Source organism: Ancylobacter defluvii, from assembly GCF_018390605.1.
Classification (GTDB): domain Bacteria; phylum Pseudomonadota; class Alphaproteobacteria; order Rhizobiales; family Xanthobacteraceae; genus Ancylobacter; species Ancylobacter defluvii.
Window position 1 is genome coordinate 792,523 of sequence record NZ_JAHBGD010000024.1, and the last position, 113,086, is coordinate 905,608.

101 protein-coding genes, 1 other RNA gene, 1 pseudogene and 1 riboswitch (2 of these 104 running past the window's edge) are annotated in these 113,086 nt (G+C 68.7%); of the genes and pseudogenes, 48 read left to right on the top strand and 55 right to left on the bottom strand.

The window, feature by feature from the left end; translation table 11 throughout:
• The 6 genes from KHC24_RS19880 to KHC24_RS19905 form a co-directional block, all read left to right on the top strand.
• A protein-coding gene (locus KHC24_RS19880; protein WP_271180620.1) for a sensor histidine kinase crosses the window boundary here: on the top strand, positions 1–719 show its 3' portion. It extends 589 nt beyond the left edge of the window; only the last 719 of its 1,308 coding nucleotides appear in the window; its start codon lies off the left edge, out of view; the stop codon is at positions 717–719.
• Between the two features lie 172 nt (positions 720–891).
• Entirely contained in the window at positions 892–1,350 is a 459-nt protein-coding gene (locus KHC24_RS19885) for a hypothetical protein (RefSeq protein WP_213365029.1), read from the top strand.
• Positions 1,351–1,483: 133 nt separating this feature from the next.
• Positions 1,484–2,032, top strand: a complete 549-nt coding sequence (locus KHC24_RS19890) for a PRC-barrel domain-containing protein (protein ID WP_213365030.1) — start codon at positions 1,484–1,486, stop codon at positions 2,030–2,032.
• A gap of 211 nt (positions 2,033–2,243) precedes the next feature.
• Positions 2,244–5,090 carry a [protein-PII] uridylyltransferase gene (locus KHC24_RS19895; RefSeq protein ID WP_213365031.1) on the top strand — a complete coding sequence of 949 codons (2,847 nt, stop codon included), beginning with the start codon at positions 2,244–2,246 and terminating at the stop codon, positions 5,088–5,090.
• 34 nt (positions 5,091–5,124) lie between these two features.
• Positions 5,125–5,457, top strand: coding sequence for an SMR family transporter (locus tag KHC24_RS19900; protein ID WP_213365213.1), 333 nt, complete (start codon positions 5,125–5,127; stop codon positions 5,455–5,457).
• A 104-nt stretch (positions 5,458–5,561) separates the two neighbouring features.
• The gene (locus KHC24_RS19905) at positions 5,562–7,700 is read left to right on the top strand and encodes a transglycosylase domain-containing protein (RefSeq protein WP_213365032.1); all 2,139 of its coding nucleotides are present in this window, start codon (positions 5,562–5,564) and stop codon (positions 7,698–7,700) included.
• A gap of 511 nt (positions 7,701–8,211) precedes the next feature.
• On the opposite strand, the gene KHC24_RS19910 is transcribed toward KHC24_RS19905, so the two are convergent.
• Both KHC24_RS19910 and KHC24_RS19915 read right to left on the bottom strand, forming a co-directional pair.
• Entirely contained in the window at positions 8,212–8,994 is a 783-nt protein-coding gene (locus tag KHC24_RS19910; RefSeq protein ID WP_213365033.1) for a M48 family metallopeptidase, read from the bottom strand.
• 147 nt (positions 8,995–9,141) lie between these two features.
• Positions 9,142–9,651 carry a GcrA family cell cycle regulator gene (locus KHC24_RS19915; RefSeq protein WP_213365034.1) on the bottom strand — a complete coding sequence of 170 codons (510 nt, stop codon included), beginning with the start codon at positions 9,649–9,651 and terminating at the stop codon, positions 9,142–9,144.
• A gap of 452 nt (positions 9,652–10,103) precedes the next feature.
• On the opposite strand from KHC24_RS19915, the gene KHC24_RS19920 reads away from it, so the two are divergent.
• The 5 genes from KHC24_RS19920 to KHC24_RS19940 all read left to right on the top strand — a co-directional run bounded on the left by KHC24_RS19920 (position 10,104) and on the right by KHC24_RS19940 (position 14,503).
• Positions 10,104–10,439 (top strand): GCG_CRPN prefix-to-repeats domain-containing protein, encoded by a 336-nt coding sequence (locus tag KHC24_RS19920; protein WP_246547176.1) that lies wholly within the window; start codon positions 10,104–10,106, stop codon positions 10,437–10,439.
• A gap of 24 nt (positions 10,440–10,463) precedes the next feature.
• The gene (locus KHC24_RS19925; protein WP_213365035.1) at positions 10,464–10,988 is read left to right on the top strand and encodes a Spy/CpxP family protein refolding chaperone; all 525 of its coding nucleotides are present in this window, start codon (positions 10,464–10,466) and stop codon (positions 10,986–10,988) included.
• Between the two features lie 211 nt (positions 10,989–11,199).
• On the top strand, positions 11,200–12,402 hold the full coding sequence (locus KHC24_RS19930; protein ID WP_213365036.1) for an aspartate aminotransferase family protein: 1,203 nt from the start codon (positions 11,200–11,202) through the stop codon (positions 12,400–12,402).
• On the top strand, positions 12,399–13,340 hold the full coding sequence (argF, locus tag KHC24_RS19935) for an ornithine carbamoyltransferase (protein ID WP_213365037.1): 942 nt from the start codon (positions 12,399–12,401) through the stop codon (positions 13,338–13,340). Before KHC24_RS19930 ends, argF begins: the two co-directional genes overlap by 4 nt.
• Before the next feature lie 110 nt (positions 13,341–13,450).
• Entirely contained in the window at positions 13,451–14,503 is a 1,053-nt protein-coding gene (locus tag KHC24_RS19940; protein ID WP_213365038.1) for an Hsp33 family molecular chaperone, read from the top strand.
• 330 nt (positions 14,504–14,833) lie between these two features.
• Here KHC24_RS19940 and argE read toward each other — a convergent pair whose 3' ends face one another.
• The 4 genes from argE to KHC24_RS19960 form a co-directional block, all read right to left on the bottom strand.
• On the bottom strand, positions 14,834–15,997 hold the full coding sequence (gene argE, locus KHC24_RS19945) for an acetylornithine deacetylase (RefSeq protein ID WP_213365039.1): 1,164 nt from the start codon (positions 15,995–15,997) through the stop codon (positions 14,834–14,836).
• Positions 15,998–16,101: 104 nt separating this feature from the next.
• Positions 16,102–17,553 (bottom strand): TrkH family potassium uptake protein, encoded by a 1,452-nt coding sequence (locus KHC24_RS19950; protein ID WP_213365040.1) that lies wholly within the window; start codon positions 17,551–17,553, stop codon positions 16,102–16,104.
• Between the two features lie 103 nt (positions 17,554–17,656).
• Positions 17,657–18,049 carry a Co2+/Mg2+ efflux protein ApaG gene (gene apaG / locus KHC24_RS19955; protein ID WP_213365041.1) on the bottom strand — a complete coding sequence of 131 codons (393 nt, stop codon included), beginning with the start codon at positions 18,047–18,049 and terminating at the stop codon, positions 17,657–17,659.
• Between the two features lie 217 nt (positions 18,050–18,266).
• Positions 18,267–19,484 carry an O-succinylhomoserine sulfhydrylase gene (locus KHC24_RS19960; RefSeq protein WP_213365042.1) on the bottom strand — a complete coding sequence of 406 codons (1,218 nt, stop codon included), beginning with the start codon at positions 19,482–19,484 and terminating at the stop codon, positions 18,267–18,269.
• Positions 19,485–19,532: 48 nt separating this feature from the next.
• Positions 19,533–19,614, bottom strand: a riboswitch (SAM riboswitch).
• A 102-nt stretch (positions 19,615–19,716) separates the two neighbouring features.
• Between KHC24_RS19960 and KHC24_RS19965 the strand changes: the two genes are divergently transcribed.
• Entirely contained in the window at positions 19,717–20,859 is a 1,143-nt protein-coding gene (locus KHC24_RS19965; protein ID WP_271180621.1) for a 2'-deoxycytidine 5'-triphosphate deaminase, read from the top strand.
• Positions 20,860–21,017: 158 nt separating this feature from the next.
• On the opposite strand, the gene KHC24_RS19970 is transcribed toward KHC24_RS19965, so the two are convergent.
• The 4 genes from KHC24_RS19970 to KHC24_RS19985 form a co-directional block, all read right to left on the bottom strand.
• The gene (locus tag KHC24_RS19970) at positions 21,018–21,413 is read right to left on the bottom strand and encodes a carboxymuconolactone decarboxylase family protein (protein WP_246547182.1); all 396 of its coding nucleotides are present in this window, start codon (positions 21,411–21,413) and stop codon (positions 21,018–21,020) included.
• Complete coding sequence (locus KHC24_RS19975; protein WP_213365044.1) at positions 21,391–21,777, bottom strand: MerR family transcriptional regulator; 387 nt, start codon at positions 21,775–21,777, stop codon at positions 21,391–21,393. The genes KHC24_RS19970 and KHC24_RS19975 overlap by 23 nt, the downstream gene beginning before the upstream one ends.
• Before the next feature lie 85 nt (positions 21,778–21,862).
• The gene (gene nudC, locus KHC24_RS19980) at positions 21,863–22,819 is read right to left on the bottom strand and encodes an NAD(+) diphosphatase (protein ID WP_213365045.1); all 957 of its coding nucleotides are present in this window, start codon (positions 22,817–22,819) and stop codon (positions 21,863–21,865) included.
• A gap of 2 nt (positions 22,820–22,821) precedes the next feature.
• On the bottom strand, positions 22,822–23,277 hold the full coding sequence (locus KHC24_RS19985; protein ID WP_271180622.1) for an HIT domain-containing protein: 456 nt from the start codon (positions 23,275–23,277) through the stop codon (positions 22,822–22,824).
• 336 nt (positions 23,278–23,613) lie between these two features.
• Between KHC24_RS19985 and pip the strand changes: the two genes are divergently transcribed.
• The 6 genes from pip (at position 23,614) to KHC24_RS20015 (ending at position 28,726) form a co-directional block, all read left to right on the top strand.
• Positions 23,614–24,606 carry a prolyl aminopeptidase gene (pip, locus tag KHC24_RS19990; RefSeq protein WP_213365216.1) on the top strand — a complete coding sequence of 331 codons (993 nt, stop codon included), beginning with the start codon at positions 23,614–23,616 and terminating at the stop codon, positions 24,604–24,606.
• A gap of 484 nt (positions 24,607–25,090) precedes the next feature.
• A complete protein-coding gene (locus KHC24_RS19995; protein WP_213365047.1) occupies positions 25,091–25,762 on the top strand; it encodes a hypothetical protein in 672 nt (223 codons plus the stop codon).
• 220 nt (positions 25,763–25,982) lie between these two features.
• Positions 25,983–26,078, top strand: an RNA gene (ffs, locus tag KHC24_RS20000) — signal recognition particle sRNA small type.
• A 29-nt stretch (positions 26,079–26,107) separates the two neighbouring features.
• Positions 26,108–26,311: a hypothetical protein gene (locus tag KHC24_RS20005; RefSeq protein WP_213365048.1), complete on the top strand. Its 204-nt coding sequence runs from the start codon at positions 26,108–26,110 to the stop codon at positions 26,309–26,311.
• Between the two features lie 132 nt (positions 26,312–26,443).
• A complete protein-coding gene (locus KHC24_RS20010) occupies positions 26,444–28,390 on the top strand; it encodes a DNA polymerase III subunit gamma/tau (protein WP_373878587.1) in 1,947 nt (648 codons plus the stop codon).
• A 15-nt stretch (positions 28,391–28,405) separates the two neighbouring features.
• Entirely contained in the window at positions 28,406–28,726 is a 321-nt protein-coding gene (locus tag KHC24_RS20015; protein ID WP_213365049.1) for a YbaB/EbfC family nucleoid-associated protein, read from the top strand.
• Between the two features lie 35 nt (positions 28,727–28,761).
• Here the strand turns inward: KHC24_RS20015 and KHC24_RS20020 are convergent, their stop codons facing one another.
• From KHC24_RS20020 to ccoN, 11 genes are all read right to left on the bottom strand, one after another.
• Positions 28,762–29,373 carry a TetR/AcrR family transcriptional regulator gene (locus KHC24_RS20020; protein ID WP_213365050.1) on the bottom strand — a complete coding sequence of 204 codons (612 nt, stop codon included), beginning with the start codon at positions 29,371–29,373 and terminating at the stop codon, positions 28,762–28,764.
• A 2-nt stretch (positions 29,374–29,375) separates the two neighbouring features.
• Positions 29,376–32,789 (bottom strand): acyl-[ACP]--phospholipid O-acyltransferase, encoded by a 3,414-nt coding sequence (locus KHC24_RS20025; protein ID WP_213365051.1) that lies wholly within the window; start codon positions 32,787–32,789, stop codon positions 29,376–29,378.
• Positions 32,790–32,871: 82 nt separating this feature from the next.
• Positions 32,872–34,014 (bottom strand): hypothetical protein, encoded by a 1,143-nt coding sequence (locus tag KHC24_RS20030; protein WP_213365052.1) that lies wholly within the window; start codon positions 34,012–34,014, stop codon positions 32,872–32,874.
• Between the two features lie 10 nt (positions 34,015–34,024).
• Positions 34,025–34,177, bottom strand: a complete 153-nt coding sequence (ccoS, locus tag KHC24_RS20035) for a cbb3-type cytochrome oxidase assembly protein CcoS (protein WP_213365053.1) — start codon at positions 34,175–34,177, stop codon at positions 34,025–34,027.
• Positions 34,174–36,441, bottom strand: coding sequence for a heavy metal translocating P-type ATPase (locus tag KHC24_RS20040; RefSeq protein WP_213365054.1), 2,268 nt, complete (start codon positions 36,439–36,441; stop codon positions 34,174–34,176). The genes ccoS and KHC24_RS20040 overlap by 4 nt, the downstream gene beginning before the upstream one ends.
• A gap of 4 nt (positions 36,442–36,445) precedes the next feature.
• Entirely contained in the window at positions 36,446–36,949 is a 504-nt protein-coding gene (locus KHC24_RS20045; RefSeq protein ID WP_213365055.1) for a FixH family protein, read from the bottom strand.
• 3 nt (positions 36,950–36,952) lie between these two features.
• The gene (ccoG, locus tag KHC24_RS20050) at positions 36,953–38,404 is read right to left on the bottom strand and encodes a cytochrome c oxidase accessory protein CcoG (protein ID WP_213365056.1); all 1,452 of its coding nucleotides are present in this window, start codon (positions 38,402–38,404) and stop codon (positions 36,953–36,955) included.
• Positions 38,405–38,686: 282 nt separating this feature from the next.
• Positions 38,687–39,565, bottom strand: coding sequence for a cytochrome-c oxidase, cbb3-type subunit III (ccoP, locus tag KHC24_RS20055; RefSeq protein WP_213365057.1), 879 nt, complete (start codon positions 39,563–39,565; stop codon positions 38,687–38,689).
• A 2-nt stretch (positions 39,566–39,567) separates the two neighbouring features.
• Positions 39,568–39,723: a cbb3-type cytochrome c oxidase subunit 3 gene (locus KHC24_RS20060; protein WP_213365058.1), complete on the bottom strand. Its 156-nt coding sequence runs from the start codon at positions 39,721–39,723 to the stop codon at positions 39,568–39,570.
• Between the two features lie 10 nt (positions 39,724–39,733).
• Positions 39,734–40,498, bottom strand: coding sequence for a cytochrome-c oxidase, cbb3-type subunit II (ccoO, locus tag KHC24_RS20065; protein WP_213365059.1), 765 nt, complete (start codon positions 40,496–40,498; stop codon positions 39,734–39,736).
• A gap of 12 nt (positions 40,499–40,510) precedes the next feature.
• Positions 40,511–42,211, bottom strand: a complete 1,701-nt coding sequence (gene ccoN / locus KHC24_RS20070) for a cytochrome-c oxidase, cbb3-type subunit I (RefSeq protein WP_213365060.1) — start codon at positions 42,209–42,211, stop codon at positions 40,511–40,513.
• Positions 42,212–42,494: 283 nt separating this feature from the next.
• Between ccoN and KHC24_RS20075 the strand changes: the two genes are divergently transcribed.
• From KHC24_RS20075 to cysG, 4 genes are all read left to right on the top strand, one after another.
• Positions 42,495–42,785 carry a hypothetical protein gene (locus tag KHC24_RS20075; protein WP_213365061.1) on the top strand — a complete coding sequence of 97 codons (291 nt, stop codon included), beginning with the start codon at positions 42,495–42,497 and terminating at the stop codon, positions 42,783–42,785.
• 63 nt (positions 42,786–42,848) lie between these two features.
• Positions 42,849–43,502, top strand: a complete 654-nt coding sequence (gene msrA / locus KHC24_RS20080; RefSeq protein ID WP_213365062.1) for a peptide-methionine (S)-S-oxide reductase MsrA — start codon at positions 42,849–42,851, stop codon at positions 43,500–43,502.
• Positions 43,503–43,769: 267 nt separating this feature from the next.
• Positions 43,770–44,267, top strand: coding sequence for a TIGR00645 family protein (locus KHC24_RS20085; RefSeq protein WP_213365063.1), 498 nt, complete (start codon positions 43,770–43,772; stop codon positions 44,265–44,267).
• Positions 44,268–44,403: 136 nt separating this feature from the next.
• Positions 44,404–45,921 carry a siroheme synthase CysG gene (gene cysG / locus KHC24_RS20090; protein WP_373878588.1) on the top strand — a complete coding sequence of 506 codons (1,518 nt, stop codon included), beginning with the start codon at positions 44,404–44,406 and terminating at the stop codon, positions 45,919–45,921.
• Between the two features lie 3 nt (positions 45,922–45,924).
• Here cysG and hisG read toward each other — a convergent pair whose 3' ends face one another.
• The 7 genes from hisG to KHC24_RS20125 form a co-directional block, all read right to left on the bottom strand.
• Positions 45,925–46,911: an ATP phosphoribosyltransferase gene (gene hisG, locus KHC24_RS20095; RefSeq protein ID WP_213365064.1), complete on the bottom strand. Its 987-nt coding sequence runs from the start codon at positions 46,909–46,911 to the stop codon at positions 45,925–45,927.
• Positions 46,908–48,026, bottom strand: a complete 1,119-nt coding sequence (locus KHC24_RS20100) for an ATP phosphoribosyltransferase regulatory subunit (RefSeq protein WP_213365065.1) — start codon at positions 48,024–48,026, stop codon at positions 46,908–46,910. Before KHC24_RS20100 ends, hisG begins: the two co-directional genes overlap by 4 nt.
• Positions 48,027–48,695: 669 nt before the next feature.
• Complete coding sequence (locus KHC24_RS20105) at positions 48,696–49,601, bottom strand: NADP-dependent oxidoreductase (RefSeq protein WP_213365219.1); 906 nt, start codon at positions 49,599–49,601, stop codon at positions 48,696–48,698.
• Positions 49,602–49,618: 17 nt separating this feature from the next.
• Complete coding sequence (gene hisS / locus KHC24_RS20110; RefSeq protein ID WP_213365066.1) at positions 49,619–51,157, bottom strand: histidine--tRNA ligase; 1,539 nt, start codon at positions 51,155–51,157, stop codon at positions 49,619–49,621.
• Between the two features lie 272 nt (positions 51,158–51,429).
• Positions 51,430–52,230, bottom strand: coding sequence for a phosphonoacetaldehyde hydrolase (phnX, locus tag KHC24_RS20115; RefSeq protein ID WP_213365067.1), 801 nt, complete (start codon positions 52,228–52,230; stop codon positions 51,430–51,432).
• A gap of 38 nt (positions 52,231–52,268) precedes the next feature.
• Positions 52,269–53,390, bottom strand: coding sequence for a TIGR03364 family FAD-dependent oxidoreductase (locus KHC24_RS20120; RefSeq protein WP_213365068.1), 1,122 nt, complete (start codon positions 53,388–53,390; stop codon positions 52,269–52,271).
• A 93-nt stretch (positions 53,391–53,483) separates the two neighbouring features.
• Positions 53,484–55,481, bottom strand: a complete 1,998-nt coding sequence (locus tag KHC24_RS20125) for a tetratricopeptide repeat protein (protein WP_271180624.1) — start codon at positions 55,479–55,481, stop codon at positions 53,484–53,486.
• A 249-nt stretch (positions 55,482–55,730) separates the two neighbouring features.
• Here KHC24_RS20125 and aptA point away from each other — a divergent pair, with 249 nt between their 5' ends.
• From aptA to KHC24_RS20140, 3 genes are all read left to right on the top strand, one after another.
• Entirely contained in the window at positions 55,731–57,080 is a 1,350-nt protein-coding gene (gene aptA / locus KHC24_RS20130) for an omega-aminotransferase AptA (protein WP_213365069.1), read from the top strand.
• Between the two features lie 133 nt (positions 57,081–57,213).
• Positions 57,214–59,688, top strand: coding sequence for an ATP-dependent helicase HrpB (gene hrpB / locus KHC24_RS20135; RefSeq protein ID WP_213365070.1), 2,475 nt, complete (start codon positions 57,214–57,216; stop codon positions 59,686–59,688).
• Positions 59,689–59,931: 243 nt separating this feature from the next.
• Positions 59,932–60,111, top strand: coding sequence for a hypothetical protein (locus tag KHC24_RS20140; RefSeq protein WP_246547187.1), 180 nt, complete (start codon positions 59,932–59,934; stop codon positions 60,109–60,111).
• A gap of 307 nt (positions 60,112–60,418) precedes the next feature.
• Here the strand turns inward: KHC24_RS20140 and KHC24_RS20145 are convergent, their stop codons facing one another.
• Positions 60,419–61,738, bottom strand: a complete 1,320-nt coding sequence (locus KHC24_RS20145) for a hemolysin family protein (protein ID WP_213365072.1) — start codon at positions 61,736–61,738, stop codon at positions 60,419–60,421.
• A gap of 156 nt (positions 61,739–61,894) precedes the next feature.
• Between KHC24_RS20145 and aroC the strand changes: the two genes are divergently transcribed.
• From aroC to KHC24_RS20160, 3 genes are all read left to right on the top strand, one after another.
• A complete protein-coding gene (aroC, locus tag KHC24_RS20150) occupies positions 61,895–63,019 on the top strand; it encodes a chorismate synthase (RefSeq protein WP_213365073.1) in 1,125 nt (374 codons plus the stop codon).
• A gap of 97 nt (positions 63,020–63,116) precedes the next feature.
• Positions 63,117–64,424 carry a 3,4-dihydroxy-2-butanone-4-phosphate synthase gene (gene ribB, locus KHC24_RS20155; RefSeq protein WP_213365074.1) on the top strand — a complete coding sequence of 436 codons (1,308 nt, stop codon included), beginning with the start codon at positions 63,117–63,119 and terminating at the stop codon, positions 64,422–64,424.
• A gap of 201 nt (positions 64,425–64,625) precedes the next feature.
• The gene (locus KHC24_RS20160; RefSeq protein WP_213365075.1) at positions 64,626–65,459 is read left to right on the top strand and encodes a DUF1194 domain-containing protein; all 834 of its coding nucleotides are present in this window, start codon (positions 64,626–64,628) and stop codon (positions 65,457–65,459) included.
• A 492-nt stretch (positions 65,460–65,951) separates the two neighbouring features.
• On the opposite strand, the gene KHC24_RS20165 is transcribed toward KHC24_RS20160, so the two are convergent.
• Genes KHC24_RS20165 through dxs form a run of 3 tightly spaced genes read right to left on the bottom strand, consistent with a single transcriptional unit; the run spans position 65,952 to position 69,981 of the window.
• Positions 65,952–67,235 (bottom strand): class I SAM-dependent RNA methyltransferase, encoded by a 1,284-nt coding sequence (locus KHC24_RS20165; protein WP_213365076.1) that lies wholly within the window; start codon positions 67,233–67,235, stop codon positions 65,952–65,954.
• A gap of 2 nt (positions 67,236–67,237) precedes the next feature.
• Complete coding sequence (locus tag KHC24_RS20170) at positions 67,238–68,023, bottom strand: TlyA family RNA methyltransferase (protein ID WP_213365077.1); 786 nt, start codon at positions 68,021–68,023, stop codon at positions 67,238–67,240.
• A 17-nt stretch (positions 68,024–68,040) separates the two neighbouring features.
• A complete protein-coding gene (gene dxs, locus KHC24_RS20175) occupies positions 68,041–69,981 on the bottom strand; it encodes a 1-deoxy-D-xylulose-5-phosphate synthase (RefSeq protein WP_213365078.1) in 1,941 nt (646 codons plus the stop codon).
• A gap of 352 nt (positions 69,982–70,333) precedes the next feature.
• On the opposite strand from dxs, the gene KHC24_RS20180 reads away from it, so the two are divergent.
• The 3 genes from KHC24_RS20180 to KHC24_RS20190 are packed head-to-tail and all read left to right on the top strand — an operon-like array spanning position 70,334 to position 72,560.
• Positions 70,334–71,710 carry an alpha/beta fold hydrolase gene (locus tag KHC24_RS20180; protein WP_213365079.1) on the top strand — a complete coding sequence of 459 codons (1,377 nt, stop codon included), beginning with the start codon at positions 70,334–70,336 and terminating at the stop codon, positions 71,708–71,710.
• Complete coding sequence (locus KHC24_RS20185; RefSeq protein WP_213365080.1) at positions 71,707–72,294, top strand: protein-S-isoprenylcysteine O-methyltransferase; 588 nt, start codon at positions 71,707–71,709, stop codon at positions 72,292–72,294. The genes KHC24_RS20180 and KHC24_RS20185 overlap by 4 nt, the downstream gene beginning before the upstream one ends.
• Before the next feature lie 14 nt (positions 72,295–72,308).
• Positions 72,309–72,560, top strand: a complete 252-nt coding sequence (locus KHC24_RS20190) for a DUF1272 domain-containing protein (protein WP_213365081.1) — start codon at positions 72,309–72,311, stop codon at positions 72,558–72,560.
• On the opposite strand, the gene KHC24_RS20195 is transcribed toward KHC24_RS20190, so the two are convergent.
• The 3 genes from KHC24_RS20195 to KHC24_RS20205 are packed head-to-tail and all read right to left on the bottom strand — an operon-like array spanning position 72,526 to position 74,278.
• A complete protein-coding gene (locus KHC24_RS20195) occupies positions 72,526–73,008 on the bottom strand; it encodes a DUF1284 domain-containing protein (RefSeq protein ID WP_213365082.1) in 483 nt (160 codons plus the stop codon). The two genes, KHC24_RS20190 and KHC24_RS20195, sit on opposite strands and share 35 nt — an antisense overlap.
• A 36-nt stretch (positions 73,009–73,044) precedes the next feature.
• Positions 73,045–73,290 (bottom strand): exodeoxyribonuclease VII small subunit, encoded by a 246-nt coding sequence (locus tag KHC24_RS20200; RefSeq protein WP_213365083.1) that lies wholly within the window; start codon positions 73,288–73,290, stop codon positions 73,045–73,047.
• A gap of 58 nt (positions 73,291–73,348) precedes the next feature.
• Positions 73,349–74,278, bottom strand: a complete 930-nt coding sequence (locus tag KHC24_RS20205; RefSeq protein WP_213365084.1) for a histone deacetylase family protein — start codon at positions 74,276–74,278, stop codon at positions 73,349–73,351.
• A 270-nt stretch (positions 74,279–74,548) separates the two neighbouring features.
• On the opposite strand from KHC24_RS20205, the gene KHC24_RS20210 reads away from it, so the two are divergent.
• Positions 74,549–75,538, top strand: coding sequence for an L-threonylcarbamoyladenylate synthase (locus tag KHC24_RS20210; RefSeq protein ID WP_271180626.1), 990 nt, complete (start codon positions 74,549–74,551; stop codon positions 75,536–75,538).
• Positions 75,539–75,663: 125 nt separating this feature from the next.
• On the top strand, positions 75,664–77,016 hold the full coding sequence (locus tag KHC24_RS20215; RefSeq protein ID WP_213365085.1) for a cell wall hydrolase: 1,353 nt from the start codon (positions 75,664–75,666) through the stop codon (positions 77,014–77,016).
• Between the two features lie 678 nt (positions 77,017–77,694).
• Here the strand turns inward: KHC24_RS20215 and KHC24_RS20220 are convergent.
• The 6 genes from KHC24_RS20220 to smc form a co-directional block, all read right to left on the bottom strand.
• Complete coding sequence (locus tag KHC24_RS20220) at positions 77,695–78,177, bottom strand: F0F1 ATP synthase subunit B family protein (RefSeq protein WP_213365086.1); 483 nt, start codon at positions 78,175–78,177, stop codon at positions 77,695–77,697.
• A gap of 6 nt (positions 78,178–78,183) precedes the next feature.
• Positions 78,184–78,771, bottom strand: a complete 588-nt coding sequence (locus tag KHC24_RS20225) for a F0F1 ATP synthase subunit B (RefSeq protein WP_373878594.1) — start codon at positions 78,769–78,771, stop codon at positions 78,184–78,186.
• Positions 78,772–78,881: 110 nt separating this feature from the next.
• Entirely contained in the window at positions 78,882–79,109 is a 228-nt protein-coding gene (locus tag KHC24_RS20230) for a F0F1 ATP synthase subunit C (protein WP_213365088.1), read from the bottom strand.
• A gap of 66 nt (positions 79,110–79,175) precedes the next feature.
• Positions 79,176–79,934 carry a F0F1 ATP synthase subunit A gene (locus KHC24_RS20235; RefSeq protein WP_213365089.1) on the bottom strand — a complete coding sequence of 253 codons (759 nt, stop codon included), beginning with the start codon at positions 79,932–79,934 and terminating at the stop codon, positions 79,176–79,178.
• Positions 79,935–80,224: 290 nt separating this feature from the next.
• Positions 80,225–80,605 (bottom strand): AtpZ/AtpI family protein, encoded by a 381-nt coding sequence (locus tag KHC24_RS20240; RefSeq protein WP_213365090.1) that lies wholly within the window; start codon positions 80,603–80,605, stop codon positions 80,225–80,227.
• A gap of 271 nt (positions 80,606–80,876) precedes the next feature.
• A complete protein-coding gene (smc, locus tag KHC24_RS20245; RefSeq protein ID WP_213365091.1) occupies positions 80,877–84,377 on the bottom strand; it encodes a chromosome segregation protein SMC in 3,501 nt (1,166 codons plus the stop codon).
• A 300-nt stretch (positions 84,378–84,677) separates the two neighbouring features.
• On the opposite strand from smc, the gene KHC24_RS20250 reads away from it, so the two are divergent.
• From KHC24_RS20250 to KHC24_RS20260, 3 genes are all read left to right on the top strand, one after another.
• A complete protein-coding gene (locus tag KHC24_RS20250) occupies positions 84,678–85,229 on the top strand; it encodes an Lrp/AsnC family transcriptional regulator (RefSeq protein WP_213365092.1) in 552 nt (183 codons plus the stop codon).
• Between the two features lie 157 nt (positions 85,230–85,386).
• Positions 85,387–86,340, top strand: a complete 954-nt coding sequence (locus KHC24_RS20255; protein WP_213365093.1) for a DMT family transporter — start codon at positions 85,387–85,389, stop codon at positions 86,338–86,340.
• Positions 86,341–86,396: 56 nt separating this feature from the next.
• Positions 86,397–87,062 (top strand): methyltransferase family protein, encoded by a 666-nt coding sequence (locus KHC24_RS20260; protein WP_213365094.1) that lies wholly within the window; start codon positions 86,397–86,399, stop codon positions 87,060–87,062.
• 3 nt (positions 87,063–87,065) lie between these two features.
• Here KHC24_RS20260 and KHC24_RS25570 read toward each other — a convergent pair whose 3' ends face one another.
• Positions 87,066–88,115, bottom strand: coding sequence for an FUSC family protein (locus KHC24_RS25570; protein ID WP_213365095.1), 1,050 nt, complete (start codon positions 88,113–88,115; stop codon positions 87,066–87,068).
• Between the two features lie 121 nt (positions 88,116–88,236).
• Between KHC24_RS25570 and KHC24_RS20270 the strand changes: the two genes are divergently transcribed.
• Together KHC24_RS20270 and KHC24_RS20275 are read left to right on the top strand one after the other, a co-directional pair.
• A complete protein-coding gene (locus tag KHC24_RS20270; protein ID WP_213365096.1) occupies positions 88,237–89,430 on the top strand; it encodes a site-specific DNA-methyltransferase in 1,194 nt (397 codons plus the stop codon).
• 427 nt (positions 89,431–89,857) lie between these two features.
• Complete coding sequence (locus KHC24_RS20275; RefSeq protein ID WP_213365097.1) at positions 89,858–90,463, top strand: glutathione S-transferase family protein; 606 nt, start codon at positions 89,858–89,860, stop codon at positions 90,461–90,463.
• Between the two features lie 152 nt (positions 90,464–90,615).
• Here the strand turns inward: KHC24_RS20275 and KHC24_RS20280 are convergent, their stop codons facing one another.
• Positions 90,616–90,804, bottom strand: coding sequence for a CsbD family protein (locus KHC24_RS20280; RefSeq protein ID WP_213365098.1), 189 nt, complete (start codon positions 90,802–90,804; stop codon positions 90,616–90,618).
• 87 nt (positions 90,805–90,891) lie between these two features.
• On the bottom strand, positions 90,892–92,010 hold the full coding sequence (gene mutY / locus KHC24_RS20285) for an A/G-specific adenine glycosylase (protein WP_213365099.1): 1,119 nt from the start codon (positions 92,008–92,010) through the stop codon (positions 90,892–90,894).
• A 153-nt stretch (positions 92,011–92,163) separates the two neighbouring features.
• On the opposite strand from mutY, the gene KHC24_RS20290 reads away from it, so the two are divergent.
• The 3 genes and pseudogenes from KHC24_RS20290 to KHC24_RS20300 all read left to right on the top strand — a co-directional run bounded on the left by KHC24_RS20290 (position 92,164) and on the right by KHC24_RS20300 (position 94,917).
• The gene (locus KHC24_RS20290; RefSeq protein WP_213365100.1) at positions 92,164–92,655 is read left to right on the top strand and encodes a DUF721 domain-containing protein; all 492 of its coding nucleotides are present in this window, start codon (positions 92,164–92,166) and stop codon (positions 92,653–92,655) included.
• Positions 92,656–92,796: 141 nt separating this feature from the next.
• Positions 92,797–93,483 (top strand): DsbA family protein, encoded by a 687-nt coding sequence (locus tag KHC24_RS20295; protein ID WP_213365101.1) that lies wholly within the window; start codon positions 92,797–92,799, stop codon positions 93,481–93,483.
• A gap of 481 nt (positions 93,484–93,964) precedes the next feature.
• Positions 93,965–94,917 (top strand): annotated as a pseudogene (locus KHC24_RS20300) (IS481 family transposase).
• A 453-nt stretch (positions 94,918–95,370) separates the two neighbouring features.
• Here KHC24_RS20300 and KHC24_RS20305 read toward each other — a convergent pair.
• Both KHC24_RS20305 and KHC24_RS20310 read right to left on the bottom strand, forming a co-directional pair.
• The gene (locus tag KHC24_RS20305) at positions 95,371–95,868 is read right to left on the bottom strand and encodes a VOC family protein (protein ID WP_271180627.1); all 498 of its coding nucleotides are present in this window, start codon (positions 95,866–95,868) and stop codon (positions 95,371–95,373) included.
• Positions 95,869–96,302: 434 nt separating this feature from the next.
• Entirely contained in the window at positions 96,303–97,580 is a 1,278-nt protein-coding gene (locus KHC24_RS20310; RefSeq protein WP_246547190.1) for a PA0069 family radical SAM protein, read from the bottom strand.
• A 274-nt stretch (positions 97,581–97,854) separates the two neighbouring features.
• Between KHC24_RS20310 and KHC24_RS20315 the strand changes: the two genes are divergently transcribed.
• On the top strand, positions 97,855–98,457 hold the full coding sequence (locus KHC24_RS20315; RefSeq protein ID WP_246547192.1) for a glycosyltransferase family protein: 603 nt from the start codon (positions 97,855–97,857) through the stop codon (positions 98,455–98,457).
• A 27-nt stretch (positions 98,458–98,484) separates the two neighbouring features.
• Here KHC24_RS20315 and moaB read toward each other — a convergent pair whose 3' ends face one another.
• The 4 genes from moaB to KHC24_RS20335 form a co-directional block, all read right to left on the bottom strand.
• The gene (gene moaB, locus KHC24_RS20320) at positions 98,485–99,048 is read right to left on the bottom strand and encodes a molybdenum cofactor biosynthesis protein B (RefSeq protein WP_213365102.1); all 564 of its coding nucleotides are present in this window, start codon (positions 99,046–99,048) and stop codon (positions 98,485–98,487) included.
• 102 nt (positions 99,049–99,150) lie between these two features.
• Positions 99,151–100,047, bottom strand: coding sequence for a KPN_02809 family neutral zinc metallopeptidase (gene ypfJ / locus KHC24_RS20325; RefSeq protein WP_213365103.1), 897 nt, complete (start codon positions 100,045–100,047; stop codon positions 99,151–99,153).
• Positions 100,048–100,237: 190 nt separating this feature from the next.
• Entirely contained in the window at positions 100,238–100,885 is a 648-nt protein-coding gene (locus KHC24_RS20330) for an alpha/beta hydrolase (RefSeq protein ID WP_213365104.1), read from the bottom strand.
• Positions 100,886–100,979: 94 nt separating this feature from the next.
• Positions 100,980–101,924: a ring-cleaving dioxygenase gene (locus KHC24_RS20335; RefSeq protein ID WP_213365105.1), complete on the bottom strand. Its 945-nt coding sequence runs from the start codon at positions 101,922–101,924 to the stop codon at positions 100,980–100,982.
• A gap of 158 nt (positions 101,925–102,082) precedes the next feature.
• Between KHC24_RS20335 and KHC24_RS20340 the strand changes: the two genes are divergently transcribed.
• Entirely contained in the window at positions 102,083–103,045 is a 963-nt protein-coding gene (locus KHC24_RS20340; protein ID WP_213365106.1) for a LysR family transcriptional regulator, read from the top strand.
• Positions 103,046–103,182: 137 nt separating this feature from the next.
• Here KHC24_RS20340 and KHC24_RS20345 read toward each other — a convergent pair whose 3' ends face one another.
• Entirely contained in the window at positions 103,183–103,632 is a 450-nt protein-coding gene (locus tag KHC24_RS20345; RefSeq protein WP_213365107.1) for a MarR family winged helix-turn-helix transcriptional regulator, read from the bottom strand.
• A gap of 198 nt (positions 103,633–103,830) precedes the next feature.
• Between KHC24_RS20345 and KHC24_RS20350 the strand changes: the two genes are divergently transcribed.
• The 3 genes from KHC24_RS20350 (at position 103,831) to KHC24_RS20360 (ending at position 107,300) form a co-directional block, all read left to right on the top strand.
• Positions 103,831–104,850, top strand: coding sequence for a sugar-binding transcriptional regulator (locus KHC24_RS20350; protein ID WP_213365108.1), 1,020 nt, complete (start codon positions 103,831–103,833; stop codon positions 104,848–104,850).
• A gap of 96 nt (positions 104,851–104,946) precedes the next feature.
• The gene (locus tag KHC24_RS20355; protein ID WP_213365109.1) at positions 104,947–106,281 is read left to right on the top strand and encodes an NAD(P)H-dependent oxidoreductase; all 1,335 of its coding nucleotides are present in this window, start codon (positions 104,947–104,949) and stop codon (positions 106,279–106,281) included.
• 314 nt (positions 106,282–106,595) lie between these two features.
• Positions 106,596–107,300: a toll/interleukin-1 receptor domain-containing protein gene (locus KHC24_RS20360; RefSeq protein WP_213365110.1), complete on the top strand. Its 705-nt coding sequence runs from the start codon at positions 106,596–106,598 to the stop codon at positions 107,298–107,300.
• A gap of 274 nt (positions 107,301–107,574) precedes the next feature.
• Here KHC24_RS20360 and gndA read toward each other — a convergent pair whose 3' ends face one another.
• Both gndA and KHC24_RS20370 read right to left on the bottom strand, forming a co-directional pair.
• On the bottom strand, positions 107,575–109,008 hold the full coding sequence (gndA, locus tag KHC24_RS20365; protein WP_213365111.1) for an NADP-dependent phosphogluconate dehydrogenase: 1,434 nt from the start codon (positions 109,006–109,008) through the stop codon (positions 107,575–107,577).
• A gap of 34 nt (positions 109,009–109,042) precedes the next feature.
• Positions 109,043–109,330 carry a hypothetical protein gene (locus KHC24_RS20370; protein WP_213365112.1) on the bottom strand — a complete coding sequence of 96 codons (288 nt, stop codon included), beginning with the start codon at positions 109,328–109,330 and terminating at the stop codon, positions 109,043–109,045.
• A gap of 611 nt (positions 109,331–109,941) precedes the next feature.
• Between KHC24_RS20370 and KHC24_RS20375 the strand changes: the two genes are divergently transcribed.
• Entirely contained in the window at positions 109,942–110,151 is a 210-nt protein-coding gene (locus KHC24_RS20375; protein WP_213365113.1) for a hypothetical protein, read from the top strand.
• A gap of 68 nt (positions 110,152–110,219) precedes the next feature.
• Here KHC24_RS20375 and KHC24_RS20380 read toward each other — a convergent pair whose 3' ends face one another.
• Positions 110,220–110,882, bottom strand: a complete 663-nt coding sequence (locus KHC24_RS20380; protein ID WP_213365114.1) for an exopolysaccharide biosynthesis protein — start codon at positions 110,880–110,882, stop codon at positions 110,220–110,222.
• A 444-nt stretch (positions 110,883–111,326) separates the two neighbouring features.
• Between KHC24_RS20380 and KHC24_RS20385 the strand changes: the two genes are divergently transcribed.
• Positions 111,327–112,787, top strand: coding sequence for a sensor domain-containing diguanylate cyclase (locus KHC24_RS20385; RefSeq protein WP_213365115.1), 1,461 nt, complete (start codon positions 111,327–111,329; stop codon positions 112,785–112,787).
• A 23-nt stretch (positions 112,788–112,810) separates the two neighbouring features.
• Here the strand turns inward: KHC24_RS20385 and KHC24_RS20390 are convergent, their stop codons facing one another.
• Positions 112,811–113,086, bottom strand: partial view of a VOC family protein gene (locus KHC24_RS20390; protein ID WP_213365116.1) — the 3' portion only. It continues 141 nt past the right edge of the window; the window shows 276 of its 417 coding nt (coding positions 142–417); the start codon falls outside the window, past its right edge; it ends in the stop codon at positions 112,811–112,813.

Consider the following 113,086-nt stretch of genomic DNA (forward strand, 5'->3'; position numbering starts at 1 on the left):
AAATGTGGTACGATGTCCATATCGAGCCGCTGCGCGACCTTGCCGGCACCACCGTCGGGCTCACCGGCGCGGCGGTCGACATCACCGAGCGCAAGGAAAACGAGCGGCATCTGCGCCTGCTGATGCGCGAGTTGACGCACCGTTCCAAGAATCTGCTCGCGGTCATCCAGGCGATGGCGCGGCAGACCGCCCGCCATTCCACCACCATCGACCATTTCGTCGAGCAGTTCAGCGCCCGCCTGCAGGCGCTGTCGCGCTCGCATGACCTGCTGGTGCAGGAAAGCTGGCACGGCGCCTCGCTGCACGACATGGTGCGCTCGCAACTGGGGCATCATCTCGACCACGACAACAACCGCATCTCGATCGCCGGGCCGGACCTGTTCCTCAAGCCGGAAGCGGCGCAGAACATCGGCCTCGCCCTGCACGAGCTGTCCACCAATGCCGCCAAATACGGCGCACTGTCGGTGCCGACCGGCAAGGTGTCGATCCACTGGGCGCGCCGCCAGCCGGAAGCCGGCGGCGGCTTCGAGCTGAGTTGGACCGAGAAGGGCGGACCGCGTGTCACCCCGCCATCGGCGCGCGGTTTCGGCTCGCTGGTGATCGAGCGCAATCTGGCGCGCGGCCTCGATGGCGAGGTCGAGCTGGCCTTCAACCCCGACGGGCTAGTCTGCCACGTCTCGGTTCCCGAGCACCATCTCTCGCTCCAGCGCGCAGAATGATTCCAACCACGGAACTTCACCGTTAGCCCTGCGTTAACTATGGCGTCGCCCATGGCACAGCAGGCCGGGCGCCAGTGAATTTTGCTTAGCAGCTCGCGGGACTTCCCGGCGAGGTCGCGGTTGGCGCGCCCTCGCACGATGCCGTCACGCGCCTTCGCCGGAGGGTCGAGACATGTTCAGCCGTCACATCGCCAAGGCCGGCTTCGCCGGAACCGCCTATCTCTTCGGGGCCGCGACCGGACTGGCGGTCGCTCTTCCTCTCGCCGCCGTCGCCTTCACACCCGAGCGCGTCGCAGCCCCGGAGCCTCGGGCCATCGAAGCGCCGGCAGTGAGCCAGTCGACGATGGTGAACCGCGCGACCAAGGGTCCGCGCCTCGATATCACCGTTCCGGCAGCGGCCCTGCCCACCGCCCCCGTGCAGGCACCGGCTCCGGATCTCGCCCGCGACATGCCGACGGTCGCACCGCAGCCCGCTCTCGACATGAAAGCGCCGGGCGCGCCGCGCGCGCCGGCTGGCGCCGCCCCGGCGCCGATGCCACGCGGCTGCCTGTCGGCGCTCGGCGGAATCCGGCCGAATATCCCCACGGAGAACCTCACCGTCTGCATCGCCGATATCTCGACGCTCAACTGACAAATCGAAAAAGTATTATTACACCGACACTTAAATAAAAAACTTCGGAACCGATCAGTATAGATCCCGTTATATCAGCAGACGGTCGCGAGACCGCGCAATATCCGATTGATATATTGACGGGAGTACGATGATGACGAACAGGATCATTACTTATACCGCGCTTGCGGCCCTGTCGCTCGCCCCCGCCGTGGCGTTTGCCCAGAGCCCCTCGCCCAGTTCGCAGCAGCCCGACACGGCCAACGAGCAGACCCTGCCCAATGCGGCGTCGCCCTCGCCGGCCTCGCCCAATGCGCCGGCCTCCACCATGCCGAATGCCAGCGCGCAGACAACGGCGGTGCCGAACACTCCGACCTTCATCAGTGCCCAGACCGGCACCCAGTGGCTCGGTTCGGATCTTATCGGCACCGATGTGGTGACCTCGACCGACGAGAAGCTGGGATCGATCAGCGATGTGCTGGTGGAGCGTGACGGCTCGATCACCGCGGCGGTGATCGACGTGGGCGGCTTCCTCGGCATCGGCGCCAAGCCGGTCGCCGTCTCCTTCAAGTCGCTTACCGCGACCCCGACCCAGGACGGCGAGAAGATCGTCGTGGCCCTGACCAAGGAGGAGCTGAACTCGGCGCCGGAATTCAAGACGCTGGAGCAGAGCGCCAGCGCCACCGCACCGAAGACCCAGTAAGAGATCGCCGGTTCTTTGAGAACCGCGTGACAGTGACCGACATGCCCGGCCCCCGCGCCGGGCATGTTCGCGTTTGCAGTCCGTGCCTGAGGAGTCTCCTCTGCAGTTTCTCGTTTGAAAGCACGATGTTCCGGCGATCGTGGCCTCGCCGACGATGACGTCGGCGGCGGGATCGGATAAAGCGGAAGACCCCTTCACGCCGGACCGCGCCATGATCGAACCTCGCCGTCGCCGAACCGAGCCGCCCTTCCGGGAGCTGTTCGATATCGACGTCCTGCGCGCCGAGCTCTGCGCGCTTGCCGACGGCATGTTCAGCGGCGACAAGCCGGCAAGCGAGATCGAGCTGCGCAGCGCGGTCGCCAAGCGATTGAAGCTGGCCTATGCCGAGGGCCACAAGGTCGCCGAGAGCTGGCTGATGGCCGATGGCTCCGGCCGCCGCTGCGCCGAACGGCTGTCGCGGCTGCAGGACGAGATCCTCCAGCTCGTCCACGAACTGGTTGTGAAATATCTCTACCCGTCCGACAATCCCTCCACCGCCGAGCGCATGGCGATCGTCGCCGTGGGCGGCTATGGCCGCGGGCTGATGGCGCCGGGCTCGGACACCGACATCCTGTTCCTGTTGCCCTACAAGCAGACCGCATGGGGCGAGAGCGTCGCGGAATCCATCCTCTACGTGCTGTGGGACATGGGGCTGAAGGTCGGCCACGCCACCCGCTCGGTCGACGAGTGCATCCGCCAGGCCCGCGGCGACATGACCATCCGCACCTCGGTGCTGGAGGCCCGCCTGCTGCTCGGCGAGGTCGCGCTGTTCGACGAGCTGATGCGTCGCTTCGACGCCGAGGTGGTCGAGGGGACCGCGGCGGAATTCGTCGCCGCCAAGCTCGCCGAGCGCGAGGAGCGCAACAAGCGCGCCGGCCAGTCGCGCTATCTCGTCGAGCCCAACGTCAAGGACGGCAAGGGCGGCCTGCGCGACCTGCACACGCTGTTCTGGATCGCGAAATATGTCTACCGGGTGCGCGAGACCCGCGACCTCGTCGCCAAGGGCGTGTTCACGCCGGAGGAGGCGACGCTGTTCCGCCGCTGCGAGAGCTTCCTCTGGTCGGTGCGCTGCCATCTGCATTTCCTCGCCGGCAAGGCGGAGGAGCGGCTGTCCTTCGATTTGCAGCGCGAGATGGCCGAGCGGCTCGGCTATGTCAGCCATCCCGGCCTGAAGGACGTCGAGCGCTTCATGAAGCACTACTTCCTGATGGCGAAGGACGTCGGCGACCTCACCGCCATCGTCTCCTCGGCGCTGGAGGAGCGGCATGACAAGCCGGTGCCGCGGCTCAACCGGATGATCGCCCGGCTGCGCCGCTCGCCCAATCGCAAGCTGAAGGAAAGCCCGGACTTCATCGTCGACCATGATCGCATCAATGTCGCCGATGCCGGCGCCTTCGAGCGCGACCCGGTCAACCTGATCCGCATCTTCTACTATGCCGGCCGCAAGGGCCTCGCCTTCCATCCCGACGCGATGCGTCTCGCCACCCGCTCGCTGCGGCTCATCGATGCCGGCGTGCGCGACAATCCGGAAGCCAACCGGCTGTTCCTCGACATCCTCACCGCGCGCGACACCGCCGAGATCGTGCTGCGGCGGATGAACGAGACCGGCGTGCTCGGGCGCTTCGTGCCGGATTTCGGCAAGATCGTCGCGATGATGCAGTTCAACATGTACCACTCCTACACGGTGGACGAGCATCTGATCCGTGCCATCGGCGTGCTGGCCGAGATCGAGCGCGGCGACCGTCCCGAATACGGCATCGCCAACGAGATCATCCACCAGATCAAGAACCGCCAGTTGATCTATGTGGCGGTGTTCCTGCACGATATCGCCAAGGGCCGGCCGGAGGACCATTCGGTGGCCGGCGCCCGCGTCGCCCGCAAGCTGTGCCCGCGCTTCGGCCTGTCGGCGGCCGATACCGAGACCGTTGCCTGGCTGATCGAGCAGCATCTGGTCATGTCGACCATCGCCCAGTCGCGCGACCTGTCGGACCGCAAGACCATCGAGAATTTTGGCGCCGTGGTGCAGAGCCTGGAGCGGATGCGGCTGCTGCTCATCCTCACCACCGCCGATATCCGCGCCGTCGGGCCGGGGGTGTGGAACAACTGGAAGTCGCAGCTCCTGCGCACCCTTTATTACGAGACCGAGCCGGTGGTCACCGGCGGCTTCTCGGAATCGAACCGCAACCAGCGTGTGGCACGGGCGCAGGCGGAATTCCGCGCCGCCATGCTGGGCGGCACATCCGGCGCCTCCTCGGGCTGGGAGCCGGAGGCGCTGGAGCGCTATATCGACCGGCTCTATCCCAGCTACTGGCTGCGCGCCGATCTCGCCCACAAGGTCGAGCACGCCAACTTCATCCTGGCGGCGGAGGCGGAAGGCCGGGCGCTGGCCACCGCCAGCCGCTCCGACCCGAAGCGCGGCATCACCGAGCTCACCGTCTTCGCGCCCGACCATCCCAAGCTGCTGGCGGTGATCGCCGGCGCCTGCGCCGCGGCCGGCGCCAACATCGTCGATGCGCAGATCAGCACCACTACCGACGGGCGGGCGCTCGACACCATCTCGCTCACCCGCGCCTTCGAGCAGGACAGCGACGAGATCCGCCGTGCCGACCGCATCGCCTCGTCGATCGAGAAGTCGCTGTCGGGAGAGATCCGGCTGCCGGAAGTGGTGGCGAGGAAGATTCCCAAGCGGCCGCGCGCCTTCACCGTCGAGCCGGAGGTGACGCTCAACAATTCGTGGTCGAACCGCCACACCGTGGTGGAGGTCGCCGGCCTCGACCGGCCCGGCCTGCTCTACGGCGTCACCCAGACGCTGTCGCGGCTCAATCTCAACATCGCCTCCGCCCATGTCGCCACCTTCGGCGAGCGGGTGGTGGACGTGTTCTACGTCACCGACCTGATGGGGGCGAAGATCATCGGCGCCGCCCGGCACTCGGCGATCCGCCGGGCGCTGCTGCAGGTGCTCGACGCCGACGACGAAACCAATGCCGGCGCGGCGTCCGACGCCTCGCCGGCCGCATGAGATTGTGAAACCCCAGATTGCGAAGCCTCCCGTGCTGCTGACCTATGTCTATCTGCTGATCGCCATCACCGCCGAAGTGATCGCCACCACCTCGCTGAAGGCGACCGAGGGGTTCACCCGGCTGGTGCCGACCCTCGTGACCCTTGCCGGCTACGGCATCTCCTTCTTCTTTCTGTCGCTGGTGCTCCGGGTGCTGCCGACCGGCATCGCCTATGCCATCTGGACCGGCGTCGGCATCGTGCTGGTCTCGGTGGTAAGCTGGCTGTGGCTGAAGCAGTCGCTCGACCTGCCGGCGATCATCGGCCTCGGCCTCATCCTCGCCGGCGTCGTCACGGTCACGCTGTTCTCGAGCTCGGTCCAGCACTAGCCGGGGAAAGCTCTCAGCGCCGCGAAATCGCCCTTAACCCCACGTTTATCCGCCACGGTTTAGGTTTCGTTTACCGGCGGTTTTCGGGGGATATTCCGCACGTCATGTTCGGGCGCAACGGCGATAACGAGCGGCGCGAGCCGGTGCTGAGCGCATCGTCGGCTTATGGAGAACTGCGCCTGTCGCCGGAAGACCGGCCGACCGCCATGGTCCGCAAGAGTAGCGGTGGCGGCTCCTCGCGCAAATCCGGCTCCTCCTCGGCCTCGCGCGAATCCGGGCGCTCCGCTTCCGGACGCGGGCGCGGCCCCAAGCGACGCGGCCTGCTGTCGCGGTTGTTCTACTGGACCTTCGTGCTCGGCATCTGGGCGGTAGTCGGCGTCGCCGGCCTCATCTTCTATGAGGCGGGCCAGCTGCCGCCGATCCAGAACCTCGCCATTCCCGACCGGCCGCCGACCATCATCATCCAGGCCGCCGACGGCAGGACCATCGCCACCCGTGGCGAGATGCGCGGCTCCGCCGTGCCGCTGCGCTCGCTGCCGCCCTATGTGCCGCAGGCCTTCGTCGCCATCGAGGACCGGCGCTTCTACTCGCATTTCGGCCTCGACCCGCTCGGCCTCGGCCGCGCGGTGTTCGTCAACCTGACCTCGGGACGGCTGCGCGAGGGCGGCTCGACACTGACCCAGCAACTGGCCAAGAACCTGTTCCTCACCCAGGAACGCACGCTCTCGCGCAAGATCCAGGAACTTATCCTGTCGATCTGGCTGGAGACCAAATATTCCAAGAACGAGATTCTCGAGCTCTATGTGAACCGCGTCTATTTCGGCGCCGGCGCCTGGGGCATCGAGGCGGCGGCGCAGCGCTACTTCAACAAGTCGGCGCGCCAGCTCACCCTGGCGGAGGCGGCGATGATCGCCGGCCTCGTCAAGTCGCCCTCCTCGCTGGCCCCGACCCGCAACCTCGACGCGGCGCAGCAGCGCGCCGCGGTGGTGCTCGACGCCATGGCCGATGCCCGCTTCATCTCGACGGAGATGGAGCAGGCGGCGCTCGCCAAGCCGGCAACGGTGGCGAAGAACAACTCCTCCGACGTCGCCGGCTATGTCGCCGACTGGGTCGCCGACCAGCTCAAGACCATCCTGCCCAGCATCGAGCATGACGTGATCGTGCAGACCACGCTCGACATGTCGCTGCAGGCGGTCGCCGACAAGGCGCTGAAGGAGGCGCTGGCCAAGAACGGCAAGAAGCTCGGCGTCGAGCAGGGCGCCCTGGTTGTGATGGACACCGATGGCGGCGTGCGCGCTCTGGTCGGCGGGCGCTCCTATGAGGAGAGCCAGTACAACCGCGCCGTCACCGCCCGGCGCCAGCCCGGCTCGTCCTTCAAGCCCTTCGTCTATCTCACCGCGATGGAGCGCGGCCTCACGCCGGAGACGATCCGCGAGGACGCGCCGGTGCAGATCAAGGGCTGGAAGCCGGAGAATTTCAGCCGCGACTATCGCGGCCCGGTCGATCTCAAGACCGCGATCTCGCTGTCGCTCAACACCGTCGCCGTCCGCCTGGCGCTGGAAGTCGGACCGGGCGAGGTGGTGAAGACCGCCCAGCGCCTCGGCATCACCTCCAAGCTGGAGCCCAATGCCTCGATCGCGCTGGGCACCTCGGAAGTGTCGGTGCTGGAAATGGCCGATGCCTATGCGCCGTTCGCCAATGGCGGCTACGGCGTCGCCGCGCATGTGATCCAGCAGGTCAAGGACAGCGGCAGCGGCAAGCTGCTCTACACCGCACCCTCGCCGAACCGCGGCATGGTGATGGCACCGCCACATGTGTCGATGATGAACCGCATGCTGCAGCAGGTGGTGCTCACCGGCACCGCCAAGCGCGCCGACCTGCCCGGCTGGCCGGTGGCCGGCAAGACCGGCACCAGCCAGGATTACCGCGACGCCTGGTTCATCGGCTATACGGGCCGGCTCGTCGCCGCCGTCTGGCTCGGCAACGACGATTCCTCGCCGACCAAAAAGGCCTCGGGTGCCGGCGTGCCGGTGGAGGTGTGGAGCCAGGTGATGAAGGCGGCGCACAAGGACATGCCGCCGGTCCAGCTGCCCGGCGCCGGCTTGGAGGCGCCGCAGATCGCGCCCTCCAACCTGCCGCCCGGCGATGTGCCGGAGGAGCCGGTGGTCACCGGCGGCCCGCAGGCGCAGCGCAAGCCGGCCACCATCGACAACTGGCTGCTCGACAAGCTGTTCGGCGGCTGAGGATCGAGCGTCCACCGTGGCGACCCCGCCGCCGTCATCTCCCGGTTGTCATCCCGGCCGCACGACGGCTGTCGTCATCCCAGCCGGAGCGCGGCGCAGAGCCGGATCATGTCCCGTCCCTCCGCTCTTCACCTCCCAAGCGGTCCCCGATCGGTCCTGAAGGACCGTCCGGGATGGCGGTCCCAATCGAAAGCCGTGCCCTTCCTCTCCCTCTCCCCGTCGGGGAGAGGGTTGGGGTGAGGGTCTTCTTGGCTTCCCGATGTCGTCCCCCCTCACCGACCCGCGGGAGCCTGTCCTCGGGCTCGCCAAAGACAAGACCCGTCGGTGGGCCACCTCTTCCCAATTGGGAGAAGAATGGTTCGAAAGCTTCCCAGGAAGCCGTCCGACATGAGGCCAGGAACCGCGTCATGTTCAGGCTGTTCCGGGCATCCACGCCTTTGGCCGGGCATACCCGGCGCAACCGTGTGGATGGCCGGACCGGCTCCGGCCATGACCGATGCACCGGGACCGCTCACTCCGCCTCGGCGCCGAAGCGGTGCAGCTCCGCGCCGCGCCGCTTCAGCCAGGCCTCGGCCTCGTGCCGGCGGGGGAATAGGCGGTCCACCGTCGCCCAGAAGCGCGGGCCGTGGTTCATCTCGCGGCGATGCGCCACCTCATGGGCGGCGAGATAGTCGAGCACCTCGGGCGGAGCGAGGATCAGCCGCCAGGAATAGGATAGCCCCCCGGTCGAGGAGCACGAGCCCCAGCGGCTCGCCGTGTCGCGCAGGGTGATGCGGCTGATGGTGACGCCGAGCGCGAGCGCATGGCGGCGGCTCGCCTCGGTGAGGTCGCGCCGTGCCTCGCGCTTGAGGAAGTCGGCAACCCGGCGCGCCACATGCGCCGCCTCGCCGGCGACGCAAAGCAGCGCCTGTCCCTCGGCGTCGGTCTCGGCCCACACCGTGCCGCGCGCGCCGGGGCGATGGGCGATGCGGTGCGGGACGCCGCGCAGCGGCACCACCGCTCCGGGAGCGAAGGCGACGATCACCGGCAATTGCGCGAGGCGGACGGCGATCCAGCCGGTATGGCGCTCGGCGAAGGCTGTGGCCTCCTTCAGCGAACCGCGGGCGGGCATGGTCAGCACCACGTCCCGGCTCGCCGCCCGTACCCGCAGCGTATAGCGCCGCGCCCGCGCATCGCGGCGCAGCGTGACGACCACCTCGCGCCCGTCGACGCGCAACGTCAGCGACGTGGCCTCGCGCGGCGCGGAGGGCGCCCGCGTCTCGGTACGGGGGATCGGCGGCCTTCGAAACAGCATGCTCGGCTCGGGGAGGAATGCGCTCCAATATGGTGCCGATCCACGCCCACGCCAATGCCGGCGTCAAGTCTGCCGGCGGACGCACCACCCGCCGCCACGCCGAAAGCTCGACTTACGGCAGTGGGTCTTGCTTCAACGCGTCTTGCGTCAGCGCGCTACGCGCCGGTCGCGGCGGCGGTCCTGCACCGGCTGATAGGCGATGCGGGAGTGATAGGAACAATAAGGCAGGCCGGTCTTGGTGCGGCTGCCGCAATAATAGAAGTCGCCCTTGCCCGGCTCGCCCACCGGCCAGCGGCAGGTGAACTCGGTCAGGTCGAGAATGGTGCAGCGCTCCGCCATCGGGATGACGTTGGCGACCGGATCCGGCATTTCCACCGGCTCCGGCTCGATCACCGGGCGCATCACCGGGGCGAGCGCATTGTTGCCGGAGACCATCGGCCGGGCCGGCGCGCTGGCCACCACGGCCGGGCGCGGCTTGCGCGGGCGCGGGGCCGGAGCGGCGGCGGCCTTGGCGCGGCCGGAGAGGCCGAGGCGATGCACCTTGCCGATGACCGCGTTGCGCGTCACGCCGCCGAGCTCGGCGGCGATCTGGCTGGCGGACAGGCCTTCAGACCACAATTTCTTGAGGAGCTCGACGCGCTCGTCCGTCCAGTTCATCGCTGTTCCTCCTTGAGCTCATCGACCGCGCAGGCAAAATCTCACAGGCTTCCGGCCGAACACGATCGGCCGGATTAATGCCGCTGACGCCACGATGGAATTTGCCGCCGCACGAGATGTCGTATCTGACGGTCGTGAGGCTACAATATGCGTAGACTCTCGCCCAGTCTGTTCAGAGCCGAAACGATCGTTTTCCCCAGTTGAGAGTCCGCAGCGCAACACTTGGTTAAGGATGCGAGTCGGATCAATAACTTGAATCGGCGCGTCCGGCCCGCCCGATCACGATCCGGTTTGGAACGGCTCTGAAATGAGCCCGCACCACCTGTGAGACATTGTTCCGGCAGGCCCGGCATGCATCCATGGCGCCGCATGATTTGCGCCTGATGGAGAAGCCGATGACGCCGCATCCAAAAGCCGCCGCCCCCGCGTCGGCCCCCCATACTTCCCGCCTCATGACCTCCCGTCTTATCGCCGCGGCGGCGCTTGCCGCCTCAGCCTTCCTCGCCATGCCGGCCTCGGCCGCTCCGATCGCCGCGACGCTGTCCGCGCCCGACGCTCTTGTCACCAGGGTCGCCCAGGGCTGCGGCCCCGGCGCCTGGCGCGGCCCCTGGGGCGGTTGCCGCGACACTCCCTATACCGGCCCGCTGCCCGGCGGCGGCTACGCGGTGCCCCCCGGAGCCCCGGTCTATTACGGCAATGGCTGCCCTCCCGGCTGGTGGCGCGGGCCTTGGGGCCACTGCCGCGACACGCCCTACCATGGCCGCCTGCCCGATGGCGGCTGGCAGTGAACCCGGCCTGAGCGGAGACCCATCATGACACGCATCGTTGCCCGCCTTTCCGCCCTCGCCCCGATGGCCGCGCTCGCCATGGCGCTCGCCGCGCCGGCCATGGCCCAGACCACGCCGCCGGCCGCGCCGCCCGCGGACGCGCCGCCGCCGGTGGTCGACCTCTACACGCCGGAGGACGCCCAGGCGGTGCTCGACGCCCGCCTCATCGCGCTGAAGACGGTGATCGGCCTCACCCCCGACCAGGCGAAGCTCTGGGACCCGGTGGAGGCCGCCATCCGCCAGGCGGCGAAGAACGCCGCCGGCCGTGCCGCCGATCGCGCCAAGGCCGAGCCGGCGACCGACTTCCTCATCGTGCTGGAGCGCCTCGCCGACGCCGAGGCGGCGCGGGCGCAGGACCTCAAGACGGTGATCGCCGCGGCCAAGCCGCTGGTGGCCTCGCTGACCCCGGAGCAGAAGCGCCGCGTCCCCGGCTTCCTCGGCATGACCGACCACGCCGGCCAGCCGCAGCCGACGCTGGAGCTGTGGATCTTCGAGGACGAGCAGGAGTGAGCGTTCCGGCCTAGTCCGCAGGCACATCGTACCGGCCGGCGGCGCCCCCGTGCCGCCGGCCATTTGTTGTCGGTCTGTCATGTTGACCAGCCATGTTGACCCCCGGCGGCGTTCCTTTAAAATCCGCTGCATCGGGTGCCGCCCCCGCAAGGGCGGCACGTTTCGTTTTGGGCCCAGGCTTTTAGAGCCGTCATCAATAGAGGAGGGGCAGGTGATCGACCCCATCCTGCCGACCTATAATCGCGTCGACCTGGTTTTCGAGCGGGGCGAAGGCGCCTGGCTGTTCACCAAGGACGGGCAGCGATATCTCGACTTCACCGCCGGCATCGCGGTGAATGTCCTCGGCCACGCGCATCCGCATCTCGTCGCGGCGCTGACCGAGCAGGCCGGCAAAGTGTGGCACCTGTCCAACGTGTTCCGCATCGAGGGCGCGGAGAAGCTCGCGCGCCGTCTCGTCGAGGCGACCTTCGCCGACACCATGTTCTTCACCAATTCCGGCGCGGAAGCGCTGGAATGCGCGATCAAGATGGCGCGCAAGTACCATTACGTGAACGGCGCGCCGGAGCGTCACCGCATCATCACCTTCGAGGGCGCCTTCCACGGCCGCACGCTGGCGACCATCGCCGCCGGCGGCAACGAGAAGTATCTGGAGGGCTTCGGCCCGGCGCTGCCCGGCTTCGACCAGGTGCCCTATGGCGATCTCGACGCGGTGAAGGCGGCCATCGGGCCGGAGACCGGCGCCATCCTCATCGAGCCGGTGCAGGGCGAAGGCGGCGTGCGCTCGGCCTCGTGGTCGTTCCTGCGCGCCCTGCGCGCGCTGTGCGACGAGAACGGCCTGCTGCTGGTGCTCGACGAAGTGCAGAGCGGCGTCGGCCGCACCGGCAAGTTCTTCGCCCATGAATGGGCCGGCATCACGCCGGACATCATGGCGGTGGCCAAGGGCATTGGCGGCGGCTTCCCGGTCGGCGCCTGCCTCGCCACCGAAGAAGCCGCCAAGGGCATGACGCTGGGCACCCACGGCTCGACCTATGGCGGCAATCCGCTCGCCATGAGCGTCGCCAATGCGGTGCTCGACGTGGTGCTCGCCGACGGCTTCCTCGACAAGGTGCAGGCCACCGCCGCCCGCCTGCGCCAGCGCCTCGCCGAATTGAAGGACCGCCACCCGGCGGTTATCGCCGAGGTGCGCGGCGAGGGCCTGCTGGTCGGCCTGCGCACGCTCGTACCCAATGGCGACCTCATCACCGCCATGCGGGCCGAGCACATGCTCGCCCCGGCGGCGGCGGAAAACGTTGTGCGCCTGCTGCCGCCCTTGAACATCGGCGAAGCGGAGATCGACGCCGCCTTCGAGAAGCTGGATGCCGCCTGCGCGCGCATCGAGGCCTCGCTCACCGCATCCGAGGGAGCCGCGGCATGACGGCCAACGACGCGAAGAACGGCGTGAAGCATTTTCTCGATCTCAACGCCCTGCCCGCCGGCGAGCTGCGCGAACTCATGCGCTTCTCGCACGACCTGAAGAAGCGCCGGCAGAAGGTGGCGCTGGAGAGGCCCTTTGCCGGCAAGGTGCTGGCGATGGTGTTCGACCAGCCCTCCACCCGCACCCGCATCTCCTTCGACGTCGCCATGCGCCAGCTCGGCGGCGAGACCATCATGCTCACCGGCGCCGAGATGCAGCTCGGCCGCGGCGAGACCATCGCCGACACCGCCAAGGTGCTGTCGCGCTATGTCGATGCGATCATGATCCGCATCCTCGACCACGCCGCGCTGGAGGAGCTCGCCGCCCACGCCACGGTGCCGGTGATCAACGGGCTGACCCGCGACAGCCATCCCTGCCAGATCATGGCGGATGTGATGACCTTCGAGGAGCACCGCGGCTCGATCCAGGGCCGCACCGTCGCCTGGACCGGCGACGCCAATAATGTGCTGGCCTCCTGGGTGCATGCGGCGGAGCGCTTCGATTTCGCGCTCAATGTCGCCACCCCGCCCGAGCTCGCCCCGCGCCCGGCGCTGGTCGACTGGGTGAAGCAGACCGGCGCCCGGGTGCGCTTCGGCACCCGCGCCGAGGAGGCGGTCGAGGGCGTCGATTGCGTCGTCACCGATACCTGGGTGTCGATGGGGGATGTGGAGGCCGAACGCCGCCACAACCTGCTCAAGCCCTATCAGGTCAACGGCGCGCTGATGCGGCGCGCAGCCAAGGACGCCATCTTCATGCACTGCCTGCCGGCCCATCGCGGCGAGGAAGTCACCGACGAGGTGATGGACGGCCCGCAATCGGTGGTGTTCGACGAGGCGGAAAACCGGCTGCACGCGCAGAAGGGCATCCTCGCCTGGTGCCTCGAAGGCGCCTCGGCCTGAGTTCGCCGGGCGCCCCGCGGGGCGCCCTTCGTTCCGGCTTCGGCCGCGCGGGAGGCCGGCACTGCTGCCTCTCGCGCAACGCCATCTTCGCACCCATATGGGCGGGCGACATGACACACTCCATCCCCACCCCCGATCCTTCGCAGACCGCCCGCCTCCCGCTCGCCGAGGCGGTGGACGATCAGGTCACTCCCTTCCACGTCGACGGCCTCGACGTGCGCGGGCGCGTGGTGCGCCTCGGCACCGCGCTCGATGCCGTCATGGCGCACCACGCCTATCCGCCGCTGGTCAAGCGGCTGCTCGGCGAGGCGGTGGCGCTCACCGTGCTGCTCGGCTCGACGCTGAAGATCAGCGGCCGCTTCATCCTGCAGACCCGCACCGACGGGCCGGTCGACCTGCTGGTGGTCGATTTCACCGCGCCGCAGGATGTGCGCGCCTATGCGCGCTTCAACACGGAGCGGCTGCAGGCGATGCAGGCGGCGCTGACGCCCGGCCAGCGGCTCGACAGCGGTGCGCTGCTCGGCGCCGGCCATCTCGCCATGACCATCGACCAGGGACTGAGCGCCAACCGCTATCAGGGCATCGTGGCGCTGGAGGGCGGCAATCTCGAGGATGCCGCGCACCGCTATTTCGCCCAGTCGGAGCAGATCCCCACCCGCGTGCGGCTGGCGGTGGCCGAGGAGGTGCACCCCGGCGATGCCGCCTCGTCGTGGCGTGCCGGCGGGCTGATGGTGCAGTTCCTGCCGACCGAGGGCGGCCGCATCCGCCCGGTCGACCTGCATCCGGGCGATGCGCCGGAAGGCACCGAGCTTCCCGAAGCGGCGGAGGGAGACGACGCCTGGATGGAAGCCCAGTCGCTGGTCGGCACGCTGGAGGATGTCGAGCTGGTCGACGGCGACCTTTCCGCCGAGCGGCTGCTGTTCCGGCTGTTCCACGAGCGCGGCGTGCGGGTGTTCCAGGCGGAAAACGTCGTCGCCAAATGCTCCTGCTCGCGCGAGCGCGTCACCGGCGTGCTGGCGAATTTCTCCCGCGAGGAGCGGGAAAGCCTGGTCGAGGACGGCAAGGTGGTGGTCACCTGCGAGTTCTGCGGCCGCTCCTACGACTTCAAGGCCGAGGAAATCGTCGGCCCGGAGGAGCCGGAAGCCTCGTCCGACGAGGCGTGAGCGGGCGCTCCCGCCCAAGCGTCATCCCGGACGGTTCACAGGACCGGTCCGGGATCGCGTGAGCCGCCAGAGCGACGCGCTCCCTCTCCCCGTCGGGGAGAGGGCTGGGGTGAGGGGTCTGCAAGGCTTCCCAATGGCGTCTCCCCTCACCGACCCGCTTCGCGGGCCACCTCTCCCCGTCGGGGAGAGGAAAGGTAGATTCCAGGCAGCCGGGATCACGCAAACGGCGTTTCACCCTTGCCCTCGTAGGACATTGTCATCCTGAGGTCACCGGCCAGCCTCCCGGCATCACCGCGTCCCCCCAAGGACGCCCGCGCCCGAGCCGCTCCCCTACCGCGTGCACTCCGCGATCAGCCCGTCGAGGAACCGCTCGCAGGCGCGCAGCTGCGCCACCTCGATAAACTCGTCGGGCTTGTGCGCCTGGTCGATCGAGCCCGGCCCGCAGATCACCGTCGGCACGCCCTGGGCCTGGAAATGCCCGCCCTCGGTGCCGTAGGATACGGCGAAGGTGGCGTTCTGCCCGGCAAGCCGCAGGGCGAGCCGCTCCGCCTCCGAGCCCGGCTGCGGCGACAGCGGCGGCACCCGGTAGGTGAAATGGGTGCTGATCTCCGCCTCCGGCGCGTCGGCCTGGAGCTTCGGCAACACCACCTGCTGGGCGAAGCGGTCGAAACCGGCGACGAGGCTCTCCTCGTCGAAATTCGGCAGCCCGCGCAGGTTCCATTTCACCACGCAGCGGCGCGGCACGATGTTGCCGGCGGTGCCGCCCTCGATGCCCACCACCTGCAAGGTGGAGTTCGGCGGATCGAAGCGTCCCGAGGCGTCGCCAGCGGCGATCAGTTCCACCCGCAGCCGGTCGAGCTCGGCAATGAGTTCGGCGCTGGCGAAGATGGCATTGGCGCCGAGATGCGGCATGGAGGAATGCGCCTCACGGCCGATCACCGTCGTCACATAGCCGACGCCGGATTTGTGCGCGTCCACCACCTTCATCGATGTCGGCTCGCCGACGATGCAGGCGCGGGGCAGCGGCAGGTCCACGCCCAGCTTGCGCACCGCCGGGATCACCCCGGTGCAGCCCAGCTCCTCGTCATAGGAGATCAGCAGGTGGATCGGCGTGGCGAGCCGCGCCGCCACCATGTCCGGCACCTTGGCGAGGCAGGTGGCGACGAAGCCCTTCATGTCGCAGGAGCCGCGGCCATAGAGCCGGTCGTCCTTCGGCGTCAGGGTGAAGGGGTCGGTGGTCCAGGGCTGGCCGTCCACCGGCACCACGTCGGAATGGCCGGAGAGGCAGACGCCGCCCACGCCCTCGGGGCCGATGGTGGCGAACAGGCTGGCCTTCTCGCCGTCGGCGCTCGGCACCAGCACCGAGGCGACGCCGAAGGCCTCCAGATAGTCGCGCACGAAGCCGATCAGCCGGAGGTTGGAATTGCGGCTCGTGGTGTCGAAGCCCACCAGATAGGCCAGCAATTCCTCGGTGGTTGTACGGCCTGCCAGCATGAACGCTCCCGGATTCCGCTCATTCGTCGATCCGCCCGAGCATAGACGGTATCATGCGGTCCACGGCAAGTCCGTTACGGTCGTCACCGCGACCGCAGGCAGCGTCAGCGTCGCCAGAAGCTCGGCAGGAACAGCACCAGCACGGTGAACAATTCGAGGCGCCCGAGCAGCATCCCGAAGGACAGGATCCAGATCACGCTGTCCGGCAGGCCGGCGAAATTGGCTGCCGGGCCGATATGCGGGCCGATGCCGGGGCCGACATTGCCGATGGCGGTGATGGCGCCGGAAAGCGCGGTGACGAGGTCGAGGCCGAACCAGTTCAGCGCGATGCTGATCACCGCGAAACTGGCGAGATAGAGAAAGCCGAAGGACAGCACCGAGGCGACGACGGAGTCGTCGATCGGCGCGCCGCCATAGCGCACCGGGAACACGCCGCTGGGATAGACGATGCGCTTGAGATGTTGCACCAGCGCCGAGCCGAGAATGGCGATGCGGAACATCTTCATCCCGCCCGAGGTCGAGCCGGTGCAGCCGCCGAGAAACAGCAGGATGAAATAGAGCGCGTCGGTCGGCGGTCCCCAATCGGTGAAGTCGACCGTGACGAAGCCGGTGGTCGACATCAGCGACACCACGTTGAACAGCGCATGGCGCAGCGCCGTCTCGCCCTCGGCGATGCCGCCGCGCACCTGCTCGAACATCGAGATCAGGGTGAACACGGCGGCGAGGCCGAGGAACAGCCGCACCTCGGCGTTGGCGAACAGCCGCGAGAAATCGCCCGCCAGCACCCGCACATAGAGCAGGAAGGGCAGCGAGCCGGTGATCATGAACACGATCGCCACATATTCGATGGCGGGGCTGTGGAAAAAGCCGATCGAGGCGTCATGGGTGGAGAAGCCGCCGGTCGAGATCGTTGCCATGGCATGGGCGACGGCGTCGAACGCATCCATGCCGGCGAGCATGTAGGCGAGCCCGCAAATGAAGGTCAGCGCCACATAGGTGCCGAGAATGCCCTTGGCGAGCTGTGCCGCGCGCGGCAGCACCTTCTCGGATTTGTCGGACGATTCCGCCCGGAACAGTTGCATGCCGCCGATCTGCAGCATTGGCAGGAACGCCATGGCGAAGACAATGATGCCGATGCCGCCATACCAGTGCAGGAAGGCGCGCCAGATCAATATGCCCGGCGGGCGGTCGTCGAGATTGGAGATCACCGTCGCCCCGGTGGTGGTCAGCCCCGACATCGCCTCGAAATAGGCATCGGCGAAGGAGAGCCGCGTCTCCGACCACATGAAGGGAATGGCGGCGAACAACGAGAGCAGCACCCAGCTCAGCGTCGTCAATATGAAAGCCTGCCGCAGGCCGAGCAGCTCCACCTCGCCGGTGCGGCCGGCGAGCCACAGCGAAAGGCCGACGAAGACGGTGATCGCCGCGGTGGCGGCATAGATGATGAAGTCGTCCTCCCCCGCCAGCACATCGACGAGGGCCGGAATCATCATGGTGGTGCCGAGGACGGCCAGCAGCACGCCGAGCACGGCGGCGATCGGACGGAAATCGATCACGGATGCGAGGACTCGGCTCGTCACGGCGGGTTGCACGCAACCGAGCATAGCCGCTTAGCCGATGCGCCGGAAGCGGCAAGCGTGCCCGGCGAAGCGACGGCGTTCAGTTGAGCGTGCGGGCGGTGCCCGGCATGTCCAGCGAGAAGCCCGGCACCTCGACGTCGAAGGTCTCGCCACCCTCGTCGACCAGTCCGTAGCTGCCCTCCATCGAGCCGGTGGAGGTCGGCAGCGGCACGCCGCTGGTATATTCGAAATGCGCGCCGGGCGGCAGCACCGGCCGCTCGCCCACCACCCCGGCGCCGCGCACCTCCTGCACCCGCCCCAGCGCGTCGGTGATGATCCAGTGGCGGGTCATAAGTTGCACCGTGGAGGCGCCGAGATTGACGATCTCGATGGTGTAGGCCCAGAAATACTGGCTGCGCGCGAGGTCGGAGCGTTCCGGCGAGAAACGCGGCGTCACCGTCACCTGCACGCCACGCGTGGTGGCCCTGTACATTCCGCTCTCCTCGAATCCGTCGCCGGGCAGTGAAGGCCGATTGCGCGACAAGGGCAAGGCGGCGGCAAGATCAAGGGCAAGGCGGCGGCCAGATAAGGCGGCCGCTCGGGCGAGGCAGCCGCCCGGAAAGCCCAGGACGGCGGAGCGGCCGCCGGCCTGCCGGTCCCCTCTCCGCCCGAGCCCGGCACCAGCCCGGCTCAGGCGGAAGAAGCGCCGCTCACACCGCCTTCAGCGCGCGCAGGATATCGTCGCCGAGGTCGTCGACATGCTCGAGCCCGACCGACAGCCGCACCATGCCGTCGGAGATCCCCATTTCCGCCCGCGCCTCGGCGGTGAAGCGCTGATGCGTGGTGGTCGCCGGGTGGGTGACCAGGCTCTTGGCGTCGCCGAGATTGTTGGAGATGCGCACCACCTTCAGCTGGTTGAGGAAGCGGAAGGCGCCGGCCTTGCCGCCCGCCACCTCGAAGGTGACCAGCGTGCCGCCCCCGCGCATCTGGCGCTTGGCCAGCGCGTGCTGGGGATGGTCGGCGCGGTAGGGATAGATCACCTTGCCGATCTTGCCCTCGCCGGCCAGCCGGTCGGCCAGCGCCGCCGCGCTGGCCTGCGAACGCTCGATGCGCAGCGGCAGCGTCTCCAGCCCCTTCAGCATCACCCAGGCGTTGAACGGCGACACCGACGGCCCGGTCTGGCGCAGGAAGGTCTGGAGATGGTCGTTGAGGAACTTCTCCGAGCACAGGATCACGCCGGCGAGGCAGCGCCCCTGCCCGTCAATGTGCTTGGTCGCCGAATAGACCACGATGTCGGCGCCGAGCGCGATCGGGCTCTGCAGCATCGGCGTGGCGAACACGTTGTCGACCACCAGCCTGACGCCGGCCTCATGCGCGATCTTGGCCACCGCGGCGATGTCGACCAGCTCCAGCGTCGGGTTGGTCGGGCTCTCGAGGAAGAACACCTTGGTCGCCGGCGTCACCGCCGCCTGCCAGGCGGCAAGATCGGTGCCGTCGACCAGCGTCGAGGTGACGCCGAAGCGCGGCAGCAGTTCCTCGATCACATAGCGGCAGGAACCGAACAGGGCGCGCGCCGCCACCACATGGTCGCCGGTGCTTAGCTGGCACAGCAGCGACGCCGTCACCGCCGCCATGCCGGAGGCGGTGGCCCGCGCCACTTCGGCGCCTTCCAGCAGCGCGAGGCGGGCCTCGAACATCGCCGTGGTCGGGTTGGAGTAGCGGGTATAGATGAAACCCGGATCTTCGCCCTTGAAGCGGGCTTCCGCCTGCTCGGCGGTGTCGTAGACATAGCCCTGCGTCAGGTAGAGCGCCTCGGAGGTCTCCGCGAAGGGCGAGCGCAGGATGCCGCCATGCACCAGGCGGGTATCGGGGCGCAGTTCGGCGATCTCGGCGGGGGTAAGCTTGGGTTCGGCAGAGGAAGCGGTCATTCGGCGACTCCGGTGTCTTGCGTAAGACCGGGGACGCCCACGCGCACACGCCGCGCGGCCCCGACCTTTTTAGCAACCTTGTTTAGCGTGGCGGCAAGCCGGTCGGCTTCAAATGACCACGTGGTGGAGGCAATTAGCGCCGCCGCCGGCTTGGCGTCAAGGGGCGCGTCCGGTAAAGCGAACGCGGGACATTCACCCTTTTGGTGATCACTCAACCGAAGCGAGACGAAGCGTGTCCGAACTGGGTCTGCCCGCAACAGGTGACGGCATTCTGCCGGACAGCGCCATCGCCGCGCTCAATGCCGCCGGCGCCATCCGCACCATGGCGCCCTTCGATGCCGACCAGATCCAGCCGGCCAGCCTCGATCTGCGCCTCGGCGACACCGCCTGGCGCATCCGGGCGAGCTTCCTGCCCGGCGCCGATGTCGATGTCGCCGACCGGCTGAAGCAGCTCGCCCTGCACAAGCTCGATCTCGCCACCGGCGAGGTGCTGGAGACCGGCTGCGTCTATCTCGTCGAGTTGCAGGAAGCGCTGGCGCTGCCCGACGGCATCGCCGCCTCCACCAATCCGAAGAGCTCCACCGGCCGGCTCGACGTGTTCACCCGCGTCATCGCCGACCGCGCCCGTTCCTTCGACATCGTCCCCGCTGGCTATCAGGGCAAGCTGTATCTCGAGATCAGCCCCCGCACCTTCCCGATCCTGGTGCGCAAGGGCTCGCGGCTGTCGCAGATCCGCTTCCGCCGCGGCGACGCCCGCCTCGGCGAGGCCGAGACCGCGGCGCTCAATGCCGCCGAGCGCCTCGTCGACACCCCGCAGCCGGACGTCGCCGGCGGCGGCATCGCCGTCAGCGTCGATCTGTCCGGCGCCGGCTTCGGTGGCCTGCTCGGCTTCCGCGCCAAGCGCCATACCGGGCTGATCGACGTCGACAAGCGAGCCGCCTGCGATGTCGACGATTATTGGGAGCCGCTGGTGACGCGCGGCAAGCGCGAGCTGGTGCTCGATCCCGACGCCTTCTACATCCTCGCCTCCAAGGAAGCCGTGCATGTGCCGCCCGGCTTCGCGGCGGAGATGGTGCCGTTCGACCCGCTGGTCGGCGAGTTCCGCGTGCATTACGCCGGCTTCTTCGATCCCGGCTTCGGCCATGCGGCGGCCGGCGGGCACGCCAATGCGCATGGCGGCGCCCGCGCGGTGCTGGAGGTGCGCTCGCGCGAGGTGCCGTTCATCCTGGAAGACGGCCAGATCGTCGGCCGCCTGGTCTATGAGCGCATGCTGGAGACGCCGCGCTCGCTCTATGGCGAGGGCCTCGGCTCCAACTACCAGGCGCAGGGGCTGAAGCTCTCCAAGCATTTCCGGCCGTGGGTGCGGGAAGGCTGACGCGGCAACAACGGCGAGGAAGGCTGGCACGCGAAGCAGCGACAGCGGACCCAAGCGCGACCGGCTCCCTCTCCCCGTCGGGGAGAGGGATGGGGTGACGGGCCTTCTTCGCGGCCGGGGAGTGCGGCCCGCCGCTGCCGGGACGTGTTCCTCCCCGCTCACACGCCCCGCGCCGCGAACACCTCCTTCGCCACGAACAGCCCGTTCAGCGCCGCCGGAAAACCGGCATAGACCGCCATCTGCATGATGGTCTCGACGATCTCCTCCCGGCTCAGCCCGACATTCAGCCCGGCGGCGATATGCACCTTGAGCTGCGGCGCGGCCGTGCCGAGCGCGGTCAGCGCTGCGATGGTCGCCACCTCGCGCGAGCGCAGGTCGAGCCCGGGCCGCGTGTAGATGTCGCCGAAGGGAAACTCGATCAGCAACCGGGCGAAATCGGGCGCGATGTCCTTGAGCGCATCCACCACTTTCTGCCCGGCCTCGCCGTCGATGCGGGCCAGTGCCTCCCGGCCCTTCTCGAACCGGCTGTCGTCAGGATTGCTCATCTGCGTCATGGGAAGGCTCCTCGCTGTCGGTGCCGGCATATCCGGCGATCTTGGCGTCGAGGACGGTGAGGCAGGCCTGAAGCTCGCCGACATGCGCGCGCACCGCCTCGCGATGGCGCCGGAGCAGTTCGCCGCGCCTGGCGGCAGTCTCCTCGCCCTCGGCCCGCAGCGCGGCGTAGCGCAGCATGTCGCGGATCGGCATCCCGGTGGTCTTCAGCCGCCCGAGAAACTCGATCCATGTCAGGATGGAGGCGTCATAGTCCCGCTGGCGCGAGGCATCCCGCCCGGCGCGCGGCAGCAGTCCGATCCGCTCGTAATAGCGGAGGGTGTAAACGGACAATCCCGTGCGCCGGGCGAGCTCGCCGATCTTCATGTCTGTCCCGAACCGTCTCGACGCATCTACGTCTAGGTGCTGGAGCGCACTCCAGGTCAAGCCCCGCCGACCGGAAAAACGAAGATCACCCCGCCGGCGGGTCGCGTCCCTCGACGAAGGCGCGGAGCAGGTGATGCGCGATCGCCATTGGCGGCGGCGCCACCAGCCCTTCCGGGTGGGTGCGGGTCAGCAGCAGCCGTGCCTCGTCGCGGTGGAACCAGCGCGCCCCCTCCAGCTCGACATCGTCGATGCGGATGTCCCGGCTCGCCGCCTGAAGGTGGAAGCCGATCATCACCGACATCGGGAACGGCCAGGGCTGCGAGCAGAGATAGCGCGCCGCCCCGGTGCGGATGCCGGCCTCCTCAAGGGTCTCGCGCCGCGCCGCCTCCTCGAAGGTCTCGCCCGGCTCGACGAAGCCGGCGAGACACGACCACATGCCCGGCGCGAAGCGGGCGGAGCGGCCGAGCAGGCAGTTATCGCCGTCGATCGTCAGCATGATCACCACCGGATCGGTGCGCGGGAAATGCTGCGCCCCGCAATGCGGGCACTCGCGCCGCCACCCCGCCTCGCCGACCTCGAGCTTGGTGCCGCAATTCGAGCAGAAGCTCCGCCGCGCGTGCCAGGAGAGCATCGCCTTGCCGCAGGCGAGCTCGGCGAGCTCGTCCGGCGGCACCAGCCCCTGCACCGCGATCGAGCGCAGGTCGGTGAGCAGGAGTTCCTCCCGCTCGGCCAGCACCGCCACCGCCGCCGCGTGCAGCGGCAGCACGATATGCGGCACCTCGCCATCGAGGCCGAGCAGGCAGGCTTCGCCGGTGCGCCCGCCCAGCGCCACCGCCTCGGCGAACGGCATGAGAGCCCGCTGCGCGCCCTCGCCGGCCTTGGCCAGCACCACCGTCTCGCCGGCGATCAGGCAGGCCCTCGCCCGCGGGTCGGCGAGGAATTCCGGCATGCGCGCGCGCCGGTCGCTGGCCCGGTCGAGCCGGAAGGCGCTGTAGCCGAGAGCCGGCCACTCCCCGAGCCCGGCCGCATCGAAATCGCTCATGCTCACGCCAGATCCTCCAGCGCCGCCCTGAGCGGCTCGATCAGGTCCTGCGCCGCGGCGCGGGCATAGGGCACCGGCGCGCCGCGCCCCCAGACCGGGTTCGGCCAGGCGGCATCGGTCTCGAAGCGGGCGATGACATGGATGTGCAGCTGCCGCACCATATTGCCCAGCGCCGCGACGTTCAGCTTGTCGCAGCCGGTCTGCACCTTCAGCGCCCGCGCCACCGCGTCGAGCTCGTGCATCACCGAGGCGCGGGTTGCCGGGTCGAGGTCGATCAGTTCGCTGGCGCCGGCGATGCGCGGCACCAGGATCAGCCAGGGATAGCGGGCGTCGTTCATCAGCAGCAGCGTGGTGCGGCGCAGTTCGGCGACGGGAAAGGTATCGGCCGCCAGGCGCGCATCGAGGGCGAAGGGCTCGGTGCCGGCGGCATCGGCGCCAGCGGTTTCCGGTGTCGTCACGTCTGGTCTCCCTGCGGGTCGGCTCGTCGGCCACCTATAGCCGAGCCGGAGGGCGGAAGGCAGCCGCAATCGCGGATCGGCTCGGCCCGTCGCCCCGCTCCGCCGACTTTCCGGCTTGATAAGCTCCGCACCTGCGGTCTTCATGGCGCCCTCGACACTGGAGTCGCCGATGCCGCTTCGCCCCTCCCCGCTTCTCGCCGCCGCTCTCGCTGCGTCGCTGGCGACGGTGCCGGCCGCCTCCTCGATCGCCTGCCCGCGTGTTCAGCGTCATCGGCAACGCCGCGGTGCCCCAAGGGCTGACCACGCCGCCTTCCAACGCCCTCCATCCAAGAACGCATCATGACCGAGCTCCGCACCCTCTACCCCGCCATCGAACCCTATGAGACCGGCATGATCGATGTCGGCGACGGCCATTCGATCTATTACGAGCGCGTCGGCACGCCGGGCGCCAGGCCGGCGGTGTTCCTGCACGGCGGCCCCGGCGCCGGCATCGGCGAGAGCCACCGCCGGCTGTTCGACCCGGCGCGCTACGACGTCCTGTTGTTCGACCAGCGCGGCTGCGGCCGCTCGGTGCCCTATGCCGGGCTGGAGGCCAACACCACCTGGCACCTCGTCGCCGATATCGAGCGGCTGCGGGAGAAATTCGGCCATGCGCAATGGCTGGTGTTCGGCGGCTCCTGGGGCTCGACGCTGGCGCTCGCCTATGCCGAAACCCACCCGGAGCGGGTCTCGGCGCTGATCCTGCGCGGCATCTACACCATGACCCGCGCCGAGATCGACTGGTACTACCGCTTCGGCGTCTCGGAGATGTTCCCGGACAAATGGGAGCGCTTCCTCGCCCCCTTGAAGACCGAGGCCGAGCGTGCCGATCCGGTGCGCGCCTATCGCGCCCTGCTCACCGGGGCCGACGAAGCCAGAAAGCTGGAGGCCGCCAAGGCGTGGACGATCTGGGAGGGCGAGACCATCACCCTGCTGCCCAACCCGGAGCTGACCGCGCCCTATCACGACGGCCACTACGCGCTGGCCTTCGCGCGGGTGGAGAACCACTATTTCTTCCACGATTCCTGGCTGGAGGAAGGCCAGCTGCTGCGCGACGCCCACAAGCTGCGCGGCATCCCCGGCGTGATCGTGCATGGCCGCTACGACATGCCCTGCCCGGCGAAATATGCGTGGCTGCTGCACAAGGCGTGGCCGGAGGCGGAGTTCCACCTCATCGAGGGCGCGGGGCATGCATACAATGAGCCGGGGATACTGGATCGGCTGATCAGGGCAACGGATGGGTTTGGAAGATTTCCGAGACGACACGATAGTGCGGACGGTTCGCGTTAAATCGATTGGGATGTCCAACTTGCTAATAAAGCCGAGATACCTCGCCCTCGATTCATCGCATCTGGGCGATTGGGTGCGCGATTATGTGTCCCAACGGTCAGAAGATCGAGCAGCGGCCGCGGCTTTCGAAAGCTGGTTAGAGCGAAGCGGATACGTACTCTTAATTTGCTTCCACCACATAGAGGAATTATTAAATCACAACGACGAAAATACCGCACTATCTCGCCTTAGATTCATTTCAAGACGTAAGTTAATTGCTTGGATTAAGAGTCCAGACAATTCCATTGGCGGGATTGTAACGATACTTGCAGAAGAGATTCGTGCCGCGCATGAAATCTGCGGAGGAAATATCTCAGAAATCAGAAATATAGCTAAAGGTCAATTGATCCAGATTTGAACAGGCGAGACATTGATTGGCAAAAGGCCGGAGGATTGGCTCCTATTTCAACCTCTGCTTGCCGAGCGAGCCGAAGAACTGCGCGAGATGGTCGCGCTTACTCGATTAAATATGATCAACATTGAAAATAAGCCGATTGCAGAGTTATTGAGCGGCAGGCGGCGCGAAGGAGAAGCGCTCGATTTTCAACTAAGATTGATGACAGAAACCCTCGCGAAAGTAATTGATCAGCGAGGAGATAAAAAAATTGGCAACCCGCGGCGTGTATCAGAGGATTTTATCGCCTCTGTTCGAGAAATTTCTCAATCTAATAAAACAAAATCTTCCGAATTTGTTCTTAAGATGCTGTTTTCTCAAGGCGTAACTTTGGATAATATCAAGAACAATTCGACAGTTGGCGAATTACTTCAGCTCGGGCTTTTTCGCTCTCAACTGAAAATAGGGGCAAAAGCAGCGCGAATTCCATATGAGCGGGCAGTTGAAATAGCGAAACCGGAGCAACTGCCTAGCTGGCAAATTTCCAGAGCACTAGAGAAATACACTCCGGATACTTTCGAACGTAAGGGCAGTGAAATAACAGACACATATCTAGCATGTATCTCACCTTACGCCGACGTAACACTAGTTGACAAAAGAACGAGAGAAGCCTTCAGGCAATATTTTAACAAAAATCCACATGCAACACGATTCATTAATCGCGTGGAATTTGCTGCCGGTTACCGCGAGATCCCACGACGCTTGGCTGGTTCCCGAGCTTGACACCGATGCCTCTGCCGGTCCCCACGGAGGCATCAATGTCTGTAATCTAAAAACCCGCCGAAGCGGATGCGCTCAAGATCGCGACGGGTGAAGCCCTCGACCACGATGGAACGCTACGCCATCCGCAGCCACCCCCTGGGCTCGCCACATCGCCTAACCTCGCAACAGCGCGCACGCCTCCCCCTTGCATCCCCCGCCCATCTGCCCGATATAGGCGGCGGGAGGTTGGCGGTGGACGAGCCACTCGCCAACCGGGTCAGGTCCGGAAGGAAGCAGCCCCAACGAGCCCGTCTCGGGTCGCATGTCAGCCTCCCACCCTCTCCCCTGTTGCCCGGAGCGCCGGCGATGGCCGAGAACGTGCCCGCCGGCCGGCAGAGTGCCGCCCGCGGCGGCGTTGCCGCGGTGCTGGTGACGGCAATGGCAGCGATGTCCCGCCTGCCGCATGAAACCTTTTTCGATGGCATCGTCGTTGCCGGCATCGCGGTGGCCGCGCTTCTTGCCGCCTGGGTGCCGTGGCGGTTGCCACGCCGGCAGTCGATCGGCGGCTGAACGCCGTCGCGTCTGCCTAGCCCCACAGCGCCTGGCCCCAGTGCCTGGCCCCGGCGATTTTTCCCCACCCTTTCGCCCACCGGTTGCCTCGAAGCCACCCGGCGATGCTATGAAGGGACCATGGAAGGGACCATGAGCGCCGACATGCCCGATACCCCCGACGACATGCCGAGCCTGATTGCCGGGACGCCGCCGGCTGCCGTCCGGTCGGCGACGGCGACGCCCTATCGCGTGCTGGCGCGCAAATACCGGCCGCAGACCTTCGCCGATCTGATCGGGCAGGAGCCGATGGTGCGCACCCTGCGCAACGCCTTCGCCTCCGGGCGCATCGCGCAGGCCTATATCCTCACCGGCGTGCGCGGGGTGGGCAAGACCACCACCGCCCGCATCCTCGCCCGCGCGCTGAATTACGAGCCGATGGACGGCCCGGCGGGCGGGCCGACGCTCGACATGCCCACGCTCGGCCGCCACTGCCGCGACATCATCGAATCGCGCCATGTCGACGTGCAGGAGATGGACGCCGCCTCCAATACCGGCATCGGCGACGTGCGCGAGATCATCGAGGCGACCCGCTACCGGCCCGCCCTCGCGCGCTACCGCGTCTTCATCATCGACGAAGTGCACATGCTCTCCAACGCGGCCTTCAACGGCCTGCTGAAGACGCTGGAGGAGCCGCCGGAGCATGTGAAGTTCGTCTTCGCCACCACCGAGATCCGCAAGGTGCCGGTGACGGTGCTCTCGCGCTGCCAGCGCTTCGATCTGCGCCGCATCGACTCGGGCGTGCTGGCGAACCATCTGCGCGGCATCTGCGCGACGGAGGGCGTCACCATCGATGCCGAGGCGCTCAGCCTCGTCGCCCGCGCGGCCGAGGGCTCGGTGCGCGATTCGCTCTCGCTGCTGGATCAGGCCATCGCCCATGGCAGCGGGACGGTGCATGCCGAGCAGGTCCGCTCGCTGCTGGGCCTCGCCGATCGCGGCCGGATCATCGATCTGTTCGAGGCGCTGATGAAGGGCGACATCGGCAGCGCCCTCGTCGAGCTGCGCGAGCAATACGACACCGGCGCCGACCCGGCAGTGGTGATCGCCGACCTCGCCGAGTTCACCCATCTGGTGACGCGGCTGAAGATCCTGCCGCAGGCGGCCGAGGACGCGGCGCTGGTGGAGGCCGAGCGGGTACGGGGGCGCGCGCTCGCCGAGGCGCTGTCGATGCGGGTGCTGGCCCGCGCCTGGCAGATGCTCGTCAAGGGCCTTGCCGAAGTGCAGCAGGCGGCCAAGCCGATGCAGGCGGCGGAGATGGCGCTGGTGCGCTTCGCCTATGCCAGCGACCTGCCGACCCCGGACGAGGCGCTGCGCAAGCTGCGCGACGCCGAAGGGACTTCGGGCGGGGGGAGCGACGCTCCGGCTCCCCGCATGGGCGGCTCCGCCCCCGGCCCGCTGGCCCGCGCGTCCGGCCCGGCGACCGCCGCGGCCGTGCAATCGGTCGCGGTTTCGAAGCAACTGGCCTCACCGGTCGCCAGCGCCGCGCCATCGGCCGCATCGTACACCGCACCGGCCTCGCATCTGGCCGTCGCCAGCCGCACCGAAACCCCGCGCCCGGCCGAGCGGCCAGCGGAGGCGGCGCCGGGCATCCGCCTCGAGACCATGGCCGATCTGGTGGCGCTGGCCTCCGCCCGCCGCGACCTTAAGCTCAAGTTTTCATTGGAGAATCACGTCCGGCCCGTCGCCTTCGAGGACGGCAGGCTGGAGATCGCCCTCACCGCCGAGGCCGGCCCCGGCCTGCTCACCGAGTTGCAGAACAAGCTCAGCGACTGGACCGGCCGGCGCTGGCTGGTGGCGATATCGCGCGAGGCAGGCGAGCAAACCGTTGCGGAGAAAGCGAAATCCGCCCGCGAGACCCTGCTCACCGACGTGCAGGCCAACCCCTTGGTGGAGGCGGTGCTGTCCCGCTTCCCCGGTGCCCGGATCGTCGATGTGCGCACCACGGTCGAGGCTCCGCAAGATATTGATTATACGAGTGATTCAGACCTGATGGCCGCCCGTGACGACGGCCCGGGCCCGGATGATGAAATCGAATTCTGAGGTAAGGAACCCCGCATGAAAGATCTGCTCGGCATGATGTCCAAGGTGAAGGAAATGCAGGCCCGCATGGAGCAGATGCAGGCCGAGCTCGACGCCATCGAAGTCGAGGGCGCCTCCGGCGGCGGCATGGTGACGGTGCGCATGAGCGCCAAGGGCGCCCTGAAAGGCGTCACCATCGATCCAAGCCTGCTGAAGCCGGAAGAGTCTGAAATCCTTGAGGATTTGATCGTCGCCGCCCATGGCGACGCGCGGGCCAAAGGCGAGCGGTTGATCCTGGAGCGTACCCAGGCGCTGACCGCCGGCCTGCCGATCCCGCCCGGACTGAAGCTGTTTTAGTCGATTGAATTATCTATGTCTTTTGACGTCCCCGCTCAGCCGAAGGCCGGCGCCCGCAGAAGCCGCAGCACGCCCTCGGTGATGGTCGGCGCATGGCGCGACAGCGGGCCATCCAGCCGGCCATAGAGCGCGAACACCGCCGGCTGCACCAGCAGGCCGAGCGCCATGGCCGCCGCCAATGCCGGCGGCTGCGGCAGCTCGAAGCCCGCATCCACGCTCCCGGCCAGCAGTTCGGCCAGCGCCGCGACGGCGTTGCGCGCCGGATCGTCCGGCACATGGGCGAGATGGTCATGCTGGTTGATGAGGAGATAGGCGAACAGCGCCGGCTCGTCGTCGAACAGCTGGCAGCCGAAATCGATCACGGCCCGCAGGCGTGGCGACAGCTCAGTATGTCGTTGGCCAATCTCGCAAATCGACTGCGCCAGGCTGGCGTAGCGATCAAGGAACAGCGCGCGCGCCAACTCCTCCTTGGAGGCGAAATGACGGTACAGCGCGCCCTCCGACACCCCGACCGCCTCGGCGATTTCCCGCACCGAAGTGCCGGCCACCCCGCGTGCCGCGAACAGCCGCAGCGCGGCTTCCTCGATACGCGCGCGGGTGCGCGTGCCGTCGCGGCCGCGACGGTCGGAGGTGGCGACGGGCGGCACCGTCAGGCCTCGCCGCTACGCGGGGCGACACTGCGCGCCGCCACCGCCTCGAGCGCCTTGTGCCGGGCAGCCATGAAGTCGACCTTGCCGGAGCCGAGCAGCGGCAGGCTGTCCATCGGCAACACCTCGGCCGGGATCATCAACTCGGTGACACCGAGCTCACGGCCATGCGCCTGCAAGGCGGCGCGGGTCAGGTCGGCGGCGGTGGTAAGCAACAGAATCCGCTCGCCTTTCCTGGCATCGGGGATGGCGACGGCGACATGCTCGGCATCTGGCCGCAGCGCCGCCACCATCGCATCGACGGCGGCAAGCGACACCATCTCGCCGGCGACCTTGGCAAAGCGCTTGGCCCGGCCGCGAATGGCGACGAAGCCCTCCTCGTCGATGGCGACAATATCGCCGGTGTCGTACCAGCCGCCCTCCGGCGGCTGCATCTCGCCCGGCGCCTCGGCGCGCAGATAGCCGAGCATGATGTTCGGCCCCCTCACGTGCAGCCGGCCGCCATCCTCGATGCCGGTCACGGCTTCGAGGCGGTGACGGATGCCCGGCAAGATGCGCCCGACCGTGCCCGCCTTGTTGAACATCGGCGTGTTCACCGCCACCACTGGCGAGCACTCGGTGACGCCGTAACCCTCCAGAATGCGGTGGCCGAAACGCTCCATCCAGACCCGCCGCGTCTCGGCCTTCACCGGCTCGGCGCCGGCAACCACGAAGCGCAGCGAACGGAAATCATAAGGGTTGGCGGTGCGGGCATAGCCGGCGAGGAAGGTATCGGTGCCGAAGATCGCGGTAGCATTGGTGGCGTAGACCAGCTCCGGGATGATCCGATAGTGCAGCGGCGAGGGATAGAGATAGGTCTTGGTGCCGGAAACGATGGGCAGCACCAGCCCGCCGAGCAGGCCGAAGGAATGGAACACCGGCAGCACGTTGAAGATGATGTCGGCCGGCGAGAAGTCGATGCGCGCCGCCACCTGCGCCACATTGGCCAGCATGTTGCGATGGCTCAGCACCACGCCCTTCGGCACGCCCTCGGAGCCTGAGGTGAACAGGACGACGGCCGGGCCGTCCGGGTCCATCTTCACCGGCAGCCGTGCCGGCAGGAAGCCCTTCAGCTTGTCGAACGACGTGATGCCCGCACGCACATCCTCCGTCATCACGACACGCACATGCTTGGCGAGTTCGGCGAGCTCCGGTTCCAGTCGTGCCTTCTCGATGAAGGCCCTGGAGGAGACCACGGTGGTGAGCTTCGCCGTCTTGCAGGCGGAGACGAGATTGGCGGCACCCGCCGTATAGTTGAGCATCGCCGGCACGCGGCCATGGCGGTGCAGGCCGAGCAGCACCACGGTGATGCCGGCGGCATTCGGCAACAGCACCCCGACGGTCTCGCCCGGACCGGTCAGCGCCGCGAGCTTGGCGCCGAGAATCTTGGCGCCAAGGAACAGCTTGCGGTAGGTCAGCTGAGTGCCCAGCGGATCCTCGACGATCAGCCGCCCACGGCCGAGACGATCGGCCGTCGCCTCTACCGCCTCGTAGAGTGTCGTGCCGGTATGGCTGGTCTCGAAGACCAGGTCGCTCATCACGTCATAGAGGCCGGCACCGGCCGCCCGGCGTCGCTTGCGGCCAAACAGCTCGGGATCCACTTTCAGCCGGCGCGGTGGCAGGATGGTGACCCGCACTTTGGGGAACCAGCGCTTGCGGGTCTGGTCCGCCGTCAGGCGCGAGAACGGGGTCTGCTCCAGCCCCTCGATGCGCACCGGCACGATCTGCGCTTCCGACTTGTCGGCGACCAGCGCCGAGCCGTCATAGATCTTCATGATCGAGCCGGTGACGGTGATGCGTCCTTCGGGGAAGATCACCAGGGTCTCGCCCTGCTGCACCAGGCGGATGAGGTCGCGGGTGGCCAGCGGCCGCGTCGGGTCGAGCGGGAACGCCCGCACCAGCTTAAGGAACGGCTTGACCCACCACTTCTGGGCGATGCCGGCATCGACCGCGAAGATCGGATCATTGTCCAGCAGCGCCATGATCAGCGGCGCGTCGAGAAAACTCACATGGTTGATCGCCACCACGGTGCGCTGGCCATTGGCGCGCAGATGCTCGGCGCCGGTGACCTCGACGCGGAACAGCACCCGAAAGATGACACGGATCAGATCCCGCATGACATGGCCCTGGAAGGCGCGCCCCACCCCGACAGCGACCAGCAGTGTGGAAATCCCGACCAACGCCATCAGCAGCGGCACGCCGGCGCCGGCGAATTGCAGCAGCGCGACCACGACCGCCGCCGCGGTCATGAAGGCAGCGTTGAGCACGTTGTTGGCGGCAATCACGCGGGCGCGCTGGTCCTCCGGCGCCTCGCTCTGCACATAAGCGAAGGTCGGCACCACGAAGGCGCCCCCCGACGCCGCGAGCCCGGTAAGCGCGAGGGCAATCCACGGGCCGGAGCCCGTGGCGAGGAATTCCCGCCAGCCCATCAGCGCCGCCGGTGCCGGCTCGCCGGCGATGCCCCAGGCGATGAGCAGCGCAAAAATGCCGAGCGTGATGCCGGAGAGCGGCACCAGCGCCAGCAATATGTGGCCTTCCGACAGCTTGGCCGCCAGGATGGAGCCGATGGCGACGCCGACGGTGAACAGCATCAGGAACAGGGTGACGACGCTCTGGTCGCCGCCGATGTTCTCCTGCACCATGGTCGGCAGCAGGGACAGCACAACCGCGCCGACCAGCCAGAACCAGCTGACGATCAGCGCGCCGATCCATACCGTGCGGCGGGTTCTGAGCTCGCCGAGCAGCCGAACGGTGGCACGCAGGATGTTGGTGTCGATCCGGAGATCCGGCGCGGCGGCACCGGTCGGCGGGATGAAGCGGGCGGCGAGCCAGGTGAGAACCGTCACCACGAAGGTGAAGACGGCGACCGACCATTCCCCCGTGTGGGTGATGGCGATGGCACCACCCACCGTGCCGGCGAGGATGGCGATGAAGGTCGCCATCTCGATCAGCGCATTGCCGGAAACCAGTTCTTCCTTGGCGAGGTGGTCCGGCAGGATGCCGTATTTCACCGGGCCGAACAACGCGCTGAGCGCGCCCATGAAGAACAGGCCGACAAAGAGCAGGGGCAGCGACTGCAGCACGAAACCGATCACCGCCACGAGGATGATCCATATCTCGGCGAACTTCAGCCGGCGCGCCACCAACGCCTTGTCGTAGCGGTCGGCCAGCTGGCCGCCGAGCGCAGAAAGCAGGAAGAAGGGCAGGATGAACACCCCGCCGGCGGCGGTGACAAGGGCGCCGCCATGGGTTTCGCCGAGTCCGTAGAGAATCAGCAAAGCGAGGGCATTCTTCACGAAATTGTCGTTGAAGGCGCTGAAGAATTGGGCCCAGAATAACGGCGCGAAACGCCGTGCCATCATCAGCCGCGTGAACATCCGGCGCACCCTCCGCTTTGTTAGTGAACGATCACTTACAAAATAGGAACCGTTGCGTCAATCGACGACTGCGCCGTGATTTTCACATCGCGCCGAGAAGGACCCCAGCAAGGGCGCCGAGCAGGATCACGCCGTCATGAAGCGCGAGCTGGGCGCGCGAGGCCCGGCCACGGGCGTGCAAGGCAAGCGTTGCGCCGAGCCCGGCAAGCGACCAGCCGGCACCGACGCCCATGAAGGCGATGGCGATGACCTCGGCTCCCTCGGCAAGGCGGGTCGCAGCGAGGCTGGCGACGGCGAGCGCCAGCCCCGCAATGGCGAGGCGACCGGCGCCGACACGCGCGGCCAGCCTGCCGCCCGCCAAGGCGGGCGCGTACATCGCCACCACATGCCAGGCGACGAAACCGGTCACCGCGGGGGCGGCCACGCCACAGGCCACGAGGCTGAGCGGCGTGCCGGACATGGCGGCACTCATGGCGCCCCACGCGAGCGCGGCGACGACCGTCGGCCCGGCAAGCGCGTGCCAGCCGAGGGCCGGGCGATTGGCCTCCCCGGCGCCATCGAGGGCATGGGCGAAGCGCGCCGCCGGCAGCAATACCGCAAAGATCAGCACGCCAAGCTGGGCGAGCGTGGCGGCGAGCAGCGTGCCGACAAAGACGAACGGCACGAACAGCGCCTCAGCCGCGCCCGCCAGCGCCGGACCGATCAATCCCGCCAGCACGCCGGCGGCGAGCAATCTGCCGACCGCGGCCGCGCGCATGCCCGCCTCGGCGCCGAAGGCGGCAGCGTGGCGATAGAACATGCCGAAGCCCTGTGCCGCGCCGAGCCAGACGCAACCGATGACAAGCTCGCGGAAGGACGCCACATGGATGCCGTGAGCGCCGATCAGCCCGCCGGCGACACCGAGGCTGGCGCCGAGGGCGAAACCGGCCCGGCGGCCGAAGGAACCCAGCAGGAAAGCGGCCGGCACACTCGCAGCCGCCGCCCCGCCTATCAATGCCGCCAGCGGCAATGCCGCAAGCCGCGGGTCATCCGCCAGCATCGCCCCGGCGAGCGGCAGCACGCCGATGGTCAGCGCCTGCGCCAGCACCACCAGCGCGAAGCCGGCGGCAAGTCTCCCCTCGCCCGGCACTCGGCGCAGAAACCGGGCGCTGTCTTCCGGGCAGGCGCAGCCGAGCCGACCGGCGCGGACTTCCGGCATGTCGGAGCTGAAGCTCTCCACACTCATGGCCACGCCCTCACCGCCGCTTCAGGTCATCGTCGCTGAGCACGCGCACCGCGGCACCGTCCAAGTCGTCATACTGGCCGGAGCGCAACGTCCACATGAAGGCTCCCAAGGCGGTGAGCCCGAGACCCAGCGCCAACGGCAGGAGATAGATGAGCACGCTCATGACCTTGCCTCCCTTCCATCGCCGCTCGAGCGCGCGCGCAAGGCGTTCAGCGTGACGATCACCGAGGAGCCGGACATCGCTGCCGCCGCCACCAACGGGGTGACGAAGCCTGCAATGGCCAGCGGCACGGCAAACAGATTGTAGATGACGGCGATCATCAGGTTCTCGCGCATCAACTGCCGCGCCCTGGTCGCCACCGCGATGGCCGCCACTACCGGCGCCAGCCTGTCGCCGAGGAACACCAGGTCCGCCTGTGCCCGCGTGACGTCGGCTGCGGCGATCGGCGACATCGAGACATGAGCGGCGGCAAGCGAAGGGGCGTCGTTGATGCCGTCGCCGACCATCAGCACCCGTCGGCCGCGCGCGGCGAGGCGCTCCAGCGTGGCGATCTTGTCGGCCGGCGTCGCCCCGCCCTGCCATTCCTCAATGCCGAGTGCTTCAGCCACCGGCGTCACCGCCACCGGCCGGTCGCCGGAGACGATGACCAGCGATTTGCCCATGGCGCGCAGCCGCCGCACGACCTCCACCGCATCCGTACGCAGCGTCTGGCGGATCATCAATAGTGCCCGCTCCTCGTCCACGCGCAGGGCGACGAGGGAGGCATCGGCAATGGCAGCCCCGGCCGGCAAATCATTGCAGCCACAGAACTCCGGACTGCCAAGGCGGGCGAGCACGCCGTCCACTTCCGCCTCGACGCCGGAACCGGCGACTTCGCGCATCTCGGGATAGGGCGTGGCGCCAGGCACGGCGGCGGCCACCGCGCGGGCCAGCGGATGGGTGCTGCCGGCCGCCAGCCGGCCGGCGATCTCCAGCAATGCCGGGGAGAGCGCATCGGCATTGGCGAGGTGCGGCTCGGGAGTGGTGAGCGTGCCGGTCTTGTCGAACACCACCGTATCGACCTCCGCCAGCCGCTCGAAGGCATCGCCGGCATTGATCAGCACCCCTGCACGCATCAGCGTGCCTGAGGCGACGACCTGAACCGCCGGCACGGCGAGCGCCAATGCGCAGGGGCAGGTGATGATCAACACCGCCACCGCGATCAGCACGGCATGATGCAGCGAAGCGCCAACAAGGAGCCAGCCCACCAGCGACAGCAGTGCCGTGGTATGCACCATCGGCGCGTAGAGCCGGGCGGCACGATCGGCGAGGCGGACATAACGGTTGCGATCGGTGGACGCCCGCTCCAGCAGCCGTTCCACTTCCACGAGAAAGGTGTCTTCGCCGGCCGCCGTGGTGCGCAGATGCAGCACACCGTGATGGATGAGCGCGCCGGCATGCACCGTTGTGCCCTCCACCGCATCGCGCGGCAGGGTCTCGCCGGTGACCAGGCTCTCATCCACCGCCGCGCGGCCGGAGACCACGATGCCGTCCACCGGCACCCGCTCACCGGCTCGCACCAGCACGAGATCGCCCGGCTTTACGGCGGCAGCCGGCACCAGGGTGATACCGCCGGTGGCATCGAGCCGGTTGGCCGTCTCCGCCTTCAACGCCGCGAGGTTGGAGGCCTCGATGCGGGTCTTGCGGCGCATCGCATGGTCGAGATAGCGCCCGGTCAACAGGAAGAACAGCAGCATCACCGCCGAGTCGAAGTAAGCGTGTTCGGCATGGTGCAACGTCTCGTAGACCGACACGCCCAGCGCCAGCATGACGCCGAGCGTGATCGGCACATCCATGTTGAGCGCGCCGTTTCGCAAGGCGCGCAGGGCGCTGTGGAAGAACGGCTGGCCGGCATAGGCGCAGGCCGGCAGCGCGATCAGCGCCGAGAGCCAATGGAAAAGATCGCGGGTCTCGGGGTCGATGTCGGTGACATTGCCCGACCACACCGACACCGACAGCAGCATGATGTTCATCGCCGCGAAGCCGGCTACCGCGAGGCAACGCAGCAAATGGCGGGAGATATTGCGCTCGATCTGCTCCGCCTTGTCGGCGCCGAACGGATAGGCCTTGTAACCGATGCCGGCGAGCGCGGCAAAGACAGCAGCGGGGTCGGCGGCGGTGGTGCTCCATGCCACTGCGAGGCGATGGCTGGTGTAGTTCAGCCGTGCCTCGGCAATGCCGGGGAGCCCCTCCACCGCATCCTCGATCTCGTCGATGCAGGCGGCGCAATCGATGCCTTCGACGGCGAAATCCATCGCCATCCGCCCATCCGCTTCCTCGCGCAGATAGAGCGACAGATCGTGCGCCGGCGCCGTGGCCGAGGGTGCGGCGGGCGCCTTGGCTGGCAGGTCGAACACGTCGCCGATGCTGGCTTGGCCGGAGGTCATGGCGCTACCTCGTCCATACCCGGTTCTGCGAGCGGAACTGGCGCTCGCCGTGACGCGACAGATCGATCATCAGTTCCCACTGGCCGGGAGGCACGGCGGGAGCGGCCCTCCACACGCCGGTGCCGGCCGGTTCCGCGTCGATGACGATATCGAGCCGGCGGTCGGTCGGATGATGCAACACCGCCGTAATGGCGAGATCGGGGAGCGGCCGGCCGACGGCGTCGCGGGCGCTTACCTCGAAGGCCCTGTCCGCCACATGGGCCGCGACCTGCCAGTGCAACGCTGCCTGCCGGGCGGCGGCCTCCGCCTCCTGCGCGAAGACGAGGCCCGCCTTGTAGGAGCTCTCGGTTTCCACTCCGCCGAAGCTGGAGAGCGCCGCGCGGACGAGAATGAAATTGGCCAGGAACACCACGCCGAAGAAGCCGACGAAGCAGGCGAGCACCATGCGACCGGTAAGAGGGCGACCGGCGGCCGGCGCATTCGGCGAGGAGAGAGGCGGATACGCCATGGCTCAGGGTCCCTTGAAATGGTCGGCAACCGAGACCGTCTCGCCGCCCGTCACGTCGGTGAGGTGGAAGACGATGTCGAGCGATGCGTTCGCTGGCAGCCGGGCGGCGGTGGAAACGAGCACGCGGATCTCATGAGTCTGATCCGGGCCGACGGAGACCACCGGACCTCCGCTGGTGGTTGCCGCCTCGCCCACCACTTCCAGCCGCGCCTCCGGCACGCCCTCGACGGCGATCGCGAAACGGCGCGGTATCAACTGCTTGTTGACGAGGCGCAGCGTGTAGCCGTTGCGGATGGAGCCGTCGGATAGTTGCACGAACAGCGGATTGCGGTCGTGGATCACCGCCAGCCCTTCCCAGCCGCGGGTCGCCAGCACCGCGGCCATCAGGCCGCCGATCAGCACGATCAGCGCCGCATAGAGCACGGTGCGAGGACGCAGCATGCGGTAGATCGGCGCCTCGCCGCGCTGGCGGCGCTGTACGTTCATCTCGGTGTCATAGGCGATCAGGCCGGCAGGACGGCCGATCTTCTTCATCACCGTGTCGCAGGCGTCGATGCACAGGCCGCACTGCACGCAGGAGAGTTGCAAGCCGTCGCGGATGTCGACCCCGGTCGGACAGGCCGAGACGCATTGGCGGCAATCGACGCAATCGCCGCCCGGCAAGCCCTGGAGCTTGAGCGCCTGCGTCTTCTTCAGCGAGCCACGCGGCTCGCCGCGGTCATAGCGATAAGTGACATTGAGGGCGTATTCGTCGGTGAGCGCCGCCTGGATGCGCGGCCAGGGGCACATATAGGTACAGACCTGCTCGCGCATATGGCCGGCAAGCACATAGGTGGTGGCGGTGAGGGCACCGATCCACACATAGGCGACGGCGGGTGCCTCGCCCTTGAGCAGTTGCATCACCAGCGTCGGCGCATCGGCGAAGTAGAGCACCCAGGCGCCGCCGGTCCACCAGGCGAGCATCAGCCAGAGCACGTGCTTGGCCGCCGCCTCGAAGGCGCGGCGAGTGCGGGAGGCGGTCTTCAGCTTCTCGCGGCGCTGGCGCGGGTCGCCCTCGACCATGCGCTCGATGGCCTGGAACAGGTCGGTCCACACCGTCTGCGGGCAGAGATAGCCGCACCAGACCCGCCCGGCCACCGCGTTCATCAGGAACAGCACGAGGGCGGCAAGAATCAACAGACCGGTGAGGTAGTAGATTTCCTGCGGCCAGATCTCGATGAAGAAGAAATAGAAGCGTCTATTGGCAAAATCGACCAGTACCGCCTGCGAGGGAGCACCCGGCCCGCGGTCCCAGCGCACGAAGGGCAGCAGATAGTAGATGCCGAGGGTGACGACGAGCAGCGCCCACTTGATGCGCCGGAAGGTGCCGCGCACCGCGATCGGGTAGATCTTGCGCCGCGCCTCGTAGAGCGGAGCCTCGTCGAGGGCGGTGTCGGACGGCGTGGCGGCGTTCATCTCATTCCCCGGCAGGCGGCACCCGTCTGCCGGCGCCGTTGCTTCTGTGTACCGGCCACCGCCGCCGCTTTTGATCCGGGCGATGACGGGCGGGAAAATGCTTATGCGGCAGGATGTCGCCGGTAGGCACGGCTCCCTCTCCCCATTGGAGGGAGGGGTGGGGTGAGGGGGCTTCCCCGCTTCCCAACCGCGTAGCCCCTCACCGACCCGCTTCGCGGGCCACCTCTCCCCGACGGGGAGAGGATAGGGAAAGAGGAAGGAGAGGCGGAGGAAGGCTCCCCCTTACAGGCCGCCGCCCAGCGTGTGGACATAGACGGTGAGCGCCTTGAGGGTTCCGTCGTCGAGACGGCCCTTCCATGCGGGCATGAGCCCGGCCCGGCCATTGCTGATGGTCTGGATGATGGTCGCGCGGTCGGAGCCGTAGAGCCAGATCGGGTCGGCGAGGTTCGGCGCGCCGAGTTCCGAATTGCCCTTGCCCTCGGCTCCGTGGCAGGCGGCGCAGTTGGCGTCGAATACTTCCCCACCCTTGGCGAGATCCGCACCCGGCGCCGGGGCGAGACCGGCGATGTGCCGCACATAATCGGCGGCGGCGACGATATCCGGGCGTGGCAGCATGCCATCGCGACCGAAGGCCGGCATGTCGCCGGCATGGGCGTCTGGATCGGCGGAACGGGCGCCGTGCTGGATGGTGGCGTGGATCTGGTCGAGCGTGCCGCCCCACAGCCAGTCATCGTCATTGAGATTTGGATAGCCCTTGGTGCCGGCCGCACCCGCCCCGTGGCATGGGGCGCAATTGTCACCGAAGGCGGCACGGCCCTGGGCGCGGGCGAAGGCGAGCAATTCGGGATTCTGCTCGATCTCCGGCAGGCTGGCCGCCGCCAGCTTGTCGGCGAACACCGCGCGCTGCGCCCTGAGCTGGGCGAGGTCGGCCTGGATCGCCTCGCGCGACTTCCACCCGAGCAGGCCATAAGTGTAGCCTGTCACCAGCGGCCAGGCCGGGAACAGCACCCAGTAAAGTACCGCCCAGGCGATGCAGGCGTAGAAGGTCCACAGCCACCAGCGCGGCAGCGGATTGTTGAGTTCGCGGATGCCATCCCATTCATGGCCGGTAGTGGAGACGCCGGTAACAGCGTCGATGTTTTGGCGATGCATGTCGGCCATGATCAATCCTCACTCAGAGGCAGGCGGGCGGCTTCCTCGAACTCGTGCCGACGCCGGGGCGACAGCGCGTAGGCGAGGACGCAGGCGAACAGCGCGACGAAGTAGAGAAGGCCCCAGGTCTGGGCGAATTCGGCGAGAGCGCGATAGGTCTCGTTCATGTGCGTTGCCTCACCGGATGTTGGCCTTGTCGTCGTACAGCTTGAAGTCGACCATGGTGCCGAGCGCCTGCAGATAGGCGATCAGCGCATCCGCCTCGGAGACAAAGGCCAGGTTGCCGTCGAAGTCGCGGATCTGGGCGCCGGGATAGCGCTGCTGCAGCGCTTCGGCGTCGGCGGCATCGGTGGTCGCCTGGGTGCGCAGGTCGGCCGCGGCGGCGGCGATCATTTCCTCGGTATAGGGCACGCCATAAAGGGCGTTGACCTTCATGTCCTGGCCGATATCGGCAGCTTCCAGCCGGCTCTCGGCGAGGAAGGGATAGCCCGGCATGATCGAACCCGGCACCACCGAGCGCGGATCGGCGAGATGCTGGCGCTGCCACTCGTCGGAATACTTGCCGCCGACACGCGCGAGGTCCGGCCCGGTGCGCTTGGAGCCCCACTGGAACGGCCGGTCGTACATGCTCTCAGCCGCCAGAGAGTAGTGGCCGTAGCGCTCGACCTCGTCGCGCAGCGGGCGGATCATCTGCGAGTGGCAATTGTAGCAGCCCTCGCGGACATAGATGTTGCGCCCGGCGAGCTCTAGCGGCGTCCAGGGACGCACGCCTGACACCTTCTCGATGGTGCTCTTCAGATAGAACAGCGGCACGATCTCGACGAGGCCGCCGACCGAGATCACCAGCAGGATGCCGATGATCAGCCAGATCGAGTTCCTCTCGAAGAAGGCATGCTTCTGCCAGAGCGACTTGCGGGGGGCAGGTGTGGTTGCGGTTGCCATGGTGCGCGCTCCTCACTCGGCCGGCAGAAAGGCAGGATTTCGAGCGAGGGAGACGGCGGGCTCGGCGCTTGGCGAGCGCACCGTCATCCACAGGTTGAAGGCCATGATCAGGGCGCCGATCAGGAACAGCACGCCGCCTATGGCGCGGATCACATAGAAGGGGTGCATCGCCTCGACGGTCTCGATGAACGAGTATTCGAGGAAACCGAGCGAGGTGTAGGCGCGCCACATCAGGCCCTGCAGGATGCCCGCCACCCACATCGCCGAGATGTAGAAGACGATGCCCAGCGTCGAGATCCAGAAGTGCCAGTTGACCAGCTTCAGCGAATAGAGCTCGCGCTTGTTCCACAGCCACGGCACCAGGCAGTAGATCGCGCCGAAGGAGATGTAGGCGACCCAGCCCAGCGCACCGGAATGCACATGGCCGATGGTCCAGTCGGTGTAATGGCTGAGCGAATTGACCGCTTTCACCGACATCAACGGCCCCTCGAAGGTCGACATGCCGTAGAAGGCCACCGAGACCACCAGCATGCGCAGCACCGGGTCGGTGCGCAGCTTGTCCCAGGCGCCGGATAGCGTCATCAGCCCGTTGATCATGCCGCCCCAGCTCGGCATCCACAGGATGATCGAGAAGGTCATGCCCAGCGTCTGCGCCCAGTCCGGCAGCGCCGTGTAGTGCAGATGATGGGGACCGGCCCAGATATAGATGAAGATCAGCGCCCAGAAATGCACGATGGACAGCCGGTAAGAATAGACCGGCCGCTCCGCCCGCTTGGGGATGAAGTAGTACATGATGGCGAGGAAGCCGGCGGTGAGGAAGAAGCCCACCGCATTGTGGCCGTACCACCACTGCACCATCGCATCCTGCACGCCCGACCAGACGATGTAGGACTTGGGCGAGTAGATCGACACCGGCACGCTGGCATTGTTGCCCAGGTGCAGCACGGCGATCGTCACGATGAAGGCGAGGTAGAACCAGTTCGCCACATAGATATGCGGCTCGCGGCGGCGCCAGATCGTGCCGAGGAACACCAGCAGATACGTGACCCACACCACGGTGAGCCACAGATCGGCGTACCATTCGGGCTCGGCGTATTCCTTGCCCTGGGTGATGCCAAGCAGATAGCCGGTGCCGGCGATGAGAATAAAGAAATTATAGCCGAGCACCACGAACCACGGCGCCAGATAGCCGGCGAGGCGGGCGTGGCAGGTGCGCTGCACGACATAGAACGACGTGCCGATCAGCACATTGCCGCCGAAGGCGAAGATCACCGCCGAGGTATGCAGCGGCCGCAGCCGACCGAAGGCGGTCCACGGCAGGTCGAAGTTCAGCGCCGGAAAGGCCAGCTGGAAGGCGATGATCACCCCGACCAGAAAGCCGGCAATGCCCCAGAACATCGCCGCCACGGTGGCGAATTTAACCGGGCCGAAATTGTAGTTCGGCCGCCCGTCCACCTCGCGCGCCGGCAGCGCCGCCGGCCGCTCCACGTGATGGCTGATGATCACGAAGACGGCCGCGAGGCTGGCGAGCACGGTCAGCCAGGCGTGAAAGGCATAAGCCGCCGTCTCCGCTCCCGAGGCCACCGTGAGCGAGGCGAACGCGAGCAGCACGAGGCTCGCAACCAGTCCCCCTTCGCCGAAGGTGAGGCTCTTGCTGATTTGCCGGGGCACCCCGACAGGATCCGGCGCCCCGCCCGTTGCCGATTGACGCATAAAACCCTCCACCCGCCCGGCCGCCGAAGCAGCGCGGGCGTCCCCAAAGTCCGGCCGGACCATCGGAGCAGGTGCGGGGCGCAGCCTTGATTCACATCAACTCTAAGGAACATCACGGACCGGCGAGGTGACGCAGGCCGCAGACGCGTCGGTAGATGGCGGGATACGGGCGGTGTGATGGATCGCGGTTTGCCGATGCTTGCCAGCCCGGCAGTGCTCGCCTAGACCGGAAGGGCCGATGCAAGGCGGACGCGCCCTGCATCCGGGTCGCGAAAGATGGGTCATGATACGGTTTCTGCTGCGCTTTTTCGGAGTGTGGGTGCTCGCCGGCGGCTTCGTGGCGCTGGTGCTGGACGGGGTGCGCTCCATCGCCGCCTCGCGGCTGCTCTACACGCCGCTCGGCGATGCCTGGGCGGCGGCGAGCGCGACGGGTCTCGGGCAGGCGCTCGGCGGCACCGACCTGCCGGGCGGAAGCTGGAGAAGCCTCATCACACCGCTGCTCGAGGCGCCGCTGGCGGCGGTGCTGGTGGTGCTCGGCATCCTTTTGATCCTGCTCGGACGCAAACGCGCCTGACCCCTCTCGCAATCGCGCCGCCGAATCACCATATCGGGCCGCGGAAAAGCGAGGGACGTAACCATGTTCTTCTTCAAGAAATCGCTGGAATTGCCGACCCCGTCCGAGGCGCTGCCGGGCCGGGCAGCGCCGCTGCCGACGGCATCGACGCATTTCGTCTCCGGCCGGCCGCTCAAGGGTCCCTATCCCGAGGGGCTGGAGACCGCCATCTTCGCGCTGGGCTGCTTCTGGGGCGCCGAACGCAAGTTCTGGCAGACGCCGGGCGTCTGGGTGACCGCGGTCGGCTATATCAACGGGCCGACGCTCAACCCCACCTATGACGAAGTATGCTCCGGCCGCACCGGCCACACCGAGGCGGTGCTGGTGGTCTACGACCCCAAGGTGGTGAGCTACGACGAGTTGCTCAAGGTATTCTGGGAAGCGCACAACCCGACCCAGGGCATGCAGCAAGGCAACGATATCGGCACCCAATACCGCTCCGGCATCTACACGCTCTCGCCCGAACAGCAGCAGGCGGCGGAGGCGAGCAAGGCGACCTATGATGCGGCACTTGGGGCCGAGGGCTACGATCCCATCACCACCGAGATCGTGCCGGCGCCGGAATTCTATTTCGCCGAGGGCTATCACCAGCAATACCTCGCCAAGAACCCGAGCGGCTATTGCGGACTCGGCGGCACCGGCGTCTCCTGCCAGATCGGTACCGGCGTCAACGCCTGAGGCCGTATCGCTTCCCATCAGCACGCAGGCAATGGCCGGGGGATATCCCGGCCATTGTCGTTTCAGCAATCTGCCGGGCGCGGTCGCGGCCGCGACGGTTCCGGTCGCGCCCTGCATCGGGGGCCGCACCGGCAGCCGATCGCACCTTCCCTCTTGAACCCGCCGCAAGGTCATGCCACCCATCTCGCATCTGCGAGAGGAGCGGCCGCCCGCGGCCGGACCGGAGGCAGACGCGACCGGGACAGACGCGACCAGGACAGGCGGGACATGGAAAAACTGATCGAACGCTTCATTTTCGTCAGCCGCTGGATCATGGCGCCGTTCTATATCGGCCTCGTCATCGCGCTCTTGGTGCTGCTGTTCAAGTTCGGCGTCGAGCTGTGGCATTTCGTCAGCCATGCCAATGCCTTCGACGAGAACGACACCATTCTCGGCATTCTGGCGCTGATCGACCTCACCTTCACCGGCAGCTTGGTCATCATCGTCATCTTCTCCGGCTATGAGAACTTCGTCTCCAAGATCGACGCCGAGGGCCATGCCGACTGGCCGGAATGGATGACCAAGGTCGATTTCGCCGGGCTGAAGCAGAAGCTGCTCGCTTCCATCGTCGCCATCTCCGCCATCGCGCTGCTGAAGGCCTTCATGAATCTCGACAGGGGCGTCGACGAGAAGCAGCTCACCTGGCTCGTCATCATCCATGTGGTGTTCGTGGTCTCCGGCGTGGTGCTGGCCTGGACCGACAAGCTCTCGGAAAAGAGCCACTGAGAAAGAGGCCCTGAGGCCGGCATCCTGCCGCCCGGTCCGCATACACGGACGGTCCGACCGTGGTATAATGGGCGTTTACCGCATCGTCGTCCGCTATGGCGGCGCAGCCTTGTGACTTGTCGTCAAGAGATCCGCTATGGCCGATACACCGGGCGCCTCCCCCTCCCCGCGCCGCCCCGCCGAACAGCATGGCGGGCGCATGGCGCCGCTCGCCCGGCTGCCGGTGTTCTTCGCTCTGGAGGGGCGCCGCGTGGTGCTGGCCGGCGGTTCGGACGCCGCCGCCTGGAAGGCGGAGCTGATCGCCGCCGCCGGGGCGCAGCTGCATGTCTACGCCGCCGACCTCTCCCCCGCCCTCGCCCTGCTCGCCACCGAGGCGGGCGAACGCATTACGCTGCATGCGCGCGACTGGGCGCCGGAGGACCTCGCCGGCGCCGCCCTCGCCATCGGCGCCATCGAGGACGACGCGGAAGGCGCGCGATTCTCTGCGGCGGCACGGGCGGCCGGCGTGCCGGTGAACGTCGTCGACAAGCCGGCCTTCTGCGACTTTGCCTTCGGCGCCATCGTCAACCGCTCGCCGCTGGTGGTCGGCATCTCCACCGACGGCGCGGCGCCGGTGTTCGGCCAGGCGGTGCGGGCCAAGATCGAATCGGTGATCCCGCAGGGCTTCCGGCACTGGGCCGAAGCGGCACGGGCCTGGCGCCCCTTCGTCACCGCGCTCGGCCTCGGCCATCATGGCCGGCGGCAGTTCTGGGAACGCTTCACCCGCCACGCGCTGGAAACCCCCGACGCCGCCCCGGACGCGACGCTGCGCGACGATCTCCTCGCGCGGGCGCGCGCCGGGCGCGAGGACGAAGGGCGGGGCTCCATCACCCTTGTCGGCGCCGGGCCGGGCGACCCCGAGCTGCTGACGCTGAAGGCGGTACGGATGCTGCAGGCCGCCGACGTGGTGCTCTATGACGACCTGGTGGCACCGGCGGTGCTCGATCTCGCCCGGCGCGAGGCCAAGAAGACGCTGGTCGGCAAATCCGGCTACAAGCCCTCCTGCAAGCAGGACGACATCAACGCGCTGATGGTGACGCTGGCCCGCCAGGGCAAGCGGGTGGTGCGGCTGAAGGGCGGCGACCCGATGGTGTTCGGCCGCGCCGGCGAGGAAATCGCCGCCGCCCGCGCCGCCGGCCTGTCCATCGAGGTGGTGCCGGGCATCAGCGCGGCGCAGGGGGCGGCAAGCCGGATGGCGGTGTCGCTGACGCATCGCGATCATGCGCGCCGGCTGCAATTCGTCACCGCCCATGCGCGGGACGGCAAGCTGCCTGTTGACCTCGACTGGACGGCGCTCGCCGACAAGGCGGCGACCACCGTGGTCTACATGCCCCAGCGCACCTGGGGCGAACTCGCCGGAAAGGCGATGGAGGCCGGCCTCGATCCGCATACACCCGCGCTCGCTATCTTCTCCGCCACCCGCCCGGAGGAATACCGGGTGGCGGCGACCGTTGCGACGCTGAAGGATAAGCTCGATGCGGCGGTGGCGGATAAGTTTCGCGGCAGCTCGCCAGGCCCCTGCCTGATCCTGTTCGGCTTCGCCCTCGGCGAGGCGGAGGAGTTTGCCACGGCGCGGATGGCGGAAGCCGACACGGAGCGGGCGGCGCGGGGCTGAGCGCTAGCCCAGCCGCGCCGCCAGCTTGGCGTAGAGCGGGTTCTCGGCGGCGAAGACATAATCGAGCGGACCGACCGAGACGCTCGCCGCCCCCTTCTCGCGCAGGAACACCGCAAGCCCGTGCAACGTGTCCGGCGGGCAGTGCAGCGTCACCATGCCCGAGGAGGTCGGGGCGCCGAACGGGGCGACGGCGCGGAAGCGCTCGACCGCCTCGGTCACCACCGCGGTGTCGCAGGCGGAAAACCGGGTCTTCACCTCTCGCATCGTCGCGGCGCGCTTGGCGGCGGTGATGCGGTCGAACAGCGCGCGGACGGCGGCGCGTGCCGGCTCCGTCCATGGCGCGTTCAGCGAGGCGACGAGGTTGGCCTCGGAGCGCAGCATCACCCCATCGTCGATCACCTTCAGCCCGTTGGCGGCCAGCGTGCCGCCGGTGGTGGTGATGTCGACGATCAGCTCCGCAGTGCCGGCGGCCGGCGTGCCCTCGGTGGCGCCGAGACTCTCGACGATGCGGTAATCGACAATGCCGTGGCGGGCGAAGAAGCCGCGGGTGAGGTTGAGATATTTGGTCGCCACCCGCATGCGGCGGCCGCGGCTGGCATGGAAATGCGTCGCGACATCGTCGAGATCGCGCATGGTGCGCACGTCGATCCAGGCCTGCGGCACCGCCACGACCACATTGGCATGGCCGAAGCCGAGGCCCTCGACCAGCAGCACCTTGGAATCGGCGTCGGGGATGGTCTCGCGCACCAGATCCTCGCCGGTGACGCCGAGATGCACCGCGCCGGCGGCGAGTTGCGCGGCGATCTCGGAAGCCGAGAGGAAGGCGACCTCCACTCCCTCGACGCCGGTGAGCGTGCCGCGATAATCGCGGGCGCCGCGCGACTGGGCGAAGCCCATGCCGGCGCGGGCGAAGAAGGCCGAGGCGTTCTCCTGCAGGCGCCCCTTGGAGGGGACCGCGACGATGAGCGAGGACGACGGCAGCGCGCTCATGAACGGGCCTCCAGGGCATCGAGCCGGCCGAGCCAGACGGCGAAGCCCACCGCCGGCACCGGCGAGGGCGCGCCGAGGCGGGCCAGCAGCCCATCATAACGCCCGCCGGCGACCAGCGGCGTATCGCCGCCATTCTCATGCAGCTCGAACACCATGCCGGTGTAGTAATCCAGCGGGCGGCCGAAGGCGGCGGCGAAATGCAGCCGCTCGACCTCGACGCCATGGGCGGCGAGGAAATTGGTGCGGGTCTCGAAGGCGTCGAGCGGGGCGGACAGATCGAGCCCGGCGTCGGCGGCCAGCGCCCGCAGGGCGCGGGCGGCGGCGTCCGGTTCGCCGGCGACGGCGAGATAGCGCTCCAGCACCGCGACCTTCTCGACCGGCAGGCCCTCGGCATCGCCGGAGGCCGCCTGTTCGAGGAAGCGCTCGGCGATTTCCGACACCGAGCGGCCGGCCACCGTCGAGATGCCGGCGATCGAGATGAGGTCGGTGACGAGGGCGTGCGCCGCCGCCTTGTCGGAACCGGCCAGTGCCTTCAGCACGCCGGCATGGGCGGCCACCCCGCCCCCGGCCGGGCGCTCGCGCAGCATGGCGAGATCGGCGCCGAGATCGCCGGAGCGGGCGAAGTCCTTCACCAGCCGCCGCCGCCAGCCGGGCGGCAGGTCGAGCGCATCGAGCAGCGCCGCGAACAGGCCGGCATCGCCGAGGCGGACATTCGGCTGGGTGACGCCCCACAGCGCCGCGGTCTCGAGGCCCAGCGCCAGCAGCTCGGCATCCGCCGCCTCGCGATCCGGCCGGCCGAAGGATTCGACGCCCGCCTGCAGGAACTCGCCATCCGGCGCATCCGAGCGGAACACCGGGCCGAGATAGCAGAAATCGCGCGGCTGGGCGGCGCCGTCCGCGATATAGAGCCGGCACACCGGCAAAGTGAGGTCGGGGCGCAGGCAAAGCTCGCTGCCGTCCTCGGCCATGGTGACGAACATGGTTCGGCGCATCGCCTCGCCGGAGAGGTCGAGAAAGGCATCGGCCGGCTGCAGCACCGGCGGATCGACGCGCCCATAGCCGGCGCGGTCGTAGAGCGCGAGCAGCTCCTCGGCGTGGATGGGGGCGGCGGTCATGATCTCGTCTCTGGCATTCGTGCCGGCCCAAAGGGCACCCCTTGGCCGGCGTCGGGTCCGCGGCTTCTAGCAAAGCGGGCCGGCCGGGTCCATGCACGGCGCGTGACATGGTTTCCGGCGGGGTGCGGCGAACAAGCGCCGAAAGCTCCGCGCCCTTGCGGGCCGGAGTTTGCGAGAGGCACGTTCCGGCCCGCCGCCCGACGGGCAGGGAGCCGACTTCCTTTGCGCCCGAAGGGCGCGCGGGACGCCTTGCCGGATCGCTCCGGCGGTCGCCTGCACCGAGGTTTGGTAGGTGGTGCAAGCCTTTAGTCAACCAACCGACACGCCGACAAGGCGCCCCGCACGCGGTGTTTTATGGCTTGCTCCCTGCGGCCCCCGGAGGACTTGGGCCTTGCTATCCTCCGCTGTGCGGTGCGTCGCGCGCGAGCGCGCTTCTCCGCGTGACCGGCGGAACGGCCGGCCGGGAACACAGGGCTTGGGCCGCCATGTGCCGGGTGCGTTACTCCCGACGCATGGCCACCGCACCCCGCCCGCGCGATCGGTCGCTCCGGTTGCGCCCCTTCGTTGAGCGAGGTGCGAGAAGGATACGGCAGGGCAAAGGGGGTGCGGATAAGTTTTTCGCACGGGCCGCGAAAGGCGGCACCAAGCCGGGCGTCGCCGCGCCGAGGCTCAGGGGACGGTGATGACCAGCTTGCCCGCAACATGGCCGCGGGCACTGACCTCGTGGGCCTCCGCGGTGCGTTCCAACGGAAAGAGCCGGTCGATACGCAGCCGGAAATGGCCTTCGCCACAAAGCCGGGCCGCCTCGGCAAGCACGCGATCCGGGTCCCTCGGCGGCCCGGCGGAAAAGCGGGCGCCATGGCGGGACGCGGTGAAATCGGCGACGGAGACGACGCGGGACGCCTCGCCGACGATATCGATCAGCTCGGGAACGATCCCCGATCCGGCGACATCGAGCGCCGCATCGACACCGTGAGCCGCGAGGGCCCGCACCCGATCCTTGAGGCCCGTCCCATAAGGGGTCGGCATGGCGCCGAGTTCGCGCAGATAGGCCTGATTTCGCACGCTTGCGGTGCCGATGACGGCAATCCCGCGCGAGCGGGCGATCTGGAGGACGGCCGAGCCGATGCCCCCGGAGGCTCCGCTCACCAGCAGCGTCTCGCCGGGCCTCACCCCAAGATCGTCGAGACTGCGCAACGCCGTCTCGATAATCACCGAAAGGCCGCCGGCGACCTCGAACGACAAATCGTCCGGCTTGCGAACCCAATGGGTGAGAATCGCCTGCTGGGCCACGGTGCTCCTGCCCATGCCGAAGACGGCATCGCCAATCGACACGTTGGTGACGCCCGGACCGATCTCATCGACGATGCCGGACGCCTCGACGCCGACGCCCGAGGGAAAGGCCACCACATCGAAAGCGCGATACAGCCCGGCGCGACGCTTCCAGTCGGACGGATTGACCCCGGCGGCGCGGACAGCGATCCGCACCTCGCCCGGACCGGGGCGCGGCGCCTCGATGTCGACGACCCGCAGAACCTCCGGGCCGCCATATTCAGCGAACTGGACCGCCTTTATCCGCGAGCCGCGCTCCCTCAGCCCAGCGCGGCGCCGTGCGGCACGCCGTGATGGTCGAGCAGCTCGCGCACCTTGGCGACCAGTTCGGCCTCGCCGCAGGCGAACTGCGCCGGGCGGCTCTCGCGCCACTCGGCATTGTCGGTGATCGCCGCCGCCGCCTTGGCGCCCTCGATCAGGTCCTTGATCTGCACCTGCCCCGCCGCGCGCTCGTCCGAGCCCTGGATCACCACGCAGGGGCTGTTGCGGCGGTCGGCATATTTGAACTGGTTGCCGAGGTTCTTCGGGTTGCCGAGATACATCTCGGCGCGGATGCCGGCGGCACGCAGGGTGGCGACGAGGCCCATGTAATGCGCGGTCTGGTCGCGATCCATGACGACGATGACGACCGGGCCGTAGTCGGGCGCGGCATCGGCCTTCTTCAGGTAGCTCAGCGCCGAGGCGAGGCGCGAGACGCCGATGGAGAAGCCGGTCGCCGGCACCGGCTCGGAGCGGAAGCGCCCCACCAGTCCGTCATAGCGCCCGCCGCCGCCCACCGAGCCGAAACGGACGGGGCGGCCCTTCTCGTCCTTCACCTCGAAGGTCAGCTCGGCCTCGAAGACCGGGCCGGTGTAATATTCGAGGCCGCGCACGACGGAGGTCTCGACTGAAATTCTTTCGGCGCCATACCCAGCCGCACGCACAAGAGTGTTAATTTCTCTCAGCTCAGCAACACCCTCGGCCCCGACTGAATCCGCCTCAAAATAATCGGCCATCAAATCGAACAAAGGATGCCGACTTTGTTGTTCGGGAGACATTTTCGAGCAATTTTCGGAGAGGCTGAGAAAACTCAGAATTCCGTCAATTCTCTTTTCTGAAATGCCTGAGCCTTTGGTGAAATCTCCACTTTCGTCGCGCCGACCCTCTCCAAGAAGCTGACGGACTCCCTCGATCCCAAATTTATCAAGTTTATCAATAGCTCTTAGGACGCTTAAGCGACGGGCGATATCGTCAGATGCAACCTGCCCTATGCTGCCAAGCACGCCATCCAACACCTTGCGGTTGTTGACCTTGATCACATAATCGCCGCGCTTGACGCCCAGCGCCTCCAGCGTGTCGGCGGCCATCATGCAGATCTCGGCATCGGCGGCGACGGTGGGGGCGCCCACCGTGTCGGCGTCGAACTGCATGAACTGGCGGAAACGGCCGGGGCCGGGCTTCTCGTTGCGAAACACCCAGCCGGCGCGGTAGGAGCGGAACGGCTTGGCGAGGCGGTCGAAATTCTCCGCGACATGGCGGGCGAGCGGCGCGGTGAGGTCGTAGCGCAGGCTCAGCCACTGCTCGTCGTCGTCCTGGAAGGAGAACACGCCCTCGTTCGGCCGATCCTGATCGGGTAGGAACTTACCGAGCGCATCGGTATATTCGATGAACGGCGTTTCCAGCGCCTCGAAGCCGTAGAGCTCATAGACCTTGCGGATGGTCTCGAGCATGGCGCGGGTGGAGCCGAGCTCGGCCGGGCCGCGATCGGCGAGGCCGCGCGGCATCCTTGCCTTGAGCTTGGTGGGTTTGTCCTTGGCCATGATGGGGCGCCGTTCCTGAACCGTCTGTTGCGCGCGGTTTAGAGGATGGGGCGCGGCACGGCAATGGTTCCGGGCGCGAGAGCGAGCGCTCCCCGACAAGGCGCCTCCCTCTCCCCGTCGGGAGGAGTGGGGTGAGGGGTCTTCCAGGCTTTCCGATGTCGTCCCCCTCACCGACCCGCTGCGCGGGCCACCTCTCCCCACCGGGGAGAGGGAAAACAAGGGCCTTTAGCCTGCGCGAGGCAGCCAAGCCGCGAGGCGGGCCGGCGCTCCGCTCAGGGACGCAGCCCGGCCGCCAATCGCGCCTCGATGGCCTCCAGCACCGGCGGCAGCTCGGCGATGGTGTCGACGACGAAATGCGCGCCGGCGCTGTAGAGCTTCGCCGAGGCGCGGGTGCGCAGATGCGCGCGCTCGTCGGGGGCGAGCGCGGCGAGCTCGTCCTTGGACAGGCCGGCGGCGTTGCCGGACAAGGCCAGCCCGACCGTCCAGGTGCCGGCGGCGAGGCCCTCGGCAATGCCGGGCTCGGTGTCGTCGAGCTTCACGCACTCCCAGGCCGGCCAGACGCCGAGATCGGCGAAGGTGCGGTACATCATCAGCGGCGAGGGCCGGCCGGCGGCGAGGTCGCCGGCGCACACCACATTGTCCGGCGCGTAGCCCGCCTCGGCAGCGAGCGGCATCAGCTTCTCCATGATCGGCCGCGTATAACCGGTGGTGGAGCCGATCTTCAGCCCGCGCGCGCGGGCGCTCGCCACCACGTCGAGCAGGCCGGGGATGAGGTCGGCATGGCGCGGGATCACCTCGACGTTGAGCGGCTCGAAGATGGCGAGCACGCGGTCGACATCGGCCTCGGTCGGAGCGGTGCCGTAGAGCGCGTGCCAGCGCTGCGACACCGCCGGCGAATAGATCAACGCCGCCACGTGGTCGCGCTTGGGCAGGCCCATCGGCCCGCGCGCCTCCTCGATGGTGAGCGGGATGCCCACCTGCGCGAAGGCTTCGACGAAGGCGCCCATCGGCGCGCGCGAACCGAAATCGACCGCCGTGCCGGCCCAGTCGAGAATGAGTGCCTTCAGCGCCATGCGATGCCCCCCAAGGTCTTGCCCCCGTTTGCAAACCGTCAGTCGAAAAGTTCGGCCACCGCCTCCTCGGCGATGGCGAAGCCGGTGGACGCGCCGGTGCCGCTGGTCACCACCGTGAGGCGGATCGACGGATCCGGCCGGTCGATGAAGGCGAGCCGGTCGGGCGCCGAGGCATAGGTGCCGGTCCAGCGCTCGAGAATGCCGGCCGGACGGCGGCCGAACACCGCTTCATATTCGTCGAGGATCAGCTCGTCGACGGCCTCGGGCGCGAAGGGATCGGGCGTCGCCGCGTAGTGATGGCTGTCGCCGACCACCAGCGAGCCGTCGGCGGACTGCACCACGATCAGATGCACGCCATTGTCGAGGAGCTCGCCCTGCTCGGCCCGCAGCCGGGCCTTCAGCGGCTCGGCCTCGGGCAGCTCGGCATAGCCGAGATAGCGGCCGAGCGAGAGGTCGCTCATGACGGAGCCGGGCAGCGTGCCCACCGCCGGATCGGCGACGCGCAGCATGTGCAGCTTGCAGCGGGTGAGGTTGTAGGGCTTGAAGCGCTCGGGCAGCAGCGAGTGGAAATCGTCGCCCGGCGCCACCACGATGCGCGCCGCCTCGACGGTGCCGGTCGCGGTGCGGACGCGGCCGGGCTCGACGCCGGTGACGGCGGTGGAGCGGTGGAAGGCGACGCCCTTGGCCTCCTCCAGCCAGCGGGCAAGCTTCGGGATCGCCTGGCGCGATTCCACCCGCAGATCGTGCGGGCTCCACAGCGCGGCGCTCTGATGGCCATCGAGCGCCGGCAACTTTGCCCGGGCCTCGTTGCCGGAGAGCAGCGCGCACCCCTCCCCCATCTCGGTGGCGAGGAAGGCTTCCAGCACCGCCTCCGCTTCCGGCCGGCGCACGCTGACCAGCAGGCCGCGATGCACCACCTCGATGCCGGCCTCCGGGGCGATCTCCGCCCAGATGTCGCGCGAGCGCATGGCGCGGCGCCAGCATTCGCCACGCTGCTGGCCGGTGACGGTGACGAAGCCGAAATTGCGGATCGAGGCGCCGTTGGCCTGGGCGTCGCGGTCGATCACCACCACCTTGAGGCCGCGGCGGATGGCAGCCAGCGCATGGCCGAGGCCGACGACGCCCGCGCCGACGACGGCAAGATCGAAAGCCTGCGACATGAGTGGGTTCCGGCGCGATGGACGACGTCGCCCTGCTTAGCCTGTCGGCGGCACCAATGCCACGCGACGTTTGGCCCGTGACGCAGCGGAAATTCAGGGCACCGGGTTGCCCAGCCCGAGGGCGGCGAGATCGGCGCCGACCTTCTTGGCGACATGGGGGGCGGGGAAGAAGCGCGCCAGCAAGGTGGCGGTGTCAGTCTTCCATGCCGGCACCAGCGCCACCAGCTTGTCGATATCCGCCCTGGCGGTGGGGTCGTCGCCGGCAAGGTGGGTGGCCAGCGCCCGGGCGAGCAGGCCCGGCGCATAGACCTCGCCCATCAGCCGGTCGGCAGCGGCGGCGGCACCGGCGGCATCGCCGCGCAGATAGGCGGCGAGAACGCGGAAATAATCCACCGAGGGCGGCATGGCCGGCGCCGCCTTGAGCGCGCTCGCCAGCATCGCCTCGCCACGCTCCACCTCGCCGAAGGTGATGAGCCGGCCGCCATAATCGGCCAGCGTATCGACGTCATAAGGATTAAGCTGCAGCGCGATGTCGCCCTGCGCCAGCGCCGCGCCGCGCTCGCCGCGATAGGAATGCACATCGAGCGCCACCCGGCGGAAGAAGCCGCTGGTCGGCGACAGTTCGATCGCCTGCTCGGCGGCGGCCAGCGCCCGGTTGAGCGCCGGCGGCGAGGGGCGCGGATTGGCGCCGTTACGGATCTCGTCGAGATAGAGCTCGGCGAGCAGCGCATAGCCGAGCGCGAAGGTGCCGTCGGCCGCCACCGCCTTTTCCAGGCAGGACCGCGCGGCGGCGTGGTCGGCGGGCAGGTAGCTGCGCCAGTAATCATAGGCGAGCAGCACGCAGCCATAGGGGCCGGCCTTGCCGGAGCCGCCGGACGACATCACCCGGGCGCGGGCACGGGCCTGGATGACGCCATAGGGCTCGGCCAGCGAGGCCATGATCTCGCGCACCAGCTCGTTCTCGACCGCGATCGGGTCCTCGGAGGGGCGCAGCGCGTCGAAGTCGCGCGACCACACGATGGTGCCGTCGCACAGATCCGACAGCCGCATCAGCAGCGAGATCGAGCCATCCTCATGGCTCTCGACGAGGCCGCCCAGCGCGAAGGCCGAATGCGGCGAGGCGCCGCCGACGCCGCAATCGAGACGCGGGCGGGCATCCGGGCTCGCCAAGACATCGAGCAGGTCGAAACGCGCCAGCGCATCGCGGATGCGCATTTCCAGCGCCCGCGCCGGGAACTCGCCACCCGGCGGGCGGGAGGCCGTAGTGGCCGGCGCCCCCGGTGACACCGGCGCGGCGGCCGCCGCCGACGTCACCGGCACCGCGCCGGTAATGTCGAAGGCGCGCACCTCGACCATGGGAATGCCGAGCCGGTTCGACCGCTCGATCGGCCGCAGCGCAAAGCCGGGGAACAGCGCGCGGAGGCTCGACGTCTCCACCACGTCGACCGCCATCATGATCGCGACGGCAAGCACGAACAGCAGCAGCAGTCCGCCGGCCCAGCGCCATGGCCGCGTGCCGCCCGCGCGCGACGGCACATCCCGCGGCACGCCCGGCCCCGGCAGCGCGCCGGGCAACGCAACGCCTGGAATCGCGGCCGGCACCCCGGCTTCCGCCGTCTCGGCTTCCGGCACGCCCCCGGCCGGAACCCCGACCCGGCGCGGCACGAAGAGCGGCACATAGGAACCGCGCGGGATGACGATCTCGATCTCGTCATTGGCACCGGCGCCGGCATAATAGCGCTGCAGCGCCCGGCGCAGCCGCGTCGCCTCCACGCGGACGATGGGATCGATCTGCGGATCGAAGGACGGGTCGCGCCCCAGCGCCTCCACCGCGATGGTGTAGCCCTTGATCGCCTCGCGACGCCCATCCAGCGTCGCCTCGACCACGAAGCGCAAAATGGTGGAAAGCTGAGGCGAGGCGCGCAGCTCCTCCGCCTCCAGCACGCGGGCGAGCGCCTCGCGCGCCTGCGCAGCGCCGGCCGCGGCGTCCTCGACCGGCGCCGCCTCGGGCGGCACGCCGCCGGGGCGGAGAGCCTGGTCCTCGCCCTCGGGCACATCCGTCGCGGTCGATAGGGACAGAGTGTCGGACACGGAGGTTCCTTTAAACGGGAATCATTCCCTTCATCGATCAACCCCCGGCGGGCGGAATATATGACGTTACGTGACAATGTCACGGGGACAAGTTGATGGACGCCGCACTCCCCGGGGTCAAGCACGCGGGGGTGGATTTCCCGAGCCGCCAGAAGCGAAGGTGATCACATCATCGAATTTTTTCGTGAACGAGACCGTGCCCACGCATTATACATGACCAAAATCACGGCCACCTCGCGGGAGCGGTTCATGTCCCTCACCTATGATCTAGATGCCGCCAGCATCGCGGCGCCCAACGACCTCGAAGCCTTCTGGATGGGCTTCACCGCCAACCGCGCCTTCAAGGCGCGTCCGCGCATGGTCTCCCGCGCCAAGGACATGCATTACTACACCCCGGAAGGACGGCCGATCCTCGACGGCTCCGCCGGCCTGTGGTGCACCAATGCCGGCCATAACCGGGATTCCATCGTCGCCGCCATCCAGAAGCAGGCGGCGGAGATGGACTTCGCCCCCACCTTCCAGTTCGGCCACCCGCTGGCCTTCAAGGCGGCCTCGCGCATCGCCGAGCTGGCGCCGGGCGATCTCGACCATGTGTTCTTCTGCAATTCCGGCTCGGAGGCCGGCGACACCGCGCTGAAGATCGCCCTCGCCTTCCACGCCGTAACCGGCAAGGGCACCCGCACAAGGCTGATCGGCCGCGAGCGCGGCTATCACGGCGTCGGCTTCGGCGGCATCACGGTCGGCGGCATCTCGCCGAACCGGCGCTTCTTCGGCAGCCTGCTGCCGGGCGCCGACCACCTGCCGCACACCTATGACCGCGAGAAGCAGGCCTTCTCCAAGGGTGAGCCGGACTGGGGCGCCGAGCGCGCCGACGCGCTGGAGGGCATCGTCGCCCTGCACGACGCCCAGACCATCGCCGCCGTCATCGTCGAGCCGATGGCCGGCTCAACCGGCGGCCTCCCGGCGCCGAAGGGCTATCTCAAGCGCCTGCGCGAGATCTGCGACAAATACGGCATCCTGCTGATCTTCGACGAAGTGATTACCGGCTTCGGCCGCCTCGGCTTCCCCTTTGCCGCCGAGCGCTACGGCGTCGTCCCGGACATGATCACCTTCGCCAAGGGCGTGACCTCCGGCGCGGTGCCGATGGGCGGCGTGATCGTGCGCAAGCACATCTACGACACCTTCATGAACGGCCAGGAGCATGTTATCGAGCTGTTCCACGGCTACACCTATTCCGGCCATCCGCTGGCCTGCGCCGCCTCGCTGGCGACGCTCGACCTCTATCGCGACGAGGCGCTGTTCGAGCGGGCGCGGGCGATGGAGCCGACCTTCGCCGACGCGGTGATGAGCCTGAAGGGCAAGCCCGGCGTGCTCGACATCCGCACCGTCGGCCTGGTCGCCGCCTTCGACATGGCACCGAGCGTCGAGGGCCCCGGCAAGCGCGGCTATCAGGCGATGGAAACCGCTTTCCACGACGAAGGCCTGATGTTCCGCGCCACCGGCGACACCATCGCGGTGAGCCCGCCGCTGATCATCAACGAGGCGCAGATCGGCGAGCTGGTCGAGAAGATCGGCCGGACCATCGACGCGGTGATGTGAGCCGGCGGGCCTTGCGCCCGTCCTCGACGCTACCAGGCCCCCGGCCGCCGACGCGGCCGGGGGCTTTTGCTTTTCGGTCGCGGCGGCTGGCGCCGGATGACAGCCGCCGTGGCCGGCTTTATGGCATGCGCTCATGAGCCGCCCGACCGACGCCCTCCCCATCGACGATGCCCTGCCGGAACTCACCGCGGCGCTGGCTGCGGGAACGCGCGCGGTGCTGGTCGCCCCGCCCGGCGCCGGCAAGACCACGCGGGTGCCGCTGGCGCTGCGCGACGAGCCGTGGGTGGCCGGACGCAAGCTGCTGGTGCTGGAGCCGCGCCGGCTCGCCGCCCGCGCCGCCGCCGAGCGCATGGCCGCCACGCTGGGCGAGCAGGCCGGGCAGACCGTCGGCTACCGCGCCCGCTTCGGCTCGAAGATCGGCCGGGCGACGCGGATCGAGGTGATCACCGAGGGCATCTTCACCCGCATGATGCTGGACGACCCGGAGCTTTCCGGCGTCGCGGCAGTGCTGTTCGACGAGTTCCACGAGCGCTCGCTCGACGCCGATCTCGGCCTGGCGCTGGCGCTCGACGCGCAGAGCGCGCTACGGGAAGATCTGCGGATCCTGGTGATGTCGGCGACGCTCGACGGCGCGCGGGTGGCGCGGCTGCTGGGAGACGCGCCCGTCATCGAGAGTCTCGGGCGGGCGTTTCCCGTCGAGACCCGCTATCTCGGGCGTGATCCGCGCAGCCCCATCGAGCGGCAAATGGCGGAAGCGGTGCGGCGGGCGCTGGCGCAGGAGCCGGGCTCGGTGCTGGCCTTCCTGCCCGGCGCGGCGGAAATCCGGCGCACCGAGAATTTCTTGCGCGAGGCAATCGCCGATCCGACGGTGGAAATCGCCCCGCTCTATGGCGCGCTCGATGCCCGGGTGCAGGACCGTGCCATCTCGCCGGCGCCGGCGGGCATCCGCAAGGTGGTGCTCGCCACCTCCATCGCCGAGACCAGCCTCACCATCGAAGGGGTGCGGATCGTCGTCGATTCCGGCCTTGCCCGCGTGCCGCGCTACGAGCCCGGCGTTGGCATGACGCGGCTGGAGACGGTGCGGGTCTCACGCGCGGCCGCCGACCAGCGGCGCGGCCGCGCCGGGCGTACCGAGCCCGGCGTCGCCCTCCGGCTGTGGAACGAGGCGGAGACCGCCAGCCTGCCGGCCTATGCGACGCCGGAAATCCTCGCCGCCGACCTCGCCGGCTTCGTGCTCGACCTGGCGCTGTGGGGGGTGAGCGATCCATCCGCCCTCGCCTTCCTCGACCCGCCGCCGGCCGCCGCGCTCGCCGAAGCGCGGAGCCTGCTCGCCGCGCTCGGCGCCTTGGATTCCGGCGGGCAGGTCACCACGCATGGACGGGCGATGGCGCGGCTGCCGCTGGAGCCGCGGCTGTCGCGGCTGGTGCTTGAGGGTGCGCGGCGCGGCGGCGGCGAGCGGGCGGCACGCATCGCCGCCGTGCTGTCCGAGCGCGGGCTCGGCGGCACCGATATCGACCTCGCGCACCGGCTCGACGGGCTCGCCGCCGACCGTTCGCGGCGCGGCGAGGAGGCGCGGCGGATGGCGGCACGCTGGGCGCAGGAAGCCGAGCGGACGGCGGGTGGCAAGGCCGAGGGGCCGGCGCCGTCGGCCGCCGTGCTGCTTGCCCATGCCTTCCCCGACCGCATTGCGCGCGGGCGCGGCGACGGACGGCGCTTCGTGCTGGCGAACGGACGCGGCGGATCGATCGACCCGGCCGCCGCGCTCGCCGGTGCGCGCTTCCTCGCCGTGGCGGAGATGAGCGGCAGCGCCGAGGAAGCCCGCATCCTGCTCGCCGCCGAGCTCGACGAGGCGGAGATCGAAGCCGAGTTCGGCGACGCGATCACCGAGGCCGACGAGACGAGTTTCGACGCCGGCGCCGGAGCGCTCCGGGCGCGGCGGGTGCGACGGCTCGGGGCGCTGGTGCTGTCGGAAAAGCCGGCGCGGGTGGTGCGCGGCGAGGCGACGGCGCGCGCCCTGGCACGGGCGGCGGCGGTGCGGGGCATCGGGCGGCTGCCATGGTCGGCGAGCCAGCGGCAATGGCTGGACCGGGTGCGCTTCCTCCATGCCGCCGCACCGGAGATCTGGCCGGACCTTTCCGACGCGGCGCTGGCGGCGCGTGTCGACGACTGGCTGGCGCCGCTGCTCACCGAGGCGACCAGCCTCGCGGCCATCGACGCCGAATTGCTCGGCCGCGCCTTGCCGGGGCTGCTCGACTGGGAACTGGCGCGCCGGCTCGACGCCGAGGCACCCACCCATTTCGAGGCACCGACCGGCTCCAGGCTGCCGGTCGACTATGCCGCCGAGGGCGGGCCGACCATCTCGGTGCGGGTACAGGAACTGTTCGGGCTCGGCATCCACCCCGCGCTCGCCGGCGGGCGGGTGCCGCTGGTGCTCGCGCTGCTCTCCCCGGCGCACCGGCCGATCCAGGTGACGCGCGATCTGCCGGCGTTCTGGGCCGGCTCCTGGCGCGACGTGCGCGCCGAGATGCGTGGGCGCTATCCGCGCCATCCCTGGCCGGAGGACCCGGCGAGCGCCGAGGCGACGCGGCGGGCCAAGCCGCGCGGGTGACGGACGGCAACGCCACCTCGCGTAGACATCTCGCTCACGCCTCCGAGAGCGAGTGAGCGCAAAGCATTAACCACGCAATCGCGCGGTTTCTCCGCGACGGCCCGCCTTAAGGAGCGGTCAACATCTGCGGCGCCAAGGTGCTCCCACAATAAAATCTGTCCCAAGGCAGATATCGGTGAGTTGAGCGCAAGCAGAGAGACGGCGATGAGAGAGGCAACGGTGAGAGAGCCGGCGATGCGGGACATGCCCCATCGCCGGCGTGCGACGGTGGCCCGTCGCCCACAGGGCACCGGGCTCGAATACGGCCTGATCGCCGCCGCGCTGGCGGTGGCGATCGTCACGGTGGTGGCGGGCCTCGGCGCCCGCTATAGCGAGCGCACCTCCGCTGCCACCAGTTCCGCAATCGTGCAGAACATGCGCTGAGGAACCGGCGGGCCATGGCGGCCCGCCCAGATTTGGCGCGCCATCCGGCGCTCCGGCCCATGAACGGCACAGCGTCCCGATCGTCCGCCGAACGGCCCGGCACCGGGCCACCCCAATGATGAGAGCGCCTTCTCGGCGGTACGCGGCGGCAACCGGCAAGCCGCCGAAGACGGAAGGTTACCCGTCGCCTTCGGCGGTCCATAGGCGACCTCGGCCGCCAGGACCGCGCTCCACCGACAGATCCGCAAACCCCGATCCGCCCCGCCGCCGGGACGCCGGCGGCGCGACATGAGGCCGGCGACGCCGGTCAGGTCCCCAGCGGCGCGCGGCGGCGGGGGGTGACGGCACGCGACACCAGGAGCTTGTCGATGCGCCTTCCGTCCATGTCCACCACCTCGAAGCGCCAGCCCTTGGCGGTGAAGGCCACGCCCTCCTGCGGGATCGCCTTCAATTCGTGCAGCGCATAGCCGGCGGCGGTGTGGAAGCCGGAATCCTGCGGGATGCTGATGCCGAGCAGATCGGCCAGTTCGTCGGTCGGCGTGGCGCCGGCCACCAGATAGGAGCCATCCTCGCGCTCGACCGCATGCGGGCCGGAAATGCCGGCCTCGTCGACCATCACCGTGCCGGCGATGGCGTCGAGCAGGTCAGCCGGGGTGAGGATGCCGACCATGGTGCCGTATTCGTTGACCACCAGCGCCAGCGGCGATTCGGCATGGCGCAGCTGCTTCATGGCATCGAGCGCGCCGGCGGTCTCCACCAGCACCGCGCCCTGCTTGACCAGCTGGCGCGGGTCCGGCGTCTCGCCCTGGAGATAGGCTTCCAGCAGGTCGCGGATGTCGATGACGCCGACCGGCTCGTCCGGCGAGCCCTCGCAGGCCGGCATGCGGGTGTGGCGGGTCTCGCGAATGGTCTGGCGCACCACTTCGGGATCGTCGTTGAGGTCGATCCAGTCGATGTCGTGGCGCGGCGTCATCACCGCCCGCACCGGGCGGTCGGCAAGGCGCATGACGCCGGCGATCATCCGCCGCTCCTCGGGATCGATGACGCCGGCGGTCTCCGCCTCGGCGACGATGGCGCGGATCTCCTCGTCGGTGACGTTGCCCTCGCCGCCCTTGGTCTGGTCGCCCAGCAGGCGCAGCACGAGGCGCGAGGACAGGTCCAGCAGCCACACCGCCGGGGCGGCGACGCGCGAGAGCATCATCATCGCCGGCGCGATCATGATGGCCAGCTTTTCCGGGCTCTGCAGCGCCAGCCGCTTGGGAATGAGCTCGCCGATGATCAGCGAGACATAGGTGATGGCGGCGACGACGAGAGTGTAGCCAAGGCCCTCGGCGAAATTGGGCGGGACCCCCTGGGTCTCCAGCCAACTGCCGAGAGATTCGCCGAGCGTGGCGCCGGAGAAGGCGCCGGCCAGAATGCCGATCAGCGTGATGCCGATCTGCACGGTGGAGAGGAAGCGGCCGGGATCGGCAGCAAGCTGGAGGGCGGCGCGGGCACCGGAGGAGCCCTGTTCGGCGCGTGAGCGCAGCCGGGCGGGACGGGACGACACGACCGAGAGCTCGGCCATGGCGAGGACGCCGTTCAACAGGACGAGAAGAACGACGACGGCGATTTCAAATAAGGGCATCGGTTCCAGATGGGGGACAAGCCACGGCTACCCTATAACACAAAGCCGGCGGATTGCGATGCGGTGGCATACATGGCGTGCAAGCGGTGGTTTGACGGCGACCGGCATGGCGCCTAGAAGCCCTTGCGGATGCCCTTTTCAGCGTGATTTCCGGCGATGTCCTTCAACACTTTCGGCCAGTCCTTCCGGGTGACGACCTTCGGCGAAAGCCACGGGCCGGCCATTGGCGGCGTCATCGACGGCTGCCCGCCCGGCCTCGCCTTCACGCTGGAGGACATCCAGGCGGCGCTCGACAAGCGCCGGCCCGGACAATCGCGCTTCACCACCCAGCGGCGCGAACCCGACCAGGTGAAGGTGCTCTCCGGCACGCTGGAGGGCGAAGGCGGGGTGCTGACCACCACCGGCACGCCGGTCGCCTTCCTGATCGAGAATGTCGACCAGCGCTCCAAAGATTATTCGGCGATCTCCGAGAGCTACCGGCCCGGCCATGCCGACTATGCCTATGACGTGAAATACGGCCTGCGCGACCATCGGGGCGGCGGGCGCTCCTCGGCGCGGGAGACCGCCGTGCGGGTGGCGGCGGGCGCGCTGGCAATGAAGGTGCTGGAGCAGGTGCTGCCCGGCGTCAGCGTGCGCGGGGCGCTGGTGCAGATGGGCGAGATCGTCATCGACCGCGCCCGCTGGGCGTGGGACGAGATCGACAACAACCCGTTCTTCTGCCCGGACGCCGAGGCGGCGGCGAAGATGGCCGACTATCTCGACGGCATCCGCAAGAACGGCTCCTCGGTCGGCGCGGTGATCGAGGTGGTGGCCGAGGGCGTGCCGCCGGGGCTGGGCGCGCCGATCTACGGCAAGCTCGACGCCGATCTGGCGGCCGCCTTCATGAGCATCAACGCGGTGAAGGGCGTCGAGATCGGCGAGGGCTTCGCGGCCGCGACGCTGACCGGCGAGGACAATGCCGACGAAATGCGCATGGGCAATGATGGAAGGCCGATCTTCCTCGCCAACCATGCCGGTGGCATCCTCGGCGGCATCTCCACCGGCCAGCCGGTGGTGGCGCGCTTTGCGGTCAAGCCGACCTCCTCCATCCTCACGCCGCGCAAGACGGTGACCCGGTTCGGCGAGGACGCGGAAATCCTGACCAAGGGCCGGCACGACCCCTGCGTCGGCATACGCGCGGTGCCGGTGGGCGAGGCGATGATGGCCTGCGTGATGGCCGATCATGTGCTGCGGGCGCGGGCGCAGGTGGCGACGCCACCGGCCTGGCCGTTTCCGCGCTGAGGCGCTGCCGGCGCGGGGCATTCACGCAATTTCAGTATCACTGAAAACGCAATGAGATTTCATTGCGAGTGAAGAAGCGTGCGCCTATAGTCCCGGCATGAAACTGGCGGACTGGCTCAGAGCGACCGGAACCCCACGCAGCGCGTTCGCCCGCGCCTGCGGCCTGTCGCCGGCCAGCATCACCGCCCTGTGCAAGGACGACCCGGCCTGGGTCTCGCGGGAGGCGGCGGCGCGCATCGCCGCGGCGACGGGCGGTGCGGTGACGCCGAACGACTTTCTCGGGCTCGACATCAGCGAGGTGAAGACCATGACCGACAATCTCCAGGCCCGCGTCCAGGCGGCCATCGAGGCCTTCGCTCGCGGCGACATGCTGGTGGTGACCGACGATGACGACCGCGAGAACGAAGGCGACATCATCCTCGCCGCCGTGCATGCGACACCGGAAAAGCTGGCCTTCATCGTCCGCCACACCTCCGGCATCGTCTGCACGCCGATCACCGCCGAGCATGCGCGCAAGCTGCGGCTGAACCCGATGGTGAGCGACAACGACGCGCCGCATTCCACCGCCTTCACCATCTCGGTCGACTACAAGCACGGCACCACCACCGGCATCTCGGCCGAGGACCGCACCGCCACGGTGCGCGGCCTCGCCAACCCCAATGCGGGGGCCGCCGACTTCGTGCGGCCGGGCCACATCTTCCCGCTGATCGCCCGCGAGGGCGGGGTGCTGATGCGCTCCGGGCACACCGAGGCGGCAGTCGACCTGTGCAAGCTCGCCGGCCTCGAGCCGGTCGGCGTCATCTGCGAATTGGTCAATGACGACGGCACGGTGATGCGCGGGCCGCAGGTGGCCGACTTCGCCACCACCCACAAGCTCACCCGCGTCTCGGTGGCCGACCTCATCGCCTACCGCCAGTCGCGCGAGAAGCTGGTGACCCGCGCCGCCGAGTTCACCGCCCCGACGCTGGTCGGCGACATGCTCGGCATCTCCTATGTCACGCCTTTCGAGCCGGTGAACCATCTCGCCCTCGTCTATGGCAAGATCGGCGACGGGCGCGGCGTGCTGGTGCGCCTGCACCGCGCCGACCCGATCGGCGACGTATTCACCGGCGGCAAGGCGATCCAGACCTCGCTGGAGCGCATCAAGGCCGAGGGCCGCGGCGTGCTGGTCTATCTGCGCGACGGCACCGCCGGCGTGCCGACCACCGCCGTCGGGCAGGACGAGGGCAAGACCGAATCGACGCGGCTGCGCGACGAGGCCTGGCGCGAGGTCGGGCTCGGGGCGCAGATCCTCAAGGATCTCGGCATCACCTCGATTCGGCTCCTCGCCTCGCGCACCCGTACCTATGTCGGCGTCGCCGGCTTCGGCATCGAGATCGTCGGCACCGAGGTGCTGGACGCCTGACGGTATCCAAAGGCCGCGATTCGGCATCCCGGTAGGGCCCGCTCACGCGAACGGCATCGCGTGGGCGCGCCTGCCCGCAATTTCGGCTTCTGGCACCGCCGGGCGCGTGTCACCATGCCGTCATCGGGTCGCGGATCGTCACCCTCTTGTCCGAGACCTCCTTCGTGCCGTCGTCGTGGTACCTCTCGGACGGAGGTCGCAATGCCGCGTGTGCGTGTGGTTCTGCCGGTTGTCGCCGCGTTCCTGGCGATGGTGGCAGCAGGACTGGGGATCGCTTCGCCGGCCGCGGCGGACGACGTTGTCGATGTCGAGCTGGTGCTGGCGGTCGACGTTTCCTACTCGATGGATCTCGACGAACTCGCGCTGCAGCGCGACGGTTACGTCGGCGCGGTGACCTCGCCGGAATTCCTCAACGCGCTCAAGCTCGGGCCCAACGGCAAGGTGGCGCTCGCCTATGTGGAATGGGCCGGCGCCGAGGACCAGAAGCTGGTGGTCGACTGGACCGAGGTCGGCAATGAGGAAGAGGCGCGCGCCTTCGCCGCCGCCATCCGCAACGCGCCGCTGCGCCGGGTCTACCGCACCTCGATTTCCGGGGCGATGAACTTCAGCGCCGAGCTGATCCGCAACAACCGCTTCGCGGGGTTGAAGCGGGTGATCGACATTTCCGGCGACGGTACCAACAATCAGGGACCGCTGGTCGACGCCACCCGCGACGAGGTGGTGAAGCAGGGCATCACCATCAACGGCCTGCCGCTGATGATGAAGGAGCCGGCGGGCTCGATGCTCGATATCGGCCAGCTCGACGTCTATTACGAGGACTGCGTGATCGGCGGGCCGGGCGCCTTCGTGGTGCCGGTGCGCGGCATGCATGAATTCGCCACCGCCATCAAGACCAAGCTGGTGCTGGAGATCGCCGGGCTGCGGCTGCCGCCGCCGCGCATCGGCCCGGCGCCGGAGGTGCACCCGGTGGCCGGCGACAAGCGCGTCTCCTGCTCGATCGGCGAGCGCATGTGGATGGAGCGCTGGGGGAACTGAGGGGTGGGAATGCGCCCGGCCGCCCGGACGGACGATGACGCGCTCCACCCGCACAACGTCATCCCCGGGCGTGTCCCGGGGATCTACCCCTTCCTCCGGGCGGCCCCAAGACAGGGAGGGATAGCCGGGCAAAGCCCGGCCATGACGATCCTTGAAGCGGCGCAATGTTATTGCTGCCCGTCGGGGGAAAGGTGGCCCGCCCACGGGTCTCGCTTGTGGCAAGCCCGAGGTAGGGCTCCACGGTTCGATGAGAGGGAGCGTGGTGGAGGAGTGTCGAATTCCCCTCACCCCAACCCCTCTCCGCAGTATGTATCCGATTTGGGCCTCCCGAATGCCGAACCCGGCAACAGCCGGGTTCGCTGCGGGGAGAGGGGGCCGCCTCATTGGAGGCGTGGCTTCGGCAGGAAGAGGCACCGGAGGGGTCGGGTCGGGCTGGGCCGGCATCGGTTGGCGGACGAAACTCCGTGCGAAAAACGCTCCGCACGAAAACATTCAGCGCCGGAACACCCCGACCAGCTCGACATGGGCGGAATAGCGGAACTGGTCGACCGGCGTGACATGCTCCAGCCGGTAGCCGCCCTCGATCAGCAGCGCCGCATCGCGGGCGAAGGTGACCGGATCGCAGGACACGCCGACCACCAGCGGCACCTTGCTCGCCGCCAGCTGCACCGATTGCGCCTCCGCGCCCTGGCGCGGCGGGTCGAACACCACCGCGTCGAAGGCTTTCAGCTCCAGCGGCAAGAGCGGCCGGCGGAACAGGTCGCGCGCCTCTCCCGTCACCGGCTTGAGGCCGGAGACGCCGCGCACCGCCTTGTTCAATGCTTCGACCGCCGGCGCCGAAGATTCATAGGCGGCGACCCGCGCCCGTTCGGCGAGGCGCAGGCCGAAGGTGCCGACGCCGGAGAACAGGTCGGCAATATGGCGGGCGCCCTTGGTCGCCTCCGCCACCAGCGCCGCCAGCGTCGCCTCGCCGGCGGTGGTCGCCTGCAAGAACGAGCCGGGCGGCAGCGGCACGCGGGCCCGGCCCATGGTGAGCAGCGGCGGCTCGCGTTGCAGGACGAGCTCGCCATGGCGGGTCAGCCGGGCGAGCTTGTGCGCCTCCGCCAGCGCGGCAAGCGCGGCGATGCTGCGCGGCTTCAGCGGCCCCGAGCCGCGCACATCGACATCGAGGCCGGTTTCCGTGGCGGTGACCTGGATGTCCAATGGCTTGGCCACCGGCGCGAGCGCCTGCGCCAGCGCCCAGGCGGCCGGCAGCGCGCCGGCGAGCGAGGGCGCGAGGATCGGGCAGGCATCGATGGCGACCACCGCATGGCTGCGCCAGCCGGCAAAGCCGACGGCCAGCGTGTCCAGTCCCTTGGGAGCGGAACCGCCGGTGCCGCGGGCGTGGAAGGTGGCGCGGCGGCGGCCCTCGCCATGGGCATCGACCAGCGGCGCGACGTCGGTTTCGATGCCGACGCGGGCCAGCGCCTCGACGACGAGGCTGCGCTTCCACGCCCGATAGGGCTCGGCCTGCCAGTGCTGGAAGGCGCAGCCGCCGCAGACGCCGACATGGCGGCAGAACGGATCGACGCGCTCCGGGCTCGCCTCGACGATGGAGACGAGGCGGGCGCGCTCACCCTGGCGCTCCACCTCGACCCGCTCGCCGGCCAGTGCCAACGGGACGAAGACCGGGCCGTCGGGCGTATCGGCGATGCCGTCGCCGCGATGGCCGAGGCGATCGATGCGCAGCGTAGCGAGGCCATGAGGAGACGCGCCGTGCGGGGATGGGGCGGACATGCTCAACTTTCGCTCAGGGTCATGTCGATCAGCGGCGTGGCGGTACGGGCGGCGACCAACAGATATTCCTCATTGCCGTCGCCGCCGAGAATCGGCGAGGCCAGACGATGAGTCACCAGCCAGCCGAGTTCGCCGAGCCGGGACACCACGCGGTCGACGGCGGTCAGGCGGGCCGCACGGTCGCGCACGATGCCGCCCTTGGACAAATGCTCGCGACCGACCTCGAATTGCGGCTTCACCAGCGCGACGAGGCTGGCATGCGGGGCGGCGTGGGAGAGCGCCGCCGGCAGCACCTGCTCCAGCGCGATGAAGCTGACATCGATGGTGACGATCTCCGCCGGCGGCAGCTCGCCGGGCGCCAGCTTGCGGATATCGGTGCCCTCCAGCGAAACGAGCCGGGGATGGACGCGCAGCTTCTCGGCGAGCTGGTCGCGACCGACATCCACCGCATGCACGCGGGCAGCGCCGCGCGCCAGCAGCACTTGCGAGAAGCCGCCGGTGGAGGCGCCGACATCCAGCGCCTCCAGCCCGGTGACATCGATGCCGGCGGCGTCGAGCCCGGCCTCCAGCTTCAGCCCGGCACGGGAGACCCATTCATAGGCCTCGCGCGCCTCGATGACGGCATCGGGGGCGATGGTCTCGGCAGGCTTGGCGAGCACCTTGCCATCGGCGGTGACGAGGCCGGCCTCGATCGCCGCCTGGGCGCGGGCACGGCTGTCGAACAGGCCGCGCTCGACCAGCACGCGGTCGGCGCGCTGGCGTTTTGGAGCCGGTGTGGCGTCCGCCATCGAAATCTCTCCGCCGCTCAGCCCCGCAGCAGGGCGGAGGGCCCGTCCTCGGCACGCCCCAGCGCCCCGAACACGCCGCGCACGATGCCCTCGGCGTCGAGCCCGGCCTCGCGCAGCTGGGTGGCCGGCGTGTCGTGGTCGATGAAGCGGTCCGGCAGCTGCAGGGTGCGGATCTTCAGCCCGCGCTCCAGCGCGCCGGCCTCGGCGAGCAGGGTCAGCACATGCGAGCCGAAGCCGCCGACCGCGCCCTCCTCCACCGTCACCAGCACCTCATGCTCGCGCGCCAGGCGCAATATGAGGTCACGGTCGAGCGGCTTGGCGAAGCGGGCATCGGCGACGGTGGCGGACAGGCCGTATGCCGCGAGTTGGTCGGCGGCGGCGAGGCAGGGGGCGAGACGGGTGCCCAGCGACAGCAGCGCCACCTTGGAACCCTCGCGCACGATGCGGCCGCGGCCGATCGGGAGCGGCACGCCGCGCTCGGGCCGCTCGACGCCGACACCCTCGCCGCGCGGATAGCGGAAGGCGATCGGGCCCTCGTCATAGGCGGCGGCGGTCGCCACCATATGCACCAGCTCGGCCTCGTCGGCCGCCGCCATCACCACCATGCCCGGCAGGCAGGCCAGCATCGGCACGTCGAAAGCGCCGACATGGGTGGCGCCATCGGCGCCGACCAGGCCGGCGCGGTCGATGGCGAAGCGCACCGGCAGCCGCTGGATGGCGACGTCGTGCACCAGCTGGTCATAGGCGCGTTGCAGGAAGGTGGAATAGATGGCGCAGAATGGCTTGTAGCCCTCGGTGGCGAGGCCGGCGGCGAAGGTGACCGCGTGCTGCTCGGCGATACCGACATCGAAGGTGCGGGCGGGGAAGGCCTGCTCGAACAGGTCCAGCCCGGTACCGGCCGGCATGGCGGCGGTGACGGCGACGATGCGGTCGTCGCGCCGGGCCTCGTCGATCAGGCTGTCGGCGAACACGCGGGTATAGGACGGCGCGTTGGAGACCGCCTTTGCCTGGGTGCCGGTGGCGACGTCGAAGCGCTGCACGCCGTGATATTTGTCGGCCGAAGCCTCGGCGGGCGCATATCCCTTGCCCTTCTGGGTGACGACATGCACCAGGATCGGCCCGGTGTCGCTGTCGCGGGCATTGCGCAGCACCGGCAGCAGGTGGTCGAGATTGTGGCCGTCGATCGGGCCGACATAATAGAAGCCGAGCTCCTCGAACAGCGTGCCGCCGGTCCAGAAGCCGCGGGCGAATTCCTCCGCCCGTGCCGCCTGGCGCTCGAAGAACTTCGGCAGGTTGCCGGCGAGCTGCTTGGCGGTTTCGCGGAGGGAACGGTAGGTGCGCCCGGAGAGCAGGCGGGCGAGATAGGCCGACATGGCGCCCACCGGGGGGGCGATCGACATGTCGTTGTCGTTGAGGATGACGATCAGACGCGAGTCCATCGCCCCGGCATTGTTCATCGCCTCATAGGCCATGCCGGCCGACATGGCGCCGTCGCCAATGACGCAGACCACGTTGCGCCGCGGCTGCGCCGGGTGCTTCTCGCCCTCCAGATCCCGCGCCACCGCCATGCCGAGGCCGGCGGAGATCGAGGTCGAGGAATGGCCGGCGCCGAAGGGGTCGTAGGCGCTCTCGGTGCGGTTGGTGAAGCCGGACAGCCCGCCCCCCTGGCGCAGCGTGCGGATGTGCTCGCGCCGGCCGGTCAGGATCTTGTGCGGGTAGCATTGATGGCCGACATCCCAGATCAGCCGGTCGTCCGGGGTATCGAAAACGTGATGCAGGGCGACGGTGAGTTCGACCACGCCGAGGCCGGCGCCGAGATGGCCGCCGGTCACGGAGACGGCGGAGATCGTCTCCTCCCTGAGCTCGGCGGCGAGCTGGGGCAGCTGCTCGTCCGTCAGCCGGCGCAACTCGGCCGGCTCCCGGATGGTGTCGAGAAGCGGCGTGGAGGGACGGGTCAAGAACTACCTCGGTGCTTCACGTCCGGCCGCGCGGGGCGCTCCACCGCCCGCCGGACGAAGTTCTAGGGCATACACGCTGCCGCGCAGGCGTGCAACGCGTGCTCCCGGCTACCGCCAGGTCGCGGGAGACGTGCTCGCGCCATCCACGGCGCACCCGACCTTGCCGGCCGGCTAAACGACAGGTGGCATGTGCCGGGTGAAAATCAACCCTTGTCGCCGATGACGCGGCAGCGGACCCGGACCCGGCCGGTAGGGCGAATTGCCGGCGCACCACGACCAAACCATGTGGAGACCACGCCATGGCGACATGACGGACATGGAAACGCCCGCCCGCATACATTAGAACCACGCCATGACAGTAGGGGACCCTCCCGACTCGCCCGGCCTCGAGGCGCCGCGTCCCACCGACATCGACGGCGGGCGACGGCTGGTGCTGTTTCTGCCCGGCCACGACCCGACCGACATGGATTATCACCACGGCCGCTTCGCCAACCAGGCCGGTCGCTTCGCCGCGCTATGGTCCTGCCGGGCCGAAGTATCGGCACTCCGCCACGAGCCGGACCTGCCGGTGAGCCTGTGGGGCGCCCGTAGCGAGGGGCCGAACTGGCGGCAGGCAACCGATTTCGCCCTGCTGCGCTGGGACGACATCGTGGTGGCGCTCGACAAGCGGCTCGCCGTGACGCGGCTGTGGCGGGGGCTGGCGGCACTGCTGGAATTCGCGCGGAACGGCACCAGCCGCCGCTACTTCAAGGCGACGCTGCGTTACGGCATCTTCTGCCTGTTCCCGGTCGGCATATTGATGCTGTTCCTGCTCGGCGGACTTCTGGCCGGGTTGGCCGCCGGCCTGGGCACCAGCTTCCTCGTGACGCCCGGACAGGCCGGGCACCTGCCCCTTCTCGTCGGGCTGAGCGTGGGGCTGCTGGTGTTTCTCGGCCTGTTCCACCAGCCGGGGCGGCGCTGGCGGCTGCATCAGGCACTGGACGACTGGGACCTCGCCCGCGACTATCTGCACGGGCGCGCCCCGGTGATGGACGAGCGGCTGGCGCGTTTCGCCGAGTATCTGGTGGAGAGGGTCCGTAACGGCGGCTATGACGAGGTAATCCTGGTCGGCCACAGCCTCGGCGCCACGCTTGCCCTGCGGGTGCTGGTGCTGGCCTTCGCCCGCGACCCGGAGCTCGGGCGGCGCGGCACCCGGCTCAACCTGCTGACCTGCGGCGCCACCATTCCGAAATTCTCCCTGCATCCGGACGCCGCCGCCGTGCGCGCCGATGCCGAGCAGATCGCGCAGCGGCCCGACCTGTTCTGGACCGAGTACCAGGCGCGGCACGACGCCATCAATTTCTACAAGTACCATCCGGTGAAGCTGCGCCGGGCGGAATTCGACACCGCGGAATACGGCCAGCCGATCCTGAAGAACGCCAATCTCAAGCAGATGATCTCGCGCGAGAAGTTGCGGGCGCTGCGCTGGCACATCATGCGCCTGCACTACCAGTCGCTGCTGGCGAACGAGATGAAGGCGCCGTACGACTTCTTCATGATCGCCCTTGGCCCGGTGCCCTTCGCCGAGCTCTGCGCCTCGCGCAACGGGCCGATCAGCCTGTTCGCCGACGACGGTTCGATGCTACTCCGCGAGGACGCGACGCCCACCGAGCCGGCAGATACCGCCAATAGGTCCGACCTCAACGACCCGGCAGGCCTGCAGCAAGACGCCCAAGAGGACGCCTCATGAACCTCATCATCGCCGCCAAGATCGTCTGGGCCATCGGCGTCATCGGCTGGTACGTCATCCGCATTCCCTTCGAGCAGAAGGTGAAGCGCGAGAAGGTGGTCGACGCCCGCCACAAGGTGCGCGAACTGATCCTGCTGTCCTGCTCGACCTGCGGGCTCGGCATCGTGCCGCTGCTGTGGGCGACCTCCGACTTGTTCGAGTTCGCCGACTATCCCTATTCGGCGGTGCAGTTCGCGCTGGGTGCGCTGACCTTCGCCTTCTCGCTTTGGCTGTTCCGCCGCACCCATGCGGATCTCGGCAAGAACTGGTCGGTGACGCTGGAGATCAAGGACAGCCACAAGCTGATCACCGGCGGCGTCTACCGCTATGTGCGCCACCCGATGTACTCGGCCTTCTTCCTGTGGGCACTGGCGCAGTTGATCCTGATCCCCAACTTCATCGCCGGCCCGGCGGGGGTGATCGGCTTCGGCATCCTCTACCTCTTCCGCGTCGGCCGCGAGGAGGCGATGATGCTGGACACCTTCGGCGACGAATACCGCGCCTACATGGCCCGCACCGCCCGCATCGTGCCGGGCGTGCTCTGATCGAGGACCGCCCGATGCTGGAACTGCGTCCCACCTGCGAGTGCTGCGACCGCGACCTGCCGCCGGCCTCGCGCGAGGCGATGATCTGCACCTTCGAATGCACCTTCTGCGCCGATTGCGCGCGCGAGGTGCTCGGCGGCGTCTGTCCCAACTGCTCCGGTGAACTGGTACGCCGGCCGGTGCGGCCGGAAGCGGCGCTCGCGCGGCATCCGGCTTCAACGATGCGGGTGTTCAATCCCGATTGCGCGGCGCGCAAGGCAGGCTGAGATCGCCAGGCAGGCTGAGGTCGCCGGCCGCGCCCGCGAGGCGCACGCGGCGGAAGCCGCCGGCGGCGATATCGTCGCAAAGCCGCGTCCATTGGCAGCCGGCACAGGCGGCACGACTGGCGCCGCTGGCGAAGGCGGCGCGCATCGCCGCGACGCGGGGCGCCGACAGGTCGATCAGGTCGCCCGGCGCGAAGCCGCCGCCGAACAGGCCGGCAAGCGCCGCGCGTGCCCGCGCATCGCGCTCGGTGACGCTGGCGTTCAGGCAATGATGGCCGCCGCCGAGCATCGGCGCGCAGACATCGTCCGGCCCCTCGACCAGCCGGACCGGCTCGCCGGCGTCGAGCCGGGCGACGATCGCGTCGTAATTGGCGGTGAAAGCCGGGGTGTAGCCCCGGCCGACATAGGTCATCAGGCAGAGCAGATGATGGCCGCGCAACCGGATGCTCATCCGCGAACGCTCATCCGCGTGTCCCGGCCTTCCGGCTCATTCCCCGTCGAGCGGCACGGTGCCGGCCGGGCGGCCATCGGCGCCGAGGGTGATCTTCTCCACCCGCGCCTCGGCGTCCTTCAGCAGCGCGTCGCAGCGGGCCTTCAACGCCTCGCCGCGGGCATAGAGGGTGATGGATTCTTCCAGCGGGACGTTGCCGCCCTCGAGCTTGCCGACGATGGTCTCCAGCTCCGCCAGCGCCTTTTCGAAGCTCAGCGTGCTGACATCCGCAAAATCGGCCATGGCATCCTCCGCTCGGATCGGCGCCCGAATCGTCCGGGCGCCCCGGCTATATAGGCGATCAGCCGCGCATCAAAGTCAGCACGTGCTGCTCGGCCGAGCGCGTCAGGCCGTCCAGGTCGTAGCCGCCTTCCAGCACCGAGACGATGCGTCCGGCGCAATGACGCTCGGCCATTTCCATCAGCTTCAGCGTCACCCAGCGATAATCGTCCTCCAGCAGGCAGATATTCGCCAGCGGGTCGCGCACGTGGGCATCGAAGCCGGCGGAGATGATCAGCAGCTCCGGCCCGAACGCCTCCAGCCGCGGCAGAATGCGGCTCGTGAACGCCTCGCGGAAACGCTCGCCATTGTCGCCGGCGCGCAGAGGCGCGTTGACAACGTTGTCGCTGGTGCCGCGTTCGCCGACCGAGCCGGTACCTGGAAACAGCGGCATTTCATGGGTGGAGGCGTACATCACGCTCGGATCCGACCAGAAAATCTCCTGGGTGCCGTTGCCGTGATGCACGTCGAAATCGACGATGGCGACGCGGCCGATGCCGTGCACGCTCTGCGCATGGCGGGCGGCGATGGCGACATTGTTGAAAATGCAGAAGCCCATCGGCGTGCGCGTCTCGGCATGGTGTCCCGGCGGGCGCATGGAAACGAAGGCGTTGGCTACCTTGCCGGTCACCACCTCGTCCACCGCCAGCACCGAGCCGCCCACCCCGCGCGAGATCGCCTCCTCGGTGCCCGGCGACAGCACGGTGTCGCCGTCGATGCGCACCAGGCCTTCGGTCGGATAGGCCTCGGCCAGCGCGTCGACATAGTCGGCCGGGTGCACGCGGATGATGTCCTCGCGGCTCGCCAACGGCGCCTGCTCGCGCACCAGCGTGGCGAACTCTTCCTTCTCGAACAGCCGGTTGAGCACCCGCACGCGGTCGGGACGCTCCGGGTGGCCGGGCGGCGTGACATGGTTGAGCGAGGCGTCGTGCGAGATCAGCAGCGTGTTCATGGGCATCCTTGGGCACCGTTGGCGGGCGGCGGCGTTATTGGTCTTCTTGAACCGTCCGATGGTGGACGATATGCCAGGCACGCCCGGCAGGCCAGCGCGGCCGGCCCGCGACGTCGGCTTTTTTCGCCGCAGCGGAGGCCACGGCTCCCTCCCCCACCGCCGCCTTCAGCCTGGCGCAGCCACGCGGCCGTCGCTCCCCGTGCGGCGGAACTTGTTCAAATTGCGCCGGACATGCTCTAAGCCGGAGCCACACTTTCCGAGGACAGCCCCGTGACCCTTGCCGCTCCGATCATCGCTACCCGTCTGGTGCCGGCGGACGAGGACGGCATCGCGGAGACGGCGCGGGTGCTGCGCGACGGCGGGCTCGCCGCCATCCCCACCGAGACCGTCTACGGCCTCGCCTGCGATGCCACCGATCCGCACGCGGTGGCGCGGCTCTATGCCGCCAAGGGCCGCCCGAGCTTCAACCCGCTGATCGCCCATGTGGCGGACGTCGAGGCGGCGCAGAAGATCGGCCGCTTCTCGCCGACAGCGGCGGCGCTCGCCCGCGCCTTCTGGCCGGGGCCGCTGACGCTGGTGGTGCCGGCAATCGAGGAGGCGACCTCGCCGCTCGCCCGCGCCGGGCTGGCCAGCGTCGCCATCAGGGTGCCGGCGCATCCGGTGGCGCGGGCGGTGCTCCGGGCGGCGGACCGGCCGATCGCGGCGCCGAGCGCCAACCGTTCCGGCCATGTCTCGCCGACCACCGCCGGTCATGTCATGGCCGACCTCCTCGGCGCCATCGACCTGGTGCTCGATGCCGGACCGGCGCCGGTGGGGGTGGAATCCACCATCCTCGACTGCACCGGCGAGGTGCCGGCGATGCTGCGCCCCGGCGGGCTGGCGCGCGAAGAGATCGAGGCGGTGCTCGGCGCTCCGCTGGCGATGCCGGAGCGCGTCACCGACGACGAGACCCCTCAGGCGCCGGGCATGCTCGCCTCGCATTACGCGCCCTCGGTGCCGGTGCGACTGATGGCGGGCGAACTGCATGGCGGCGAGGCGCTGCTCACCTTCGCCGGGCGGGCGCTGCACGGCGCGCCGCCGGTGCGCACCCGCGATCTCAGCCCCGGCGGCGATCTCGTGGAAGCGGCGGCCAATCTCTACGCCTATCTGCGCGAACTCGACGCGCCCGGCGTCGCCGGCATCGCGGTGGTCGAGCTGCCGGCACAGGGACTCGGCGAGGCCATTGTCGACCGGCTCAAGCGGGCGGCGGCACCGCGTTAACCGCGCAGCAAGGTTAATACGCGACAACCATAAGGCCCGGTGCGCGGGGGCTTGCCTGATGCGTGGCCGCCACGCCGGGCGGGGTCGGGGGCCGCCGGGCGGCCATGTTGCGTAGGCGCCGCGTCATGAACTCTTCGCATCGGTCGGTACGGACATCGCGATGGCGGCTCGCCGGTCTGGCGCTTGCCGGCGTGTTCACCCCGTTCCTCGCCAGCGGCATCGGCCATCAGGACATCGCCGCGCTGTTCACCCACAATCCCGAAGTGGTGGCCAAGGCACGCCTCGATGTGCTGCCCGGCACGTTCCGCACCCTGAAGGCCGCGACCTTCGCCTGGCCGGCGAGCACTTCGCTGCCGCCCGGCTCGGCCATTCCGGCGCCGCCGCGGCTGCTGCCGCCGCTGGCCAATGATGTCGACCGGTCCGGCAAGGGCGACCGCCTCGCCGGCATCGACCCGCCCAGCGGCCCCGGCCTGCCCGAAGCCCTGGCCAATGCCGGCACCGCAAGCGGCACGACGGCAGCGGGCAGCGGCACCGGCTCCGCGCTCGCCGCCACGACGGCGGGAACCGGCACCGGCGAGCGCCGCGCCGACGAACTCCGCGCCGGGATGGGCAGCGATCCCTATGAGGCCGGCGAGGACGTGGCCGACGCCAACGACCTTGCCGCCTATTCCTCCGACGCCGGCGACCCGACCGGCGATCCCGCCGAACTGGAAAGCGCCGCCAGCGCCGGCAACGACGCCGTCGCCGCCAGCTTGGGCGAAGGCGGCCTTGCCGGCCCGGCTTATGCCGATCCCTTCGCCAAGACCGACCGTGGGCTGATCGGCGCACCGGAGGGGGCGCTGCCGATCTACCGCCAGGCCAGCCTGATCTTCGGGCTGGATGGCATGCCGGCCCAGCGCTTCCACGGCGGCGAGACGGACGACGACGATTCCGGCACCTCGGTCGCCGCCAAGGGCGTGGACGGCGACGGCAGCGACGAGGTCGACGCCACCGATGGCGCCGAGACGCCGACGCTCGGCCGCATGGCCGGCGCCTCCCCCGCCGACCGACTCGGTCTCGACGGGCGCCGCCGGGCGCGAGCGGAAAAATGCCTCGCCGAGGCGGTGTATTTCGAGAGCCGCGGCGAGCCGGAGCGCGGGCAGATCGCGGTGGCGCAGGTGGTGATGAACCGGGTGTTCTCCGGTTATTACCCGGCCGATGTCTGCCGCGCCGTCTACCAGAACGCCCACCGCAAGCTCGCCTGCCAGTTCACCTTCGCCTGCGACAACATCCGCGACGTCGTCACCGAACCGCAATTGTGGAGACAGGCGCAGCGCATCGCCGCCGACATGCTGGACGGCCGCCTGTGGGACGCCCGGGTGGGACGGGCGACGCATTATCACGCCCGATCGGTGCGGCCGTTCTGGATCCGCGAGATGCGCAAGCTCGACCGCATCGGCGAGCATACCTTCTACCGGCCGCGTCGCTGGACCAGCTGACGGCGAGGCCTCCCGGCCGGCCGCCGCCGAAGCGGCGACGTTTCGTGCACGTGCGAGCTTGAGCTTGCGAGAGGCGCGTCCCGGCTCGCTGCCCAGAGCCTTTTGCCTCGGCCTGAGCCTACGGGACCGTTCCTTCGCGCCCGGAGCGGGCGCGGGATGCCTAAGGCCGGATCGCTCCGGCGGTCGCCGGCACCGTGGGTTGGCGGATCGTACAAGCTGCTGGGCAACCAACCGACATGCCGAAAGGGCGTTCCGCACGCCGTGTTCTGCGGCTTACCCTGCGGCCCCGAGAACCATCGCTTGGGCGCGGGCCTTGCGATCCTCCGCTATGCGGTACGTCGCGCGCTTCTCCGCGCGATCGGCGTAACGACCTACGGGAACACGGGACTTGGGCCACCATGTACCGGGCATTCTACTGCCGCAGCACGGCCACCGCACTCGGCCCGGGCGGTTGGCCGCTCCGGTGGCGCCGCTTCGTTGCGCGAGGTGGGAGGAGGATGCGGCCGGGCAAAACGGGGGCGGATAAGCTGTATCGCGCGGATGATCGCGCCTGAGGAGTGCGCGCGGGGGCGAGAAACGGCGGCACTCCCCGCAGGAATGCCTCCGGACCGCAGCCCCAAAAGCAGAAAGCCCGGCACAAGGCCGGGCTTTCGAAACGCGATGATCGGAGAAAGCCGCCTAGTTCAGCCGCGACTTGACCTCGGCGACGGCCGAATCGAGCAGGCGATCGGCAGTCGCGCCGGTGACATTGGCCGCCAGCACCACCTCGGCCGCCTTCACCGCCGCATCGGCGGCGGCGGCCCGCACATCGGCAAGCGCCTGCGCCTCGGCATTGGCGATCTTCTGCTCCGCCATCTTGGTACGGCGGGCGATGAGATCCTCAAGCTTCGTCTTGGCTTCGGCGGCCAGGCGCTCGGCCTCGGCCTTGGCGGAAGTGATGATCGCCTCTGCCTCGGCTTCCGCCTCATGCTGCTTGCGGCGATATTCCGCCACCAGCTTCTGCGCCTCCTCCTTCAGCCGGCGGGCTTCCTCCAGCTCGGAGCGGATACGCTCGCCGCGGGAGTCGAGCTTGGCGACAATGCCGGAGAAGGCGCCGTACTTCGCCAGGATCGCCATGAAGATGACGAAGGCGACCAATACCCAGAAAGTATCGCTACCCATGGCGCATCAGCTCCCAATGGCCTTGTCGACCGCCGCTTCCACCGCCTGCGGGGCGGGGGCGTCGCCGGTCAGCTGGTTGACGATGGCGCCGGCGGCGTCGACGGCGATGCCGCGGACATTGGCCATGGCGCTCGTCTTGGTCGCCGCGATCGTGGCCTCGGCAGAAGCGAGCTTGGTCGCCAGCTCGGCCTCGAGCGCCTTGCGGCTGGCATCGGCTTCCGCCGCCAGCTTGTCGCGGGTGCTGGTGGCGATCGAGGTGGCCTTGCCGCGGGCACCGACCAGCGCCTGCTCATAGGCTTTGGCCGCCGCCTCGCTCTCCGCCTTCAGCTTGCCGGCCTCCTCGATATCGTCGGCGATGCGATCGTGACGCTCTTCGAGGATGTTGGCGATGCGCGGCAGCGCGATCCGGCTCATCAGCAGATAGAGCCCGACGAAGGCAATCGCCAGCCAGATGAGCTGCGAGGGAAACGTCGTTGCGTCGAAGGGCGGGAATCCGGCGCCATGGGCTTCCGCGGGGGGCACGCCGATCTCCACGCCACTATGGGTGCCCGTTCCGGGCACGGGTGCCTCGGCAGCCCCCCCAGATTGGGCGATGATGAAGGTACCGGCCGGACCGTGGGTCTCGGACATGGTGCGGGCTTCCTCGATCGATAGGGCAAAGCGGGCGCGCCATCAAGGCACGCCCGCTGCCACAAGTCAGGACGTCAGACCACGAACAGCAGGACGAGGGCGACGACGAGCGAGAAGATGCCCAGACCTTCGGCAAGCGCCGCGCCGATGAAGGCGCGGGCGAACTGGCCATCGGCCGCCGACGGGTTGCGCAGGGCGCCCGAGAGGAAGTTGCCGAAGATGTTACCGACGCCGATACCGGCGAGGCCCATGCCGAGACAGGCGAGACCAGCGCCGAGGAACTTGGCGGCATCCGCTTCCATGATCTTCTCCTATTGAATTCGCAAGATTGAGTTGAAGGGTATGAAGGTGTCCCGCGAGCGCGCCGATCAGTGGCCCGGATGCAGCGCGTCGTTGAGATAGATGCAGGTCAGCACCGCGAAGACGTAGGCCTGCAGGAAGGCGACCAGGAATTCGAGCGCGGTGAGCGCCACGACCATGGCAAGAGGCAGCACCGCGCCAAGGAAGCCGGCAAAGCCGCCCGCGGTCATCATCACGATGAAGCCGGCGAACACCTTCATGGCGATGTGGCCGGCGAGCATGTTGGCGAACAGACGCAGCGACAGGCTGATCGGGCGCGAGAGGAAGGAGATGAGCTCGATCACCACCATGAAGGGCAGCAGGAAGGCCGGCACACCCGAGGGCACGAAGAGATGCAGGAAATGCGTGCCGTGGCGGACGAAGCCGTAAATGATCACGGTGCCGATCACCACCAGCGCCAGCGCGGCGGTGACGACGATGTGGCTGGTCACCGTGAAGGAATACGGGATCATGCCGACGAAATTGGCGACCAGCACGAACATGAACAGCGAGAAGACAAGGGGGAAGAACTTCATCCCCTCATTGCCCGCCGTGGTGCGTACCGTGGAGGCGACGAACTCGTAGGAAAGCTCGGCCAGCGACTGCAGCCGCCCGGGCACCAGCGTGCGCCCGCGGGTGGCATAGGTCAGAAAGAAGAAGATGACGGCGACGATGCCGAACATGAAGGCGGCTGAATTGGTGAAACCGAGATGGACGCCGCCCGGCGCCCCCAGATCCACAATATTGAAGATCTGGAACTGATGGATCGGATCGATCTCGACTGCCATCGCCGGTCGCTGCCCTCGTCCCGCGTCGCCCCACGATGGAGCGCGCGCCCTGCCTGACCGCGCCACCCGGACGGGCGACACGCATGAATTGATCGAACCGAAGCGATGCCGGCGGCCGTGGCCGCCCCAACTCTCCAGGCACCGCCCAAGGCGGCGACTTCGTCACCTTCGCGCCACCTTCCGGCGGCAGCCTGGATCCGCGCGCCACACCGTGGCGGGATCCTGGCCCGGGCGCCGCCCGGCGGCACCCTTTCGTTCACGCGTCGCCCGCAGGCGACGAAGCTTAAATTCTACGCGCCGCCCTTCGGTGGCGTCTTGCGGCCGAACTCGCCGGCCGCCCGCATCATGTTCACCACGCTGGCACCGAAGCCGAGCAGCAGGAACACGATCATGCCCCACGGCGCGATGCCGAAGAGATAGTCGATACCCCAGCCGAGGCCGGCACCGACCAGAACCCCCGCCACGAACTCCGCACCCAGCCGGAAGGCAAGCGCCATGCCGGAAGCCGTGGAGGTCGGGTCCGCCTTCGGATCCGCCTCCTCCGCCCTGCGCTCGGCCTGCACCCGCTGGAGTGCCGAGCCGAGGCCGCGAAGCCGGCCGGAGAGTTCGGAATCGGAGAGATCCGGCTTGTCTGTGCCGCCCTGGCCGTCCGTTTTTTCGCGGTCGTCCATGATCCGTGCCCAGCCTTGACCGGAGAAGGTTTCCCTACCCCCGAAACCGGGCGCACCATAGTGTTCGCCCCAAGGGGTGTCAAGGAGCCGTTCACATCTTTTAAGCCATTGAAAAGGATTGATAAAACCCGGAAGGGGACGCCTTGTCGCAGGTGTTTTGCACGGCTCTCCGCACCAAGGGAAGCTGTCCGCTGTGTTTTTGGCATGCCAGAGCCGGTGTTTTGGCATGCCAGAGATCGCCGCCCGTGGCATGACGTCGCTTGCCCTAGCGTCAGCTGGCCTCGCGAAAACTCTCCGCGGTGGCAAGATCGACCGAGACCAGCCGGGAAATGCCGCGCTCCGCCATGGTGACGCCGAACAGCCGGTTCATCCGGCTCATGGTGATCGGGTTGTGGGTGATGGTGACGAATCGGGTCTGCGTCAGCCGCCGCATCTCGTCGAGCAGGTTGCAGAAGCGCTCGACATTGGCATCGTCCAGCGGCGCATCCACCTCGTCCAGCACGCAGATCGGCGACGGGTTGGTGAGGAACACCGCGAAGATCAGCGCCATGGCGGTCAGCGCCTGCTCGCCGCCCGACAGCAGCGACAGCGATTGCGGCTTCTTGCCGGGCGGCTTGGCGATGATGTCGAGGCCGGCCTCCAGCGGGTCTTCCGAATCGGTGAGAATCAGCTGCGCCTCGCCGCCGCCGAACAGCGTGCCGAACAGCTGGCGGAAATGCCCGTCCACTACCGCGAAGGAGGCGTTGAGGCGCTCGCGCGCCTCGCGGTTGAGGCTGGAAATGCCCTGGCGCAACCGCTTGATCGCCTCGGTGAGGTCGTCGCGCTCGGCGGCGAGGCCCTGCTGCTGCGTCTCGATCTCGGCGAGTTCCTCCTCGGCGCGCAGATTGACGGCGCCGAGCCGCTCGCGCTCGCGCTTCAGCCGGTCGAGTTCGGCCTCCACCGCCTGCGGGTCCGGCAGCGCTTCCAGCGAATCGGTATCGAGGCCGGCGATCTGCCGGGCACTCTCTGGCGGCCCGTCCAGCGTGTCGGCAATCTCGCGGATGAGATCCTCGCGGCGTTGCTTTGCACCCTCCAGCCGCGTCTCGGCGCGGGCCGAGACCTCGCGCGCCGTGGCCAGCGCGTCGAGCGCGGCGCGGGCGTCCTGCTCGGCCTGACGGCTGGCGGCCTCCGCGGCGGCAAGCGAATCGGATGCCTCACGGCGAGCGGCCTCGGCGCGTTCGATGGCCGAGAGCAATTCGCGGCGGCGGGCGGCGAACACGGCGGGCGCCTCGTCGAGATCGGCGCGCTCGATGGCGGCCTCCTCGCGGCGGGCGTCGATGGCGGCCACCCGCTCGCCAGTGCCGGCGGCGCGGGCCTTCCACGATTCCCGGTCATGAACGATGGCGCCGAGGCGGCGCTGGCGCTGGTCGCGCTCGCGAACAAGTCCCTCGGCGGCGGAGCGGGCTTCGGCGAGCTCGGCACGATGCTGGGCGACGGCGAGACGCGCCTCGGCCAGCCGCGCCTCCGCCGCGCCGGAGGGCGGCAGCGCCGCCAGCGCCTCCCGCGCCTCCTCCAGCACGATGGCGCGTTGCTCGCGCTCGGCCTCGGCGCGCTCCAGATTGGCGTCGAGCGCCGCCTTGCGGGCGGCGCGCTCGGCACCGGCACGCTCGGCGCGGGCATACTCCTCGCGCGCGGTCTCCATGGCACGCAACGCCGCGCGCCGCGCTTCGCGGGCGTGCCCCTCCATCGAGCCAGCTGCGCGCAGCGCCTGCTCGGCGGCGGTCAGCGCCGCGCGATGGGTGGCGACCTCGGCGCGGGCGGCGACGAGCTGGGCGTCGAGATCGGCCAGCCGGTTGCGCTCGGCGAGGCGGCGGGCCGCCATGGTGGGAGCATCGGCGGCGGCGGCGAAGCCGTCCCAGCGCCACAGATCGCCCTCGCGGGAAACCAGACGCTGGCCGGGAGCGAGACGGGCGAGAAGGCCCGGCCCATCCGCCCGCGCGACCACGCCGATCTGCGCCAGCCGGCGGGCCAGCACCGCCGGCGCCTCGACATGATCGGCAAGCGGCACCGCGCCCGACGGCAGCGCCGGATCGACGGGGCGGGGCGGCGCCAATGGCAGTTCGCCCTGCCCGGTCGGCGACCACCGCACCGGCGCCTCGCCGGCCGCGGCGAAATCGACGGCCGGCGCATCGAGATCGTCGCCGAGCGCGGCACCGAGCGCCGCCTCGAAACCGCGCGCCACCGTGATCTGGTCGAGCACCGGCGGGAAGCGCTTCGGCGTGCCGATATCGAGCAGCTTCATCAGCGTGCGCTGCTCGGTGTCGAGCCGCTGCGCCGTGCGCTCGGCCTCGGCGAGCGGGCGGCGGGCATGGTCCAGCGCGGCGCGCGCCTCGACATGCGCCGCTTCCACCTCATTGGCCAGCGCCTCGGCCTCGGCGAAGGCCTCCTGTGCCGCCTCGGCGGCGGCGCGGCGCTCCTCCAGCCGGTCGGCGCCGGCGGAGGCCGCGAGGCCGCGGGCCTGCTCGGCGAGCTGCGCCAGCTCGCGATCGAGCCTGGCGAGGCGATCGGTCTCCTCGCGCAACGCCCGCTCGGCACCGGCGCGATGGGCGGCACCCTCGGCGCTGGCGGCGGTCGCCTCGTTGAAGGCGGCCTCGGCGACGGCGAGCGCCTCCTCGGCGATCACCCGCGCCTCTTGCGCGGCTTCCAGAATCTCGACCGATCCGGCTTCGACCTCGCCGAGGGCCGCGGCCTCCTCGGCGAGCCGGGCCAGCATGCCCTCGGCATCCGCCGCCAGCGCCGCCTCGCGTTGCAGGTCGCCGGCCAGCTGGGCGAGCCGGCGGTCGAGCTCGGCGACGCGGGCGCTGGCGCGCGCCTCCTCGCCATCCAGCTCGCCGCGCGCCAAACTGAGGCGCTGCAGGGCGGCGGCGGCGGCGGCATCCGCCTCGCGCAGCCCCGGCAACCCATGCGCGGCGACAGCGGCGGCGCGGGCGGCCTCGCCCTGCGCCAGCGTGCCGGCGGCCACCTCGCGCACCGCAAGGTCGAGGGTGCGGCTCGCCTCCGCAAGGGTGCCGGCGGCCTCCGACCAGCGCAGCCACAGTAGCGCCGCCTCCGCCTTGCGGATGTCGCCGGAGACGGCGCGGTAGCGGCTGGCCTGCCGCGACTGGCGGCGCAGCGCGTCGAGCTGGGTGCCGATCTGGCCGATCACGTCCTCGAGGCGGGCGAGATTGGCCTCGGCGGCGCGCAACCGCATCTCGGCCTCGTGGCGGCGGGCATGCAGGCCGGCGACGCCGGCGGCCTCCTCGAGGATACGGCGGCGGGCGGTGGGCTTGGAGCCGACGATCTCGCCGATCTGCCCCTGTCGCACCATGGAAGGCGAGCGCGAGCCGGAGGAGGCATCGGCGAACAGGATCTGCACGTCGCGCGCCCGCACCTCGCGGCCGTTGACGCGGTAGGAGGAACCGGCCTCGCGCTCGATGCGGCGCGACACCTCCAGCCGGTCGGCATCGTTGAAGATCGCCGGCGCGGTACGGTCCTCGTTCTCGATGACCAGCATCACCTCGGCGGTGTTGCGCGCCGGTCGGGTGGCGGTGCCGCCGAAGATGACGTCGTCCATCCCCTCGGCGCGCATCGCCTTGTAGGAATTCTCGCCCATCACCCAGCGCAGCGCTTCGACGAGATTCGACTTGCCGCAGCCATTCGGGCCCACGACGCCGGTGAGGCCGGGCTCGATGAGCATCTCGGTCGGCTCGACGAAGGTCTTGAAGCCGAGAAGGCGCAGCCGGGTGAATTTCATGCCCTCAGGGTGCGGCCGGAGGGACACAAGTTCAAGTGGGCGCGAGCGGACGATCCACGACATGTTGGGGATTTTGCAGGATTGCGGCTCCAGACCGACACGTCTCGGACGCGCGCGGAAGATGCGGGAGCACCCGACTCCGCGCTGACGGCTCGGCACTGACGGCCCAGCCCCAGCCATCGCCGCGCCTGAACTGTCAGCTTTACTGACCGAAAGGCCAATTGCCGTGCGGCGGGTTCTGCCGGCAAACTTGCCTCCAGCAGCCGATCCTGTCGCATTCCCCTGCCATGGAGACAGAGCATGCGCCTTCCCGTGGTCGATCCCTTCGATATGCGCATCCTCAGGGAATTGCAGCAGGACGGGCGGCTGACCAATGCCGAACTCTCCGAGCGCATCGGCCTGTCGCCCTCGCCCTGCCTGCGGCGTACCCGGAGGCTGGAGGAGGAAGGCCTGATCGCCGGCTATCAGGCGCGGCTCGACGCCTCCCGGCTCGGCCTCGGCGTGCTCGCCTTCATCCAGGTGCATCTGGAGCGCCAGGTCGAGGAGGCGGCGCGGGATTTCGAGGCCGCGGTGCTGGACCGGCCGGAGGTGATCGCCTGCTACAGCGTCACCGGCGACAGCGACTATCTGCTGCATGTGGTCTGCGAGGATCTCGACGGTTTCGCGCATTTCGCCCATGACGTGCTGATGGGCCTGCCGGGGGTGCGTGGCGTGCGCTCCTCGCTGGCTTTGAAACGGGTGAAGGAAAGCGGCACCCTGCCGCTCGGCCATCTGCGCCCCGCCCCTGCGCCCGCGGATTCGACTGCCGAAAAGATGGGCAGCGACAGCCGCGAGGCAAAAATGCGGCGCTGACGGCAGAATCTGCCGCGCCGCCCGCCTTCCCCACCCGCAGAACGCAAGGACATGCCGGGCATAGGTCAATTACACTGACCTATATCGGCGCTGCGCGGCCAACCGCCTCGCCCCGACCTTTGCGGCATCAGCGTTTTCGAGGTGAGGAGGCAGCGTCATGGCATTCGTGGCAGACACCCTGAATCCCCTGCGTTCCGGCGCCGCGCGCCGTGGCGCGCCGATGGCGCCGGCGACGCTGGCGGCACTGGCCCTCACCGGTGCGGCGCTGCTGTGGTCCGGCAATTTCCTTGCCGGCCGCATGGCCGCCGACATCCTGCCGCCCGCCACCTTCTCCGCCGCGCGCTGGGCGTTCGCGCTGCTGCTGCTGCTGCCCTTCACCTTCCGCGAGATCCGCGCCAATGCCGGCGAACTGAAGCGCCGCTGGCCGCTGTGGATGGCGGCCGGCGTGCTCAACATCGCCGTCTTCACCGTGCTGATCTATGCCGGCCTCGCCCATACTAGCCTCGTCAACGGCTCGATCATCGGCTCGGCGGCGCCGATCCTGGTCGGCCTGCTCGGCTGGCTGATGCTGCGCGAGCGCACCAGCCGAAGGGCGCGGCTGGCGCTCGGCGTCTCAACCCTCGGCGTTGCGCTGATCGTCACCCGCGGCGACATCGGCAACCTCACCGGGCTGGCGCTCAATCCCGGCGATCTGGTGCTGTTCGGCGGCATCAGCGCCTTCGCGCTCTATGCGGTGCTGCTGAAGCGCTTTCCCGGCGGGCTGTCCGCCGCCGCCGCGCTGGCGGTGTCGATCCCTTTCGGCCTGGTGGCGCTCGCCCCCTTCGCCGCCGTCGAGATAGCACAGGGCGGAATCGGCACCGCGCATGCCGGCGAGGCGGCGCTGCTCATCGCCTATACCGCGATCTTCCCCACCATCGGCTTCGTGCTGTGGGCACGCGGCGTCGCGGTGCTGGGCCCGACCCGCGCCGGGCAGTTCCTGCAGCTGATGCCGGTGTTCGGCGCGGTGCTGGCGGTCGGCCTGCTCGGCGAGAGCCTGCAAATCTACCACGTCGCCGGCCTCGCTTTGGTCGCCGCCGGCCTCGCGCTGCGCGACAAGCGGGTGACGGCCTGAAATTCGCCGCAAGCTGTGTTTAGTGGCCGGCTACGCTTCCCAGGGTAAAAGCCGCCATGAACGATCTCCCCTCGCCTGCCGCCCAGGCGGAACATCCCAAGCCGAGCATCGATCTCGGAGCCGTGCAGAGCCTGCGCAAGCTGGCGCTGTTTGTGATCGGCGCGCTGGCGGTGATCGTGCTGCTCACCGGCCATTCGGTATGGCCCGACACGATCGAGACCGGGCTGCACGAAAACATCGAGATGGTGGGCGTCGCGCTGCTTTTCCTCGCCATCGCCGGCCGCACCTGGTGCTCGCTGTATATCAGCGGCCGCAAGAAGTCGGAGGTGGTGGCGCTCGGCCCCTATTCGATCAGCCGCAACCCGCTCTACGTGTTCTCCTTCATCGGCGCCGCCGGCGCCGGCGCCCAGTTCGGCAGCTTCTCGGCGGCGATCGCCGCGACGCTGCTCACATGGGTGGTGTTCTCTATCGTGGTGCGCAAGGAAGAACGCTTCCTCGCCGAGCGCTTCGGCGAGACCTATCTCGCCTACAAGGCGCGGGTGCCGCGCTTCTGGCCGAATTTCCGCCTGTGGCGCAACGTCGACACGCTCGAGATTCGCCCGCGCATGGTGGTGCAGACCTTCATCGACGCCTGCGTGTTCCTCGCCGCCATTCCGCTCGCCGAGGGCATCGAGATGGCGCAGGCCGCCGGCTGGCTGCCGGTGCTGTGGCTGGTGCCCTGAGCGCTAGCGCGGGCGCAGACTCGAAAGGCCGCGCTGGCCCAGCCGATCGAGGCCGAGCGCCAGCAGGGCGAAGCCGCAGCCGATGGCGACATCGACCAGTCGCTCGGCCATGGCGGGGGCAGCGGCGCCGACCGTGCCGGCGATCACTTCCAGAAACAGCATGATGAAGGCGGTGAGCGCCGCCGTGCCGAGCACACCGCTGAGCTGCTGGAACGGCCAGCGCAGCAACGCCGCGACCGCCATGCCCACCAGCAGCAGCGAGTGCGGCGGCACGTCGAGCCCGCGCTGGCGCAGCGCCGTGGCGCCGGCACCGTAGAGCACCGCCGCGGCGATGCCGAGCGCCGTGCCGAGCAGCATCTGCCCGATCAGCCGGCGGCTCGACAGCGCATCCGCCCGCAGCACGATGACCACCGCGAGCAGCGCCCAATAGGGGTGGCGCAGCCCCAGCACCTGGCTGGCGAGATAGGCCAGCGGAATGGTGATGGCGACGGCGAGCGCGAACATCCAGCGGTCCCGCTCGCTCGCCTGCAAACGCGCATAGACCTCGCGCAGCGACGGCGCCGTGGAGGCGCGCAGCCCGCCGCCGACGCCATCCCAGAACAGCGAAACCAGCCAGGCATAGCCGATGAAGCCCGCCACCACCCCGACATCCCTCGATTCCAGCGGCGCATAGAGCGCGCCGACCGCGAAGGTGAGGCACAGAAAGCGGGCGCCGGCCGCGGCGGTGTCGTCGAGACTCTCGACCAGCGCATAGAGCACGCCGGCAATGCCGAAGCCGGCCATGATCACCACCGGCTGGCCGGCCGCCAGCGTACCGAGGCCGGTGCCGACCAGCACGATGACGCCGGCCGAGCCCATCCAGGCCAGCCGCGGCAGCGCCGGGCCGCCGGTGTCGAGTGTGAAGGCGAGAATGCCGGCGATCATGGCGTAGATCAGCCAGACATCGACGCCGACGGTCAGGGCGACGGCGATCGGCGCCATCACCGTCAGGGCGAAGCGAATCGAGCGGGCGGCGAGGCCGTCGGCATGCCGCGGCGAAGTCGTTACGCCCACATGGCCTCCACTTGCGTAAAATCCAATCGGAACCCTTTACCCGCTCTTTACCCTGAACAGCGGACATTGTGGACGCGTGCTGTTGCGTTCCAGTCTGCGTTCAAGCGTCGGGTGCCGTTCCATGAAAGTCGTGCCGAAGGTCGAGGCCGTCGAGGCCCTCTCCCGCCTCGCCTCCCGCTCCGCCCCCCGCGCCTCGCGGGCGGCGACACCCGACGCCCTCCCGCTCGACACCATCCTGCGCGGCGATTGCGTCGCCGAATTGTCGCGGCTGCCGGCGCAATCGGTCGACCTCGTCTTCGCCGATCCGCCGTACAACCTCCAGCTCCAGGGCGAGCTGAGGCGTCCGGACGAGAGCCGGGTCGACGCGGTGGACGACGCCTGGGACCAGTTCGAGAGCTTCCAGGCCTATGATGCCTTCACCCGTGCCTGGCTGCTGGCGGTGCGCCGGGTGCTGAAGCCCACCGGCTCGCTGTGGGTGATCGGCTCCTATCACAACATCTTCCGCGTCGGATCGATGCTGCAGGATCTCGATTTCTGGATCCTCAACGACATCGTCTGGCGCAAGACCAACCCGATGCCGAATTTCCGCGGCCGGCGCTTCACCAATGCGCATGAGACGCTGATCTGGGCGGCGCGGGAGCCGAACGCCAAGGGCTACACCTTCAATTACGAGGCGATGAAGGCGGCCAATGAGGATGTGCAGATGCGCTCCGACTGGCTGTTTCCGATCTGCTCCGGCGGCGAGCGGCTGAAAGATGCCGACGGCCACAAGCTGCACCCGACCCAGAAGCCGGAAGCGCTGATCGCCCGCATCCTGCTTGCCGCCTCCAAGCCCGGCGATGTGGTGCTCGACCCCTTCCTCGGCTCCGGCACCACCGCGGCGGTGGCCAAGAAGCTGCGCCGCCACTTCATCGGCATCGAACGCGACCGCAGCTACGCCGAGGCGGCGCAGGCGCGGGTCGATGCGACGCACCCGCTTCCCGAGGCCGCGCTCGCCCCTGCCCCGTCGGCGCGCGAAGCCCCGCGCGTCGCCTTCGCCTCGCTGGTCGAGCGCGGGCTGGTGACGCCCGGCACGCTGCTCACCGATGCGCGGGCGCAGGTGAAGGCGCTGGTGCGCGCCGACGGCACGCTGTCGCTTGAGACCGCGCCCGGCCTCGGCACCGTCGGCTCCATCCACCGCGCCGGTGCGGCGGCGCAGGGCGCCGGCGCCTGCAATGGCTGGACCTATTGGCATATCGAAACCGGCGAGGGGCTGATGCCGATCGACCGGCTGCGCGCCGTGGTGCGCTCGGAAATGGCGATGGCGGCCGAGTAGCAACCCGTTGGAAGCGGAAGGCGGAGGCCGGCAAAGGCGCGACGGCTATCGCTGCATCGCCGACGTTGAGGCCCCTCGCCGGGATCGGCGACGCATCAGAAGATGTTCTGCTTCCTCGCCGGCACGCGGATCGCCACCCCGACTGTTGAGGCGGCGATCGAGAGGCTGGCGATCATAGCGAGCGTGACGACCCTGCACCGGTCCTCGCCGAGGGCGTAGCGACGGAACCTTCCTCCACAGACAATGCCCTTCGCCGGCGCGCCGGCAACCACGCCGCCCCTGTGGCGCGTCACGACGGGACGAGCGGATTGCCGAGCTGGATCAGCCGCAGGTAAAGTCCGCTCGCCAGCTCGTCCCGCGGTCCGCGAGTGGCTGCACCGGCGCGCCGCGGCGTTGGGAGACCTCCTGGCCGCGTGACGAAGGCGACATGATCACGCTCTACGAACAGCCGGATTCCGGCAATTGCTACAAGGTGCGGCTGGTGGCGGCGCATACCGGCCGCCCGCTGAGGCGGGTGACGGTGTCCTCGCGCGACGGCTCGACCCGCACGCCGGAATTCCTCGCCCGCAATCCCATCGGCAAGGTGCCGGCGGTGGAGCTGGAGGACGGCCGCTTCCTCGCCGAATCCGACGCCATCCTGCTGCATCTGGCCGAGGGGATGCCGCTGATCCCGGCCGACGCCTATGACCGCGCCAAGGCCTATGAGTGGCTGTTCTTCGAGCAGTACAGCCATGAGCCGGCCATCGCGGTGCGCCGGGCGCTGTTCGTCTATGAGGAACGCGCGGCGCTGGCGACGCCGGAGCGGCTCGCCCAGCTGCTCGAGGCCGGCAACAAGGCGCTCGCGGTGATGGAGACGCGGCTGGCGGCCCATGACTGGCTGGCCGGGGACGGCTTCAGCGTCGCCGACATCGCGCTTTACGCCTACACCCACACGGCGGAGCAAGGCGGCTTCGATCTCGGCGGTTTCCCCGGCATCCAGGCCTGGACGGCGCGGATCGCCGCGCTGCCCGGCCATGTCGGGCTACTGGACTGACGCGCCATCGCCCTGCCGCCGCCGGCCCGACGACGGCATCAAGTGCGCGCCGACCTGTCGCTCGAACCCAAGAGCTTGCTCTCGGAAGAGCTGGTGCTCAAAGGAAAAGGCCGCTCATTGGCGGCCTTTTCCTCACTCGCTGGATATCCGGCTCAGTGATGGGCGGCCTTCTTGGCCGTGTCCTTCGCCTTGCCCATGGCCTTCTGGGCTTCACCCTTCATCTCCTGGGCCTTGCCTTCGGCCTCGAGCTTCTTCGAACCTGCCATCTTGCCGGCGGCCTGTTTGGCATGGCCCATCGCCTCGTTGGCGTGGCCCTTGCCCTTGTCCATCGCGCTACCCATGGTCATGGTCTCCTGATCGCCCGCAACCCGTGCGAGCCGAGCCGATAACGCGCGGAGGACGACAAGGGTCCATCGGACAGGCGAGAATTAATCGATATACCGCAATACCTTGACCATCACGCTGGGAAAAGCCTCCGCCCCGAAGCCCGCCGGCATCACCCAACGATGACCGGCGGGAGCCGGCGTCGTCGCCGGCAGGCGCGCCCGCCAGACCGCCAGTTCCAGCGCGAAATGGCTGAACACATGGTCGACCGTGGCATTGAGCGCCTGCCATTGCGCCTTCAGCGGCGCATGGGCGGCGGGGTTGGCCGGGTCGGCCTGTTCCCATGGCGTTGAAGGCACCTCGCTCATGCCGCCAAGCAGGCCCTTTTCCGGCCGGGTGCGCACCAGCACCGCCCCGTCCGCCCGCAGCGCGAGGAAGGCGACGCCGCGCCGCGTCGGCCGCGCCGCCTTGGCGGCCTTCACCGGATAGGCCTCGGGAGTGCCCTGCGCCTGCGCGACGCAGTCCGCCCGCCAGGGACAGAGGATGCAGGCCGGCTTGCGCGGCGTGCACACCGTGGCGCCGAGATCCATCATCGCCTGCGCGAAATCGCCGAAGCGGGCGTCCGGCAGCAGCGTCTCGGCGAGCGCGCGCAGCCGCTTCCGCGCTTTGGGCAGCGCCTCCTCGACGGCGAACAGGCGGGCGACGACCCGCTCCCAATTGCCATCCACCGGCGCCGCCCGCCGCTCATGGGCGATGGAGGCGATAGCGGCGGCGGTATAGGGGCCGATGCCCGGCAAGGCGAGCAGGCCGGCTTCGGTGTCGGGAAAGGCGCCGCCATGCGTGCCGGCCACCGCCTTCGCGCAGGCGTGGAGATTGCGGGCACGGGCGTAGTAGCCGAGCCCGGCCCAGGCGGAGAGCACCTCCTCCTGCCGCGCCCGCGCCAACGCCTCGACCGAGGGCCAGCGGGCGAGAAAGGCGGCGTAATAAGGCTGCACCGTCACCACGGTGGTCTGCTGCAGCATGATCTCCGACAGGAACACCTTGTAGGGATGCTGCCGCGTACCGGGCGGCGCCCGCCAGGGCAGCTCGCGGCGATGCCGGTCATACCAGGCCAGCAGGGCGCGGGGATCGGGCCGGGAGGTCGACGGCCTGGAGGTCGATGGTCCGGCCGGTGCCGGCTTTGTCGCCGGGCCAACGGATGCTAGGCTCGCGCGTGCGGGCATGGATCGGTGTGCCGGCTCCCTCGTCTGTCCGGCCCAAGGTGGGCGCAGGCATCGCCGCCGGCAAGACCGTTTCCGCCGCCGCCCACAATCAATCCGGCTCCCTCGAGCCATCTTCGCCATCCGGCTCCCCCGAGCCCATCCTCGCCGAAAGCCATGCCGCCGCGCTCCCATCCCAAGCCGCTCGCCGACTTCATCGACGCGACCATCGCGGCGAGCTGCAAGCAGCGCGGCCTCGCCTCGGTGGAGATTGTCACCCGCTGGGCCGACATCATCGGCGACGACCTTGCGCGGCGGGCGCAGCCGATCAAGCTCGCCTGGCCCTCGCGGCCGGAGAGCGAGGAGCCCGGCGTGCTGCATGTGCGGGTGGAGGGCGGCTACGCCATCGAATTGCAGCATCTGGCGCCGGTGGTGATCGAGCGGGTGAACCGCTATTTCGGCTGGCGCTGCATCGGCCGGCTCAGCCTCAGGCAGGGGCCGGTGCCCTCGCTCGCCCGCCCCCGCCGGCGGCGCGAAGAGCCCGGCGTGGAGGAGTGCGCCCGCGCCGGCGCCCGCATCGAGCACTTCGGCACGTTCGAGGACCCGGCGCTTGCCGCGGCGCTCGCCCGGCTCGGTGCGCTGGTGGCGCGCGACCGCGCCCGCCGCTGAGCGCAAGGAAATCACTGGAAAGCTTCACGCAGCAGTGACCAAAGGCGGAGCTGCCGTACCGTTGCCATGATCGCAGGCTCGCTGTAGGCGCATGGAATTGTTCGGGCGGCCGCATCGGCCGCCTCCGATCTGGAGAGACAAATGATCGACCGCCGCCGCTTCCTCGAAGGCACCGGCACCGTCCTTCTCACCGCGGCGGCGCTGCTCGCGCTTTCCGGCCCGCGCGGCCTCGGCCTCGGCGAGCTCGGCTTCGTCGGCCAGGCCGACGCCCAGACGGTCGATGCCGCCAAGCTGCTGCAGGCCGGCCCGCTGCCCGACCAGTGGCTGGGCAAGGAAGACGCGCCGGTGACCATCGTCGAATATGCCTCGATGACCTGCGGCCATTGCGCGCATTTCCACGCCACCACCTGGCCGGTGCTGAAGGAAAAGTACATCGACACCGGCAAGGTGCGCTTCGTGCTGCGCGAGTTCCCGCTCGACATCGTCGCCAAGGCAGCCTTCATGCTGGCGCGCTGCTCCGGCGAGGGGAAGTATTACCCGATGGTCGATACGCTGTTCAGCAACCAGAAGAACTGGGCGTTCACCAACAACCCGGCACAGGCCCTGCTGGCAATTGCCAAGCAGAGCGGCATGACCGAGCAGCAGTTCAACACCTGCCTCTCGGATGCCAAGCTGGCCGGCGAGATCGACCAGTCCGCCAAGCGCGGTGCCGACGATTTCGGCGTCGATTCGACCCCGACCTTCTTCATCAACGGCAAGAAGGTGCCGGGCGCCATCAGCCCCGAGGAACTCGACAAGGAACTGGCGCCGCTGCTCGGCTCCAACTGAGGCGGAGCGGCGCCCACGCGTCGCTTTACCCCGGTACGCGGCAGACCATTTCCCTGTCCGCGCCCGGCCGGCGCCGCGTGCGGCGCCGCATTGCCGCGCCCTTTCGGCTGCGGCACGGTAGGTTCGGGCGGACGCTTCCGGACATCCGCCGGCTCGCTACGCCGGCAGTTCCGCCCGTATCGCGAATAGGCTGATGGTCCAACTGCACCGTACTCATGGCCGACCGATATTTTCGGACGAGGACCTCGGCTCCAAGCCGCGACAGAGCCGACCCGGCCTCGCGGGGGGCGTCGGTTCGGCTGAGCCGTGCTCACGGCCAGCCGGTAATTTCGGGCGAGAGCCTTGGCTCCAAACCGTTGCTGCAACGGCTTCCAGGGTCGCGCCGGCCAGCTAGTTGTCGAAGCTATGAAGGTTGTTCATCCGGGCGAGGCCTGAGAGGCTGGGGTTGCGAAGCTCCAACTCCTGGACCGGAGGTGCCCGGATGAACGTGCACAAGAATGCTCGTCTGACGTTGGCAGGTCGTGCCCTGCTGGCGGAACGGGTGGCGGGAGGGTGGCCGGTCACGGCTGCGGCGCTGGCGGCGGCGGTGTCGACATGGACCGCGCATGCCTGGCTGCAGCGGCATTGGCAGGGCGGCGAGCGGCAGGCACCATGACCGCAGCTCGGCGCCTCGGCGCGGTCTCCATGCGACGCCTGCACCACGGCTCGCCGAGATCGAGGCGCTGCGGCGGCAGCGGTTGAGCGGCCCGCAGATCGCGACGGCGCTCGGCATGCCGCGCCCGACCGTGGGAGCCATCCTCGCCGTCTGGGGTTGAACCGATTATCGGCGCTGGAACCCAAGCCCGAGCTCGTGCGCTCCGAGCGCGCCGCGCCAGGCGAACTGATCCATCTCGACATCAAGGGCCTGGGCCGGATCGAGGGGATCGGTCATCGCATCACCGGCAACCGCAGCGGCCAAAGCCGCAATCGCGGCATCGGCTGGGATCATCTGCATGTCGCGATCGACGACGCCTCGCGGCTGGCCCATGTCGAAGTGCTGCCGCCTCGGCCAGGACCACGCCTCGACCAGGACGCCGCCGCCTTCCTTGAACGCACGCTCGCCTGGTTCCGCCGTCTCGGCGTCAAGGTCGAGCGCGTGATGACCGACAACGGCTCCGCCTCTTGGTCGAAGCGCTTCGCCGCAGCCCTCGCCAAAGCCGGCGTCCGCCAGATCCGCACCCGCCCATAACCCCCGCAGACCAACGGCAAGGCCGAGCACTTCATCCAGACCAGCTGCGCGAATGGGCCTATGCCAGGCCCTATGCCACATCCGACGAGCGCCACGCCACCATCGGGCCGCGGGCAAACGACTACAACTGCAGCCGACCTCACTCAGCCCTCGGCGGAAAGCCTCCATGGACAAGGCTGAACCACATTCTTGGAAACGACGGCTAGGGCGCCGTGTTCACGGCGAGTGGGGATCTTCGGTCGAAAACCTCGGCTCCAAATCGTGGCTGCAACGGCTCCTAAGGTCGCGAGGAGCTGTCGCCGCTTTCGCCTTCCTCTCATGGCCGAACCGATATCACATCGCCGACCGGCGCGATGCCAACTGCCATCGGCCTACGGCCCGCAGGCGCCGCTATCCCTCGCCAGCGGCACGGGCCTCGCTGCGGGCATCGAGGAGGCAGCGGTCCTGTCGGCGCACGACGACAACCGATCCTCGCCCGCCGCCCGCCAAGACGGCAACAGGTGCCCCGCCGCGCCGGCCGTCATCGTCAGATACAGCCATGGACATGTCGGCCGCCCCCAGACCAGGACGCTCGGGTCTGGTCGCTCGGGTCTGGAACCAGGCAAGGACACAGATCAGGTCGCACCCGACACGTCGGCACGGATCCCCCGCTGGCGCCGTCACTCCGGCAGTATCACCCGGCCTTCGCTGTCGAGCGGAAAGCCGGGATTATGGGCGATCTCCCATGGATAGCCATCGGGGTCGGCGACATAGCCGGAATAGCCGCCCCAGAAGGTGTCCTGCGCCGGGCGCAGCGGCCGGCCGCCAGCCGCCATCGCCCGGGCCAGCGTCGCATCGACCTCCGCCCGGCTCGATCGGTTGCAGGCGAGCGCGATGCCGCCGAAGCTGCCGGGACGGCCGGGGATCACCCCGGCATCGGCGGCGAGCTCATGGCGCGGATACAGCGCCAGCACCACCCCTCCCGCGCCGGGCTGCCGCCGGCCATCCGCCTGGAAAAAGACCACGCCCGTCGTCGCGCGATCCCGCCGCACCATGCCGAGCGCCCCATAGAACGCCGCCGATGCCGCGAGATCCGCGACCCCCAGCGTCACCAGCGAGAGGGCGAGCGGCGGCAGGCTTGCCTCGACATCCGCCACCGCTCCGCGCCTGCCGGCCACGGCCCGATCCACCATACCCATAGACATCTTTTCCTCCCCTCCGATTCTGACCGACACGATTTCGGCCGCCATGCCGCTCCGCAGCCCATCCGCCGGGCGGAGAGGACGGCGCTGCAAGGCTGCGCCGTTGCTATCTCAGCAGCCGGCCGCAAATCCGCACGCTCGCAATGTCAGCCGCCTTCAGCGGGACTGAGCCGACACAATGTCAGCCACTGGCGGCGAGGCTAAACGCTCGCCACGTCAGCCACTGGCAGCATGTCCCGTCTCTCCGATCCAACAGCCGGCCGCCTGCCGGCTCCCGCGGCCGCCACCGCCCGCCGGCACGGCCGACACCGCCAAGCCAGCGGAGTTAAGCCGTCGGTTAATCCGACGCCCCGCCCCCACGCAGCAACGGCGACCGGCTGCCCGCATGTCCCGCGACATGCCCGTGATCCTCATCCCGTCTCGCCGAACAGCGACAATTGTTCGCCCTTCTGCGGCCGGCGGCGGAAGTGCCGGGTGGTGAGCCGCACGCTGCGCCGGTTCAGCTCCAGTCGCTGGGTGGCGAGCTCGAAGCGGCGCGCCACCGTCCAGGCATAGGGGCCGGAGCCGGTCATGCGCTGGCCGAAGGCGGCGTCATATTCCTTGCCGCCATGCAGTTCCTTCACCAGCGACAAGACGTGGCGGTAGCGGTCGGGAAAGTTCGCCAGCAGCCATTCCTTGAACAGGTCGCGGATCTCCAGCGGCAGGCGCAGCATCACATAGCCGGCCTCCCCGGCCCCGGCGGCGACGGCGGCGTCGAGGATGCGCTCGATCTCGGCATCGTTGATCGCCGGGATCACCGGCGCCACCAGCACCGCCGTCGGCACGCCGGCCTCGGAGAGCCGGCGGATCGCCTCGATGCGCCGCTGCGGGGTGGCGGCGCGCGGCTCCATCACCCGCGCCAGCTTGTGGTCGAGCGAGGTCACCGAAAGCGCCACCTTCACCAGCCCCCGCTCGGCCATCGGTGCGAGAATGTCGAGGTCGCGCAGGATCAGCGCCGATTTGGTGACGATGCCGACCGGATGGCCGAAGTCGCTCAGCACCTCCAGGATGCGCCGCGTCAACCGCCATTCCTTCTCGATCGGCTGGTAGCTGTCGGTGTTGATGCCGAGCGCGATGGTGCGCGGCTCGTAGCCCGGCTTGGAGAGTTCCTTGGCCAGCAATTCCGGCGCGTCCGGCTTGGCGAACAGCTTGGTCTCGAAATCGAGCCCGGCGGAATAGCCCTGATAGGCGTGGGTTGGCCGCGCGAAGCAATAGACGCAGCCATGCTCGCAGCCGCGATAGGGATTGATCGAGCGATCGAAGCCGACATCGGGGGAGTCGTTGCGGGTGATGATGGTGCGTGCCCGCTCCGGCGTCACTGTGGTCTTGAAGGCGGGCAGGTCGTCGAGGCTCTGCCAGCCATCGTCGAAAGCCTCGCGCGCATGCGGCTCGAAACGGCCGGCGGCATTGGAGAGCGCGCCGCGCCCGCGCCGCCGCTCGGCCTCCACCGCCGGGATGGCGCCTTCGCCCTCTGCCGGCAGATCGAGGTCGGCGACGGCGGCGGCATCGCGCGCCGCGGCCGCCTCCTCCGCCGCGCGACGGGCACGACGCTCCTCCGCCAGCCGCCCGAGATGCTTCGGGGCGGGCAGGACAGGCGGCGGCCGCAGGGCGGCTGCGGGATCGGCGGAGGGGGCGATGCGGCGTTCCATGGTTCGAAGCTAGCGCAACCATGGGAACATATCAAGAACATCGTAGAATTCGCCCGGCATCCCGCTTCACCTGCCCAGCCTTGTGTTGTAGGCAACACAAGGATTTGCGGAAGCTGCCCTTGATGGTGGCCCAAGGATTTTCAGGAGCTGCCGCCAAGGCGGCTTAGGGATTTGCGAGGGCCGCCGCCAAGGCGGCTCACGGATTTGCGGGAGCCACCGCCAAGGCGGCTCATGGATTTATGACAGCCGCCGGCAGGTTCGGCGCAAGACGGGGATGGCGGGCCGCGTGATCTCGGTGGTGATTCCGACACGCGAGTCGGGCAATTTGTTGATACCCACCCTGGCAGCGCTGGTTCCCGGCGCGGCGGCCGGGCTGGTGCGCGAGGTGCTGCTGGTGGATGGCGCGGCGCACGCTTCCAACGAGATCGCCGAGGTCGCCGATGCCGCCGGCTGCGAATATCTCGCCGGCCCGGCCGATCGGGGGGCGCGGCTGCGGCTCGGGGCGCAGGCGGCGCGCGGCCCGTGGCTGATGTTCCTCGAACCTGCCGGGCTGCTGCAGGAAGGCTGGACGCGCGAGGTGCGCAGCTTCATCGATCAGGCCGAGCGCACCGGCGGCGCCGAGGCGCGCGCGGCCAGCTTCCGCCCCGCCCTCGACGGCTTCGGCCTCGGCACCCGGTTCAAGGAGACGGCGACGGTATTGTGGCAGGTCACCACCGGCCGCGCGCGGCCGGAACAGGGGCTGCTGATCCACCAGCGGCTCTATCAGCGGCTCGGCGGCCATGCGGATGGCGAGTGGGCGCCGCAGCGGCTGGTCGGGCGCATCGGCCGCGGCCGCATGGTGCTGCTGCGCTCGCACATGCTGCTGCCGGCGGCGTAGTCCCGCCGGCCCGCATCCGCCGACGGTTCAGCTCTTCGCCTTGTCGCGCTTCAGATGCTCGTCGAGCCGGGGCAGGATCTCGACGAAATTGCACGGCCGGTGGCGAATATCGAGCTGCTTTACCAGGATCTCGTCCCAGCCGTCGCGGCAGGCACCCGGCGAGCCCGGCAGGCAGAACACATAGGTGGCGTTGGCCACGCCGGCCGTCGCCCGGCTCTGCAGCGTCGAGGTGCCGATCTTGGCGAACGAGACCATGTGGAACACGGTGGAGAAGCCCTCCATCCGCTTCTCGAACAGCGGCTCCACCGCCTCCGGCGTCACGTCGCGGCCGGTGAAGCCGGTGCCGCCGGTGGTGACGACGACGTCGATGCCGGCATCGGCGATCCAGCCGGCGACGCGGGCACGGATCGCCTCGACATCATCAGGCACGATGGCGCGGTCGGCGAGGCGATGGCCGGCGGCCTCGATGCGCGCGGCCAGCGTGTCGCCGGAACGGTCATCGGCGCGGGTGCGGGTGTCGGAGACGGTCAGCACCGCGATGGCCAGCGGCACGAAGGGACGCTCGGCGGCGGGGGTCTGCGGAAGCGACATGTGAAGCGGCCTCGAAAACGTGCGGAAGCCCCATATGTGGTCGCCACCGGCGTCTTTCGAGACCCGGCCGCACCGGCCGCGCCGCGGTTCTGAGCCCGGCCCTCACATATTGCTGTTGTTGAAGGTGTTGCACTGCTGCAGCGAGCCGGATTGCAGCCCGCGCTTGAACCAGCTCACCCGCTGCGCCGAGGTGCCATGAGTGAAGCTGTCCGGCACCGCATAGCCCTGCGACTGCTTTTGCAGCCGGTCGTCGCCGATGGCGGAGGCGGCGTTCAGCGCTTCCTCGATATCGCCGTCCTCGAGGATCTTGAAGCGCTGGTCGGCGTGATTGGCCCATACCCCGGCGAGGCAATCGGCCATCAGTTCGACGCGCACGGAAAGCTGGTTGGCCTCGGCGCGCGACACCTGGCTCTGGCGCTCCTGCACCTTGGCGAGCAGGCCGATCTGGTTCTCGACATGGTGGCCGACCTCATGCGCGATCACATAGGCGGCGGCGAAGTCGCCCGAGGCGCGGAAGCGGGTCTTCATCTCCTGGAAGAAGGAAAGGTCGAGATAGACCTTCTGGTCGTTGGGGCAATAGAACGGCCCCATCGCCGACTGCGCCGTGCCGCAGGCCGAGCGGGTGACGCCGGAGAACAGCACCATGCCGGGGTCGCGATAGGTCTTGCCCTGCTCCTTGAAGATCGCCGACCACACATCCTCGGTCTGGGCGAGAACCGCGGCGGCGAACTGGCCGAGCTGGTCGTCCGGCGCGCTGCGCGGCGTGCTCGGGGTCTGTTGCTGCTGCTGGGACTGGCCGCTGCCGCCGCCCATCAGGATCTCGGCGCCGCCGATCAGCACCGCCGGGTTGATGCCGGTGGCCCAGGCGATGAGGCCGACAATGATCAGTCCGCCAATGCCGAGCCCGCCGCGCCCGCCGGGCATGCGACCGCCGAAGCCGCCACCCTGGCCCCGTCGGTCCTCGACATTGTCGCTGCGCCGGAAATCTTCCCACCGCATGGTCGCCTCCTGAACCTGTCACCCGCCGGCCATCACGATCCGAAGCCGGACCATAATAGGGGGAGCGGCGCCGATCCAGCCGCACCTGACCGGCAATGCGCAGGACCGCCGCCGGTTCCATGGTGCGGCGGCGGTCCTGTTCATGCATGGCGACAGTCGGCCCCGCTCGCGGGAGGCAGGAGTGCCTGCCTTAGCCGGCCGGCGTGCCAAGGCCGGCGAGGAACTGGTGCGTCAGGCTCAGGTCCGGCGAAGACAGGCCATGGCCGGTCGGCAGCACCTGATGCGTCACCTCGGCGCCGGCACCCGTCAGCGTCGCGGCGAGGCGGGCGGCGTTCTCCGCCGGTACGATCGGGTCCATATCGCCGGAGAGCAGCAGCACCGGCGTGCCGGGGATCGCCGCCTGCGGCGGGTTGCGGAACGGTGCCATCGCCCGCAGCAGCACCGCGCCGGCCAGCACCTCGGGGCGCAGCAGCAGCAGCGCCGCGGCGATGTTGGCGCCGTTGGAGAAGCCCAGCGCCACCGGCGCCGGAAGCCCTTCCTGCGCCCGGATCGCCGCGACGAAATCGGCAAGCTCGTGGGTGCGCGCGATGAGATCGTCCTCGTCGAACACACCCTCGGCGAAGCGGCGGAAGAACCGGTTCGCGCCGCCCTCCGCCACCTTGCCGCGCGGCGAGATCAGCGCCGAACCGGGCGCCACGCGCTCACCGAGGCCGAGGAGGTCCTCCTCATTGCCGCCGGTGCCGTGCAGCAGCAGCACCGGCGGGCGGCCGGGCGCGGAGGCCGGGACATAGCGGTGGATGAAGGTCGAGGCGGCGGAAGGGCGGGGGATGGCATTCATGGAAGCCTCCTGTCAGGCGAAGGGGAAGGCCCGCTCCGCCTCACGAGGAGGCGGAGCGGCGGACACGCGCGGGGAACGGGCCGCGTGCGAGGCGTCAGGCGACGTCGGGAAGCACCGCCTCGATATTGGCGCGGCGGCTCTCCAGGAAGTCCGGCAGCTTCAACGCCTCGCCGAGACGGGCCACCGGTTCGTCGGCGGCGAAGCCGGGAATGTCGGTGGCGATCTCGAACAGCACGTGGCCGGGCTCGCGGAAGTAGACGGACCGGAAGTAGTTGCGGTCCTTCTGCTCGGTGGTGCGGATGCCGTGGTTCTCCTGCAGCTTCTTCACCATCTCGAATTCCGCCGCGTCGTCGGCGGCGCGGAAGGCGATGTGGTGCACCGAGCCGCCGCCCATGCGCGCCGGCAGGAAGCCGCCGGCCTCATGAATGTCGACAATGCCGCCGATCCCGGTGCCTTCCGCCTGGAAGCGCACCAGCGAACCCTCGCGGCCGATCTCCTTGAAGCCGAGCACGTCGGTCAGGATGGCGCCGGTGGGCGCCGCCTCGGCGAGCAGCAGGTTCACCGAGTGGAAGCCGCGAATGGCATGCTCGGCGGGAACGTCGGTGCCGATCCAGGCCGCCTCGTTCTCGATGCCGGCCACGCCGATCAGCGCCAGGCGCATGCCGTGCGGATCCTTGAACGCCAGCACGGTCTGGCCGAAGCGCTTCACCGGCGCCTGATAGGCGACGCCCTTGTCGACGAAGCGGTGCGTCCAGTAGCCGATCGAGGCTTCCGGCACCCGGAACGCGGTTTCCTGCGTCTCGCCGATGCCGAGCCGGCCGGGCGCCACATGGTCCCACGGGAAGAAGGTGAGGATGGTGCCGGGGGCGCCGGTCTCGTCGCCATAATAGAAGTGATAGGTGCCGGGATCGTCGAAATTGACGGTCTTCTTCACCAGCCGCAGCCCGAGGGTGCGGGTGTAGAACTCGACATTGCGCCGCGCATTGCCAGCAATCGCGGTGACGTGGTGGATGCCGTTGCGGATCTGGGTGTCGGTCATGGTCTTGCCCTCTCTGGAGCGCCGGGTCGTTTGCGGTGGCGCCCTCTCGTGGATCTACAAATATGCCCGGAACTTCGGCTTGCCACGTCATTTCAATTGCATTGACGCAATCTGCGTTGTGCTGATATGTAGGGGGCACTGCAATGAGGGCATGCGCCATGGCCGATCCGTTCAAGAATCTCGCCTGGGATGATTTCCGCCTGATCAAGGCGGTGGCGGATGCCAAGGGCCTGCCGGCGGCGGCGGCGCAGATCGGCGTGAACCATTCCACGGTGTTCCGGCGGCTGAAGCAGATCGAGGAGGCCATCGGCACCACGCTGTTCGAGCGCCACCGCACCGGCTATGCGCTCACTCCCGCCGGCGAGGAACTGGTGGCGCTGGCGCAGCGGCTCGACGACGAGATCACCTCCACCGGCCGGCGCATCGCCGGGCGCGAGCCGGCGCCCTGCGGCGAACTGCGCGTCACCACGCCGGATTCGCTGCTGATTCACCTCCTGATCCCGATGATGGCCGATTTCCGCCGCCGCTATCCGCAGGTGCAGCTCGACATCGTCTTGTCCAACCAGGCGTTGAACCTGTCGCGGCGCGACGCCGACGTCGCCATCCGCGCCACCGACAACCCGCCGGAGAACCTGGTCGGCCGCCGCCTCGCCCGCATCGCCTGGGCGCTCTATGGCCGCGCCGAGGATTTCCCCGATCCGGCGGCGGTGGACGAGGCCAGCCTGTCAACTTGCAACTGGGTGGCGCTCGGCGAGACCATGGGGGCGCTGAAGGCGGTGAAATATGTGCAGAAGCACGTGCCGCCGGAGAATGTCGCCTATCGCGTCAATACCGTGCTCGGCCTCGCCGAGGCGGTGGAGGCCGGGCTCGGCATCGGCCATATCCCCTGCATGATCGGCGACGCCCGGCCCTCGCTGGTGCGGCTCACCCCGCCGGTGCCGGACTTCGCCGCCGATCTGTGGCTGCTGACCCACCCGGACCTGCGCCATGCGCCACGGGTGCGGGCGTTTCTCGACTTCCTCGCCGAGCAGATCGGCAAGCATCGCCGCTTCATCGAGGGCGGCGGCCTGTTGCTGGACGCCGCGCCGCCCGCGGCGGCCGAACCTGCGCCGGCGGAATAGCCGGGCCGCCCCCTCCCGAATGCGGGCAAGCCGGCCTCGATGCGAAGGCCTCGGGAACAGTCGGCACGCGGCGGAGATCGGATTTTCGCCGCCTCAGCTTTCCGGTCTCAGCTTTCGGGTCTCAGCTTTTCGTGGTCTCAGCTTCTCGTCTTGGCGAGCAGCGTGTCGCGCAGGGCGGCCAGTTCGCCGGTCAGCCGCTCCACCGCCTGGCGGTCGCGGGCGAGGCAGACGCCCATCTCCTTCGGCACCGCCAGCGCCTCGGCCTTGAGCGAACGGCCCTTCTCGGTGAGATGGATGCGCACCTGCCGCTCGTCCTGCGCGTCGCGCACCCGGCGCACCAGCCCGGCGGTCTCCAGCCGCTTCAACAGCGGGGTCAGGGTGTTGGTCTCCAGCAGCACCTTGTCGCCGATCTGCCCGACGGTGAGCCCGTCCTGCGCCCACAGCGTCACCATGGCGAGATATTGCGGATAGGTGAGGCCGAGCCGGTCGAGCAGCGGCTTGTAGACGCGATTGAACGCGTGGTTCGCCGAATAGACGGCGAAACACAGGAAATCGTCGAGCATCAGCTTGTCTGAGGTGTCGGGCATGAGGCGGGACTCTGCCCCCGATTGAGGGCCACCTCAAGCGGCATTTCGCTTATCCGCCGGGTCGCGCGGCGGATCTCCGGGGGACGGCGCCGGTTTTTCCGCCCGGCGGAAATCTCACCCGCCCAGCGGGCAGTATTTGAAGAGAGAGGGCCTCTCCTCTATAGCATCGGGGGGAGAATGATGGAGAGACGGGGTTAGATGTCCGAAGGCGCTGCGAAAGCGAATCCCGCCACCGCTGCCGCGGATGCCTATTCCGGCCTCAGCGCCACCGGCCGGCGCTCGGCGCGCCTGCGGCTGCGCGCCGCCTGGATGTACTATGTCGAGGGCATGACGCAGAGCGCCATCGCCGAGGCGCTCGACATCGGCCGCGTCACCGTGGTGCGGCTGCTGGCCGATGCCCGCAGCCTCAACGAGGTCAAGATCTCGCTTTCGCGCGAGATCGCCGAGCTGCCGCGCCTGGAAATGGGGCTGCAGAAGACCTTCGGCCTCAAGGAGGCGATCGTCGCGCCGGTGTCCGGCCCGGAAGCCGACGCCACCCACGCCATCGGCGCCGCCACCGGCCAGTTCATCTCCGAGCTGATCGCCTCCGACATGACCATCGGTTTCGGCTGGGGCCGCACGCTGATGCGGGCGCTCGGCTTCATCGACGAGAAGTCGGTGAGCAACCTGTCCGTGGTGTCGCTGCTCGGCGGCATCACCAAGGCCAAGCAGTACAACCCGTCCGAATTCGCCTGGCAGCTGTCGCGGCTGTTCCAGGCCGACTGCCACCTCATCGCCGCCCCGGCGATCGTCGACAGCGTCGAGACCAAGCGGGCGCTGATCGAGCGCTGCGGCCTCTCCAACGTCTATAACCGCGCCCGCGAGATGGACGCGGTGGTGCTGAGCGTCGGCGAGATGGAGGAGACCAGCACCTCGCTGCGATTCGGCTTCTTCTCGCCGGCGGACTGGGAATCGCTGGTGGCGGCCGGCGCGGTGGGCGACATCGCCTACAACTTCATCGACATCGAAGGCCGCCCGGTCGACCACCCGATCAATACGCGGGTGATGTCGATCCCGCTGGAGACGCTGTGCGCGACGCCGCAGCGCATCCTCACCTCCGGCGGGCCGGGCAAGACCGAGGCGATCCTCGGCGCGCTGCGGCTGCTGCGTCCCACCGTGTTCATCACCGACGAGGCGACGGCGGCGCGCGTGCTGACCGCTGCGGGCGCGCAATTCTGAGCCCGAAAGTCACATCCGCATTTGACACGGAACAAATGTCGGGTAACCGAAGGGCGCTGATGTGCGGTTCACGGCCGCGCTGCCCGGGAGTTTGCCATGTACGTCGATAACAGGATCGCGCGGTCGGGTCTCGCCGCCGAACTGGATAGGTGGACGCAGGCGCATGGCCCGGTCACGATCGGCCTCGCCGGCGCTGGGCAAATGGGCACCGACCTCGTGGTGCAGGTGGCGCTGATGCCGGGCGTGCGCATCGGCGCGATTTCGGAGATCGACGGCCAGGCCGCCATCGATGCCGCGCTGATGGCCGGCCATGCGCGCGGCGACCTCGTCTCCGCCTCGACCCCCGCCGCCGTCGACCGCGCCATCGAGGCCGGCCAGATCGCCATCACCGACGATTTCCGCGCCTTCTGCGCCGCCGGCCGCATCGACGTGGTGATCGACGCCACCGGCAATCCGAATGTCGGCACCGAGGTGGCGCTGGACGCCATGCACCACGGCAAGCATGTGGTGATGCTGAATGTCGAGGCCGACATCACCATCGGCCGCTGGCTGAAGCAGGAGGCCCGCAAGGCCGGGGTGGTGCTCACCGGCGCCGCCGGCGACGAGCCGGCCGCCACCATCGAGCTGATCGGCTTCGCCCAGTCTCTCGGCTTCGAGATCGTCGCCGCCGGCAAGGGCAAGAACAACCCGTTGAAGTTCGACGCGATTCCCGACGAATTCGAGGCCGAGGCGCGCGCGCGCAACATGAACCCGCGCATGCTGGTGGAGTTCGTCGACGGCTCCAAGACCATGGTGGAGATGACCGCGCTCGCCAACGCCACCGGCCTCGTCCCCGACGTGCCGGGCATGCACGGCCCGACCGCCACCCGCGAGGAACTGGCGCAGGTGCTGTGCACCCGGGAGGATGGCGGTCTGCTCTCGCGTTCCGGCGTGGTCGATTATTCCATCGGCAAGGGCGTGGCGCCCGGCGTGTTCTGCGTGGTGAAGCCACGGCATCCGCGAGTGATCGAGCGCATGGCGGATCTGAAAGTGGGAACGGGCCCGTGCTTCGCGCTGGTGCGCCCCTATCACCTCACCAGCCTCGAGGTGCCGCTGTCGGCGGTGCGCGCGGTGCTGCACGGCCGCCCGGACATGGAGGTGCTCGACCATCCGGTGGCCGAGTGCACGGCGGTGGCCAAGCGCGACCTCAAGCCGGGTCAGCTGCTCGGCAAGATCGGCGAGTATGATTATCGCGGCTTCGCGATGGAGTGGCGAGCGGCGCGCGACGAATTCGCGCTTCCCCTCGGCCTCGCCGAGAACGCGCGGGTGCTGCGGCCGATCCGCGCCGGCGAACGGCTTTCCTACGAGAACTGCGCCCCCGACGAGGCGCTGGTGGTGACCCAGATGCGCCGCCGCCTCGACCAGTCCGACGCGCAATATCTGGCGGCGTGAGGGGAGCGGGGGCTGTTCTCGCCTCCCGGCCTTGTCATGAGAAGCATCCTCGCCCCGAGGCGCGAGCCTCGAATAATCACGGCCGTGCCTCGATGGATCTTCGGATCCGGGCGCTGCGGGGACCTTCCGTTGAGGTCGGCCTTTCCGAGATTATCGGTCTGACCGGTATTTCAGAGCATTCGGTCAAGAGTATGCGATCAGGGGAGAGCTGATCGATATCGAACTTCGTGCTGTCAACTCCATCTTGGCAATGGCGGAAGACAGATTTATCAATCGAATTTGAAATTCTGGTGCGAATCAAAGGATTCGGGCGGATGATGAAAAGAGCCCGTAAACCGATCAAGTCTTTTAACGACAGATTTCTTGAGCGTTTGGAGAAGCTTTGCCAAGGCGAGGATATTGCCATCAGCAATGCCGAGATGCGTAGCTCATTGGGCTGGGCAGATGATCGCTACGACAAAGTAAAGGCGTCGTTGCTGGCCCAGAAGCTGATTAAGCCGGCTCCAGGCCAGGGCGGCAAGGTCCGCTTCGTCGATTTTCCGACTCGCATTGCACCCAGGAAATCCTTGAAGGTTTTCCTCTCCTATAGTCACAGTGATGAGGAATTGAAGCAGGAATTGGTCAAGCACCTTTACCCACTCACCCATATGGGGTTGGTCGAAAGCTGGGACGGCCGCCAGATTAAACCTGGAGAGGAATGGGGCAATGTAATCTCGAAGAACCTGGATGTCGCCGACATCATTATCCTCGTGATCAGCGTCGATTTCATCAATTCACGCTACTGCTACGACATCGAGTTGAAGCGGGCGATGGAGCGCCACGACGCGAGCGAGGCTAGGGTCATTCCCGTGATAGCTCGTCAATGTTTGTGGCACCACGCTCCTTTTGGAAAGCTTCAGGCGCTGCCTAAGGACGCCAAGGCCATCGCCACCTGGCCAGATCGTGATGCCGCTCTGTCGACGGTCGCGGAGAGCATCTACAAGATGGCTGAACAGCTTCTCGAAGTTGAGAGAGTCTGAAGGCGAAGGCGGGCTTCAGCCTTCCTGAGAGCGGCTATCGGTCGCGAGAGGATGTGTAGGCTGGGGGACCGCCAGGAGAGCAGGCCTTCCGGCCGCGCTCCTGGAAGGTCGATGCCGCTCCGGCCAGTTGCAGATCGGTGATCGCGTGGGACATATGGAGGGACAATCTCACTCTCTCCTTGAAGCCGAAAGCCGGAAATCTCCGGCTTCGACATCATCGCGCGCGAACCCGGCATCAGCCGGTTCGGGTGAGGAGAGAAACCGGCCCCGCCCCTCACGCCTTCACTTCGGACCCGTCCTGCGCCCAGCGGGTGTGGTACTTGCCGGGCTTGTCGAGCCGGCCATAGGTGTGGGCGCCGAAATAGTCGCGCAGCCCCTGCAGCAGGTTGGCCGGCCCGCGGGCGCGGCGCAGCCCGTCATAATAGGCCAGCGCCGAGGAGAAGGCCGGGGTCGGCACGCCGGCGGCGATCGCCTCGCCCACCACCTTGCGCCATTTCGGCTCGGCGGCCAGCACCGCCTCGCGGAAATACGGCTCGAACAGCAGGCTCGATACCGGAGCGCCGTCGCCATAGGCTTCGCGGATACGGTTGAGGAAGCGGGCACGGATGATACAGCCGCCGCGCCAGATGGTGGCGAGATCGCCGAGCTTGAGGTTCCAGCCATATTCGTCGGAGGCGACCTGCAACTGCTGGAAGCCCTGGGCATAGGCGACGATCTTCGAGGCATACAGCCCGGCGCGGATCGCCTCGATGGCCTCATCGCTGGCCAGCGTTGCCGGCGGCTTGGCATGGACCAGCAGCCCTTCCGCCTCGATGCGCTGGCCGCGCCGGCTCGACAGCACGCGGGCGAACACCGCCTCGGTGATGGCGGTCAGCGGCACGCCGAGATCCAGCGCCGACTTCGAGGTCCACAGGCCGGTGCCCTTCTGCTCGGCCTCGTCGGTGATGACGTCGACCAGCGGCTTGCCGGTCGAGGCATCGGTCTTCTTCAGCACCTCGGCGGTGATCTCGATCAGGTAAGAATCGAGTTCGCCCTTGTTCCACTCGGCGAAGATCTCGCCAATGGCGGGGGCGTCCAGACCATGCAGCGTCTTCAGCAGGTCATAGGCCTCGGCGATCAGCTGCATGTCGGCATATTCGATGCCGTTATGCACCATCTTCACATAGTGGCCGGCGCCATCGGGGCCGATATGGGTGCAGCACGGCTCGCCGTCGACCTGCGCCGCCATGCGGGTGAACATCGGCGCCACCCGCTCATAGGCCTCAACCTCGCCGCCTGGCATCATGGAGGGGCCGATCAGCGCCCCCTCCTCGCCGCCGGACACGCCCATGCCGACGAAGCGGAAGCCCTTGCCCTTCAGGTAGGCGTTGCGCCGCGCGGTGTCGGTGAACAGCGAATTGCCGCCGTCGATGATGATGTCGCCCTGGTCGAGATGCGGCAGCAGCTCCTCGATCACCGCATCGACCGGCGCGCCGGCCTTCACCATGATCAGGATCGGCCGCGGCGTGGCGATGGCAGCGACGAAGTCGGCGATGCCATGAGCCGGCACGAAGGCGCCCTCATGGCCATGTTCGGCGATGAGTTCGTCGGTCCGCTCGTGATTGCGGTTGGCCACCGCCACGGTGAAGCCTTTGCCGGCGGCGTTGCGGGCGAGATTCGCGCCCATGGTGGCGAGGCCATAGACGCCGATATCCGCGAGCTTGGTCATGAAGCTACCGTTCTGCTGACTGGGAAAGAAGGGATCAGGCGCGGCCGACGATGGCGAAATGCGCGTCGGCCAGACGCGCCTCCGCTTCGGCCAGCGCATTGGCGAGCTCGCGCACCTGCTCGGGGCGCAGCACGATCTGCAAGGCGGGGATCGGCTCGCCCGGCTTGGGCGGTGCGCCGATCTCGAGGCGCAGCCCCACCGCCTCGCCATTCATCAGCGCGGTGGTGAAGGCCTGCAGCGGCCACATCTTCAGCCGCCCCTGGTCGTCCTTGTCCCAGCTGGCGAAGGCGGCGATGGGGGAAAGCGCGGGGGCGTCGCTCATGTGAGATCTCCTTGGGGGCTTTCGGGGCGCGGCTGACGCAGGGGATCGGCCGGCCGGGGCCATGTTGCCAGACGACTAGCATCAAACACGCCGCTTGTGACCCGCGCACGTCGCAGGGCTTTGCTGCGCCGACGCAGGGCAGGCCGTTGCGCGATCACACGCTCGTGCGGGGCGGCGGTTCCGGGCGGATGAAAATTCATATCGCCAAGGATCATATCGCGTGCGATACATACCGCCAACACCGGATCGGAGCGGCCCTGCCGGCCCGATCGCCCCCATGAGGAGCACGCATCATGCTGAACGCCACGATCATCTCCATCTTCGCCGCCTTCATCGCGCTGGCGACCTTCTCGGCCGGCCACATCGCCCGCGACGACAAGCCGGCCCGCCGGCCGGTGCGCTGCGACGCCTGATACCGGCTGAACTTCCCGCCGGGGGTCGCCCCCTCCCCGGCTGGCAGCGGGCGGGCGCGGATCGTTCCTCCATCCGCGCCCGCCCTTCCTTTTGGGCCGGCCGCCGGCCGGTGCGATGGTAAGTGGAGGATGGCGTTAACCAATTGCCGGCAAGGTTCGGGAAACGCGAAAGCGTGATTCGCCCAGCCGAGTGCCGTGATGAGTAATGTGATTCCCTTCCCCGTCCGGGTACCGCACGCCGATCCCGAGCCGGAGATCGATCTGATGACCGCCGTCGACGTCGCGATCCGCGACCTGCGCGACCTTGCCCAGCGGCTGCGCGGCGACTCGGTCGGCCAGGAACAGGCCGAGGAGTGCCTGGAAATGCTGGCACGGGCGCTGGCGAATGCGCAGGCGGTCGCCGGCTGAGCGGCCATTGGGCTGAACGGCCATGGGACTGGGCGGCGGTGGCGCGCAGGTCGCGCGCCAGCCATCCCTCAGCCGAGGAAGCTCTTCAAGAGATAGAGCCCGGCGGTCACGAAGCCCCAGACCACGCCGGAGACCACGCCGAGCGAGGCGAACGCCACGGTCATGCCGGCGAGCACCCAGATGCCGTCGCGCTCCAATATGCCGAGCGCGAGGATGCAGATCGCCAGCGCCGGCAGCATGTTGCCGAGCGGGATCGGCAGCACCAGAACCACCGCCAGCACCAGGCACATGATGCCGACGACATATTCCGCCGGCGGATGCGCCAGCGCGCCGAAGCGCGGCCGCAGCAGGTTCTCCGCCTTGGCGAGCCACGGCACCGCCTTGCCGACGAAGGCGGCGAAGTCGCGCCGGGCAATCGAGCGGCGGGAGATCAGCGGCGGCAACCAGGGATTGCGGCCGAGCGCCAGCTGGGCGGTGAGGAAGATCAGCGGCGCGCCGAGAATGGTGGAGGTGCCCGGCGGGGTCGGCAGCACGTTGGGCAGCGCGAACACCAGCATCAGCGGCCCGAAGGCGCGCTCCTGCATCGCCGCCAGCAGGTCGCCGATGGCGATGCGCTCGCGCGTCTCGTCGGACGCGATGCCGGTGAGGACATCGGAGAGACGCGTGGCCTCGTTGTCGAGATCGGCCGTGCCGTCGGCGGTGGCGCCACCCGTCGATTTATCGCCCTGCACGACCTGAACCGCTCCTCTCGCCCATATCCGCCGGCAGCAGGTGCGGCCAGCGCTCCCACAGATAGGCAGCGAATGTGACAATGACCAGAAGCTGAGTCAGGATCATGTCCAGCTGAACAGGAACGCCCCGACCGCCAGCAGCAGAATCAGGATCGCGGCAATCCAGTGCCGGGTGGTGAAGTCATGCATCATCATCGCGGTTCCCCCTTTTTGCCGATCACCCGATTATGATACCTCGATTATCGATGAAATATCGAAGATGTTTCGAAATGATCGCCATTTCCGCCCGGCTATGTTCGTACGGACAACAAACGTGGTAAATGCTCGCCTCGGCGTTGCGCAACCTGACATGATGCCGCCGGCCTCGTGTCGTCGGAATTGACGCCGTCGGAATTGACGCCGTTGGATTGGCACGACGAGGCCGGACAGACGAGTAACGTGCGGATGCTGCATGAGCCAACTCTCCCGCAGGCGACGGACGACAGCTCCGGGCTCGACGACAGCCAGATGTTCGAGCTGGCGCCGATCCCGATGTGGCTGGAGGATTTCAGCGAGGTCAAGGCGCTGTTCGACGGCTGGCGCCGCGACGGCGTCACCTCGCTGCGCGACCATCTCTACGCCGATGAGCGCCGGGTCGCGGCCTGCGCCAGCCGCATCCGTGTGCTGAAGGTCAACCAGGCGACGCTCGACCTGTTCGAGGCCGACAGCCCGGCCCATCTGGTCGCCAATCTCGACAAGGTGTTCCGCGGCGACATGCTGCGCACCCATATCGAGGAACTGTCGCAGCTCTGGGACGGCAAGACCCAGTTCGCCAGTCACACCACCAATTACACGCTCGGCGGCCGCCGGCTCGATGTGCAGTTGCGGGGCCATGTGCTGCCCGGCCATGAAGAGCGGCTCGACCGCGTGCTGCTTTCGACCGAGGACGTGACCGAGCGGGAGACCGCCCGCCGTGCCGCCGGCAAGGCGGAGGAATATGCCCGCGGGCTGTTCGAGCATTCGCCGGTGTCGCTGTGGGTGGAGGATTTCTCCAGCATCAAGCAGCTGATCGACGATCTGCGCCAGCGCGGCATTGACGATCTGCGCGTCTTCACCGACGTGCATCCGGATTTCGTGCAGCGCTGCATCAGCGAGGTACGTGTCATCGACGTGAACCAGCACACGCTGGACATGTTCCAGGCCGCCGACAAGAAGACGCTGGTCGCCAATATGGGTCGGGTGTTCCGCGAGGACATGCACCGGCATTTCCGCGAGCAGCTGATCGACCTGTGGAACGGCAAGCTGTTCCACCAGCGCGAGGTGGTGAACTACTCGCTCGCCGGCGACGAGATCAACGTGCTGCTGCAATTCTCGGTGCTGCCGGGCCGCGAGCACGACTGGTCGCTGGTGCAGGTGGCGCTCACCGACATCACCGCCCGCAAGAAGGCCGAGGCCTATCTCGAATATCTCGGCAATCACGACGTGCTGACCAAGCTGTACAACCGCTCCTTCTATGTCGACGAGCTGAACCGGCTGGAGCGGCGCGGGCCGTTCCCGGTCACCATCGTGATGATCGATCTCAACGACCTGAAGCAGGTCAACGACCAGCTCGGCCACGCCGCCGGCGACACGCTGCTGCGCCGGGCCGGCGAGGTGCTCGGCAAGGCGGTCGACAAGCCCAATGTCGCGGCGCGCATCGGCGGCGACGAGTTCGCGGTGCTGCTACCGGGCGTCGATGCCGATGGCGGCGCGGCGGTGATGGCGGAAATCGGCGAGCTGATCACGGTCAACAACCAGTTCTATTCGGCGCAGGCGCTCAGCGTCTCCATGGGCATGGCGACCAGCGAGTCCGGCGAGCGGCTGGAGGCGGTGGTGCGGCGCGCCGACCTGCAGATGTATGAGAACAAGCGCAGCCAGGGCGGCTGACTGACGGCCTCACCCCACCGACTCTACTCCGCCGCCAGCCCCTCCAGCCCGCCGGCATGGACGAAGCACAGCTTGTTGCCCTCCGGGTCGCGGCCATAGGCACCGTAATAATCCGGGTCGTAATGTGGACGCAGTCCCGGCGCACCCTCGTCGGTGCCGCCATTGGCCACCAGCGCCCGCCAGGCGGCGTCCACCGCCGCCGGCGAGGCCGCGGCGAAGCTAACCTGCGTCCCGTTACCCCAGGTCGCCGGCAGGCCATTGAACGGCAGCTGGACGAAGAATTGCGGCCAGCGCCGCCC

What these genes read in the sequence shown, in the direction of transcription:
- KHC24_RS19885 (WP_213365029.1), top strand. Translation starts at nt 892, where the DNA reads ATGTTCAGCCGTCACATCGCCAAGGCCGGCTTCGCCGGAACCGCCTAT.
- KHC24_RS19890 (WP_213365030.1), top strand. Translation starts at nt 1,484, where the DNA reads ATGACGAACAGGATCATTACTTATACCGCGCTTGCGGCCCTGTCGCTC.
- KHC24_RS19895 (WP_213365031.1), top strand. Translation starts at nt 2,244, where the DNA reads ATGATCGAACCTCGCCGTCGCCGAACCGAGCCGCCCTTCCGGGAGCTG.
- KHC24_RS19905 (WP_213365032.1), top strand. Translation starts at nt 5,562, where the DNA reads ATGTTCGGGCGCAACGGCGATAACGAGCGGCGCGAGCCGGTGCTGAGC.
- KHC24_RS19910 (WP_213365033.1), bottom strand. Translation starts at nt 8,994, where the DNA reads ATGCTGTTTCGAAGGCCGCCGATCCCCCGTACCGAGACGCGGGCGCCC.
- KHC24_RS19915 (WP_213365034.1), bottom strand. Translation starts at nt 9,651, where the DNA reads ATGAACTGGACGGACGAGCGCGTCGAGCTCCTCAAGAAATTGTGGTCT.
- KHC24_RS19920 (WP_246547176.1), top strand. Translation starts at nt 10,104, where the DNA reads ATGACCTCCCGTCTTATCGCCGCGGCGGCGCTTGCCGCCTCAGCCTTC.
- KHC24_RS19925 (WP_213365035.1), top strand. Translation starts at nt 10,464, where the DNA reads ATGACACGCATCGTTGCCCGCCTTTCCGCCCTCGCCCCGATGGCCGCG.
- argF (WP_213365037.1), top strand. Translation starts at nt 12,399, where the DNA reads ATGACGGCCAACGACGCGAAGAACGGCGTGAAGCATTTTCTCGATCTC.
- KHC24_RS19940 (WP_213365038.1), top strand. Translation starts at nt 13,451, where the DNA reads ATGACACACTCCATCCCCACCCCCGATCCTTCGCAGACCGCCCGCCTC.
- argE (WP_213365039.1), bottom strand. Translation starts at nt 15,997, where the DNA reads ATGCTGGCAGGCCGTACAACCACCGAGGAATTGCTGGCCTATCTGGTG.
- apaG (WP_213365041.1), bottom strand. Translation starts at nt 18,049, where the DNA reads ATGTACAGGGCCACCACGCGTGGCGTGCAGGTGACGGTGACGCCGCGT.
- KHC24_RS19960 (WP_213365042.1), bottom strand. Translation starts at nt 19,484, where the DNA reads ATGACCGCTTCCTCTGCCGAACCCAAGCTTACCCCCGCCGAGATCGCC.
- KHC24_RS19970 (WP_246547182.1), bottom strand. Translation starts at nt 21,413, where the DNA reads ATGACGCAGATGAGCAATCCTGACGACAGCCGGTTCGAGAAGGGCCGG.
- KHC24_RS19975 (WP_213365044.1), bottom strand. Translation starts at nt 21,777, where the DNA reads ATGAAGATCGGCGAGCTCGCCCGGCGCACGGGATTGTCCGTTTACACC.
- nudC (WP_213365045.1), bottom strand. Translation starts at nt 22,819, where the DNA reads ATGAGCGATTTCGATGCGGCCGGGCTCGGGGAGTGGCCGGCTCTCGGC.
- KHC24_RS19995 (WP_213365047.1), top strand. Translation starts at nt 25,091, where the DNA reads ATGGTCGCGCTTACTCGATTAAATATGATCAACATTGAAAATAAGCCG.
- KHC24_RS20005 (WP_213365048.1), top strand. Translation starts at nt 26,108, where the DNA reads ATGGCCGAGAACGTGCCCGCCGGCCGGCAGAGTGCCGCCCGCGGCGGC.
- KHC24_RS20010 (WP_373878587.1), top strand. Translation starts at nt 26,444, where the DNA reads ATGAGCGCCGACATGCCCGATACCCCCGACGACATGCCGAGCCTGATT.
- KHC24_RS20015 (WP_213365049.1), top strand. Translation starts at nt 28,406, where the DNA reads ATGAAAGATCTGCTCGGCATGATGTCCAAGGTGAAGGAAATGCAGGCC.
- KHC24_RS20025 (WP_213365051.1), bottom strand. Translation starts at nt 32,789, where the DNA reads ATGTTCACGCGGCTGATGATGGCACGGCGTTTCGCGCCGTTATTCTGG.
- KHC24_RS20030 (WP_213365052.1), bottom strand. Translation starts at nt 34,014, where the DNA reads ATGAGTGTGGAGAGCTTCAGCTCCGACATGCCGGAAGTCCGCGCCGGT.
- ccoS (WP_213365053.1), bottom strand. Translation starts at nt 34,177, where the DNA reads ATGAGCGTGCTCATCTATCTCCTGCCGTTGGCGCTGGGTCTCGGGCTC.
- KHC24_RS20040 (WP_213365054.1), bottom strand. Translation starts at nt 36,441, where the DNA reads ATGACCTCCGGCCAAGCCAGCATCGGCGACGTGTTCGACCTGCCAGCC.
- KHC24_RS20045 (WP_213365055.1), bottom strand. Translation starts at nt 36,949, where the DNA reads ATGGCGTATCCGCCTCTCTCCTCGCCGAATGCGCCGGCCGCCGGTCGC.
- ccoG (WP_213365056.1), bottom strand. Translation starts at nt 38,404, where the DNA reads ATGAACGCCGCCACGCCGTCCGACACCGCCCTCGACGAGGCTCCGCTC.
- ccoP (WP_213365057.1), bottom strand. Translation starts at nt 39,565, where the DNA reads ATGGCCGACATGCATCGCCAAAACATCGACGCTGTTACCGGCGTCTCC.
- KHC24_RS20060 (WP_213365058.1), bottom strand. Translation starts at nt 39,723, where the DNA reads ATGAACGAGACCTATCGCGCTCTCGCCGAATTCGCCCAGACCTGGGGC.
- ccoO (WP_213365059.1), bottom strand. Translation starts at nt 40,498, where the DNA reads ATGGCAACCGCAACCACACCTGCCCCCCGCAAGTCGCTCTGGCAGAAG.
- ccoN (WP_213365060.1), bottom strand. Translation starts at nt 42,211, where the DNA reads ATGCGTCAATCGGCAACGGGCGGGGCGCCGGATCCTGTCGGGGTGCCC.
- KHC24_RS20075 (WP_213365061.1), top strand. Translation starts at nt 42,495, where the DNA reads ATGATACGGTTTCTGCTGCGCTTTTTCGGAGTGTGGGTGCTCGCCGGC.
- msrA (WP_213365062.1), top strand. Translation starts at nt 42,849, where the DNA reads ATGTTCTTCTTCAAGAAATCGCTGGAATTGCCGACCCCGTCCGAGGCG.
- KHC24_RS20085 (WP_213365063.1), top strand. Translation starts at nt 43,770, where the DNA reads ATGGAAAAACTGATCGAACGCTTCATTTTCGTCAGCCGCTGGATCATG.
- cysG (WP_373878588.1), top strand. Translation starts at nt 44,404, where the DNA reads ATGGCCGATACACCGGGCGCCTCCCCCTCCCCGCGCCGCCCCGCCGAA.
- hisG (WP_213365064.1), bottom strand. Translation starts at nt 46,911, where the DNA reads ATGAGCGCGCTGCCGTCGTCCTCGCTCATCGTCGCGGTCCCCTCCAAG.
- KHC24_RS20100 (WP_213365065.1), bottom strand. Translation starts at nt 48,026, where the DNA reads ATGACCGCCGCCCCCATCCACGCCGAGGAGCTGCTCGCGCTCTACGAC.
- hisS (WP_213365066.1), bottom strand. Translation starts at nt 51,157, where the DNA reads ATGGCCAAGGACAAACCCACCAAGCTCAAGGCAAGGATGCCGCGCGGC.
- phnX (WP_213365067.1), bottom strand. Translation starts at nt 52,230, where the DNA reads ATGGCGCTGAAGGCACTCATTCTCGACTGGGCCGGCACGGCGGTCGAT.
- KHC24_RS20120 (WP_213365068.1), bottom strand. Translation starts at nt 53,390, where the DNA reads ATGTCGCAGGCTTTCGATCTTGCCGTCGTCGGCGCGGGCGTCGTCGGC.
- aptA (WP_213365069.1), top strand. Translation starts at nt 55,731, where the DNA reads ATGTCCCTCACCTATGATCTAGATGCCGCCAGCATCGCGGCGCCCAAC.
- hrpB (WP_213365070.1), top strand. Translation starts at nt 57,214, where the DNA reads ATGAGCCGCCCGACCGACGCCCTCCCCATCGACGATGCCCTGCCGGAA.
- KHC24_RS20140 (WP_246547187.1), top strand. Translation starts at nt 59,932, where the DNA reads ATGCCCCATCGCCGGCGTGCGACGGTGGCCCGTCGCCCACAGGGCACC.
- KHC24_RS20145 (WP_213365072.1), bottom strand. Translation starts at nt 61,738, where the DNA reads ATGCCCTTATTTGAAATCGCCGTCGTCGTTCTTCTCGTCCTGTTGAAC.
- aroC (WP_213365073.1), top strand. Translation starts at nt 61,895, where the DNA reads ATGTCCTTCAACACTTTCGGCCAGTCCTTCCGGGTGACGACCTTCGGC.
- ribB (WP_213365074.1), top strand. Translation starts at nt 63,117, where the DNA reads ATGAAACTGGCGGACTGGCTCAGAGCGACCGGAACCCCACGCAGCGCG.
- KHC24_RS20160 (WP_213365075.1), top strand. Translation starts at nt 64,626, where the DNA reads ATGCCGCGTGTGCGTGTGGTTCTGCCGGTTGTCGCCGCGTTCCTGGCG.
- KHC24_RS20165 (WP_213365076.1), bottom strand. Translation starts at nt 67,235, where the DNA reads ATGTCCGCCCCATCCCCGCACGGCGCGTCTCCTCATGGCCTCGCTACG.
- KHC24_RS20170 (WP_213365077.1), bottom strand. Translation starts at nt 68,023, where the DNA reads ATGGCGGACGCCACACCGGCTCCAAAACGCCAGCGCGCCGACCGCGTG.
- KHC24_RS20180 (WP_213365079.1), top strand. Translation starts at nt 70,334, where the DNA reads ATGACAGTAGGGGACCCTCCCGACTCGCCCGGCCTCGAGGCGCCGCGT.
- KHC24_RS20185 (WP_213365080.1), top strand. Translation starts at nt 71,707, where the DNA reads ATGAACCTCATCATCGCCGCCAAGATCGTCTGGGCCATCGGCGTCATC.
- KHC24_RS20190 (WP_213365081.1), top strand. Translation starts at nt 72,309, where the DNA reads ATGCTGGAACTGCGTCCCACCTGCGAGTGCTGCGACCGCGACCTGCCG.
- KHC24_RS20195 (WP_213365082.1), bottom strand. Translation starts at nt 73,008, where the DNA reads ATGAGCATCCGGTTGCGCGGCCATCATCTGCTCTGCCTGATGACCTAT.
- KHC24_RS20200 (WP_213365083.1), bottom strand. Translation starts at nt 73,290, where the DNA reads ATGGCCGATTTTGCGGATGTCAGCACGCTGAGCTTCGAAAAGGCGCTG.
- KHC24_RS20205 (WP_213365084.1), bottom strand. Translation starts at nt 74,278, where the DNA reads ATGAACACGCTGCTGATCTCGCACGACGCCTCGCTCAACCATGTCACG.
- KHC24_RS20215 (WP_213365085.1), top strand. Translation starts at nt 75,664, where the DNA reads ATGAACTCTTCGCATCGGTCGGTACGGACATCGCGATGGCGGCTCGCC.
- KHC24_RS20220 (WP_213365086.1), bottom strand. Translation starts at nt 78,177, where the DNA reads ATGGGTAGCGATACTTTCTGGGTATTGGTCGCCTTCGTCATCTTCATG.
- KHC24_RS20230 (WP_213365088.1), bottom strand. Translation starts at nt 79,109, where the DNA reads ATGGAAGCGGATGCCGCCAAGTTCCTCGGCGCTGGTCTCGCCTGTCTC.
- KHC24_RS20235 (WP_213365089.1), bottom strand. Translation starts at nt 79,934, where the DNA reads ATGGCAGTCGAGATCGATCCGATCCATCAGTTCCAGATCTTCAATATT.
- KHC24_RS20240 (WP_213365090.1), bottom strand. Translation starts at nt 80,605, where the DNA reads ATGGACGACCGCGAAAAAACGGACGGCCAGGGCGGCACAGACAAGCCG.
- smc (WP_213365091.1), bottom strand. Translation starts at nt 84,377, where the DNA reads ATGAAATTCACCCGGCTGCGCCTTCTCGGCTTCAAGACCTTCGTCGAG.
- KHC24_RS20250 (WP_213365092.1), top strand. Translation starts at nt 84,678, where the DNA reads ATGCGCCTTCCCGTGGTCGATCCCTTCGATATGCGCATCCTCAGGGAA.
- KHC24_RS20255 (WP_213365093.1), top strand. Translation starts at nt 85,387, where the DNA reads ATGGCATTCGTGGCAGACACCCTGAATCCCCTGCGTTCCGGCGCCGCG.
- KHC24_RS20260 (WP_213365094.1), top strand. Translation starts at nt 86,397, where the DNA reads ATGAACGATCTCCCCTCGCCTGCCGCCCAGGCGGAACATCCCAAGCCG.
- KHC24_RS20270 (WP_213365096.1), top strand. Translation starts at nt 88,237, where the DNA reads ATGAAAGTCGTGCCGAAGGTCGAGGCCGTCGAGGCCCTCTCCCGCCTC.
- KHC24_RS20275 (WP_213365097.1), top strand. Translation starts at nt 89,858, where the DNA reads ATGATCACGCTCTACGAACAGCCGGATTCCGGCAATTGCTACAAGGTG.
- KHC24_RS20280 (WP_213365098.1), bottom strand. Translation starts at nt 90,804, where the DNA reads ATGGGTAGCGCGATGGACAAGGGCAAGGGCCACGCCAACGAGGCGATG.
- mutY (WP_213365099.1), bottom strand. Translation starts at nt 92,010, where the DNA reads ATGCCCGCACGCGCGAGCCTAGCATCCGTTGGCCCGGCGACAAAGCCG.
- KHC24_RS20290 (WP_213365100.1), top strand. Translation starts at nt 92,164, where the DNA reads ATGCCGCCGCGCTCCCATCCCAAGCCGCTCGCCGACTTCATCGACGCG.
- KHC24_RS20295 (WP_213365101.1), top strand. Translation starts at nt 92,797, where the DNA reads ATGATCGACCGCCGCCGCTTCCTCGAAGGCACCGGCACCGTCCTTCTC.
- KHC24_RS20310 (WP_246547190.1), bottom strand. Translation starts at nt 97,580, where the DNA reads ATGGAACGCCGCATCGCCCCCTCCGCCGATCCCGCAGCCGCCCTGCGG.
- KHC24_RS20315 (WP_246547192.1), top strand. Translation starts at nt 97,855, where the DNA reads ATGGCGGGCCGCGTGATCTCGGTGGTGATTCCGACACGCGAGTCGGGC.
- moaB (WP_213365102.1), bottom strand. Translation starts at nt 99,048, where the DNA reads ATGTCGCTTCCGCAGACCCCCGCCGCCGAGCGTCCCTTCGTGCCGCTG.
- ypfJ (WP_213365103.1), bottom strand. Translation starts at nt 100,047, where the DNA reads ATGCGGTGGGAAGATTTCCGGCGCAGCGACAATGTCGAGGACCGACGG.
- KHC24_RS20330 (WP_213365104.1), bottom strand. Translation starts at nt 100,885, where the DNA reads ATGAATGCCATCCCCCGCCCTTCCGCCGCCTCGACCTTCATCCACCGC.
- KHC24_RS20335 (WP_213365105.1), bottom strand. Translation starts at nt 101,924, where the DNA reads ATGACCGACACCCAGATCCGCAACGGCATCCACCACGTCACCGCGATT.
- KHC24_RS20340 (WP_213365106.1), top strand. Translation starts at nt 102,083, where the DNA reads ATGGCCGATCCGTTCAAGAATCTCGCCTGGGATGATTTCCGCCTGATC.
- KHC24_RS20345 (WP_213365107.1), bottom strand. Translation starts at nt 103,632, where the DNA reads ATGCCCGACACCTCAGACAAGCTGATGCTCGACGATTTCCTGTGTTTC.
- KHC24_RS20350 (WP_213365108.1), top strand. Translation starts at nt 103,831, where the DNA reads ATGTCCGAAGGCGCTGCGAAAGCGAATCCCGCCACCGCTGCCGCGGAT.
- KHC24_RS20355 (WP_213365109.1), top strand. Translation starts at nt 104,947, where the DNA reads ATGTACGTCGATAACAGGATCGCGCGGTCGGGTCTCGCCGCCGAACTG.
- KHC24_RS20360 (WP_213365110.1), top strand. Translation starts at nt 106,596, where the DNA reads ATGATGAAAAGAGCCCGTAAACCGATCAAGTCTTTTAACGACAGATTT.
- gndA (WP_213365111.1), bottom strand. Translation starts at nt 109,008, where the DNA reads ATGACCAAGCTCGCGGATATCGGCGTCTATGGCCTCGCCACCATGGGC.
- KHC24_RS20370 (WP_213365112.1), bottom strand. Translation starts at nt 109,330, where the DNA reads ATGAGCGACGCCCCCGCGCTTTCCCCCATCGCCGCCTTCGCCAGCTGG.
- KHC24_RS20375 (WP_213365113.1), top strand. Translation starts at nt 109,942, where the DNA reads ATGAGTAATGTGATTCCCTTCCCCGTCCGGGTACCGCACGCCGATCCC.
- KHC24_RS20385 (WP_213365115.1), top strand. Translation starts at nt 111,327, where the DNA reads ATGCTGCATGAGCCAACTCTCCCGCAGGCGACGGACGACAGCTCCGGG.